Origin of the sequence: Bifidobacterium catenulatum subsp. kashiwanohense JCM 15439 = DSM 21854, assembly GCF_001042615.1 — a bacterium.
GTDB classification, from domain to species: domain Bacteria; phylum Actinomycetota; class Actinomycetes; order Actinomycetales; family Bifidobacteriaceae; genus Bifidobacterium; species Bifidobacterium catenulatum.
In genome coordinates this window covers 1,557,127-1,672,469 of record NZ_AP012327.1, presented here as the reverse complement: position 1 = coordinate 1,672,469, position 115,343 = coordinate 1,557,127, and the positions used below count along the sequence as shown (strand labels likewise).

The 115,343-nt window shown below is 55.9% G+C and carries 100 protein-coding genes and 1 other RNA gene (2 of these 101 only partly in view); 69 read left to right on the top strand and 32 right to left on the bottom strand.

Going from position 1 to position 115,343, the window contains the following annotated elements:
- The 5 genes from hisB to glnA form a co-directional block, all read left to right on the top strand.
- Window positions 1–540, top strand: partial view of an imidazoleglycerol-phosphate dehydratase HisB gene (hisB, locus tag BBKW_RS07265; protein ID WP_003834316.1) — the 3' portion only. The gene continues 60 nt to the left of window position 1, outside the view; only the last 540 of its 600 coding nucleotides appear in the window; its start codon lies beyond the left edge, outside the window; it ends in the stop codon at window positions 538–540.
- Window positions 540–1,313, top strand: coding sequence for a hypothetical protein (locus BBKW_RS07260; RefSeq protein WP_033500470.1), 774 nt, complete (start codon window positions 540–542; stop codon window positions 1,311–1,313). Before hisB ends, BBKW_RS07260 begins: the two co-directional genes overlap by 1 nt.
- A gap of 96 nt (window positions 1,314–1,409) precedes the next feature.
- Window positions 1,410–2,057, top strand: a complete 648-nt coding sequence (hisH, locus tag BBKW_RS07255) for an imidazole glycerol phosphate synthase subunit HisH (protein ID WP_033500471.1) — start codon at window positions 1,410–1,412, stop codon at window positions 2,055–2,057.
- A gap of 127 nt (window positions 2,058–2,184) precedes the next feature.
- Window positions 2,185–2,910: a bifunctional 1-(5-phosphoribosyl)-5-((5-phosphoribosylamino)methylideneamino)imidazole-4-carboxamide isomerase/phosphoribosylanthranilate isomerase PriA gene (priA, locus tag BBKW_RS07250; RefSeq protein WP_033500472.1), complete on the top strand. Its 726-nt coding sequence runs from the start codon at window positions 2,185–2,187 to the stop codon at window positions 2,908–2,910.
- 112 nt (window positions 2,911–3,022) lie between these two features.
- Window positions 3,023–4,360, top strand: coding sequence for a type I glutamate--ammonia ligase (gene glnA, locus BBKW_RS07245; protein WP_033500473.1), 1,338 nt, complete (start codon window positions 3,023–3,025; stop codon window positions 4,358–4,360).
- A gap of 107 nt (window positions 4,361–4,467) precedes the next feature.
- Here glnA and BBKW_RS07240 read toward each other — a convergent pair whose 3' ends face one another.
- Complete coding sequence (locus BBKW_RS07240; RefSeq protein WP_033500474.1) at window positions 4,468–5,397, bottom strand: hypothetical protein; 930 nt, start codon at window positions 5,395–5,397, stop codon at window positions 4,468–4,470.
- Between the two features lie 136 nt (window positions 5,398–5,533).
- On the opposite strand from BBKW_RS07240, the gene BBKW_RS07235 reads away from it, so the two are divergent.
- The gene (locus BBKW_RS07235; protein WP_033500475.1) at window positions 5,534–6,754 is read left to right on the top strand and encodes an MFS transporter; all 1,221 of its coding nucleotides are present in this window, start codon (window positions 5,534–5,536) and stop codon (window positions 6,752–6,754) included.
- A gap of 97 nt (window positions 6,755–6,851) precedes the next feature.
- Here the strand turns inward: BBKW_RS07235 and BBKW_RS07230 are convergent, their stop codons facing one another.
- The gene (locus BBKW_RS07230; protein WP_033500476.1) at window positions 6,852–7,502 is read right to left on the bottom strand and encodes an ABC transporter ATP-binding protein; all 651 of its coding nucleotides are present in this window, start codon (window positions 7,500–7,502) and stop codon (window positions 6,852–6,854) included.
- 367 nt (window positions 7,503–7,869) lie between these two features.
- On the opposite strand from BBKW_RS07230, the gene BBKW_RS10745 reads away from it, so the two are divergent.
- From BBKW_RS10745 to BBKW_RS07215, 3 genes are all read left to right on the top strand, one after another.
- Window positions 7,870–8,406, top strand: coding sequence for a hypothetical protein (locus tag BBKW_RS10745; RefSeq protein WP_033500477.1), 537 nt, complete (start codon window positions 7,870–7,872; stop codon window positions 8,404–8,406).
- 141 nt (window positions 8,407–8,547) lie between these two features.
- Window positions 8,548–9,576 (top strand): hypothetical protein, encoded by a 1,029-nt coding sequence (locus tag BBKW_RS07220; protein WP_228428979.1) that lies wholly within the window; start codon window positions 8,548–8,550, stop codon window positions 9,574–9,576.
- A 6-nt stretch (window positions 9,577–9,582) separates the two neighbouring features.
- On the top strand, window positions 9,583–10,659 hold the full coding sequence (locus BBKW_RS07215; protein WP_033500478.1) for a hypothetical protein: 1,077 nt from the start codon (window positions 9,583–9,585) through the stop codon (window positions 10,657–10,659).
- A 109-nt stretch (window positions 10,660–10,768) separates the two neighbouring features.
- Here the strand turns inward: BBKW_RS07215 and hrpA are convergent, their stop codons facing one another.
- Both hrpA and BBKW_RS07205 read right to left on the bottom strand, forming a co-directional pair.
- Window positions 10,769–14,869, bottom strand: a complete 4,101-nt coding sequence (gene hrpA / locus BBKW_RS07210) for an ATP-dependent RNA helicase HrpA (protein WP_033500479.1) — start codon at window positions 14,867–14,869, stop codon at window positions 10,769–10,771.
- Complete coding sequence (locus BBKW_RS07205) at window positions 14,866–15,477, bottom strand: class I SAM-dependent methyltransferase (protein ID WP_193786570.1); 612 nt, start codon at window positions 15,475–15,477, stop codon at window positions 14,866–14,868. The genes hrpA and BBKW_RS07205 overlap by 4 nt, the downstream gene beginning before the upstream one ends.
- Window positions 15,478–15,638: 161 nt before the next feature.
- Here BBKW_RS07205 and hflX point away from each other — a divergent pair, with 161 nt between their 5' ends.
- The 3 genes from hflX (at window position 15,639) to BBKW_RS07190 (ending at window position 19,457) form a co-directional block, all read left to right on the top strand.
- Window positions 15,639–17,099 (top strand): GTPase HflX, encoded by a 1,461-nt coding sequence (hflX, locus tag BBKW_RS07200; RefSeq protein ID WP_128832360.1) that lies wholly within the window; start codon window positions 15,639–15,641, stop codon window positions 17,097–17,099.
- Window positions 17,100–17,300: 201 nt separating this feature from the next.
- Window positions 17,301–18,263, top strand: a complete 963-nt coding sequence (locus BBKW_RS07195) for an L-lactate dehydrogenase (RefSeq protein ID WP_004220646.1) — start codon at window positions 17,301–17,303, stop codon at window positions 18,261–18,263.
- A 258-nt stretch (window positions 18,264–18,521) separates the two neighbouring features.
- Window positions 18,522–19,457, top strand: a complete 936-nt coding sequence (locus tag BBKW_RS07190; RefSeq protein WP_033500481.1) for a cation diffusion facilitator family transporter — start codon at window positions 18,522–18,524, stop codon at window positions 19,455–19,457.
- 112 nt (window positions 19,458–19,569) lie between these two features.
- On the opposite strand, the gene lexA is transcribed toward BBKW_RS07190, so the two are convergent.
- Window positions 19,570–20,283: a transcriptional repressor LexA gene (lexA, locus tag BBKW_RS07185; protein ID WP_033500482.1), complete on the bottom strand. Its 714-nt coding sequence runs from the start codon at window positions 20,281–20,283 to the stop codon at window positions 19,570–19,572.
- A gap of 295 nt (window positions 20,284–20,578) precedes the next feature.
- Here lexA and nrdR point away from each other — a divergent pair, with 295 nt between their 5' ends.
- Window positions 20,579–21,031 (top strand): transcriptional regulator NrdR, encoded by a 453-nt coding sequence (gene nrdR, locus BBKW_RS07180; protein ID WP_033500596.1) that lies wholly within the window; start codon window positions 20,579–20,581, stop codon window positions 21,029–21,031.
- A gap of 184 nt (window positions 21,032–21,215) precedes the next feature.
- On the opposite strand, the gene serA is transcribed toward nrdR, so the two are convergent.
- Window positions 21,216–22,415 (bottom strand): phosphoglycerate dehydrogenase, encoded by a 1,200-nt coding sequence (gene serA / locus BBKW_RS07175; RefSeq protein WP_033500483.1) that lies wholly within the window; start codon window positions 22,413–22,415, stop codon window positions 21,216–21,218.
- 10 nt (window positions 22,416–22,425) lie between these two features.
- On the bottom strand, window positions 22,426–24,705 hold the full coding sequence (locus tag BBKW_RS07170) for a HelD family protein (protein WP_033500484.1): 2,280 nt from the start codon (window positions 24,703–24,705) through the stop codon (window positions 22,426–22,428).
- Between the two features lie 260 nt (window positions 24,706–24,965).
- On the opposite strand from BBKW_RS07170, the gene mraZ reads away from it, so the two are divergent.
- From mraZ to BBKW_RS07110, 12 genes are all read left to right on the top strand, one after another.
- The gene (gene mraZ, locus BBKW_RS07165; protein WP_003834334.1) at window positions 24,966–25,481 is read left to right on the top strand and encodes a division/cell wall cluster transcriptional repressor MraZ; all 516 of its coding nucleotides are present in this window, start codon (window positions 24,966–24,968) and stop codon (window positions 25,479–25,481) included.
- The gene (rsmH, locus tag BBKW_RS07160; RefSeq protein ID WP_033500485.1) at window positions 25,481–26,512 is read left to right on the top strand and encodes a 16S rRNA (cytosine(1402)-N(4))-methyltransferase RsmH; all 1,032 of its coding nucleotides are present in this window, start codon (window positions 25,481–25,483) and stop codon (window positions 26,510–26,512) included. Before mraZ ends, rsmH begins: the two co-directional genes overlap by 1 nt.
- Window positions 26,513–26,514: 2 nt before the next feature.
- Window positions 26,515–26,970 (top strand): cell division protein FtsL, encoded by a 456-nt coding sequence (gene ftsL, locus BBKW_RS07155; protein WP_033500486.1) that lies wholly within the window; start codon window positions 26,515–26,517, stop codon window positions 26,968–26,970.
- A gap of 53 nt (window positions 26,971–27,023) precedes the next feature.
- A complete protein-coding gene (locus BBKW_RS07150; protein WP_048349530.1) occupies window positions 27,024–28,766 on the top strand; it encodes a peptidoglycan D,D-transpeptidase FtsI family protein in 1,743 nt (580 codons plus the stop codon).
- A gap of 32 nt (window positions 28,767–28,798) precedes the next feature.
- Entirely contained in the window at window positions 28,799–29,677 is an 879-nt protein-coding gene (locus BBKW_RS07145) for a hypothetical protein (protein WP_022245007.1), read from the top strand.
- Window positions 29,678–29,783: 106 nt separating this feature from the next.
- Window positions 29,784–31,259: a UDP-N-acetylmuramoyl-tripeptide--D-alanyl-D-alanine ligase gene (locus BBKW_RS07140; RefSeq protein ID WP_033500488.1), complete on the top strand. Its 1,476-nt coding sequence runs from the start codon at window positions 29,784–29,786 to the stop codon at window positions 31,257–31,259.
- Between the two features lie 81 nt (window positions 31,260–31,340).
- Window positions 31,341–32,438 carry a phospho-N-acetylmuramoyl-pentapeptide-transferase gene (gene mraY, locus BBKW_RS07135; protein ID WP_033500489.1) on the top strand — a complete coding sequence of 366 codons (1,098 nt, stop codon included), beginning with the start codon at window positions 31,341–31,343 and terminating at the stop codon, window positions 32,436–32,438.
- Window positions 32,439–32,534: 96 nt separating this feature from the next.
- Complete coding sequence (murD, locus tag BBKW_RS07130) at window positions 32,535–33,974, top strand: UDP-N-acetylmuramoyl-L-alanine--D-glutamate ligase (RefSeq protein ID WP_193786572.1); 1,440 nt, start codon at window positions 32,535–32,537, stop codon at window positions 33,972–33,974.
- Window positions 33,955–35,196 (top strand): peptidoglycan glycosyltransferase FtsW, encoded by a 1,242-nt coding sequence (locus BBKW_RS07125; RefSeq protein WP_278748546.1) that lies wholly within the window; start codon window positions 33,955–33,957, stop codon window positions 35,194–35,196. The genes murD and BBKW_RS07125 overlap by 20 nt, the downstream gene beginning before the upstream one ends.
- Before the next feature lie 129 nt (window positions 35,197–35,325).
- Entirely contained in the window at window positions 35,326–36,501 is a 1,176-nt protein-coding gene (gene murG, locus BBKW_RS07120; RefSeq protein WP_033500598.1) for an undecaprenyldiphospho-muramoylpentapeptide beta-N-acetylglucosaminyltransferase, read from the top strand.
- A 132-nt stretch (window positions 36,502–36,633) separates the two neighbouring features.
- Window positions 36,634–38,199: a UDP-N-acetylmuramate--L-alanine ligase gene (murC, locus tag BBKW_RS07115; protein ID WP_033500491.1), complete on the top strand. Its 1,566-nt coding sequence runs from the start codon at window positions 36,634–36,636 to the stop codon at window positions 38,197–38,199.
- Window positions 38,199–39,293 (top strand): cell division protein FtsQ/DivIB, encoded by a 1,095-nt coding sequence (locus BBKW_RS07110; protein WP_033500492.1) that lies wholly within the window; start codon window positions 38,199–38,201, stop codon window positions 39,291–39,293. Before murC ends, BBKW_RS07110 begins: the two co-directional genes overlap by 1 nt.
- Window positions 39,294–39,439: 146 nt before the next feature.
- Here BBKW_RS07110 and BBKW_RS07105 read toward each other — a convergent pair whose 3' ends face one another.
- From BBKW_RS07105 to BBKW_RS10740, 5 genes are all read right to left on the bottom strand, one after another.
- Window positions 39,440–40,696, bottom strand: a complete 1,257-nt coding sequence (locus tag BBKW_RS07105; protein WP_033500493.1) for an AGE family epimerase/isomerase — start codon at window positions 40,694–40,696, stop codon at window positions 39,440–39,442.
- Between the two features lie 400 nt (window positions 40,697–41,096).
- Entirely contained in the window at window positions 41,097–41,342 is a 246-nt protein-coding gene (locus BBKW_RS09915) for a hypothetical protein (protein WP_051920271.1), read from the bottom strand.
- Window positions 41,343–41,610: 268 nt separating this feature from the next.
- Window positions 41,611–41,814: a hypothetical protein gene (locus BBKW_RS07095; RefSeq protein WP_033500494.1), complete on the bottom strand. Its 204-nt coding sequence runs from the start codon at window positions 41,812–41,814 to the stop codon at window positions 41,611–41,613.
- Window positions 41,804–41,956 carry a hypothetical protein gene (locus BBKW_RS10815; protein WP_128832345.1) on the bottom strand — a complete coding sequence of 51 codons (153 nt, stop codon included), beginning with the start codon at window positions 41,954–41,956 and terminating at the stop codon, window positions 41,804–41,806. Before BBKW_RS10815 ends, BBKW_RS07095 begins: the two co-directional genes overlap by 11 nt.
- Complete coding sequence (locus tag BBKW_RS10740) at window positions 41,953–42,138, bottom strand: hypothetical protein (protein ID WP_162198771.1); 186 nt, start codon at window positions 42,136–42,138, stop codon at window positions 41,953–41,955. Before BBKW_RS10740 ends, BBKW_RS10815 begins: the two co-directional genes overlap by 4 nt.
- A gap of 179 nt (window positions 42,139–42,317) precedes the next feature.
- Here BBKW_RS10740 and BBKW_RS07085 point away from each other — a divergent pair, with 179 nt between their 5' ends.
- Entirely contained in the window at window positions 42,318–42,866 is a 549-nt protein-coding gene (locus BBKW_RS07085; RefSeq protein ID WP_033500496.1) for a DUF2335 domain-containing protein, read from the top strand.
- 102 nt (window positions 42,867–42,968) lie between these two features.
- The gene (locus BBKW_RS07080) at window positions 42,969–43,532 is read left to right on the top strand and encodes a tyrosine-type recombinase/integrase (protein WP_231858467.1); all 564 of its coding nucleotides are present in this window, start codon (window positions 42,969–42,971) and stop codon (window positions 43,530–43,532) included.
- Between the two features lie 128 nt (window positions 43,533–43,660).
- On the opposite strand, the gene ssrA is transcribed toward BBKW_RS07080, so the two are convergent.
- The 3 genes from ssrA to BBKW_RS07070 form a co-directional block, all read right to left on the bottom strand.
- Window positions 43,661–44,057: a transfer-messenger RNA gene (gene ssrA, locus BBKW_RS09970) on the bottom strand.
- A gap of 228 nt (window positions 44,058–44,285) precedes the next feature.
- Entirely contained in the window at window positions 44,286–45,185 is a 900-nt protein-coding gene (locus BBKW_RS07075) for a carbohydrate kinase family protein (protein ID WP_033500497.1), read from the bottom strand.
- Between the two features lie 27 nt (window positions 45,186–45,212).
- Window positions 45,213–46,415: an ROK family transcriptional regulator gene (locus tag BBKW_RS07070; protein WP_033500498.1), complete on the bottom strand. Its 1,203-nt coding sequence runs from the start codon at window positions 46,413–46,415 to the stop codon at window positions 45,213–45,215.
- A 330-nt stretch (window positions 46,416–46,745) separates the two neighbouring features.
- On the opposite strand from BBKW_RS07070, the gene BBKW_RS07065 reads away from it, so the two are divergent.
- The 4 genes from BBKW_RS07065 to BBKW_RS07050 all read left to right on the top strand — a co-directional run bounded on the left by BBKW_RS07065 (window position 46,746) and on the right by BBKW_RS07050 (window position 52,526).
- Window positions 46,746–48,377 (top strand): ABC transporter substrate-binding protein, encoded by a 1,632-nt coding sequence (locus tag BBKW_RS07065; protein WP_033500499.1) that lies wholly within the window; start codon window positions 46,746–46,748, stop codon window positions 48,375–48,377.
- Window positions 48,378–48,546: 169 nt separating this feature from the next.
- Window positions 48,547–49,638, top strand: a complete 1,092-nt coding sequence (locus tag BBKW_RS07060) for an ABC transporter permease (protein WP_033500500.1) — start codon at window positions 48,547–48,549, stop codon at window positions 49,636–49,638.
- Window position 49,639: 1 nt separating this feature from the next.
- Window positions 49,640–50,812 (top strand): ABC transporter permease, encoded by a 1,173-nt coding sequence (locus BBKW_RS07055; RefSeq protein ID WP_033500501.1) that lies wholly within the window; start codon window positions 49,640–49,642, stop codon window positions 50,810–50,812.
- Window positions 50,813–50,816: 4 nt separating this feature from the next.
- Window positions 50,817–52,526: a dipeptide ABC transporter ATP-binding protein gene (locus BBKW_RS07050; RefSeq protein WP_033500502.1), complete on the top strand. Its 1,710-nt coding sequence runs from the start codon at window positions 50,817–50,819 to the stop codon at window positions 52,524–52,526.
- A 105-nt stretch (window positions 52,527–52,631) separates the two neighbouring features.
- On the opposite strand, the gene BBKW_RS07045 is transcribed toward BBKW_RS07050, so the two are convergent.
- Window positions 52,632–53,153, bottom strand: a complete 522-nt coding sequence (locus tag BBKW_RS07045) for an NUDIX hydrolase (RefSeq protein WP_033500503.1) — start codon at window positions 53,151–53,153, stop codon at window positions 52,632–52,634.
- 1 nt (window position 53,154) lies between these two features.
- Window positions 53,155–54,756, bottom strand: a complete 1,602-nt coding sequence (locus BBKW_RS07040; RefSeq protein WP_033500504.1) for an aminopeptidase P family protein — start codon at window positions 54,754–54,756, stop codon at window positions 53,155–53,157.
- A gap of 182 nt (window positions 54,757–54,938) precedes the next feature.
- Between BBKW_RS07040 and BBKW_RS07035 the strand changes: the two genes are divergently transcribed.
- On the top strand, window positions 54,939–56,522 hold the full coding sequence (locus BBKW_RS07035; protein ID WP_033500600.1) for a bifunctional folylpolyglutamate synthase/dihydrofolate synthase: 1,584 nt from the start codon (window positions 54,939–54,941) through the stop codon (window positions 56,520–56,522).
- A 156-nt stretch (window positions 56,523–56,678) separates the two neighbouring features.
- On the opposite strand, the gene BBKW_RS07030 is transcribed toward BBKW_RS07035, so the two are convergent.
- A complete protein-coding gene (locus tag BBKW_RS07030) occupies window positions 56,679–57,677 on the bottom strand; it encodes a lipid II:glycine glycyltransferase FemX (protein WP_033500505.1) in 999 nt (332 codons plus the stop codon).
- A 61-nt stretch (window positions 57,678–57,738) separates the two neighbouring features.
- Complete coding sequence (locus BBKW_RS07025) at window positions 57,739–59,292, bottom strand: UDP-N-acetylmuramoyl-L-alanyl-D-glutamate--2,6-diaminopimelate ligase (RefSeq protein ID WP_033500506.1); 1,554 nt, start codon at window positions 59,290–59,292, stop codon at window positions 57,739–57,741.
- Window positions 59,293–59,447: 155 nt separating this feature from the next.
- Here BBKW_RS07025 and BBKW_RS07020 point away from each other — a divergent pair, with 155 nt between their 5' ends.
- Window positions 59,448–59,993, top strand: coding sequence for a sigma-70 family RNA polymerase sigma factor (locus BBKW_RS07020; RefSeq protein WP_231858104.1), 546 nt, complete (start codon window positions 59,448–59,450; stop codon window positions 59,991–59,993).
- Window positions 59,990–60,235, top strand: coding sequence for a hypothetical protein (locus BBKW_RS07015; RefSeq protein WP_004220580.1), 246 nt, complete (start codon window positions 59,990–59,992; stop codon window positions 60,233–60,235). Before BBKW_RS07020 ends, BBKW_RS07015 begins: the two co-directional genes overlap by 4 nt.
- A 134-nt stretch (window positions 60,236–60,369) precedes the next feature.
- Here BBKW_RS07015 and BBKW_RS11280 read toward each other — a convergent pair whose 3' ends face one another.
- Window positions 60,370–60,444, bottom strand: a complete 75-nt coding sequence (locus BBKW_RS11280; protein WP_003817083.1) for a 50S ribosomal protein bL37 — start codon at window positions 60,442–60,444, stop codon at window positions 60,370–60,372.
- A gap of 174 nt (window positions 60,445–60,618) precedes the next feature.
- The gene (locus BBKW_RS07010; RefSeq protein WP_022245441.1) at window positions 60,619–61,569 is read right to left on the bottom strand and encodes an aldose 1-epimerase family protein; all 951 of its coding nucleotides are present in this window, start codon (window positions 61,567–61,569) and stop codon (window positions 60,619–60,621) included.
- A 162-nt stretch (window positions 61,570–61,731) separates the two neighbouring features.
- Here BBKW_RS07010 and BBKW_RS07005 point away from each other — a divergent pair, with 162 nt between their 5' ends.
- Window positions 61,732–62,745 (top strand): 4-hydroxy-3-methylbut-2-enyl diphosphate reductase, encoded by a 1,014-nt coding sequence (locus BBKW_RS07005; RefSeq protein WP_033500508.1) that lies wholly within the window; start codon window positions 61,732–61,734, stop codon window positions 62,743–62,745.
- A gap of 25 nt (window positions 62,746–62,770) precedes the next feature.
- On the opposite strand, the gene ybaK is transcribed toward BBKW_RS07005, so the two are convergent.
- From ybaK to BBKW_RS06990, 3 genes are all read right to left on the bottom strand, one after another.
- The gene (ybaK, locus tag BBKW_RS07000; protein WP_004220577.1) at window positions 62,771–63,277 is read right to left on the bottom strand and encodes a Cys-tRNA(Pro) deacylase; all 507 of its coding nucleotides are present in this window, start codon (window positions 63,275–63,277) and stop codon (window positions 62,771–62,773) included.
- Window positions 63,278–63,407: 130 nt separating this feature from the next.
- Window positions 63,408–64,463, bottom strand: coding sequence for a type I glyceraldehyde-3-phosphate dehydrogenase (gap, locus tag BBKW_RS06995; RefSeq protein ID WP_003834362.1), 1,056 nt, complete (start codon window positions 64,461–64,463; stop codon window positions 63,408–63,410).
- Between the two features lie 147 nt (window positions 64,464–64,610).
- A complete protein-coding gene (locus BBKW_RS06990; RefSeq protein WP_033500509.1) occupies window positions 64,611–65,366 on the bottom strand; it encodes a thiamine diphosphokinase in 756 nt (251 codons plus the stop codon).
- A 311-nt stretch (window positions 65,367–65,677) separates the two neighbouring features.
- On the opposite strand from BBKW_RS06990, the gene infC reads away from it, so the two are divergent.
- The 14 genes from infC to BBKW_RS06920 all read left to right on the top strand — a co-directional run bounded on the left by infC (window position 65,678) and on the right by BBKW_RS06920 (window position 80,278).
- Entirely contained in the window at window positions 65,678–66,376 is a 699-nt protein-coding gene (gene infC, locus BBKW_RS06985; RefSeq protein ID WP_003834364.1) for a translation initiation factor IF-3, read from the top strand.
- Between the two features lie 18 nt (window positions 66,377–66,394).
- Window positions 66,395–66,589: a 50S ribosomal protein L35 gene (gene rpmI, locus BBKW_RS06980; RefSeq protein ID WP_003834365.1), complete on the top strand. Its 195-nt coding sequence runs from the start codon at window positions 66,395–66,397 to the stop codon at window positions 66,587–66,589.
- Between the two features lie 50 nt (window positions 66,590–66,639).
- Window positions 66,640–67,023 (top strand): 50S ribosomal protein L20, encoded by a 384-nt coding sequence (gene rplT / locus BBKW_RS06975; RefSeq protein ID WP_003834366.1) that lies wholly within the window; start codon window positions 66,640–66,642, stop codon window positions 67,021–67,023.
- A 150-nt stretch (window positions 67,024–67,173) separates the two neighbouring features.
- Window positions 67,174–68,127: a site-specific tyrosine recombinase XerD gene (xerD, locus tag BBKW_RS06970; protein ID WP_033500510.1), complete on the top strand. Its 954-nt coding sequence runs from the start codon at window positions 67,174–67,176 to the stop codon at window positions 68,125–68,127.
- A gap of 87 nt (window positions 68,128–68,214) precedes the next feature.
- Window positions 68,215–69,054, top strand: a complete 840-nt coding sequence (locus tag BBKW_RS06965; protein ID WP_033500511.1) for a ParA family protein — start codon at window positions 68,215–68,217, stop codon at window positions 69,052–69,054.
- Window positions 69,055–69,218: 164 nt separating this feature from the next.
- Entirely contained in the window at window positions 69,219–70,031 is an 813-nt protein-coding gene (locus tag BBKW_RS06960) for an NUDIX hydrolase (protein ID WP_033500512.1), read from the top strand.
- Between the two features lie 94 nt (window positions 70,032–70,125).
- Window positions 70,126–71,406, top strand: coding sequence for a quinolinate synthase NadA (gene nadA / locus BBKW_RS06955; protein ID WP_033500513.1), 1,281 nt, complete (start codon window positions 70,126–70,128; stop codon window positions 71,404–71,406).
- Window positions 71,403–73,127 carry an L-aspartate oxidase gene (locus BBKW_RS06950; protein WP_033500514.1) on the top strand — a complete coding sequence of 575 codons (1,725 nt, stop codon included), beginning with the start codon at window positions 71,403–71,405 and terminating at the stop codon, window positions 73,125–73,127. Before nadA ends, BBKW_RS06950 begins: the two co-directional genes overlap by 4 nt.
- Window positions 73,128–73,163: 36 nt before the next feature.
- A complete protein-coding gene (nadC, locus tag BBKW_RS06945) occupies window positions 73,164–74,048 on the top strand; it encodes a carboxylating nicotinate-nucleotide diphosphorylase (protein WP_033500515.1) in 885 nt (294 codons plus the stop codon).
- A 19-nt stretch (window positions 74,049–74,067) separates the two neighbouring features.
- Window positions 74,068–75,348, top strand: a complete 1,281-nt coding sequence (locus BBKW_RS06940) for a cysteine desulfurase family protein (RefSeq protein WP_033500516.1) — start codon at window positions 74,068–74,070, stop codon at window positions 75,346–75,348.
- Window positions 75,349–75,485: 137 nt separating this feature from the next.
- On the top strand, window positions 75,486–77,417 hold the full coding sequence (typA, locus tag BBKW_RS06935) for a translational GTPase TypA (RefSeq protein WP_033500517.1): 1,932 nt from the start codon (window positions 75,486–75,488) through the stop codon (window positions 77,415–77,417).
- Between the two features lie 256 nt (window positions 77,418–77,673).
- Window positions 77,674–78,192, top strand: a complete 519-nt coding sequence (locus BBKW_RS06930) for a hypothetical protein (RefSeq protein ID WP_231858534.1) — start codon at window positions 77,674–77,676, stop codon at window positions 78,190–78,192.
- 71 nt (window positions 78,193–78,263) lie between these two features.
- Entirely contained in the window at window positions 78,264–79,244 is a 981-nt protein-coding gene (locus tag BBKW_RS06925; RefSeq protein ID WP_033500518.1) for a prephenate dehydratase domain-containing protein, read from the top strand.
- Window positions 79,238–80,278, top strand: coding sequence for a prephenate dehydrogenase (locus BBKW_RS06920; RefSeq protein ID WP_033500519.1), 1,041 nt, complete (start codon window positions 79,238–79,240; stop codon window positions 80,276–80,278). Before BBKW_RS06925 ends, BBKW_RS06920 begins: the two co-directional genes overlap by 7 nt.
- 4 nt (window positions 80,279–80,282) lie before the next feature.
- Here the strand turns inward: BBKW_RS06920 and BBKW_RS06915 are convergent, their stop codons facing one another.
- Window positions 80,283–80,540, bottom strand: coding sequence for a DUF6725 family protein (locus BBKW_RS06915; protein WP_003834378.1), 258 nt, complete (start codon window positions 80,538–80,540; stop codon window positions 80,283–80,285).
- A 178-nt stretch (window positions 80,541–80,718) separates the two neighbouring features.
- Between BBKW_RS06915 and BBKW_RS06910 the strand changes: the two genes are divergently transcribed.
- From BBKW_RS06910 to acnA, 12 genes are all read left to right on the top strand, one after another.
- Window positions 80,719–81,645, top strand: coding sequence for a tyrosine recombinase XerC (locus BBKW_RS06910; RefSeq protein ID WP_033500520.1), 927 nt, complete (start codon window positions 80,719–80,721; stop codon window positions 81,643–81,645).
- Window positions 81,646–81,947: 302 nt separating this feature from the next.
- Window positions 81,948–83,582, top strand: a complete 1,635-nt coding sequence (locus tag BBKW_RS06905; protein WP_033500602.1) for a peptide ABC transporter substrate-binding protein — start codon at window positions 81,948–81,950, stop codon at window positions 83,580–83,582.
- A gap of 403 nt (window positions 83,583–83,985) precedes the next feature.
- Window positions 83,986–84,912, top strand: a complete 927-nt coding sequence (locus BBKW_RS06900; protein ID WP_033500521.1) for an ABC transporter permease — start codon at window positions 83,986–83,988, stop codon at window positions 84,910–84,912.
- 22 nt (window positions 84,913–84,934) lie between these two features.
- Window positions 84,935–85,894, top strand: a complete 960-nt coding sequence (locus BBKW_RS06895; RefSeq protein WP_033500522.1) for an ABC transporter permease — start codon at window positions 84,935–84,937, stop codon at window positions 85,892–85,894.
- Between the two features lie 21 nt (window positions 85,895–85,915).
- Window positions 85,916–87,925, top strand: a complete 2,010-nt coding sequence (locus BBKW_RS06890; protein ID WP_033500523.1) for a dipeptide ABC transporter ATP-binding protein — start codon at window positions 85,916–85,918, stop codon at window positions 87,923–87,925.
- A 73-nt stretch (window positions 87,926–87,998) separates the two neighbouring features.
- Complete coding sequence (locus BBKW_RS06885; protein ID WP_033500524.1) at window positions 87,999–88,859, top strand: exodeoxyribonuclease III; 861 nt, start codon at window positions 87,999–88,001, stop codon at window positions 88,857–88,859.
- A 117-nt stretch (window positions 88,860–88,976) separates the two neighbouring features.
- Entirely contained in the window at window positions 88,977–89,807 is an 831-nt protein-coding gene (locus tag BBKW_RS06880; RefSeq protein WP_033500525.1) for a DUF3710 domain-containing protein, read from the top strand.
- Window positions 89,808–89,833: 26 nt separating this feature from the next.
- Window positions 89,834–90,580 (top strand): DUF3159 domain-containing protein, encoded by a 747-nt coding sequence (locus tag BBKW_RS06875; protein WP_033500526.1) that lies wholly within the window; start codon window positions 89,834–89,836, stop codon window positions 90,578–90,580.
- Complete coding sequence (locus BBKW_RS06870; RefSeq protein ID WP_033500527.1) at window positions 90,580–91,845, top strand: class I SAM-dependent RNA methyltransferase; 1,266 nt, start codon at window positions 90,580–90,582, stop codon at window positions 91,843–91,845. The genes BBKW_RS06875 and BBKW_RS06870 overlap by 1 nt, the downstream gene beginning before the upstream one ends.
- Before the next feature lie 2 nt (window positions 91,846–91,847).
- Window positions 91,848–92,429: a type 1 periplasmic-binding domain-containing protein gene (locus BBKW_RS06865; protein WP_033500528.1), complete on the top strand. Its 582-nt coding sequence runs from the start codon at window positions 91,848–91,850 to the stop codon at window positions 92,427–92,429.
- Between the two features lie 136 nt (window positions 92,430–92,565).
- The gene (locus tag BBKW_RS06860; RefSeq protein ID WP_033500529.1) at window positions 92,566–95,052 is read left to right on the top strand and encodes an HAD-IC family P-type ATPase; all 2,487 of its coding nucleotides are present in this window, start codon (window positions 92,566–92,568) and stop codon (window positions 95,050–95,052) included.
- A gap of 69 nt (window positions 95,053–95,121) precedes the next feature.
- The gene (gene acnA, locus BBKW_RS06855; protein WP_033500530.1) at window positions 95,122–97,824 is read left to right on the top strand and encodes an aconitate hydratase AcnA; all 2,703 of its coding nucleotides are present in this window, start codon (window positions 95,122–95,124) and stop codon (window positions 97,822–97,824) included.
- Between the two features lie 88 nt (window positions 97,825–97,912).
- On the opposite strand, the gene BBKW_RS06850 is transcribed toward acnA, so the two are convergent.
- Together BBKW_RS06850 and BBKW_RS06845 are read right to left on the bottom strand one after the other, a co-directional pair.
- Window positions 97,913–99,292, bottom strand: a complete 1,380-nt coding sequence (locus tag BBKW_RS06850) for an MATE family efflux transporter (protein ID WP_033500531.1) — start codon at window positions 99,290–99,292, stop codon at window positions 97,913–97,915.
- A 117-nt stretch (window positions 99,293–99,409) separates the two neighbouring features.
- Window positions 99,410–100,054, bottom strand: a complete 645-nt coding sequence (locus tag BBKW_RS06845) for a sugar O-acetyltransferase (RefSeq protein ID WP_033500532.1) — start codon at window positions 100,052–100,054, stop codon at window positions 99,410–99,412.
- A gap of 177 nt (window positions 100,055–100,231) precedes the next feature.
- Between BBKW_RS06845 and BBKW_RS06840 the strand changes: the two genes are divergently transcribed.
- A complete protein-coding gene (locus tag BBKW_RS06840; RefSeq protein ID WP_331709051.1) occupies window positions 100,232–101,299 on the top strand; it encodes an AraC family transcriptional regulator in 1,068 nt (355 codons plus the stop codon).
- Between the two features lie 70 nt (window positions 101,300–101,369).
- On the opposite strand, the gene BBKW_RS06835 is transcribed toward BBKW_RS06840, so the two are convergent.
- Genes BBKW_RS06835 through BBKW_RS06825 form a run of 3 tightly spaced genes read right to left on the bottom strand, consistent with a single transcriptional unit; the run spans window position 101,370 to window position 104,919 of the window.
- Window positions 101,370–102,659, bottom strand: a complete 1,290-nt coding sequence (locus tag BBKW_RS06835) for an ABC transporter permease (protein ID WP_033500533.1) — start codon at window positions 102,657–102,659, stop codon at window positions 101,370–101,372.
- The gene (locus tag BBKW_RS06830; RefSeq protein WP_033500534.1) at window positions 102,646–103,890 is read right to left on the bottom strand and encodes an ABC transporter permease; all 1,245 of its coding nucleotides are present in this window, start codon (window positions 103,888–103,890) and stop codon (window positions 102,646–102,648) included. The genes BBKW_RS06835 and BBKW_RS06830 overlap by 14 nt, the downstream gene beginning before the upstream one ends.
- Window positions 103,891–103,920: 30 nt before the next feature.
- On the bottom strand, window positions 103,921–104,919 hold the full coding sequence (locus BBKW_RS06825; RefSeq protein ID WP_048349528.1) for an ABC transporter ATP-binding protein: 999 nt from the start codon (window positions 104,917–104,919) through the stop codon (window positions 103,921–103,923).
- 234 nt (window positions 104,920–105,153) lie between these two features.
- Here BBKW_RS06825 and BBKW_RS06820 point away from each other — a divergent pair, with 234 nt between their 5' ends.
- A complete protein-coding gene (locus tag BBKW_RS06820; RefSeq protein ID WP_033500535.1) occupies window positions 105,154–106,476 on the top strand; it encodes a sensor histidine kinase in 1,323 nt (440 codons plus the stop codon).
- A complete protein-coding gene (locus BBKW_RS06815; RefSeq protein WP_033500606.1) occupies window positions 106,476–107,135 on the top strand; it encodes a response regulator transcription factor in 660 nt (219 codons plus the stop codon). The genes BBKW_RS06820 and BBKW_RS06815 overlap by 1 nt, the downstream gene beginning before the upstream one ends.
- Before the next feature lie 7 nt (window positions 107,136–107,142).
- On the opposite strand, the gene BBKW_RS10250 is transcribed toward BBKW_RS06815, so the two are convergent.
- Window positions 107,143–107,388, bottom strand: a complete 246-nt coding sequence (locus BBKW_RS10250; protein WP_228429115.1) for a hypothetical protein — start codon at window positions 107,386–107,388, stop codon at window positions 107,143–107,145.
- A gap of 298 nt (window positions 107,389–107,686) precedes the next feature.
- Between BBKW_RS10250 and BBKW_RS06810 the strand changes: the two genes are divergently transcribed.
- The gene (locus tag BBKW_RS06810) at window positions 107,687–108,520 is read left to right on the top strand and encodes a Bax inhibitor-1/YccA family protein (protein ID WP_033500536.1); all 834 of its coding nucleotides are present in this window, start codon (window positions 107,687–107,689) and stop codon (window positions 108,518–108,520) included.
- Between the two features lie 118 nt (window positions 108,521–108,638).
- On the top strand, window positions 108,639–109,634 hold the full coding sequence (locus BBKW_RS06805; RefSeq protein WP_033500537.1) for a DMT family transporter: 996 nt from the start codon (window positions 108,639–108,641) through the stop codon (window positions 109,632–109,634).
- Here BBKW_RS06805 and BBKW_RS06800 read toward each other — a convergent pair.
- Window positions 109,621–110,349, bottom strand: a complete 729-nt coding sequence (locus BBKW_RS06800) for a GTP pyrophosphokinase (protein ID WP_033500538.1) — start codon at window positions 110,347–110,349, stop codon at window positions 109,621–109,623. The two genes, BBKW_RS06805 and BBKW_RS06800, sit on opposite strands and share 14 nt — an antisense overlap.
- A gap of 135 nt (window positions 110,350–110,484) precedes the next feature.
- Here BBKW_RS06800 and miaB point away from each other — a divergent pair, with 135 nt between their 5' ends.
- The 3 genes from miaB to BBKW_RS06785 form a co-directional block, all read left to right on the top strand.
- On the top strand, window positions 110,485–111,939 hold the full coding sequence (gene miaB / locus BBKW_RS06795) for a tRNA (N6-isopentenyl adenosine(37)-C2)-methylthiotransferase MiaB (protein ID WP_033500539.1): 1,455 nt from the start codon (window positions 110,485–110,487) through the stop codon (window positions 111,937–111,939).
- 46 nt (window positions 111,940–111,985) lie between these two features.
- Window positions 111,986–112,969, top strand: a complete 984-nt coding sequence (gene miaA / locus BBKW_RS06790) for a tRNA (adenosine(37)-N6)-dimethylallyltransferase MiaA (RefSeq protein WP_033500607.1) — start codon at window positions 111,986–111,988, stop codon at window positions 112,967–112,969.
- 164 nt (window positions 112,970–113,133) lie between these two features.
- A protein-coding gene (locus BBKW_RS06785; RefSeq protein WP_414835664.1) for an FtsK/SpoIIIE family DNA translocase crosses the window boundary here: on the top strand, window positions 113,134–115,343 show its 5' portion. 622 nt of this gene lie beyond the right edge of the window; 2,210 of the gene's 2,832 nt are visible here — the first part of the coding sequence; its start codon is at window positions 113,134–113,136; its stop codon lies beyond the right edge, outside the window.

Below are 115,343 nucleotides of genomic sequence, written 5' to 3'. Positions count from 1 at the left end.
AATCTCGACGGCACGGGCAAAACCGACATCGACACGTCGGTGCCGTTCTATAACCATATGATGACGGCGCTCGGCAAGCATTCGCTGATCGACTTGACCATCAAAGCCACCGGTGACACCGACATCGACGCGCACCACACCGTCGAAGACATCGCTATCGTGTTCGGCGAAGCGTTGAAGCAGGCATTGGGAGACAAGCGCGGCATCCGTCGTTTCGCCGACGCTACCGTGCCGTTGGATGAGGCGCTCGCCAAGGCTGTGGTCGATATTTCCGGACGTCCGTACTGCGTGTGCACCGGAGAGCCGGAGGGCTTCGAATACTGCATGATCGGCGGCCATTTCACTGGCTCGCTCGTGCGTCACGTTATGGAATCCATCGCCATGCATGCCGGAATCTGCCTGCATCTGCAGGTGATTTCCGGTCGCGATCCGCACCACATCGCCGAGGCCGAGTTCAAGGCCTTGGCACGTGCGCTGCGTTTCGCCATCGAGCCGGATCCGCGTGTCGACGGTATTCCGAGCACGAAGGGCGCTCTGTGATGAGCAACGATCGGGATAACGATTTCGACGATTTCCAAGGATTCGACGGATCAAAAGATTTTGGTGACCTCAACGCTGACGGCATGCATTTCAGCGAAGAGGAATTGGAAGCGGCTATGGCCGGCTTCGAGCAGGAATTCAAAGATGCCGAAGCAACCAAGGATGAGCGGGCGGACAATCCGTCATCGAAAACTTTCGATTCTTCCGAAGCTTTCGTTAATGCGGAATCCTCCGAATCCTCGGGAATCGATGACATGCTCAACGCGGCTGAGGATTCGTTGAAATTCGAAGACGAGCTGCAGGGACTGCTTGGCAATCGCGCGAAAGTGGCGGTGATCATCACCAGATTGACCTCGCCACGATTGCTGTCGGCATTCTGCGAATTGTCCGATATTTCCGCGCAATGCATAGGATCGGCGCAAGGTGCTGTCGCGGTGCTGCGCAATCTCGACGGAGATGGTCCGGAAGCGGCGGTCAAAGACATGACGATTGTTGTTGCCGGCATGCCTGCGATTCTTGCCGTCAACCGTGCGGACAAGCTCGAAGCGACGATGTACGTGGAAGGCAAGGCGGGCAAAACCTTCGCTCCGCCGGTGCTATTCACCTCCACCGCGCCGTTCGTTGAGGATCTCATGCTTGGTATCACTGATATGAACGCACTGGAACAGGCGGATATGACCATTTTCGATTCCGCCGACCTCGATCGGGATGCGGCAATGAGCATTATCGCCGAGCATACGCGGTTCGGACGCGGCACATCGAGCATCAGTTAACGACGGCAAACGTGAGACATCCTGCCGAACATGCGTTATGCGACACAAGACGACTCACACCATAGAACAACGAATGACACAAGAAGGAGAACGCCCATGACTTCCGTGGTGGTTTTCGATTATGGTTTCGGCAACGTGCGTTCCATGGTTCGTGCGCTGACCAATCTCGACCTTGACGTGACCCTCACTTCCGACCATCGGCAGGCCTTGGAAGCCGATGGTCTGGTAGTGCCTGGCGTGGGCGCTTTCGGTGCATGCATGGAAGGCCTCAAGTCGGTGGGCGGAGGCACCGTGATCAAGGATCGTCTGCGTGCCGGCCGACCGGTGCTCGGCGTGTGCGTGGGCGAGCAGATCATGTTCGAACGTGGTATGGAGCATGGCACCGGCACTCCGGGCCTTGGTCTGATTCAAGGCGATGTGGAACTGCTTGACGCTGATGTGGTGCCTCACATGGGATGGGACACCGTCGAGGCGCCGGAAGGTTCCGTGCTCATGAAGGGCGTGGAGAACGAGCGTTTCTACTTCGTGCATTCCTTCGCCGCGATGAGTGCCACTCCCGCCGACATGTCCGGCGACCAGCTTGATTTCGGTGACGCCGAGGAGCACGTGACCTGGTGCACGTACGGACGCAGCCGTTTCGTGGCGGCCTACGAGCGTGGTCCGCTGTTCGCCACGCAGTTCCACCCTGAAAAGTCCGCCGAAGCGGGGTCACAGCTGCTGCGCAATTGGATGGCGACATTCTGATGATATGAGATCGTCATCGCCTGTTTTGACGATGACTTCTATATATACGATTGATACACGCTTATTTGATGCACATACTTGCGATTGCCATGTAATGGCGATCGGTTGATCACAGAGAGGTACAGACATGTCTTTGACATTGCTTCCCGCCGTCGATGTTCGTGATGGCAAGGCCGTTCGCCTGCGCCAGGGTGAATCCGGTTCGGAAACCGACTACGGTTCGCCGTTGGAGGCCGCTCGCATGTGGGTTGAGTCCGGTGCGGAATGGATTCACCTGGTCGATCTTGACGCCGCGTTCGGCACGGGCAACAACCGTGACCAGCTGCGTGCCATCGTCAAGGAACTGGGCGGCAAAGTCAATATTGAAATGTCCGGCGGTGTGCGTGACGATGCATCGCTCGATGCGGCCTTGGAAGCAGGAGCAGCCCGTGTGAACATTGGCACGGCCGCTCTTGAGAATCCGGATTGGACCGCTTCCGTCATCAAGAAGTACGGTGATCGCGTGGCAGTCGGCCTCGATGTGCGCGGCCACACCCTCGCGGCACGCGGATGGGTGAAGGAAGGCGGCGATCTGTTCGAAACCATGGCGTTTCTGGATTCCGTCGGCTGTTCCCGTTACGTGGTCACCGACGTGGCCCGCGACGGCATGATGAGCGGCCCGAATATCGACCTGCTGCGTGAAGTCGCGGAACGTACCGATGCGAAGGTCACTGCGTCCGGCGGTATTTCCCAGCTCGATGATCTGCGTGTCATCAAGGAGCTCGCCGATTTAGGCGTGGACTCCGCCATTCTCGGCAAGTCACTGTATGCGCGTGCCTTCACCTTGGAAGAAGCGCTCGAAGTCGCACGCTGAACATTGTTCGACAAGCCAATGATGATAGGACCGTCTACAACGTGGACGGTCTCGTCATATTGCGGCGCGTGTTAACGACTTTCGTAACATGCGCATGGAACGATGGGGCACTATGGATAAACAGCAAGAGTTTGCTTTGCGCACAGTTGAAGAACGCGACGTGCGCTTCATTCGTTTGTGGTTCACGGATGTGTTGGGAACATTGAAGTCCGTGGCTATCGCACCGGCTGAATTGGAAGCTGCGTTCGAGGAAGGGCTCGGATTCGACGGCTCCGCGGTGGAAGGCCTCACCCGTGTGTCCGAAGACGATATGATCGTCAAACCCGATCCGTCGACATTCCAGATTCTGCCGTGGCGTGGCGGTCCGCAGGGCACCGCGCGCATGTTCTGCGACGTGCTCACCCCTGATGGCGAGCCGTCATTGGGCGATCCGCGTCATGTGCTGAAGCAGGCTCTGTCGAAAGCCAAGGAAAAGGGCTTCACCTTCTACGTGCATCCGGAAATCGAATTCTATCTATTCGAAAGGCAGGATGATTGGTCTCAGACGCCGACTCCGATTGACGAGGGCGGCTATTTCGACCATGTGCCGCGCAGCCCTGGCATGGACTTCCGCCGCGCCACCGTCAACATGCTCGAACAGATGGGCATTTCGGTGGAATACTCGCACCATGAGGCGGGTCCAGGCCAGAACGAGATCGATCTGCGTTATGCGGACGCGCTCACTACGGCCGACAACATCATGACCTTCCGCACCGTCGTCAAGGAGATTTCGCTGGAGCGTGGCATTCATGCCAGCTTCATGCCGAAACCGCTTTCCGACGCTCCAGGTTCAGGCATGCACACGCATTTGAGCCTGTTCGAAGGTGACTCCAACGCGTTCTATGAGGCGGGTCAGGAATTCAACATGTCCGTCACCGCACGCCAGTTCGCCGCCGGCATTCTGTACCATGCGGCTGAAATCTGCGCCGTCACCGACCAGTATGTCAACTCCTACAAGCGCTTGTGGGGCGGTAATGAGGCTCCAAGCTATATTTGCTGGGGACACAACAACCGTTCCGCGTTGCTGCGTATTCCGCAATACAAGCCAGGCAAGGGCAATTCCGCCCGCATGGAATTCCGTGCGCTCGATCCGGTCGCCAATCCGTACCTCGCATACTCCGTGCTTTTGGCCGCGGGGCTCGATGGTATCGACAAGCAGATGCAGTTGGGTGAGCCGACCAGCGATGACGTCTGGGAGCTTACTGATGCGGAACGGCAGGCCATGGGCATCCAGCCGCTGCCGGAGTCTCTTGACGAGGCGTTGAAGGTTATGGAGAAGTCCGACTTCGTGGCCAGCGTGCTCGGCGAGCACGCGTTCGAATACTTCCTGCGCAACAAGCGTCAGGAATGGGAGGAGTATCGCAAGCAGGTCACTCCGTTCGAACTGAAGAAGTACTTGCCGAAGCTGTAGCGGCTTTCCATAATCGAAAATCGCATATCAAAAACCCGCTGAAGTGGTCGAAAATGATCGCACAGCGGGTTTTTATATGCCTGAAAACTTGTATCTACAATTGCTGATCAGCCGCGTGGGGAACCGAACATTGAATCGTAGATGATCGCGAAATTACGATTGCCGTAGGTCGAACAGGCGTCGCCTTCGCCGACTCCTGCATCCAATGCGGCTGTATTCGGCTGATAAGGCGTGTAAATGTACAGCAGTGCGGTCGCCTTGTTTTCGATGTACACGTTGCTGCCGCCGCAGCTGGCGTCCGGATTGTATTGAATATAGTTGAGCGTGCCCGCATGGTATCCGTAGCGATCCTCATGCTGCACGTAATACTGGTAGCGTTTCGCCGCGCCATACACCTGTTTGAAGAAACCTGCATATTCCGGGTCACAGTTCGCGTCGTCCGGGCAGCTTAATCCCATGGCCGACTTGAATTGGAAGTCGCTTGGATCGGTGGCGGTAAGCAGATGCTGCTCCTTTTGCAGCACGGTGAGCAACACTTTTTGACTGATGTTGCATGCCTTTCCCGATTTGTAGATGATCGCTGCGGCGCTTTCGTTCGGCCCTCCCTCATATGCTTCGCAGTATTCGTTGGCAGGTTGCGATTCGGTGCTAAACGTCATGGATTTCAAGCATTTCTCGCCGCTGCATGTGGCCCCCTGTTTTTCGATGATGGCGTTCACCTGCTGCTCGCTCAACGCGTTCCCGTTGAAGAACAGACCATCTGAAATGATGTTGCCCGGATTGAAATCGTATTTCGTCTGCAATTGTTCCTGCGATGAGACCGCTTCGTCCACTTGCACACGCCAGCCGACGAATCGTACCAATCCAACGATCAACGCGAGCGCGACGATACTGGCTATCAGTGTTTCGCCGACCATGAGGATGCGTTTTGAGGTGTTTGCTTTTTTCCAGGCGTTACGGAGTTTGGTGAGGCTTGGCTGGTTGTTTTTCTTGGGTTTGCGGTTGTTTTTTGCTGTGGCGGTTGTCTTGCGTGTCATCGCGCGTCATTGTATCGCGTTTGGCTTATCGTTTGTTTGACGATTGATTCGTCAATCGATTGACGTGAGAAGCTTCTAAGGGAAATGTGAGTCTGGCAAGGCGTGGGGAGCGCGAGGGGCTATGGAGGAGAAGAGTATGGCGAAGAGTGATGTGGCGAAGGAGCGTTTTTTCAATCTGCCTGTGATTGTGCTGATCTCGTTGAGTTTCATGCTGGGCATGAGCGAGTTCATTGTCGTTGGCATTCTGCCGGATATCGCGGCCGGTTTGAAGGTGTCGGAGGTGACGATCGGCAATCTTGTGTCGCTTTTCGCGTTTGTGTATGCGCCGGTTACGCCGCTCGGATCGGCGTTGTCGGCTCGTTTTCCGCGTTTTGCCACGCATCTGACACTGGTTGGGGTGTTTCTTATTGGCAACGTGTTGTGCGCGTTCGCGCCGAATTATGGCGTGCTCGTGGTGGCGCGAATCCTCATCGCGTTGGTATCTGGCACGCTGGTGGCCATCGCCATGACGTACGCGCCCGATGTAACAATTGAACAGTACCGCACGAAGTTCATCGCATGGGTGTTTTCTGGCTTCTCCATCGCATCCGTGGTGGGTGTGCCGGTTGGCACGTGGGTTGCGAACACGTTCGGTTGGCGTTGGGCGTTCCATTTGGTGAACGTGCTTACGGTGGCGCTTATTGTGCTCATGGTGATGGTGCTGCCGCGCAACAGCCATATTGTGAAGATTGGTTTTCTGCCGCAATTCCGCCTGTTTTTCGACCGTCGTATTCAGCTGGGCGTGCTTGACGTGGTGTTTGGCGCGGCGGCAACTTACGTGTTCTACACGTATCTGACGCCGATCATGCGAGACGAAGTGCATGTTCCCGAACAGTATTTAAGCGTCGGCCTGGTGATTTTCGGCGCGGCCTGCCTGTGGAGCAACCTGTATGGCGGCAAGCTTGCCGACCGTGGCAGGGGAGTGGAACCGCTGACGCATATTCGTCCGATCTACTGCGCGCACGCCGTGCTTATGGCATCGCTGATCGTAGCGCATTGGGTGCCTGTGTATGGTGCGTTGCTGCTGGTGGTGCTTGGCATGTTCATGTATCTGCAGAATTCCGCCTCGCAGGTGCTGTATATGGATGTTGCCTCGCAGTCGCATCCGGGATCGTTGAATCTGGCCGCGTCGCTCAACTCCATGTCGTTCAACATCGGCATTGCGGTCGGCTCCGCGGTTGGCGGACTGGTCAACACCCATTTGGGATTGATGTGGCTTGGTCCTGTGGGCGCGATCTTCTTGCTGTGTGCGGTTGGCACCACAACCCTGCTACTCCCGTTCGTAGCTCGAGAACGCGATTTCTACGCCAAACAGTAAGCCTGATGGCATTTGGTTGTGGTTTGAACGATTGGTTTTGAGAGCGGCAAAGTTATGGAAGTTTTTATCTGTCATTCGTTGAGAATGCGGAAAACGATTAGGGGACTGCGATGTTGGCGAGTTGGGCAGTAGATCCGCCGACTTGCGGAGCGTAGTCGGCTAGGTCGATTACGCGATCGCATGCGTTCCGCGTGTCCGGATCATGGGTTGCCACCAGCACGATCATGCCCTGACCGGCCAGATTGCCGAGCACATGGCTTACGGAATGCGATGTACGCGTATCCAACTGGGCGGTCGGCTCATCAACCAGCAACATGCTCGGCCTGGAGCATACCGCACGCGCGAGCATAAGACGCTGCGCCTCGCCTCCAGACAAATCGCAGAAACGCCTGTCCGCCGCATACGCCAGATCGAACAGTTCCATCGCTTCCAAAGCCTTCGGTTCCGCTTCGCGGCGGCTCATTCCCTTGGCGAGCAGTGGAAACACCACATGGTCGAGCGCCGTGCGTTCCGCAACACCATACGGATTCTGAAACACCCATCCAACACGATCCACATCTTCTCGCGTCACCGTGCCAGCGTAAGGCTGCTCCCATCCTGCAAGAATCGACAGCAATGTTGACTTGCCGCATCCCGACGGACCGCATATCGCAATGGTTACACCAGGTTCGGCCACGAAACTCAAATTCTCGAACAGCAGATCGGTTCCCTCAAATCGATGAGCCAACCCCTCAACCGCAACGCGCATAGCCAACCTTTCACGAGGCAATCACCTTACCGACGCACCCTTGCCAATCATTTATAGTCCGCCAATCACCCCCATGCAACACCCACCCTACCTCATTTGTGTATATGCAAGTAAGTTTTTCGGAAACGCCGCTTGCTATGCACATTATCGTGCAGTGCTACACTCGCTGTGGCACATTAGTACGGGGGTGAAGATGGTGACTTCTTGGATGTCATTTTGCAAGACTTGCGTTCTTGCTGTCGCATTGTCAATGCTTTTGGCTGGATGCTCAATTAATCAGGATGCCACAGGCACATCTTCTGATTCTGTCACATCGGAATCATCATCCGAAAATGGGTCAACCGGTGGACAGAAATTGGCGGCGTCTTTGAGTGAATGGGTCGAACAGCGGGAATCGCAAGGTAATATCGCTGAATCGCAGAAAACGATATTGGACAAAGCCAAAAGTACGGGTGAGATTTCGACGTCGGATTATGAGAAAGCCTGGTCTGATTACCGGCAGTGCATGATCGACAAAGGATATAAGGAAATCAAACTCATCAAATATCCGAGCGGACTCTACGTCGAAGCTGGACACAAACAGGGAACGACCATTCAGGAATCCCGATATTCCGATGATTCCACGGAATGCGGCGATGAGTATGTTGCAGATGTGCAAGATGTGTACGGCATTATCGTAGGCAATCCGAATCTGTATGCCGATCAAGCGCAGGCCGTGGTCGATTGTTTGCATAGAGACTCGCTCGTGCCGAAGGACTATACCGTAAGCCGGTTCAACAAGGAGTTTTCCGGAACGGATGGCAACACTTCGTTTGACATGCAGAACCTGCAAGTGCGCAGTTGCCTTGTGTCGAACGGCTACAACGTGGGATATGCGACCGACGATACGGAACAGTTGTGGTGAGAAGGTAAGTGATTCCAGGGGAATCATGGTGATGTGTTCGCTGATGGTGCTTGTTGGTTGTGAGAAGGGGTATATGTGAGTATGACGCGACGATTCGGAATGAAGCAGAGGATGGGCAGGAAACGTTCGAAATGCACTGCTGTGACTTGGACTCTGCTGGCGGCTGTCACGGCAGCCTGTATTGCGGTCGGATCCTGCGCATTGTGGCTGCCTGACCGCACTCCGACATTGCTCAGTTCGGCGGGGGAGAGGACTGTGGCTCCCGCCAGCGTACAGGAATACGCGGGCACGCAGCAGGTTACTGTGGTGCCCACCATTTCCAGTGACCGTGACCTTTCCGGCAATGCGAGTGGCATGGTCACCGCGGACTGGTCCGGCGACGGCCTGACCTCAGGCAAAGGCGCCTACCAGGTGAACGATCGCACGGTAGTGGCGTTGAACACCGCAACCCCCTTGTATCGCGATTTGAAGACCGGAGACACCGGCGGCGATGTGCTCGCCCTGAATAATGAACTCAACTTACTTGGCTACAACAGCGTTCCCGGATCGGATACCTACGGGTGGGCTACCTCGGACGGGTGGAAGCAGTTAATGACCGACAACGGTAATACGTCGGACGGATCATTGTCATTGGCCGACATATTGTGGATTCCCGGACACGAAGTCGCAGTTGACGAGTGGAGCGCAACCGCCGGAGCCATGGTGACGGGCGGCACCGCAATCGGCAAAATCCCCGGATCATTGACGAAACTCACCATCAAAAACGGCACCGCATCCGCACAGGACCGCACGTTGACGATATTCGGCATTACGGGAACATTGCCAGCCAATACCACTGAAATCACGGATGCCGGGTTCCTGCAACAAGTCGAAGCGAACAACAGCTATCAATCCGTGGACGTGGAATCCAAAAAGGCGGGATTGGACGCCACTCTGGCCTTGAGCGAACGGATGCGAGTGCTGCGCGTTCCTGCCGGCGCGGTATTCGGCATCAACGGTTCAACCGGCTGCATCGTGCCCAAATCCAATAACCATGGCAACACTCCCGTGAAAGTGTCGATCGTGGGAGGCGAACTTGGCGTGAGCCTCGTGCAAGCCGACAGCGAAGACATCGCTTCGATATCCAATGTGGAAATCGGCAGCGGACTCAACAATCTCACCTGCGAGTAGACGATTATGCGATTACGATCGGTGCTTTCCGAAGCGTTACGAAATATTGGCGCGGGAGTGAGTCATGCGATGCTCATGTTCGCAGCGGTATTGTTTGCGTCTACATTGCTCGGCGGATACGAGGCCGTCAATGTGGTGGGGCTTGAAACCGAGGCGGTGCAACGCATCAACGCCTATGCCGACGTTAACGCCATCGTCGGGGGAATGGTGGACGGAGCCGCATGCGACAGGCTCGCCAACGCTGGCGGCGGTATGATGGGCACCTTGGCCGGTGCGATGCGTGCCGGTCAACAGATTGTGCCGCTTGCCACGCCCGGCAAGGATATATCGTCGTATGAAGTGACGCCCGGCATGATTAGGATGATCGCCGGGAGCGCGAAGTCCGATGTGTCCGGCGTGTGGATATCTACCGACGTGGCCAAGGATTTTGGTCTCACCAAAGGCAGCGTAATGCAGACCGAACAGGGAACGATGAGCGTCGCAGGCGTGTTTGATTGGCCGAACGATGGTCGTGACACGCGATTCGCCTACGCGTTCCTGGTGCCTGTATCCGCGTCGAATGGCACGTTCGACGAATGTTGGGTCAGACAGTGGCCGCAAAGCGGGCAGACGGGGGATTTGTTATATTCCACGCTGGTTGCGTCGGGTTCGCCATCCAATGCCGGCGTGACGCAGGTGAATAAGAGTTTCGATTCGCATTACGATGCGCAAGCTTCGTACGAGCAGCGTATGACCCGTTGGATGCCGTGGCTGGGATTGGCTGTGGGGCTGCTGTTCGGCGCGTTCAGCGTACGTCGTCGTAGATTGGAATATGCTGGCGCATTGCATTCAGGGCAGTCCAAAGGTGCGCAATTGCTGGAAATCACTGCGGAAACGATGATTTGGAGCGGTTTGGCGTGTGCCTCTTCAGTCGCGCTGTTGAGCGCGTATTGCGTTCGCATGAGCAGCGCCGATGCGATGACCGTATGGTTGGGTGCGATGCGCACGCCATGTGCGATATTCGCTGGAGTGATGGTATCAAGCATGCTCGTCGGTATGACGATACGTGAAACGCAGTTATTCCGTTTCTTCAAGCAACGCTAAACATCGCTAACCCATGGTTCGGTTGGGGATGATTTCGTTAGGGACCATTGCCGTCGATACTGGAAAACTGCAAGTATCGACGGCAATGGAATATGAAAGATGATATGCGTTAGCTCAACGCTTTCTTGATGCGCTGCAGGCTGATCGGCTTCGGCGTGCCAAGTTCCTGTGCCCACAGTGATACGTAGAATTCCTCAAGCATCCAACGTGCGGTGGCCGCCTGCTTCATCAACGCCTCATGACGCGGACCTGCAGGCTCACGCTCGGCCTTCGCCATGGCCTTGTCGGCCAACTGCTTGGCCTCATCAGCCTCCCAAGCCCAACGTACATCACGATTCTTGTCGTTCTTCGCCTTACCTAAACGAAGCATGTCAGCATGCAAATACCGTTCAATCGACACCAACGCATCCGGGGGAGTCTTACCAATGAATCCCGGATACACCAGCGTGGCGATATGCTCACGAATCGACTGCAAAACACTCAACATCGGCAGATCAGCCTTGCCTGACACGGCTTTATCAACTTCCGCATACCGCTTCAAAATAACGATCACATCATGCGCAACCGCATATACGGTATCTTCGAACACTTCACGCACATCAAGCACCGCATTCGCCAACGCCTCATCATCCGGCAATTCGTCAACATTCGGCAGCAAACGCTTCACCGCAGCCAACTGCAGATCCTCAGCAAGATCCTTCGTGGACTGATATGGCGCGGACGCCAACATCAACGCCTCCGCACCCAACCAACGCGACGAAATACGCTCGCTCGGCATACGCAAAACATCAAGCGCACCGTGCCACAGCATGGTGGAACGAGCTTCAGTAGTGGCACCAGCCTTATGCAGCAGATTGGCCTGCTCCACAAGCTTGCCCTGATTCCCAGCGTTTTCCGCCTGCTTCTTCACCATCTGTCGTGCGGAAGCCTCGGCCTGCTCCGCAAACTTGCGCTGCAACTCCACCAACGATTTGCCCGTGCCAAGCACCTTGACGGGGCCCCGCGCACGACGCCTGCCATGCTGACTCTTGCGACTCGGAGGCAACTGTTGCTCCACCGAGAACGTCACGCGCAAATACGGCGTGAGCCTGCTCCACAATTCACCATTCAACACTTCAGGGTGGATTTGCGCGCCAACAATGCTGATGGCTGCCTGCGTGAACACATGAGGCAAATCCGGCCACGCGGCCACACCCTCCGCATTGGCAGGAGCAAGATTCGGCTTCTGCTGGCTACCGGAACCAGGCAGATCCGGATACCTCTCATCAATCCACGCACGAATCTTACGAGCCGTATCAGGAGCGGGAACAAACTGCACGCGCAACGTCTTCGGCAACGATTTGATCATGCCGACAATCAACTCATCCAACAATCCGGGAACATTCCACGTGAACTGTTCCGGTGTCAAACGAGACAACACCTTCAACGGCACATGCACGGTCACGCCATCGTTTGGATCATGCGGATCATACACATAACTCAACCGCAAATCGATAGGGGAGCCGTCCGTACCCAACGTATGCCAATGATCCGGATAATCAGCCAACGACACCGACTCGGCATCAGCAAGACGCTCCACCTTCTCCGGATCAAAATCCAACAAATCCGGCTGCTCATCACGCTTCGACTTCCACCATTTCGCAAGATCCGCAACCGACGTGACAGTATTAGGAATCACCGAATTATAAAAATCGAACAGATCCTCATCACTGACCGTCTGCGCCATCTGACGTGTACGACTCGCGTCATCGGCGGCATCCTCCAACACATCGCGATTCTTCGCAATGAAATCGTCATACGAGAACCGCTGCTGAATATCACCCTCGACCAAACCCTGACGAATCAGAAAATCACGGGCCTCCAGCGGATTGATACGACCCCACTGCACCGTACGATCCTGCACGATCGGCAAACCATACAACAGCACCTTCGCGCTCGCTACCGCGGAGCCACGCGAACCAGACCAATGCGGATCCGCATACGTGGTTCGCGTCAACGAACCCGCCAACGGCTCAGCCCAAGCAGGATCGATCTGGGCGGAATATCGCGCCCACAAGCGGCTCGTTTCCACCAACTCCGTGCTCATCACCCATTGCGGCGTTGACTTGGCAACCGCGGAAGCCGGGAACAACGCGAAATGCGTGCCACGCGCACCCTGATAATCATTCTTCGCCATCTTCTGCGCACGCTTCATGGCACGCGCACGGGCAGCGCCCTTCAAACCAGCGAAATCAGATGCCTTCGGCTCACGCACGATCTGCATGCCCATCATCGACAACAAGCCCGAAAGCATCGACGTATGAATACCCTGCGCATCCCACGAACAACACAACGAATGCGCAGCCTGCTGATTCAACGGAAGCTGACGAATCTCAAGCGGAGGACGCGAAGCCGGAATCGGATCGCCAACCTTGAACTTGAATTCCTTGCACATTTCACGCAACTGCGTGACCAGATCCTTCCACTGACGGATACGCAGCCAACTCAAATACTCAGTCTTGCAAATCCTACGAAGCGCGGAATTACTCGGCTCGCCATCAGCTTGGAACACGCGATCCCATAAGTTCAACGAGGTCAGAAAATCACTGGACGGATCGGCATACCGGTTATGAATACGGTCGGCCTCCTCACGATTCTCATCTGGGCGTTCGCGGGGATCCTGCAAACTCAGGAACGCGACCACCACCAGCACCGCGGCCAACGTGTTCGGCGTGGTCGACTTCGCGGCCTCGATAATCATACGGCCCAAACGCACGTCGATTGGAATGCGTGCAAGCATGCGACCCGTATGCGTCAGCACAACCTCGCCATGCTTGCGTGCCACAGCCTTCAACTCGGTCAACTCATTGAAACCATCAGACACCGCCTTCATGTCAGGCGGATCGATAAAGCCGAAATCCGTAACATCCTGCGCGGTACGAGCCACACCCACCGACAGCATATGCAACACGACCGCGCCCAACGACGTGCGCAGAATCTCAGGCTCCGTGAATTCCGGACGCGTCTCGAAATCCTCGCGAGAATACAAGCGAATCGCAATACCATCGGCAATACGGCCACAACGACCCGAACGTTGGTTCGCGCTCGCCTGACTGATCGGTTCAATCGGAAGCCGTTGCACCTTCGCGCTCTTCGAATAACGTGAAATACGAGCGGTGCCAGGGTCGACCACGTAACGAATGCCCGGCACCGTCAACGATGTTTCAGCCACATTCGTAGCGATTACAATACGCTGATGGTCATGCGGCTCAAACACGCGATGCTGCTCCTTGGCGGACAGCCGCGCGAACAGCGGCACGATCTCAATCGCATCAGGACGACGCATATCAATGGCACGCGGACCATAATGATGGCGCAGCGCATTCTCAAAATCATGAATGTCGCGCTCGCCCGAAGCGAACACGAGAATATCACGCGGGCCACGGTCATGATTCGAATGAATCACCAACTCGGCACAGGCGCGCGCCACCGCCGTCGGCATGTCAACGTTCGGCTCGCGGGAATCCTTTGCGTCGGGAGCGGCCGACAACGCCTCATAGTCGGCATCGCCCGGCATCGCGCCCGTTTCAAAACCGGGTACGGAACGCATCAATGCCGGAGCAGTGCCCAGCGGCTCATACACGACCTGCACGGGGTAGGTTCGCCCCGAAACCTCGATAACTGGCACTTTCGTATGCAAAGCATGTTCGAAATGCTCCTGAAACTTCACCGAGTCGATCGTCGCCGACGTGATCACCAATTTCAGGTCACGGCGTTTCGGCAATAGCGCAGTCAAATAACCGAGCAGAAAGTCAATATTGAGACTACGTTCGTGCGCCTCGTCGATAACGATCGTATCGTATTGCATCAGTTTCGGATCGCGTTGAATCTGTGCCAACAGAATACCGTCGGTCACCACGCGAAGACGGGTCTTCGGTGAGCTCTCATCGGTGAAACGCACCTGATAGCCGACCTCGTCGCCCAAACGCACGCCCATCTCCGAGGCGATACGTTCGGCCACGGTACGAGCGGCCAACCTACGCGGCTGCGTGTGCACAATCTGCCTGCCATGCGATCCACGGCCCAATTCCAACAGAATCTTCGGCAGCTGCGTGGTCTTACCGGAACCCGTCTGACCAGACACAATCACCACTTGGCTCGACTTCACCGCCTCGGCAATATCACTACGTGCAGCGGAAACCGGCAGTTGGGAAGGATATTCGAATTTCATGCCTTCATAACCTCGATAACGCGGAAGCCCTTCGAACTCGCGTACTTACTTACCTCATAACCGTCGCCAAGCTGCGTGGCAAGCCACGGAATCAACGAATCCGACCCCAGATTCTTCTGCACCACCAAATAGGCGGCACCACCCGCATTCAAACGTGGCAGCCACGTCATCAACAACTCATGCAGCACATCCTTGCCAACACGAATCGGTGGATTCGACCAAATCAGATCAAACGTCACATCAGAAGGGATCTCATCGGCGGTGATTGCACGAACGTTCCTCACACCATTGAGCTCGGCGTTGCGACGAGTCAGATCCAACGCGCGTTCATTCACGTCCAACGCCCAAATATCAGCCTTCGGCGAAGCAAAACCAAGTGTCAACGCAATCGGACCCCAACCGCAACCCAAATCAAGGAACGTACCCTCCTCAGGAGGCTCCGGAGCCTGACGAAGCAGTACGGACGTTCCCAAATCCACGCGATTGCCGGAAAACACGCCATTGGAAACCTCAACATCGGCCTCATTGCCGCGCAATACAACATGCAGTCTCTTACGTACATCTTTCGACTGCGGATCAGCCACAAAATACTGTTCGGCCTGTGCCATACCCACTCCTTGCAAACGCTCGCCTACGGTACCACGCAAGCCACGCTCGTCCACGTGGCGAATGCCCGATACCCATGTCTCTAGAGAATGATGATAATAAAGACACCATAGTTTAACCGTGAGAGGTGCCATTGAGCCAAGAAAACGACATCGAGCATAGCATGAGTGCCAATGACGTGTCAGGCGTGCTCGCCGACCAGTCCGAAGTGCTGCTTGATACCAACGGCGAGAACCATTTCAATGAATCCCATGACGAACAATGGCAGGAACGCGAATCCCGCAATGCGTTGAAGCATGTGTCCGGACTCGGCGAAATGCAAGACGTCACCGAAGTCGAATACCGAAAAGTCCGCCTCGAACGCGTCGTGCTCGTCGGTGTGTGGTCCAGCCGTGAAACCACACAGGCACAGGCCGAAGAATCATTGCGAGAACTTGCCGCGCTCGCCGAAACCGCCGGTGCCGTAGTATGCGACGGCCTGCTGCAGCATCGTATCAAACCGGACGCAGCCACATACGTTGGCTCCGGCAAAGCCCGCGAACTCGCCGGAATCGTGGCGCAAGAGGAAGCCGACACCATCGTTGTGGACGATGACCTACCGCCAAGCCAACGCCGCGCCTTGGAAGACGCCACCAAAGTGAAGGTCGTGGACCGCACTGCCGTGATCCTCGACATTTTCGCCCAACATGCGACCTCACGCGAGGGCAAAGCCCAAGTGGAACTGGCGCAGCTTGAATACATGCTGCCGCGACTGCGAGGCTGGGGCGGATCACTATCACGCCAGGCAGGCGGACGAGCCGCGGGGGATGCGGGCATCGGCTCGCGAGGACCTGGCGAAACGAAAATCGAAATGGACCGCCGCGTAATTCGCAGCCGAATTGCCAAACTCCGCAAACAGATCGAACAGATGGCTCCCGCGCGTGACGTCAAACGTGGCGCTCGTCGCCGTTTCGGATTGCCCACCGTTGCCGTGGTCGGATATACGAACGCAGGAAAATCGTCGTTGACGAATCGACTGACCGGTTCCGCGGAACTGGTGGAAAACGCGCTGTTCGCCACCTTGGACACCGCGGTGCGCAGGGCGCGGGCCAAAGACGGACGCCGATATGCGTACGTCGATACTGTCGGATTCGTACGGCGTTTGCCCACGCAGCTGATTGAAGCGTTCAAATCCACACTGGAGGAGGTCGCTGAAGCCGATCTGATCGTGCATGTGGTGGACGGCTCGCATCCGGATCCGTTCTCGCAAATCGACGCGGTCGACGATGTACTTGCCGACATCGACGGCGTCGAAACCATTCCCACGATCATCGTGTTCAACAAGGCCGACCGTATGGATGAGGCCATGCGCGAGCGTATCGAGGCGTTGATGCCGGAAGCGTACATCGTGTCGGCGTTTTCCGGCGAAGGCGTCGACGAGCTGCGTATGCAGGTGGAATCCGTGCTGCCGGCACCAAACGTGCATGTCGAGGCGTTGCTGCCATATACTGCCGGTTCGCTGGTGTCGCGCGTGCGTGAATACGGCAAGGTGATCAACGTCGAATACCGTGACGACGGCATGATGCTCGAAGCGGAAGTGGACGATCATTTAGCTGCACAAATCGTGGAACAGTCAATCGGCTGAAAACCTTGCAAAACAGTGCAACGCAACGGGCACAGCATTTGTGAGCGCTCACATGCTTTGTGAGGCATATCACTTTTCAGTACCTGCAAGTCGTGTTACAACGCATCAAAACGTCATGCTGTATGGATAGAGTAAAGATGAAATCCTAAGGAGAAACCTGCTACCAGCGGGACATTCTTTTCTTGTAAGAGAGGTAAGCACATGGTGGATTCACCAATCAAGCCCACAAAGCTCGCTATCATCGGTGCCGGTGCAGTCGGCTCCACTCTCGCTTTCGCTGCCGCTCAGCGTGGCGTCGCACGTGAGATCGTGCTCGAAGACATCGCCAAGGAACGTGTCGAAGCCGAAGTGCTCGACATGCAGCACGGCTCCAGCTTCTTCCCGACCGTGTCCATCGCAGGCTCCGACGATCCGGAAATCTGCCGCGACGCCGACATGATCGTTATCACCGCAGGTCCGCGCCAGAAGCCGGGCCAGTCCCGCCTCGAACTGGTCGGTGCCACCATCAACATCCTCAAGGCCATCATTCCAGGTCTCGTGAAGGTCGCTCCGAACGCCATCTACATGCTCATTACCAACCCGGTCGACATCGCAACCCATGTTGCCCAGAAGATCTCCGGCCTGCCGGCAAACCAGGTCTTCGGCTCCGGCACCAACCTTGACTCCGCACGCTTGCGCTTCCTGATCGCCCAGCAGACCGGCGTCAACGTCAAGAATGTGCACGCCTACATCGCCGGCGAACACGGCGACTCCGAAGTGCCGCTGTGGGCCTCCGCCACCATCGGTGGCGTCCCGATGTGCGACTGGACCCCGTTGCCGGGCCACGCCCCGCTCGACGCCGAAGTCCGTGAGCAGATCCACCAGGACGTCAAGAACGCCGCCTACAAGATCATCAACGGCAAGGGTGCAACCAACTACGCCATCGGCATGTCCGGCGTCGACATCATCGAAGCCGTCATGCGCGACTCCAACCGCATCCTGCCGGTGAGCTCCATGCTCCACGACTTCCACGGCATCTCCGACGTCTGCATGTCCGTGCCGACCCTCCTCAACCGCTCCGGCGTCAACACCGCCATCAACACCCCGGTGTCCGACCGCGAGCTCGCAGCCCTTACGCGCTCTGCAGAGACGCTGAAGGAAACCGCCGCCCAATTCGGCTTCTGATAAAAAACGCGGTAACGGAGTGTCAGCTGCGTTACACGGAATGCGACGTACTTTTGTGCGCCTTGCTGTCGCACGAGTTGTCGTGTTTTTGTTTGATCTGGGTATTGACAGACGGATGATGAGTCGTTAGACTGCAAGCAGAAATAACGGAAACCCCAGCCTTTGGCTGGGGTTTCTTGCGTTTTACAAGCAATGAAAATGGTATTGAGAAACAATTTCAATAAGTTCCTCAATCAATTAGGTTGAAGGATTATATACATGGCACGCGACCACACGTACGGAACAACGGCGAACGTAGGAGCGGAACATCAAAAACGACTCATGATGTCACTGGGACTCACCTCGACGGTATTCATAGCGGAAGTCGTCAGCGCAATCATCACCGGATCATTGGCACTGCTCGTAGATGCAGGCCATATGCTCACCGACATGTCCGTGCTCATCGCATCAACCGTCACCGCAATACTGATGCAACGCAAACCCAGCAACAAACGCACTTGGGGATGGGCGCGGCTCGAAGTGCTCACTGCGGCAGTCGGAGCCCTCATACTCCTCATCGTCGGCATCTATGCACTCGTGGAAGCGGGCATGAGACTCTTCGGAGGGTCTGCTGACGAAATAAGCGACGTGCGGCTGTTGCTCTTCATGGGCATACTCGGCCTCGCCGCCAACGTCGGATCAATCTTCATCCTCGCATCGCAAAGCGAAGACAACATGAACATGAAAGCGGCGTTCCTCGAAGTCATGAACGATGCCTTGGGATCCGTAGCCGTAATCGTATCGGCAATCGTGCTCATCTGCACCGGCTGGGCCGGCTTTGACGCGGTTGCCGGCGGCGTCATCGCGCTCATGATGATTCCACGCGCCATCAAGCTCCTGCGCAACGCGGTCCGTGTGCTCTTGGAAGAAACACCCAAGGGACTTGACCTTGACGAAGTACGGGCCCATTTGGAGCAAGTGCCACATGTTATTGCTGTGCACGACCTTCACGCCAGCACAGTATCCACCGGCATGCCGATCCTCATGGCGCATGTCGTGGTCGAACGAGACCTCACCATGAAGGGGGCCGCGGAAATACTCGCCCAACTACAGGACTGCCTGCGTGAACATTTCCCCGTATCGGTTCCGCACACTACCTTCCAGCTCGAACCGGAGGGATATAGTTCGGCGAGCAAACCCGAAATGCATTCCTGACCAACGGGAACCCTGCTGTGTTATGAAAAACCGCGCTCTTGGACGTGAAAACAAACATCTGACTTCACGTTCAAGAGCGCGGTTCCGTAAACGACGAGACGATTCCTATGCCTTAGATCTTGCGGAGTACGGTAACCACCTTGCCCATGATCTCAGCATGCGTGCCATCAATGGGGGAGTAAGCGGGATTGTGCGGAATAAGCCAGACATGACCATGATCCTTGCGGAACGTCTTCACTGTGGCCTCATCGTCGAGCAGTGCCGCCACAATATCCCCGTTCTCTGCGGTGTTCTGCTCGCGTACCACCACAAAATCGCCGTCGCAAATGGCTGCGTCGATCATGGAATCGCCGTGCACCTCAAGCATGAACAGATTTCCGGTACCGGTGAGTCGTTCGGGCAGTCGCATCACATCATCCACATGCTGTTCGGCGGTGATGGGCACTCCCGCGGCGATGCGCCCCACCAAAGGAACATCTCGTGAGGCCATGATGGAACCGCTGGAATCGGATTGGGCTGGGAATGGAATGACCTGTGTCACCCTGCTCGACGAGGATGCATCGTCAAAGCTTACGACTTCAATAGCCCTGCCCTTGTTCGCATTCATGCGAATAAAACCCCTTTCGTCAAGCACCTGCAGCTGGTGTTTGACGGATGACGGACTTTTCAGCCCTGCGGCTTCGCCGATTTCGCGGAACGAAGGGGCGAAGCCTTGTTCGGCCAGATGCTTTTTGATGGCACCGAGCACCTTGCGCTGACGATCGGTCAGCGTGCTTTCATCCGGACGTTCGGCATCCTTTTTGGGTGTGAATGGGACGGTGCTCACGGTGGGCTCCTTTCAGGTCTCAGGTCAGCATAACGCGAAACGACGAGAAAATCAAACATCTGTTCGAGGTGTGTTTGCATTTGTCGAACACATGTGCCATACCTAGAACATGTGTTCGATGGGGCGGCTGTTCGAGAAGTAGTGCTGCGATGATTCGTGTACGGTGGATGAGCTGGTGCGCTTGAATGATCTGGACTCTGTCTCGTTAAGGGCCGGGCAAAGGCTTATCGTTCCTGACAAGGTGTGACTCACGTGGGGTTGGCCTAGTTCAATGGCTCAGGCTATTCTTAACACCATGCATTGCCCGTTTTGTCAGAATCCAGATACAAAGGTGGTCGATACCCGCATCAGCGATGACGGCCACTCCATTCGCCGTAGGCGAGAGTGTCCGAAATGTTCCAAGCGTTTTACCACGCTGGAGACCACCATGCTGTTGGTGGTGAAGCGCTCCGGCAACGTCGAACAGTTCGATAGGAACAAGGTGATTTCCGGTGTTCGAAAAGCATGTCAGGGTCGCCCAATCAAAGAAGACGATTTGAAGGCGCTCGGTCAGCAGGTTGAAGAGGACCTTCGTGCTCGGGGGCTTGCCCAAGTCAAGTCCGACGAGGTCGGCAAAGCCATTCTGAAACCGTTGCGTGATCTCGACGAGGTCGCCTATATGCGTTTCGCCAGTGTGTATCAGAACTTTGAGAATCTTGGGGATTTTCAGAATGCGATCAATGAGCTGAAAGCTGACGCGCTGAAGTAGTTTGGGCAGTCGCTATTAAAACGTGCGACAAGGCGTTGTCTTGTCAAGGATGGACTAGGTGACGCAAAAGTTGAGCGATTACGGCAATGACATGAAGTGTATGCATTGTGGGGGTTCCAGCCGCTTAGGTTGGAACCCCCACAATGCATACATGCAGTATTGACGTATGCCGTATTGCAGACCGTCAGCTGATTACACGCATGCGGATCGTGCCTTCAATGGCTGCAAGCTCATCCAAAGCTTTCTGGCTCGGGCGCTGCGCCACATCAGTGACCACATAGCCGATTTCACCTTCGGTACCAAGCGCCTGGGCTGCGATATTGATGTTCTCTTCCCCAAGCACGTGGTTCACCTTGGCGAGGACGCCAGGTAGATTCGCATGAAGATGCGCGATGCGGAAGTTCGAACGGATATCGGACAAGGTAATCTGCGGAAGATTAACCGACAACATCGTGGAACCCTTGAACCAATAATCCTCAAGACGCTGTGAAACGAACTGGCCGATGGATTTCTGCGCTTCAAGCGTGGAACCGCCAATATGCGGGGTCAGAATCATATTGTCTTCATCCGCAAGGTTCGTCAAGAATTCATCGCCGCTTTTCTTCGGCTCGACCGGGAACACATCCACCGCGGCGCCCGAAATATGACCGGAATCCAAATGCTTCTTCAACGCGTCCAAATCCGCTACGAAACCGCGGGACAGATTGATGAAAATCGAATCCTGCTTCATATGGGCGAACTGATCCTCACCGAAGAAACCGGTATTGGACTTGCGGCCATCGACATGCAAAGTGACCACATCGGACTGCTCAAGCAGCTCGTTCAGCGTGGAGCAACGGTAAGCATTGCCCATGGCAAGCTTCTCTTCGATGTCGTAGAACACCACACGCATGCCAAGCGCCTCGGCGATGACGGAAAGCTGGGAACCGATATTGCCGTAGCCGATGATGCCGAGCGTCTTGCCTCGCACCTCATGGGATCCGGAAGCGGATTTATCCCACATGCCATGCTTCATGTGATGGGTGTGCGCGGGAATGCGGCGCATTAGGCAGATGATATCGCCGATGACCAGTTCCACCACGGAACGGGTGTTCGAATATGGGGCATTGAACACGGCGATGCCATGCTTGCCCGCATAGTCAAGATCAACCTGATTGGTACCTATGCAGAAGCATCCAACCGCGGTGAGCGTCGGACGGGCATCGATGACTTTGCGGGTCACGCTGGTTTTGGATCGGATCCCCAGAAGGTCAACGCCTTCCAGAGCGTCGATGAGTTCGTCTTCGTTGAGAGCGCCCTTGAGGCACTCGACTTCGAAGCCGTGGTCACGCAGCGACTGCGCCGCGTCGGGATGAATGTTTTCAAGTAACAATGCTTTAGGCATGATTCCTACCTTATAGTTTGAGCAGTTTTTCGTCAGCATTTGTCCGGACTATAAGCAGACGTTGCGTCGGCCTGGTCATGGCGACGTACAGATCGGCGGCTGCCACAATGCGCGAAGGAGCGTTCTCCTCGATGATTCCCGGCTGTACCACCATCACTGCGTCATACTCCAGTCCCTTCACCATTTGGGTGGAGCAGACGGTCACCTGCTCATCCCAGGAACTTTGCGCATCAAGACGGTCGAATTCCTTTGCCGGCAATGTTTCACGCAACTGTTCGTACACGCGCCTACGCAGTGGCTTGACCATATCATCAGGCGCAATGATGGCCACACGTCCAGTGCCGTCGGCGGATATGTACGAACGAACCAGATCGACGGTCTGCTGCGCCACGGCGTCGAAAATCAGACTTTCATCAGCCAAGGTGAAACGCTTGACCGAATCAGGCACACCGCGAACCGCATTGACGGTGGAGATGTACAAACCTTCGGCGGCCGCGAAATCGCAGGCGAGCTGCGATACTTCCTTTGGATTACGGTAGTTGATCGTCAATTCGTTGAGCTGCCAATTGCGAGGTCCGAACAGGGGATCCATCATGCGTCGCCACGAACGGGTGCCGCCCAACGCGGACGTTTGCGCTACGTCGCCCACAATGGTGAACGAACGCGATGGGCAACGGCGGATGAGCATACGCCAATCCATGGCGGTGAGTTCCTGAGCCTCATCGACGACGATATGGCCATACGTCCATTCGCGGTCCGAGGCGGCGCGCTGCGCGGTGAGTTCAGCGTCCATACCGTTGATGTTATCCACCAGCATTTGCGAGGTGACGATGCCGGAACCGATGCCAGCCTGCGCCAACGTGTCTTGCGCGAATTGCTCTTCTTCGGCGCGTTTGGCGTCCAACTCCTTTTGACGGGCGATCGCCTTCGGGTCGGGACCAAGTAGCTCCATGGCCTCATCTAGCAAGGGAACGTCGCCGACTGTGAACGGCGATCCCTTCGGACGAGTCAGCGCTTCGATGTCTCGTTCCTCAAGCCAAGGTGCGAAACGGCGAAGTTGCTGCGGCTTGCAGAACAATTGGTCGACCAGCCATTCGCCGGTCATCGGCAGCCAGGCGAGATTCAACGTCTTACGCAGTGCATCGTTCATGCGCAGCTGCTGCATCACATCCGTCAATTCGGCCTGTTCCGGCTCATAATCAAGTTTGTCCACATAACGGTTGCGCATGGCGATCAGCATGCTGTGCACGAAGGTTTCGCGTGCCTTGTTGTGCTGCTGTCGCGTGCGCTTGGCATCGGTGATGGCCTGCTCGATATCCGTGCGCACGATGGGCACAGTGAATCCGTTGATGCGAATCGACGGCAACTGCGAAGGAACACGTTCCCTTGCTGCGACGGCGTTGGCGATGGTCTTGGCCATGCGTCGGTCGCCCTTGAGTTTTGCCGCGAACGGATCATCATGCGCTGTCGCGATTACGCCGGGAATGAGATCGGCGATGGTACGGCTGACCACTCCGGTCTCACCAAGGGAGGGCAGCACCTGGTCGATGTAGTGCAGGAACGTGGAGCTAGGGCCGACTACCAGCACACCGGAACGTTCGAGCATTCTTCGATGTGTGTAGAGCAGATATGCCGCACGATGCAGGGCGACGGCGGTTTTGCCGGTACCCGGACCGCCCTGCACCACCACGGCCTGATTGAGGTCCGCACGGATAATACGGTCCTGTTCGGCTTGGATGGTGGCCACGATGTCGGTCATCTTGCCAGTGCGTTTGGCGTTCAATGATGCAAGCAGCGCGCCTTCACCAGTTAACGTGCCGTCCGAGGACGCTTGACCCACTTGGTCGGAATGCACATCGAGTACCTCATCTTCGACGCCGACCACTTCACGGAAACTTAGCGTGATATGGCGGCGCATCACGATATCGCCATGATGCGAAGGCGTCGCCTCATAGAATGGACGTGCCGCGTCGGCTCGCCAATCGGTGAGGATCGGCTCATGGTGCTCGTCGGACAATCCGATACGACCGATGTACCGGTGCGCGCCGTGAACATCATCGAGCCTGCCGAACACCAGACGGTCTTCGACCGCACGCAACTGGGTGAGACGGTCCTCGTACATGGTGGCGAAGGAGTCGCGTTCGGTGCGTTGCGTGGGTGAACCGTGCGAGCCAGCTGCGCGCACGGTGTCGAGACGGGCACGAGCTTGAGCCCGTAGGTCGTCCAAGCGACCATACGCACGGCTGACGGCCTGTTGCTCTTCGCGCAACTGGGCGGAATAACTCGACATCTGCAATCCCTTCCTCACAAAACTTAGGCACTCCAATGTACCCCGAGGCTTCTACGAAAACGTTATTGCCAAGCGAAAAGTGATGTCTCTAGGACAGGATGACGAATGAATTCCGATGGAGTTTGTTCATTGTGGGGAGAAACGTACTTTTATTTGCTGTTTTTCCATTTATGTGGGGATTTATGGTGATCCGTGGGGTAGAGTGGGGAAAGAGTCTTGGGCCTGAGGTGTTTCTGTGTGTTGAATAAGGAGGTGTGGTGATGGTTCAAAGCGTTGAAACCACGCCATTCTCCGAGGACGATGCAATGCAGGCGGGCAGCATGATGGCGGGATTGCCGCCATTGCTGCTGGGAACATACACTCCAAAAATCGACGCCAAAGGACGCATGGCACTGCCTGCGAAATTTCGCAGTCAATTGGGATCGGGCATGGTGATGGCCAGAGGTCAGGAACGTTGCGTTTACCTGCTGCCCCAATCGGAATTTCGCCGGATCGCGTTGCAGATTCAGCGCACATCCATGGGCAACAAGGCCGCGCGCGACTATTTGCGCGTATTTCTTTCCGGTGCCGTTGACCAGGAGCCGGACAAGCAAGGACGTGTGCTCGTGCCGCAGATGTTGCGCGATTACGCGAATTTGGAAAGCGACATTGTGGTGATTGGTGTGGGAACCCGAGCGGAGATTTGGAATAAGCAGGCATGGGAGGATTATCTCGCCGAAAAGGAGCAGGGATATTCCGATATTGCCGATGACGTATTACCGGCGGTGGAATTCTGATGACAGATGTGACAACGATTCATCAGCCAGTGTTGCTGCGTGACTGCGTGGATCTGGTGGCGCCTGCATTGGCGAATCCGGGGTCGATCGCCGTGGATTGCACGCTTGGCTTGGCCGGGCATTCCACGGCATTCCTTAAAGCGAGCCCGCATGCTCGCCTGATTGGCATCGACCGAGACACTGAGGCCCTTGCGCTTGCCACGCAGCGAATGCAGATGGAAGGACTTGCCGATCGCTTCATACCTGTGCATGCCGCATTCGACGATTTCGCGCAAGTGCTTGATGATCGAGGAATCGATCAAGTGAATGCCGTGTTCATGGATCTGGGATTGTCAAGTCTGCAGATCGATGAGACGGAGCGGGGATTTTCATATTCCCACGATGCGCCTTTGGACATGCGTATGGACGTGACCCAGCCATTGACCGCTGAGCAGGTGCTTGCCGATTATTCGGTTGCCGATCTGGCGCGCATTTTCCGTACGTATGGTGAGGAACGCTTCTCCAAGCAGATTGCCCGTGCAATCGTGCGTAGGCGTGAGATCGAGCCGTTGACCACATCAGGGCAGCTTAACCGTCTTGTGGATGAGGTTGTGCCTCAGGCGCACCGTCCTGCAGGAAATCCTGCCAAACGAGTGTTTCAAGCGCTGCGTATCGAAGTCAACGGTGAGCTCGACAAATTGGCGGGGACATTGCCCCAGATCGCCAACCATCTCGCGGTGGGAGGGCGTTTGGTGGTGGAGTCGTACCATTCGCTGGAAGACAAAACCGTCAAAACATTCATGAATCAAGGTCTGAAAACTGACGTGCCTGCGGACATGCCGGTGATTCCGCCGGATATGATGCCGTTCTTCAAGGAGCTTACGCGAGGCGCCATCAAAGCCGGCGACGAGGAAATCGCCATGAATCCGAGGTCGGCTTCCGTACGATTGCGTGCAGTGGAACTGACCAGACCAATTCCCGAACGCTGGCGAAAACGATTCGACCAAGGCAATGACTACGCAAGCATGAAACGACAAGGAAGGAGGGGCTGAACGTGTCCGCACCAAGAACGATCGCATCAAACGCGGCTCCCGCAGGACGCCGGGACCAAAACGAAATCGCAGGCACCACTCGCCCTGAATTGCATGTCGTCAAAGGAACACGTGCCGAAGGCAATGGTGTCAAGCGGGGAGTCGAACAGCTCATCACATGGACTCGCACCAGAAGCACCCCATTGCTGCATTTGGTCATTGCTGTCGTTTTCCTTGGAGTCTGCCTTGTGGGATCCTTGATGCTACGCACCCAAATGGTGCAACATTCCTTCGAAGCGAACCAGATCGAGTCGAACATCACCCGTTTGACGCAAGACGTGGAAGATGATCAGACCAAGCTTGACGAGCTTGAAGCCTCTCTGCCAAGCAAAGCCGAGGAAATGGGCATGGTACCTCAAAAAGGTGCCTTGACGATTGATCTGAATGGCTATCAGCCAAGCGGAGACGACGTTCAGTGAATCCTTTTCGCAGCACGTACGCGCGTTTCCATAAGAAGCTGGTTACAAAAACCATGGCTATCGGCGTCATTCTGGCGCTGATGGGCACGGCATGCCTTATCCAATTGGCCAACGTCCAGCTGGTCAACGGCAAAAGCATGGCGCAGGCCGCGGCGCAAAGCCGAACCATCACCGTGACATTAAAGGCGAGTCGCGGCAAAATCATGGACACGAACGGTTCGATCCTCGCGCAGAGCGTGGAACGATACACCATCATCGGCAATCCCGAGGAGGCGCAGGCCTTCACGCCAACAACCTGCACCAAACAGACTGGAGACAACTGCCACCAGATCGACGGCAAACCGGTAGGTGCCACAGGAGCCGCGGCTGTGGCCAGGCTGCTCGCTCCGGTGCTGGACATGGATGCTACCGAATTGGGCGCCATGCTCTCGGGGACAGGCCAATACGCGGTGCTGAAGAAAGACGTGACGCCGGCGGTTAAACGCAAAATCTCCAAGCTCAATTTGGGCGGTATCGTCTATGCGGAACTCAGCAACGAACGCATCTATTCCAACGGAACCTTGATGGGGGCGTTGCTGGGAGGCGTCGATAGCGAAGGCAAAGGCGTCGCCGGTATCGAACAAATGGAAAACAAGACGCTGACCGGCGAAGATGGATACCGGGTCTACCAACAAGGCAACAACGGCGTCGAAATCCCAGGAACCATGACCGAATCAAAAGATGCGGTCAATGGATCCGACATCACACTGACCATCGACCACGACGTGCAGTGGTATGTCGAAAAAGTACTGAGAGAAAGCTGCGAGAAATACAGTTCGCCATGGGGAATTGCTGTGGTGCAGGACACTCAAACGGGGGATATTCTCGCGCTTGCCGACAGTGACGAGATCGAAGCCGGCAGTGATCAGGCGAAGATGACGGTTTCCAGGGCCGTCAGAGAAACGTTTGAGCCTGGTTCCATTGGCAAGGTCTTCACAATGTCGGGCATGATCCAGCTTGGATTGCATCAGGCGTCAGACAAATTCACTGTGCCGGACCATATCACGGTGAACGGGCAGACCTACAGCGATTCGACCACTCACGGTGACGAACGCTGGACCCTTGCGGGCATTCTCGAGCAATCGTCGAACGTTGGCATGATCATCGCAGGAGAGAAGATGTCTAACGAGCAGCGATACGATTTCATCAGAAAATTCGGTGTCGGCCAAGACAATGGGCTCGGTCTTCCTGGCGAATCGGATGGTTTGCTATATTCGGCCGATCAATGGGATCTGCGAACCCAGAACACCGTGTTGTTCGGCCAGGCTTACACGACCGATGCGCTTCAGCTGACGAATGCGGTTGCCGTGATCGCCAATAAGGGTGTTAAGAAGCCGCAGCGCATCATCAAGACGATCAGCGATGCCGAGGGACATTCCGAAGAGCAAAAGCCCGGGGGTGAGGCGACGCGCGTGATTGACGAGCAGGTGGCCTCTCAGGTGATGAACGCCATGGAATCCGTGTCCGACCATTACCAGTTCGTCAAGGTGGATGGTTATCGTGTCGCAGCAAAATCCGGTACGGCGGAAGTCGCTGGTGCCGATGGCAGACTGTCGTCAATTATCAGTGATTATTCGGCGATTATTCCCGCAGACAATCCTCGCTTTGTCGTCACGGTGGTTCTGAAGGATCCGCAAAGCGTTTTTGGTGGTCTGACGACAGGTCCGGTTACCGCGGAGATTGGTGAATTCCTTATGCAGAAGTATGAAGTGCCGGCGTCAAGTCCGCGAACTGATGCTATTCCAGTAACTTGGTGAGTATGCGAGTATGAAGAACGGAGGGCGGAAAGATGAGCGCGGTCAGTGAGTCCATGAACAGACGAATGACATTGGGTCTGCTTGCCAGCAGATATGGCTTTGACTTGGATCCTACGTTTGCCACTGAAGTGACGATCACGTCCATTGCAGACGATATCGATTCGGTGCGGCCGGGATCGTTGTTCATGCCGTCCGCACCGGTGGATGAGCAACAGTTGCGTCAGGCTCAGGCGCTTGGCGCATATGGTGCGGTGGTACCTCATGCGTTGCGTGGTAAGACGGAAGGCATACAGATTCCTGTGATCTATGCCGAGCCGACCGCACAGCAGTTGGGTAGGCTTGCCAGCGAATTGGCGGGTAGCCCGTCCGATTCGTTGGCGGTGTTCGCCGTGGCGGGAAACGATGCGCAGGCGGTGGACCAGGGAGTGAGGGATCTTGCTGATTTCCTGCATATGCTTGGTAATCCGGTTGGTGTGATCAGCTCGGGCAACTCGCAATCGTTGGAACGATATCTCGATCTGAACTATCCATTGTCGATTCTTGACGTGCAGCGTACGATGGCTGTGTGCGCTGAAGACGGTGCTGCTGCTGTGATTCTCGCTTTGAGCGAGGAGACATTGAAAGACGATGCATTGCAGTCGGTAAGTGTCGATGTGCTTGGTTGCGATGACAATGGTCTAGGCGAAGCCGAGATCGTCAAATCGGTTGCGCGATTCGGATGTACCGTCGGAAAGCGGACCCATATCGCCGTCCGTACGCAGGAATCCGATGTGCTCGCATCGCAAGCGGCAGTGGCATACGGGCAGACGAACAGCAGCGCATTGTCGCTGTCCATATCGATGGTGCTTGCGGCGGGTGTACGCAAGGCCAATATCAAAAGCGCGTTGCGCGTATCCCGAGATCTGAACTAGTTTCAATCAGAACGGATACGTAAAGCACACACACGATAATCGTAAACAACATGAACAGTAAACGGAACAGCAACACAGAGGAGAAATCACAGTGAGCAGCCTGACCATGATGCCAATGAGCTTGGAGGAGATCGCCCAGGCAGTTCAGGGACGGCTGATTGCCGGCACTGCGGCAGTGAATACGCCGGTGGCCACCAGCGCATTCACCGATTCACGGCAGATCGTTGAAGGTTCGGTTTTCGTAGCGATTGCCGGAGAGCGTGTGGACGGTCACGATTACGTGCCGCACGTGGGCGCTCAAGGTGCCGTTGCCGCAATAGTCGACCATGAGATCGCCGACGCCGGTGTGCCTCAGATTGTGGTGGAGGATACGGTGTTGGCCTTGGGGGCATTGGCCAAGCACAATATCGAGCGCCGTCGCGCGCTAGGGACTCCGTTTACGGTGGTCGGCATCACCGGTTCCGTCGGCAAGACCACCACCAAGGATCTTATGAAGGCGTTGCTGTCTCATATGGGACCAACAGTTGCGCCGGTCGGATCGTTCAATAACGAAATCGGCCTGCCCCTGACCTCGCTCAAAGTAAATGCCGAAACTCGTTTTTTGGTAGCGGAAATGGGCGCCAACCATGTTGGGGAAATCGCCAATCTGACGTCGCTGGTACCGCCGGACATCGCGGTTGTGCTGAAAGTCGGCGTCGCTCATCTGGGCGAATTCGGCTCTGCGGAACGCATCGCGCAGGCCAAGTCAGAAATCATTCATGGCCTCGTTCCTGGGGGTCTTTCCGTGCTGAATGCGAACGACGAGCATGTGGCTGCGATGAGCGCCTTCGCTCCGGGCGACGTGATGTGGTTCGGACTTCCGAATGGTGATGGTGGCAATCCTGCGATCACCGCTCAGCATGTGCGTTGCGACGAGTTGGATCATCCGTCCTTCACTCTGGAAAATGGTGATGGCGAGCATGCCGAAGTCACCTTGGGCATCTGCGGTCAGCATAATGTCATGAATGCGCTTGCCGCCGCTTCGGTAGCGATGCGTTTGGGCATGTCGATTGGCGAGGTCGCATCAGTATTGTCGGATGTGACGACCATCAGCCCCCATCGTATGGCTGTTTCCACCGTGAACAAGCAGGAAACGTCATTCACGCTGATTGATGATTCATTCAACGCCAATCCTGATTCCATGAAAGCTGGTCTTGACGGATTGCTGCGTTGGAAGGCTGGTTCCGAAAGCCAGCCATTCCGTATTGCGGTGTTGGGCGCCATGCTTGAGCTTGGTCCGGATGAAAAGGATTTGCATGTTGGTATCGGCCGGTATGCGTTGGAAGGTGGGGTTGATGCGCTGCTGACGGTTGGCAGTGCATCCGATGCCTCTCTGGACGCTCTGGCAGGTGCCATGGCTGACGGCGCATCCTTGGCGGGAGACGCTTCTCACGTCGATTGGGTCCACGATATCGATGAGGCCGATCGTCTTGTGACGCGACTCGCCGTCGAACATCCAGGTGCCGTGGTGCTGCTTAAAGGTTCCCACGCTTCTGGCTTGAGTGCTCTGGCTGAACGTTGGCAGGCCCTGGCTGCACAATAGAACAAAAGCATTTAGCAAGATTTGAATAATCGAATAATCGACGTTATCTGAAGAATGTCTGACTGAAACGGAGAACATCAGGTGATTTCGCTCATCATCGGAATTGTGGTGTCGCTGGGTGTGACGATTGTGGGAACCCCGCTGCTGATTCGTTTGGTACACAAGCTTAATTACGGCCAGTACATACGCCAAGATGGTCCGAAGTCCCATCTGGTCAAGCGTGGCACGCCTACGTTGGGTGGCATGGTCATCAATCTGGCGGTTGTGTTGGGCTGGGGCTCGTCGGCGTTGTATCGCTTCATCACCAGGGGAGAGGTACCGTCATGGTCGGCACTGCTGGTGCTGTTCGCCATGCTGTCGATGGGTATGCTGGGATTCATCGACGATTTCGCGAAGGTTCGCAAAAAGCAGAGTGAAGGTCTGACAGTCAAAGGTAAATTCATCGGCCAGTTCATTCTTGCCACCATCTATGCGGTACTGGCGTTGATTCTGCCGACGAAATCCGGTTTCCCCAGTGCGCAGGCCGGCATGAGCTTCATTGAAAAGCCGTTTTTCAGTTTCGAGTTCGCAGGCAAAGCCGTGGCCATCGTGCTGTTCGTGATTTGGGTGAACTTCCTGATGACCGCATGGACCAATGCCATCAACCTGACCGATGGCCTTGACGGATTGGCCGCTGGTTCTTCGATGATCGCATTCATGGGATATGCGGTGATTGCTTTTTGGGAGTTCTACCATCTCAAGGGCTCGGGGCATGAGGGCTTCGCCTACGCGGTGTCCGATCCCCTTGACTTGACCATCATCGCGGCCTGTACGGCGATGGCGTGCTTCGGATTCCTGTGGTACAACTCCAATCCGGCATCCATTTTCATGGGAGATACCGGTTCTCTAGCGCTTGGCGGCCTGTTCGCGGCCATGTCCATTGCCACGCATACGGAATTTCTGGCGATTATCCTTGGCGGCCTGTTTGTGATTGAAACCATGAGTGATGTTATTCAGGTTGGCTATTTCAAAATGACACGCAAGCGTGTGTTCAAGATGGCTCCGATCCATCATCATTTCGAATTGAAGGGGTGGCCGGAAGTCAAGGTTGTGATTCGCTTCTGGATGATTGAATTGCTGTTTGTGTTAGTCGCGTTGGTGATTTTCTACGGCGATTGGGTTGCCCGTTCCGGTCTGTGACGGCTGTTGCATTCCGTTGATATGCCGAACGGCTGCAACACGACTGTGACATGTAAGGAATATCAAGGCATATGAGGTTTCGACAATCGAAGGATGATGGATATGGATATGAGCGGTAAGACCGTGATTGTGGCGGGTCTTGGAGTTTCTGGACAAAGCATGATGGAAGTATTGGGTTCCCGTGCCGAAAAAGTGCTTGGTGTGGATGAAAAGAAGCCCGATGCTGATTTGCACTCCTTTGATCGCATCGACTGGGATCATGTTGATTTGGTTATGACTTCGCCGGTGTTCAATCCGAGGACTCCGTTTATTCTTGAGGCGCAACGTCGTGGCATTCCTGTGATGAGTGAGGTTGAGCTTGCTTGGCAGCTGCGAGTGAATTGCGATTCCACCGGAGAACCAGCGCAATGGATCGGCATCACCGGCACCAACGGCAAAACTTCCACTACGGAAATGACTTCGGAAATGCTGACGGCTTGCGGTCTGACGGCACCGGCTGTTGGCAACATCGGCAAGGCGGTGTCCCATGCCGTAGTCGATCCGGCAAATGATGTGCTATGCGTTGAGCTGAGTTCCTTCCAGTTGCATTTTACCGATTCGCTGGCTTTGGATTGCGCTGCGATCACCAATATTGCGGATGATCATCTTGACTGGCATGGCGGCATTGATAATTATGCGGCGGATAAGGCGAAGGTCTTCCACCGCGTCAAGAAGGCTTTGGTATACAACGCTGATGACGAGCGTGTGACTAGGCTGGCGTTCGCCGCCGAGACGGCGGAAGGCTGCCGCAAGGTCGGATTCACTTTGTCTGAGCCGCAAGATGGTCAGATCGGTGTGAAAGACGGCTGGATCGTCGATATGTCCGGCATCGCAGGTGGCAAGCCCGGAACGCCGGAGCAGGTTGCCAAGGTGTCTGAGTTCACGCATCTGACTGAGCCTGATGGCACGGTGTACCCGCATTTGCTTGCCGACGCGTTGACCGCATTGGCGCTGGTGCTGGGGCTTGGTGCAGACAAAGAAAAAGCTATCGCATCTCTGCAACAATTCACGCCAGGCGGGCACCGCATTCAGACCGTCGCCACCGCCACCACGCAAGATGGGGGCAGCATCCGTTTCGTGGATGATTCCAAAGCGACCAATGCACATGCGGCCAAGGCATCGCTCAACAGTTTTGCAGACAAATCCGTGGTATGGATCGCTGGAGGATTAGCCAAGGGCAGCCGTTTCGAACAGTTGGTGGCAGAACAGGCGCACACCATCAAAGCTGCGGTCATCATCGGCAAAGATCAGCGGCCTATCTTGGACGCGTTTGCTATGAGCGCTCCCGACATTCCGTTGACCATCATCGATCCGGCAAATAATGATGTCATTATGGAACGGGCTGTCGATGCTGCGGGTGAATATGCCCAATCCGGCGATGTGGTGCTGATGGCACCTGCCTGCGCGTCCATGGATCAGTTCAAGTCGTATGCCGATCGTGGAAACCAGTTCGCGCAGCAGGCTCAGCGTTGGGTGAATGAGTATGGAGAAGCCTAGAACCAAGCAGAGTGACGGTACCCGTCAGAGGAGGCAGACTGCTGCTGAAGGACGGGTCGACGATTTTCGTGGTTATGTCGGTCTGCGAAGTCTGCTTAATCCGATTTGGTGTTTTCACGGGTTTAGGGTCTCTGTGATTATCCTCACCATTTTCGGTGTGATTATGGTGTTTTCCAGCTCTTCGGTGAATATGATCGCCAATGGCCAATCTCCGTGGTCGCAAGCGATTAAGCAGGGTGGATTCTGCGTTCTCGGACTTATTGTGGGTGTGGCCTGCATGATGGTTCCGGCGGAGCTTATCAGAAAAGTCAGTTTCGCTTTTCTATTTGTCGCCCTATGCTTGCAATCGTTGACGTTTACTCCGTTAGGTATTGATGTTCAGGGCAATAAAGGTTGGATTGGCGTTTTTGGATTTACCTTCCAGCCGGCGGAGGTCGTCAAGCTTGCGCTATGCGTATGGCTGCCTCGGGAGCTGATTGACGCGCAGAAGCAGATAAAAAAGGTGGAGCCGTTCAAGGCGTATCGCAAGTTGATTGTGTGGCTTGGTCTTGCATTGCTGTTGGTTGTGGGTGGCAAGGATCTTGGTACGGCCATGATTCTCCTTGCGATTGCGGGAAGCGCGTTGTTGCTGGGAAATTTTCCTGGCAAATGGCTGGCTATTGTGGCATGTGGCGGTGTGGCTTTGGTTGGCGGTCTTGTTATCAGCAGTCCGAATCGACTTGGTCGCATCATGGCTACGTATCAGACTTGTTCCACAGCCGATATGCAGGGTGTCTGCTATCAGGCGGTGCATGGCAAATACGCCATGGCTTCCGGAGGCTTGCTGGGTGTTGGGATCGGCAATTCCGGAGAAAAATGGGGATATCTTCCGGAAGCGCACAACGACTTCATTTTCGCCATCATTGGTGAGGAAACGGGTTTCGTTGGCGCTTCGTTGGTGATTCTGCTGTTCCTTGTGCTTGGATGGTGCATGCTGGTGGTGGCCATCCAGGCACATGACAGATATATCACTTTGGTGCTGGCCAATATTACCGTGTGGATCGTCGGACAGGCGTTTGTGAATATTGGTGTCGTGGTGGGGCTGTTCCCCGTGATGGGTGTGCCTTTGCCTTTCGTGTCGGCCGGTGGTTCGTCGTTGATTCTGTGTTTGGGTGCCGCGGGCGTGACCATCAGCATGATGAAACAGCAGCCGCAGATTCAAGCGGAGATTCAGCGTGCCTGAAAAGCTACTATTGCCTGCAGGGTGCTGTAGCATGCGACGGCACCCAAACGTAGATGAAATGTGAGTATCCTTGCGAGCATCGGTATGGCGCATGGTGTGCCGGGATGCCGTGGACTAAGCTCGTGCATTATGAGCAATCAGAAGCATATCGTTCTAGCCGGCGGTGGCACGGCAGGTCATGTCAATCCTCTGCTCGCCGTGGCACATGTGATTCGCGAGCTTGAGCCGGATGCCGATATCGCGGTGGTGGGCACCGCAGTCGGTTTGGAACACGAGTTGGTTCCGCAAGCGGGCTTCGAGCTGGAAACCATTGAGAAGGTGCCCTTCCCCCGTAGGCCCAATATGGCGGCATTGAAGTTTCCCGCGCAGTGGAAGGCTGAAACGGCCAAGGTCCGGGACATCCTCACCCGTCACGAGGCGCAGGTGGTCGTCGGATTCGGTGGATACACGTCGGCTCCCGTGTATGCGGCTGCGCACAAGATGGGCATTCCGATTGCGATGCATGAGCAGAACGCCCGTGCTGGCATGGCCAACAAGCTGGGCGCACGCTGGGCGTCCATGATCGGCACCGCGTACGCGCAAACCGGTTTGAAACCACGCAAGGGTGTTGAAGTCGAACGTGTGGGATTGCCGTTGCGTGCTGAAATCGCGGCAATAGCCGAAGGGATGGAACATGACCGTGCAGCCACAAGGCAAACGGCTGCAGCACAGCTGGGAGTCGATCCGAACCGTCCTCTGGTGGTGGTGACCGGAGGATCGTTGGGTGCTGTGAACGTGAACCGTGCGGTGGCGGCTTCCGCCAAGGAATTGCTGGAACATGCGCAGGTGATTCACCTGACGGGAAAAGGCAAAGACGATGAGGTGCGTTCGTTGGTGTCGGTGAGTGCTGGAGAGCAGGTGCTTGGTGAGCTTGGACCAGAACATGTCAACGACGGTGATTATCGAGTCGCGCCTTACCTGGAACGTATCGATCTTGCGTTCGCTTGCGCTGATCTGATTATCTGCCGCTCCGGAGCGGGCACCGTTTCGGAATTGACTGCTTTGGGACTTCCTGCGATTTATGTTCCATTACCGATCGGCAACGGCGAGCAGCGTTTCAACGCTCAGCCGGTTGTCGATGCGGAAGGTGGCCTGATGGTGGCGGACACTGACTTCACTGCCGAATGGGTCAAACGTCATGTGCCGAATCTGCTAGCCGATTCGGATGCGCTTGCCAGGTATGGCGATAACGCTTGGAAATACGGTATTCGAGATGCCGCCGAAGTCATGGCTAGGCGTGTGCTTTCCATGATTGACGAAAGGTAAGCCGTAGCGACGGCAGATGCGTCCGTCGCATTTGACGTCGCGTTCCAAATCTCACCCATGATTGGCTAAATACGAGACCATGGGTGAGACCATAATGGAACAAGCTAAACACAATATACAAGAGGAGCAGTCGTGACTGACAACCAGCGTGAAGCCGGTACCATTATTCTTGATCCAACCCATGTGTCATTCAGCCAGCAGGAAGGCGTGAACGATCTGGGAGCCACCCATTTCATCGGCATCGGAGGTGCAGGCATGAGCGTACTTGCCGAGATGCTGCACGAGCAGGGCGTTGAGGTGGATGGCTCAGATCGTGAGCCCAGCGCCAAAACCGATCGTTTGCAGGGGCTTGGTATTGCCGTCGAATTCGGGCAGCGCGAGGAAAATGTCGAAGGCAAACAAACTATCGTTTTTTCCAGCGCCATCAAGCCTGACAATCCGGAAATCGTCGCAGCACATGCGGCAGGCGAACGCATCGTGCACCGCAGCGACATTCTTTCGTTGCTGATGAACACGAAACGTGCGGTAACGGTTGCGGGAGCCCATGGTAAAACCACGACCAGTTCCATGCTCGCCCATATTCTCACCCATGCCGGTGAGGGAAATCTGGCTGATCCAAGCTATGCCATTGGCGGATCCATCCAAGGCAAGGACGGCATGATGCTTGACGGAGGCCATGCAGGCCAAGGCGATGTGCTTGTGGCGGAAGCCGACGAATCCGATGGAAGCTTTGCCAAATATCATCCGGAAATCGCGATTGTCACCAATTCCGAAGCTGACCATCTCGACCATTATGGAACGCAGGAAAACTATCGAGCGGCTTTCGTGGACCATGTTCAGCACGCCGTCAAATCGGTGGTGATGTGCGGTGATGACGAAGGGAATCTGGCTGTGTTGCGCGCTCTTGATGCGTCTGCGGCAGCACATACGGTCGTGTATGCGACGCGGGATGCGGCTTCGTTGGGTGATCTGAACGGTGCGGCGTTCGTGCATATCGAATCGGAAAGCGAAAGCGCGCAGAGCGGTGCCGAACATTTCACCTTGCATGTGCCTGCGGGACTGCTGTGCGAACAGGAACGTATGGTTTCCGTAACACTCGCCGTTCCAGGCATTCACAATGCGCGCAATGCTTCCGCGGCGATTATCGCGGCCGCATTGTTGGGGGTCGACATTGAGAAGGCCGCCGAAGCGGCCACGTCGTTCCTCGGCGCCGTCCGTCGCTTCCAAGTGCGCGGCACCGTCAGCCAGGTGACCGTCGTCGACGATTACGCGCATCATCCCACTGAGATTTCGGCTTTGCTGGATGCTGCCCGCCGTAAATATCCGCAGTCGGCGATTCGTGTGATTTTCCAGCCGCACTTGTTCTCTCGCACCAAGTTCTTCGCGGAAGCATTCGCGGAGGCGCTGGCCAAGGCGGATGATGTGATTGTCACGGGCATTTTCCCCGCACGTGAAAAGCAGGAGGATTATCCGACGGTCGGCCCGGACACCATTGTGGATGAGGCTCTCAAGCTTGACCACACGCCTGCCGAGGATTGGATCCGTGGAGTGGAAGACATGCACACTGCGGCGCAGATGATGGTGATGCGTGCCCATCATGGTGATGTCATCTTCACCGTTGGCGCGGGTGATATCACGCAGATGGACGAGGTGATATTGCACGCGCTTCAGGCTCATCGTTGGGATTGTGAGGGCTGATGGCGCGAAGGGTCGTCAGCTCCGGCACGGGTTCGGATGGTTCTGCAACGACGTTTGAAAAGCATGCGTCGCACGGCAGGACCATCCAAAGCCGTAATCATTCCGACTCCCCGGCTCAGTCTCAGCCGAAGGGTCGTTCCATTGCCGGAGGAACGGGACGTTCGTCGTCTTCCGTGAACCATGCGCAGGCGGAAGCCGGAATGGAGCATGGAGGCAAGAGCAAGACGAGTCGTTCCCGGTCGGGTGACTTCGTGGATGCGCGCAATCTTGCAGGTGAGGATTTCGTTGCGAAGACGTTGGAGGAAACCACTGGCACTTTGGGGGTGGCCACCCGCCCGAAAGTGGTTGATTTCAGCGCGCGTTTGAAAGAACGACGTAAGGCGAATACGCGTGTTGTGGCGATGCGGGCCTTCGTGTCGGCCGCAGTTGCGGCCGTCGTGGTGGCGTTGGCATGGTTGTTTTTCTTCTCATCGTTGTTTCGTCTTGAACCTGGCAATATTTCCGTTGTCGGGGCCAACGAATGGGTGAGCGAGTCGCAGGTATTGGATATTGCCGATCAGCAGGCCGGTAAATCGATTCTGCTGGTATCGAATAACGATGTGGAGAAGAAAATCAAGGAGATACCGGGAGTCACTTCCGCGCAATCCAAGAAGCAACTTCCGAACTCCCTTGAAGTGACCATCAAAGCGCAAAAGCCAGCTGCGATGCTTAAAACAGGTGAAGACAGCATGACCGCGGTCGATAGCAAGGCTCGTATATTGAATTCCGTCAGCGGTGCCTCCGTGGATGGAATTCCCGTTATCGAAGTGAAGGATGTCGATACGAGTCTGAGTAACCGCTCCATTAAGGAGGCACTGAAGATTCTGAGCTCGTTGCCTGAGTCGATGCGTAACTCCATTACTAAGGTGACGGCTGAAACTCAGGATTCCATTACTACGGAAACCAATGGGGGAGACCGCGTGATCGTATGGGGTGACTCTTCCGATCTTAAGTTGAAGAAAGCTGTTGTCGACAAGATCATCAACGATCCAAATGTGATCGGAGACAAACACAACGTCGACGTGTCCGCGCCTCTACGACCGATCATCAAATAGTGGTGAAGACGTGGCTGAAAATAGGAGAATCGCATACGCTGAGTAATCTGGTTTAATATACGAAGAACCCCGGTTGCCTTGTGCGGTGACCGGGGTTCTTCGCGAATAGGAGAAGAAAAAAGGAGAAGTTTTATCATTGCGTGCCGTCAGGCGTTCGGATTGGCCTTCATTGCCGGAGCGACGGAAACCGCCGGATTGAGACGCGGGATCAGTGTGCACTGCGTGGCGTGGTACAGGTCGGACTTGCCTGGCCAGACGGTGCCGATGACCTCGTTGTCCTTGTTCAGCTGGTGGAACCAGGAACCATTCTCGTGGTCGATTAGGTATTCGTCGATGTACTTCCAGAAGATTGCATACCAGTCCTTGTACACCTGCTTGCCGGTGACGGTGGCCAGCGTGGCGGAGGTGTTCACTGATTCGGCGAGGGTCCAATGCATACGGTCGGTGACGACGGGCTTGCCGTTCCAATCGGTGGTATAGGCCAAGCCAATGGTGCCTTCGGCGTTCCATGCGTCGGAAAGTGCTTGGGTGAACAGGTTCTCGGCTGCTTCGATAAGCTGCTGTTTGCCTTCTTCGGAACGCTGCTTGGAGCTCAGCGCATACTGGGTAATGAGACGAGCCCATTCAATGCCATGGCCTGGGGTTGCTCCGTACGGCTTGAACTGATCGTCCGGCTTGTCGTGGTTGCATTCGAGGTCCGGCTGCCAGTCGGCAGTGAAATGCTCTGGAATGCGCCAGCTGTTGTTGGACGCCCAGCCGACCACATGGTCGATGATACGGCCCGCACGCTCGCGGTATTCCTCGTTGCCGGTCACATCGGCGACGGCGAGGAACGCTTCGGTGGTGTGCATGTTGGCGTTGATGCCACGGTAGGAGTCAAGCTTAGTGAATTCCGTGTTCCAAGTATCGACGGCCAAACCGATCTCATCATCCCAGAAATGCTTGTCGTAGGTTGCCAGAGCCTCTTCGAGCAGCTCGTCAGAGCCCGGACGGCCGATAAGCTTGGCGGAAGTGGCAGCAAGAATCACGAAAGCGTGAGCGTAACAGACCTTGCCTGCTTCATGTGTGGAGCCGTCTGCGGAAATGGACGGATACCATCCGCCGTTTTCATCGTCATGCAGCGGACCGCGTAGACCGGCGATGGCCTTGTCGACCAGTTCGGCTGCACCTGGCTCGCCATGCAGGAATCCCAAGGAATACACGTGTGCCATACGGCAGGTGATCCACGTGTGGATGCTTTGGGTCAGATCAGGATTGCCGCTAGCGTCCAGCCAATAGGAGCCACCCTGCGGGGCGGGGAAGTTGTGGCCGAAGTGCAGGAGCTCGTTGGTTTCCGCCTCGAGCAGGTCATGGTTTTCTGCGGAGCCGAATACGTAGGCTTCGGGAGAGTAAGTGCAGGTCATCGATCAAGTCCTTCCTTGACGTCGTCTGCTGTGACGCGATAACTAGGTTGATTTATTAACTATGTTAACCACTTAAGCGGTTAATGCAAGTCGACACGCGGAATTTGATGCTGCGATTATATGCGATTTGTGATGGGGTGGGGTATGTGAGATCAAGTAAGACGAGAAGGGGATTTCTGGCAACATTTTTTAGAATATCCGATACATCGGGGGTAATGTGCGGTAAACTCGGAAATCTTTTGAAAACTGTTGGGAATAAAAGAAAAAAGCCGCCATTTCTGGCGGCTTTCAATTCGTGAAGATGCGGGGAATCGACCCCGTACGGTCTTGTCATGGAAACGTTGAAAACATGCAGTTTTTAAACGTTGATTGCGTTTTTTGCCCACATTTTGCCCACATTTCACCAGACCATCGGCAGGTTCAGGCATTTTCTTGCCCAACGTTCCACCGCCAGATTCTCCTCGTCGTTGCCAAGCAGCAGCAGGAAGCCCGCGTTCTTGCCGAGTGACGCGGGTTCCAGCTTCTTTATCACGCCACGCTCCTGAAGCCATACGGCGGCGTCGCTGAATTGCTTCTTGGCATTGAGTTCGCGCTTGCGCATGATTTTGTCGGCGTCTTCGCTCATGGCTTGCTCCGGAGTGAGCATCACCATTCCATGATCGTCGGAGAATGAGCGTTAGCCTTTCGTGTAGTAGCGGCATGGCGCGTTGACCAGATCGTGACCACGTTGAACGCTCTGGCCGTGCTGGTTGGCGCGTTGATCGGCGTCAGCGAGTTGAAGGCCCAGTATTCCGAGTAGAAACCTTTCATTTCTCTAACATCATGTTGGAGAAATGTAAGAATACTATGACCTACTCGTGCATTGAGTACGAGTAGGTCCTCTCTCAGCATTGCTGGGGGGGGCTTTTTCGTTTTTATTCAGCTTTCTTGCGTGGTCGTCCTCCGCCGACACCGCGGCCGGGGCGTTGCGCGTTCCATTGGTCGATGGTCTCGGGGAGCCAGCCGCGCGTGCGTCCGATGGTGGCGTCCGGCTGGGGGAGCTTGTAGGTGGCGAGGGCGCCCGTCTTGACGCCGAGGCGTCCGGCCACTTCGGTAAAGCTCAGATATTCAATGGGCATGGCAGTCCTTCCTTCCGGCGATGAGCGCGAAGACGGCGCTGACGATGGCGCATCCGGCGGTGAGCGCGAAAGGCCAGCCGAACCATGCGCTGGCCGCCGTTCCGAGCGCGAATACCGCGCTGACTATCGATTCCGTTCTCATGATGTTCCATGACATAATCGGAGATATGGGGTTCCGGCCCCTACGACTGGCCGGAACCCTTTCTCACTTTTCCTCTTCGGCTTCCGCCTCATCTCCTTGATGAGTCCGGTCACAGCTTTGATGAGGGCCGCGAGGCTCGCGACGAGGAGCGAGATGCTGGCGATGATCTCCGATGGTGTCATGTTCACCTCCTTTCCTGATATAACTATCATACTATAACAATGAAAGTAATGCAAGTCAGAACACGACGAACCGCGCTCACCAAAATCATCAAAATGTGTCAGGATTATCCAGATTGTGAAGAAACGTTGACGAAGCCACGCGCTCGCCGGTAAATTGAAGACGAAAGCAAGGAGGTGCCGTGGACGATGAGCATGAAGACGATGATGGAATCGATGCGGCGCGGAGCGGCTGCCGGAACGAGGATAGCGGTGACGGGACGCGTGGAATACAGGTCGCCGATTCAGGTGAAATCGGCCACGGAACTCCAGATGGCGGCGTGGAACAGGGTCGGCCGGACTCTTCACGAGTCGATGGAACGGGAGAAGGCGTCCAGCAGGTAGCCCTTCAATGGCGTTCCGCCCCACTGCCGACCGTCGACGAATTCGCAGGCTACGAGCGGATCCAGCCAGGAGCCGCGGACCGGATCATCACCATGGCCGAGAAATCGCTCGACGCGGAGATCGAAGCTCAAAAAACATCGAATGAGGTCGCAGCCAAGGACCATAAAGCGCAGAATATCTGCATGATCATAGCCACTACCGCCTATTCGATCCTCCCGATCATCGGATTCGGAAGCGCGGTCGTCTGCGCCGCGCTCGGACAATCGGTGGCGGCCGCTTTCGGCGCGCTCATCGGAGCTGTCACGGCCGGACCACAGATAATCCAGGAAATCAGGAAAAAGGGATAACAGCAAGACCCTGACGCTCGCGGTATGCGGGTGGCCGGGGTCTTCGTGTTGTTATTCGTTCTTTTTTACGTGGTCTGCCGCCTCCGACTGGGAAGGCCCATTGTGCTCACGCTCGGCCTGTGTGGATTGCGTTGGGGCGAGCTGGAGGGCTTGCAGGCCGGAGACGTTGATTTGAAGCGGCAGCGTATCCATGTGCGCAGGTCGGCAACGGAGGTGTGTCATGAGATCGTGGTGGACGTGCCGAAAACAGGGGAGGAGCGCACCGTCATCTTCCCGCGCTTGCTGCGGCCATGTCTCGAAGACGCCTGCGATGGCCGTCGGCAGTCCGACCTGCTTTTCCCCGACAGGCGCACCGGCTCGCATCTACGGAAGACGCACGGGCCCTGCAGCACGTCGAGCTGGTTTTACTGGGCGAAGAAGCGCAGTCTCGGTGATGCGATCGCGGACTCGATGACGATTCACGACCTGCGGCATACGTGCGCCTCACTGCTGGTGCATGCCGGCGCGAATGTCAAGGCGGTGCAAAGGCAGCTGGGGCATAAGAGCGCCACGATGACCTTGGACGTGTATGCGGATCTGTTTGATGATGATTTGGATGCCGTCGGCGATGCGATGGATGGATTGCTGGTGAGGGCGATTGGCGAGGGTAGGAGTCTGGCGGCTTGATTCGTGCCCACATTTTGCCCACGTCTTTGCGGTAATTGCAGTGATTTGGAGTGATTTGCAGTGAATTGGGGAAGTGGTGCAAACCGTTGGGAATAAAGGAAAAGCCGCCATTTCTGGCGGCTTTCAATCCGTGGAGATGCGGGGAATCGAACCCCGGTCCGATAACCGAACCCTCAGTCTTCTACGTGCGTAGTCTGCTGGCCGTGCGGCGGTTTTTCTGCCCCCATCGATGTCGCAGACAACTGATGGCGAGCATATCTACAGTAAAAGTCCCTTGCCGGCCCTGTGGCTCAACCGACAAAGCAAGTCTTCTTAACGACGCTCAACATCCTCCCAAAGACGAGAAGGAGTGAACGGAGCGGCTGCTCGCTGGTTAATCCTGGCGCGAAGCTCAGGCAGCGAGAGCGAACTCAGTGCGGTTAGATTTAGCACTTATTCTTTTGTAGGGGGCATCCACGAGCGGACCCTACGTTCTCGGCACGCTTCCCTGCGACGAACAGGTCACCGTCGAAACCGATCATCCCCAATCTTGAATTATCAAGCACCCGGTACAAGACCGGACTTTTTAAGGTATCACGAAATGTCAATAATCGCAAATCATATGCTGCTTTTCTTGTGCTGTGAGCGAAGTTGGAACATGGGCGGGCATAGAAGTTCGGGATTGCACCAATTGCGGATTGAATATGAGCATGAAAAACGAGGCCATGATGGCAGGCATGGCCTCGTTGGTGGTGATGAAAGGGGAAACTGGGATTACTTACCGGCTTCGGCGAGATAATCCGGAACGCCTTCCGCCGGGTAGGTCGGCCAGCCGCCTTCCTTGGTGCACACGTAGGCCGCGGTGTTCACGGCGGCACGATGGGCTTCCTTGAGCGGAGCGCCGGTCAGCAGCTTGCCGGTGAAGGAGCCGGAGAAGGAATCGCCGGCACCGACGGTGTCTGCAACCTCGACATGCGGGGTCCGCAGAGTGGAGATCTCGCCATCCTTGGCGGTGATGGTACTGAACGTGGCACCGCCGGTCAGAATGATGTACTCGAGGTTGAAGCGGTCGATGAACCACTTGCATGCCTCTTCGTCATTGCATGCAGGAATGGAGAACATGTCGCGCATCATGATCAGCTCTTCGTCGTTGATCTTGAAGATGTTCGCGTAGCTGAGCAGCTCTTCGATGAGTTCATTGGAGTAGAAGTTGGCACGCAGGTTGATGTCGAAGAACTTCAGTGCGCCTTCCTTGGTGTGCTTGAGCAGCTCGACGATGGTGTCGTGGGATTCAGGGGAGCGCAGGCCGAGGGTGCCGAAGCAGACGGCGTCGGCCTTGGATACGGCTTCAATGAGCTCGTCGGTGAGCTTGATATGATCCCATGCCACGTTTTCGACGATGGTGTATTCCGGAATGCCGTTGGTCAGAGCCACGTCAACCGTGCCTGTCGGGTATTCGTTGGCCTGCACCAGCGTGTTGATACCGGCCTTGTGGGCGTCTGCAAGCAGCTCATTGCCCAGTTCGTCGTTGCCGACCGCACTGATGGCGAAGCTTTCCGCGCCGTTCTGAGACGCATGGTATGCGAAATTGACGGGTGCGCCGCCGGCACGTTTGCCGGTGGGGAGCATATCCCACAGGATTTCGCCGAGAGAGATGACGATTGGCTTGGACATGGTGTTCCTTTCTTTGGTTGTGGCGTGCTATGCGACGTCAAAGAACATCGAAGGATGCTCTAGAAAATTGGTGATGGCCACGGCTGCGGCGCCGGTGACGGTGGCATCAGTGGGTAGTGCGGACAAGGTGATTCCGGTATTGCGGCTGATTTCGGGAATGGTGCGTTCTCGAACGACCTGCTTGACTTCGTCAAGTAGCGGCTGTCCGGCTCTGGAAACGATGTCTCCAAGTACGATATGCGTCGGGTTGAATGCGTTGATGATGTTGACTGCGCCGTACCCGATATATCGTGCGATTTCAGAGATGAGTTCCGCGGCCGCTTCATCTCCGGCAGCGTTTTTGGCGAATAGCGCGGCACATGCCTGTGCGTGCGTCATGGTTTCGCATCCGGGAACGATATACGGTTGCTTGTTGAGCATTTCGTGGATTGCATTGGCCGAGCAGTAACGTTCGAGACATCCGTAATTGCCGCAGTCACAGGGCTTGCCGTTGACGTCAACGGAGATGTGTCCGATTTCGGTGGCGGTGCCGTGGGCCCCGTAGTAGATCGTGCCATTGTCGATGATGCCAAGACCGATGCCTTCGCCGAGCAGATAGTAGGCGAGGGATCCTTCGAACAGTTCCGGATTGAACAGGAACTGTGCCAAAGCGCCTGCGCGTGCATCTTGCTCTACAAACACAGGTACGTCGAAGGCTTCGCTGAATTCCTTGATGAAATTGACTTTGCGCCAGCCCTGCATGGAGGAGACGAGTGCGGTATGCCCTTCTTCGACAAGGTATGGTCCGGGGACTGCCATGCCGACTGCCACGATTTTCTCATCTTCGGCGATGAGGCGACGAATGGTGTTGTGGATCTGCTTGACTGTCTCGTCGATGTTTTCTTCGCTGACGGTCGGAAGATCGGTAAGCGAAATACGGTTGCATTGAAGGTCGAACAGACCGATTTGCACCAAGCTTCGTGCGAATTTCAAGCCAATCACATGGTATTTTCCGCAGTTGAGATTCAACCCGATGGAACGACGATTCTTATCGCCTTCCATGTCGCCGGTTTCTTCGATGATGTTCTGTGCGAGTAGTTTTGCCGTGATTTTGGTGATTGCCGCAGGGGTCAATCCGATTGCTTTTGCGATTTGCGCACGTGAGCAGATGCCGTTGTGATACAGGTATTGCAGGATGCGGGATCGATTGTTTTCGGAAATCGATGATTGCTGAGCGCTGTAATTACTCATAACACCTCCTTGCGCCAGTGCACGGACCCTTCGTTGAACTAGTTGATACATTAACGCCGTTAATTATTTGATGCAAGTTCCGTCTTTCGGCGTGTCATAAAGGATGTCGATTCTCAATATGGGATTAGCTGTCTCATTATTTGACACACTTTCTTCGGAAAATAATTAATTGCAAAAGCGTTGTGATTGCTGGGTTTTTGCTGGATCGAGAAAGGGTAGTGTCGCAAAATGAACTTCCGTGAAATGTTCCGCTAACAAAGTGTGCCCTACTCTTATGGCACGTCGTTTTGGAGTGCCAATTACGACAGCAGGAAGAGAAAGGATTCCATAGTGAATCACAAGAAGATTATCGCTGCAGCTGTTTCGGTTGCCGCGCTGGCCTCGCTCGCGGCATGCGGCGGAGTAAAAGATAGCGGTTCCGCATCGGGGAATGCGGATGTCATTACCGTCGGCACCACAGACAAGGTTACTAGCGTTGACCCTGCCGGCTCCTATGACAACAGTTCCTATGCCGTTCAAATCAACGTGTTCCCGTTCCTGTATGCACAGGATTACAACACCTCTGAACTGTCTCCGGACATTGCTGCGGATGACGGTACTTGGAGCGGCGACGGCACTGAATTCACCGTTAAGATCAAGTCTGGCCTGAAGTTCGCCAATGGTCACGACCTGACTTCGTCCGATGTCAAGTTCTCCTTCGACCGTGTCAATACGATCAACGATGAGAATGGTCCGAGCTCGTTGCTGGCCAACATCGAATCCATCGATACGCCAGATGACACCACTGTGGTATTCCATTCCAAAGTCAAGAACGATGTGACCCTCAAGCAGGTGCTTTCCAGCCCGGCTGGTCCGATTGTTGACGAAGAGGTCTTCTCCGCCGACAAGCTCACTGATGCTGACACCATCATCAAGAAGAAGGCTTTCGCTGGCCCATACATTCTGACCTCCTACAAGGCCAATGAGGTTGCAGGATACTCCAAGAACGACTCTTATCAGGGTCTGACCCCAGCCAAGAACAGCACTGTTCAGGTCAAGTACTTTGCCGATTCTTCCAACCTGAAGATGGCCGTGCAGCAGGGGCAGGTCGACGTGGCCTACCGTTCTCTGACTCCGACCGATATCGATGATCTGTCCAAGGACTCCAAGGTCAAGGTTGTCAAGGGTCCGGGCGGTGAGGAACGCTTCCTGGTCTTCAACTTCAACATCCAGCCGTACGGCACCAAGTCCGATGAACCGAATGCCGACAAGGCCAAGGCTGTGCGTCAGGCCGTCGCTAACCTCATCGACCGCGAGGAGTTGGCGACCAAGGTCTATAAGGACACGTACACCCCGATGTACTCCTACATTCCGGACGGTTTAGTTGGTCACGAAGACACCTTCAAGACCGCGTATGGTGACGGCAACGGCAAGCCGAGCGCCGACAAGGCCAAGAAGGTTCTTGAGGACGCAGGCGTTTCCACTCCGGTTGAGCTCAAGCTGCAGTACAATCCGGACCACTATGGATCCTCTTCCGCCGACGAGTATGCGGCTCTCAAGGCTCAGCTCGAGGAGGGTGGTCTGTTCAAGGTCGACCTGCAGTCCACCGAATGGACCCAGTACAACAAAGACCGTGTTGTTACCGAGGACTCTGATGGATCCTACCCGGTCTACCAGCTCGGCTGGTTCCCGGATTACTCCGACCCGGATAACTATCTGTCTCCGTTCTTCCGTGACGGCAACTTCGTGAACAACGCTTACTCCAACTCCGAAATCAACGATTTGATTATGGAGCAGGCTGGTGAAACCGACGAAAGCGCCCGTGAGGATCTGCTCAAGAAGATTCAGACCCTTGAAACCGAAGACCTGTCCACCATCCCGCTGCTGCAGGGTGCGCAGGTTGCAGTTACCGGCGTCAACGTGAAGGGTGTTGTGCTCGACGCTTCCTTCCGTTTCCGTTTCGCATCTGTCACCAAGGCGTGATGTGTGCGGATGTGCGGCATGACCTGCCGCAGCCTGCATAGAAAACCACTGGGGATCCCCGGTCTATGGCCGGAGGTCCCCATTTCCCGAATTATCTGCCTGAAACGGCGCAGTAATTCGATATTGTTGTAAATCAAAGCCGTACAGGCTTCTTATCGAGGAGCATCGCGTGTCAGACACAGCAGCTCCGGCCGTCTCTCAGGAGGCGAAGCCGAAACAAGCCAAAAAGAATCATTTGTCAGGCGGATTTTTCCGTTTCGTCCTGACTCGATTCCTGCTCATTATTCCAACCGTTTTCATTCTCGTCACCGTCGTGTTTTTTGTGATGCGAGCTACAGGCGATCCTATTTCTGCGGCATTGGGTGGTCGTCTTACCCCTGACGAGTTGCAAAAGCGTGTTCATGCGGCCGGCTACGACCGTCCTCTTATTGTGCAATATATCGATTACCTTGGGGGTTTGCTCCATGGGGATCTCGGCACTACGTTGACTGATAATCAGCCGGTTATCAGCATTCTTGTCCATTACGGATCAGCGACTTTCGAGTTGGCGCTCCTATCGCTCATTGTTGCTTTGATCGTAGGTATCGGCTTAGGCCGTGTAGCTGCGTGCAGACGCGATCACGCTGCCGATGCAGGCATTCGAACCTTTGCCATTCTGTGCTATGCCACCCCCGTGTTCTTCCTGGGATTGGTCCTCAAACTCATTTTCGCCATCTGGCTGAACGTGTTGCCGGCATCCGGTCGATGCTCGTTGTCTTCGGAAATGCAGTTCGCCCGACTCGTCTCTCCGACCGGCTTCTACATTATCGATGCACTGCAGCTAGGTGATATGAGCGTGCTTACCGACGTGCTGCGTCACGCCGTGCTTCCTGCGCTGGCATTGGGATTGCTCACCGCAGGCGTGTTTATTCGTTTGGTGCGTACCAATGTGATTTCCACTTACAATTCCGGCTATGTCGAGGCTGCGCGTTCGCGTGGCGTCTCCGAAAAGCGCCTGCTCAGCAAGCATGCATGGAGACCGGCGCTTATTCCAATCATCACCGTTATGGGCATGCAGATTGCATTGATGCTCGCCGGCGCGGTGCTTACCGAAACCACCTTCGAATGGAAGGGACTCGGATTCATGTTGTCCCAATATCTGAAAGCACGTGACTTCGTAGCGGTGCAGGGCATTGTGATTCTGATAGCCATCATCGTGGCCGTCGTCAACTTCATCGTTGACGTTATTGCCGCGTTGGTGGATCCGAGAGTGAGGTACTGATATGACTGCATCAGCAAATAACGTCACCGTCCCGGGTGACACTCGTCTGAACGATCTCAAAGTCAACAGGAAAGCTCCGTTCTGGGCCAAGATTCCAATCATCAAGGAGCTTCGCGTAGCGGTCGGTTGGCAGAAAGGCATGCTGATTACCGGCCTGTTGCTTACCGCGTTCTTCCTGCTCGTGGCCTTGTTTGCGCCTGTCATTGCGCCGTACGGCTATGCGCAGCTCAAAGATGCCAATGGAGTTTCATTCCCAGCTCAGGCAGCGCCCTCATCCGAACATATTTGGGGTACCACCGCAGGTGGTTATGACGTGTTCAGCCGTGTGATTTGGGGCTCTCGTACTGCGGTCATTGCGATTGTAATCGCTGTGCTGCTTTCTATTTTCGCGGGTGTATTGCTCGGTTTGGTTTCCGGATATTTCGGTGGTTGGGTGGATCGTGTGCTCGTCATGATCGCCGACGCCATCTACTCTTTCCCCTCTCTGCTGCTTGCGATTCTGATGGCCATTATGATTTCCGGCGGTCAGTCTGGTCTGTGGAGTGGCATTCTCGCTTCGGGTATCTCCATCACCGTGGTCTATATTCCGCAGTATTTCCGTACCATTCGATCTGAGGTCATTCGCATCAAGGAATCCGCTTACGTTGATTCCGCTCGCGTGGTGGGCGCGTCGACATGGCGCATCATGACCAAGCACCTTCTTAAGAACTCCACCAGAACGTTACCGGTTATTTTGACGTTGAACTCGTCCGAAGCGATTTTGACTCTTGCGGGATTGGGCTTCCTTGGATTCGGCATCGAACCTACTGCAGCTGCTGAATGGGGTTACGATCTGAATCGTTCTGTGTCGGACGTCACCGCGGGCATTTGGTGGACTGCAGTGTTCCCAGGTATTGCCATCGTATTGATTGTTCTGGGCATCACCTTGGTGGGCGAATCCCTCAATGACCTTGCCGACCCGCGTCTGCGTGCACGCAAATCCGCTGGTGAGGTGGTTGGATCCATCGAAGATACTTCGGTTGATCCCAACCAGAAGCCAGGCGTTCGCAACGAGGTCATGGCCGAGCTCGCGGCCGCCAAGAATCCAATGGGAGCCAGCGATCAGCCAGTGACCGTCACGGATCGCGACCCGTCATTTACCGCCTCCGAATGGGGCTCCAAGGAAGAAGAGTGACGCAATGAATGACGAACAAACCAATCTTGCGCAAGTCAAGGATCTGAGCGTCTCCTTCATGACCGACGCAGGATCCATCAAAGCCATCGACAAAATCAGCTTCACCATCCCACGCAAAACCGTGGTGGGCGTGGTCGGCGAATCAGGTTCCGGAAAATCCGTGACCGCACGTTCAATTATCAAGTTGTTGCCGGAGACGGCAACCACTTCCGGCGCGATTTATCTGTCGAACCGTGAAGGCAATAAGCAGCTTGATGTATTGTCCCTTTCCGGAGAAGATCTGCGTCGTATGCGCGGATCAGAAGCGGCCATGGTGTTCCAGGAACCTAATTCGGTACTTAATCCGGTGTATACCATCGGATGGCAAATCGAAGAGGGACTTCGCGCTCACGGCATGAAAGACAAGAAGGAGCTTCGTGCCAAGTCCGTGGATATCCTCAAAAAAGTAGGTATTCCTGATGCTGAAACTCGAATTGACTACTATCCGCATCAGTTTTCAGGTGGACAAAAACAGCGTATCGTCATCGCCATGGCGTTGGTACTCAATCCAGGTCTGATTCTGGCTGACGAACCGACTACCGCACTCGACGTGACCGTGCAGGCCGAAATCCTTGACTTGTTGCGTCTTGCCCGTGACGAATTCGGCGCTTCCGTGCTGATTATTACTCATAATATGGGTGTGATCGCCGATATCGCCGATGAAGTGGTGGTCATGTATCGAGGTCATGTGGTCGAGCAGGGAAGCGTCGAACAGATCTTCTACTCGCCAGAAGACGATTACACCAAGCGGTTGCTCGCAGCTGTGCCGCGTATCGGGCAGAAACTGGTCGTTCGTGATGAGCAGGGCAAGGCGATTGAACGCAGCAAGGATTGGCATGACCAACCTATTGCCGTTGAGGCCAAGGGGCTGACTATCACCTATCCGGGGCATTTGACGCAGCCTGATTTCAAGGCAGTCAATGGTATTGATTTCACTATTCACCGTTCCGAAGTGCTGGGATTGGTCGGCGAGTCCGGTTCCGGTAAATCCACTACCGGTCGTGCCATCGCGGGCTTGCAGAGGGTGTCCGGCGGTTCCCTGAACGTGTTGGGTGTGGAAATGAACGGTGTCAAGGAACGTCAGTTCAAACCCAAGCGTGCTGATATTGGCTTCGTGTTCCAAGATCCGGGTAGTTCATTCAACCCGTTGATGACCATCGCGGAGAATGTGGCAGAACCGCTGATCGTGCATAAAAAGTACTCGTCTGTGTCGGAAGCGAGCGACTATGTGGGAGATTTGCTCGAAATGGTGCAGTTGCCGCGTGCGTATATGAACCGATTCCCGCATGAGCTTTCTGGCGGTCAGCGTCAGCGTGCCTCCTTGGCACGAGCGCTGGCTCTTAAGCCGAGCCTGCTTATCGCTGACGAGCCGACTTCTGCATTGGATGTGTCGGTACAGGCGAAGGTGTTGGAGCTGTTCAAGAAACTGCAGGCGGAAATAGGTTTCGCGTGCCTGTTCATCACCCATGATCTTGCCGTGGTCGATATGCTGGCCGATCGCATTATGGTGATGCATAAGGGTGAGATTGTGGAACATGGTGATGCCGATCAGGTTATGAATAACCCGCGGAATCCCTACACGCAGAAGTTGTTGGCATCGTTGCCGGTGCCTGATCCGCGTGAACAGCGAAAGCATCGCGCCCAGCTGCACGAGTTGCTCGCCAAAGGAATTTGATGCCGGAGTGAGTTTCGTGGCTTCCTGACATACACAAGAGCTGGTGTGACGGTTCATGATCGTCACACCAGCTCTTATAGTTTATATATTCAATTGTGACTGTGTTCAGTGAATCGTACCGTTGAAGGAGAATTGCGCGTGTGCATCGCCGTTCGCCTTGTTTTTGATGTACTCACGCACGTAGCCCATGCGTTCCACTGTGGTGTCGGCCAGGGGCTGAGGCAGGTCGTCGGGGGAGAACCAGCCTACGTTGAGGCTCTCCTCGTCACCTACGAACGGTTCGGCATTGCCATTTGGATCCGGCCTGCATATAAACAGGTGGTTCATATACATGGTGTTGTCGCCATTCGCATACGTAAGCACCTTATGGGAGGACTTCACCGACACCAAATCGGTGACGATAACATCCACACCAGTCTCTTCTTTGACTTCACGTGCCACCGTGTCGGCAGGCTCTTCGCCGGGTTCATTAATGCCATACACCATGGCCCATTCGCCGGTATCGGAACGCTTGCCAAGAAGTACACGACCCTGCTCGTCTTCGACATAGCCGGAGACGCCCATTAGCCATAGGAGGTCGTGGCCGATTTTCTTGCGTAACTCGAGAATGAATTCAGGCGTTGGCATATCAGGCCTTTGCACCTTCGGCAGCCATGCTGGCCATCCACTGTTCGACCTCATCGATCTGCTTTGGAATGCCGGCGGAAATCCATTCCGGACCATCCTCAGTCATCAGCACATCATCTTCAACGCGAATGCCGATGCCTCGATACTCCGGTGGAATCAACAGATCATCCGCGCGGAAATACAGACCCGGTTCAATCGTGAAAATCATGCCAGGGCGAATCGCAGCACCCTGATACGACTCATAACGTGCCTGAGCGCAATCATGCACATCCAAACCAAGATGATGGGCCACACCACAGGCGAGCCAACGGCGATGCTGCTGTCCTTCCGGAGAAAGCGACTCCTCGACATCGACCGGAAGAATACCCCAATCATGCAGACGCTCGGCGATCACACGCATGCACGCATGATGAATGTCGGAATACGTGGCACCCGGCCTGGCAGCCTCAAAACCAGCCTGCTGGGAGTCCAAAACCGCCTGATACAACTTTTTCTGGAAATCAGTGAACTTACCGTTGGTCGGGAACGTGCGCGTGATATCGGCCGTATACAAGCTATTGACCTCCACACCGGCATCAATCAGCAGCAGATCGCCGGACTCCACGGTACCGGTGTTACGCATCCAATGCAGAATCGGCGCATGAGCGCCGGAAGCGATGATCGTATCGTAGCCGACCTCATTGCCTTCCTCACGGGAAATGGCATTGAACGCGCCTTCCAACATACGTTCCGAACGAGGCTTGTCGAGCGACGACGGCAGCTTGCGTAGAATATTGTCGAAACCATGCTTGGTTGCGGCAACGGCCTTGCGCATTTCACGAATCTCATATTCGTCCTTGCACATGCGAGCCTCGGCGGCAAACTCATGAAGCTTGTCATCGGCATTGGTGTTGCCATCCGGATCGGCGAAACCGTTCGCCTCGCGAATATCCTCCACCATTTCGGTGATCTGCGGATCAGCCTCGCGAATCACACGCACACGCACGGCACCAGCCTCAGAGCCGACATCCTTGCTCAATGCGTCAGACAGCTGTGCAATGTCATTGGTCTCAATACCGGTCATTGCAGTCATCTCCTGCAAGCCGGCACGAGGTCCAACCCAATATTCTCCATAATGGGCATTCATGAAAAAGTCCTGCGTATAGTGGTTCGCACGCGGAGCCACAAACAATTCCGGCACATGCGTCTTGCCGGCCGCAGCCTCCGGAGAATCAGGATCAACCGGATTCAACACCAGCACTGCACCGGCCTCGTAGTCTTCACCCAAACCGGTGTAATACGAAAACGTCGTATCCGGACGGAACGCATAGTCGCAGTCATTGTTGCGCACCTTCGGCTGACCGGCCGGAATCACAATACGCTCTCCGGGAAAAGCCTTACCCAGCGTGTCAAGACGAGCCTGAATGTAATGGGAAGACTCCAACGGTTCAATAACCGGCTCATTATCATCCCAACCGGTGGTCATGAACTCCTTGAACGCCTCGGAACGCGGGCGCAGCGAACGATTGTTCACACGGTCGCTCATCGCCTGATCGGGGCCGGGGGCGCTGGACTGCTCCATGGCTTCATACTCCTTGTCTTTAGCGGTAATGACTTCGTTCATCACATCTCCTGAATATGGTTATCCATGCTTACGCAATTACCGCAAACCATCCTATAACTTTTTGCGCCGCGCAACGTTCATGCAAGCACATAGAATAGGGGAGATTGAGTGAGCAATCCCAAGGTAGGGGAGGAATCCGAAAGAATATGTCATTCGAACATCCGAATCGTAACAATGAAAGCATGATCGACGTCGAACGCGACATCATGAGCCGCCCGTCAGAGCGCAATACCACCAATCTTGACCTGCAACGCATGAAGATGATCCTCGACATCATGGGACATCCCGAGCAGTCGTTCCGTGTTATTCACATCACTGGAACCAACGGCAAAGGGTCTACCGCGCGCATGGCCGAGGCGATCTGCCGCGCCTACGGCATGCGAACCGGTTTGTACACGTCACCGCATCTTGAACATGTCAACGAGCGCATCGCCATCGATGGACAGCAGCTTTCCGACGATGATTTCGTTGATGCCTGGGATCAAATCAAAGACCTTGTAGCCATGGTCGACATGAAGATGAGGAAACTCGACAAGCCAAAAATGAGCTTCTTCGAAGTGCTTACCGCCATGGCCATCTGGAAGTTCGCCGACGCTCCGGTCGATGTGGCCATCGTTGAGGTCGGTATGGGCGGCCGCTGGGACGCCACCAACGTGCTCGATGCCGATGCGGCCATTATCGGACCGATCGACATGGACCATATGGCATGGCTTGGCAATACCGTGGAACAGATCGCATCCGAAAAAGTCGGCATTATCAAGCCGGGCTGCACCGCGGTCATCGGGCGTCAACCGCATGAAGAGGCCGTCATGCCGATTATCGAGGAAGCGGCGGCGGAAAACCATGCCAATCTGGTGCGAGACGGCATCGAAGCTGAAGTTGTGACCCGCATTCCGGCAGTTGGCGGTCAGGTTGTGACCCTGCGTACGCCGAATGGCACGTACGCGGAAGTGCCGGTCGCCAAATTCGGCGAACATCAGGCGCATAATGCACTCGCGGCCCTGTGCGCGGCGGAAGTGGTGATTCCCGTCAACGGTGCACTTGACGGTGATCTTGTGGCTGAGGCGTTGAGCACGGTGAGGATTCCAGGCCGCATCGAGCAGATTCGTACATCGCCAACGATCATTCTGGATGGCGGGCATAATGTGAATGCGGCAGAATCGTTGCGTGCCGCGATTGAGGAAAATTACGATTTCCAGCAGCTCGTCGGCGTGATTGCCATGATGGGAGACAAGCAGGTCGAAGAGTATTTGGGTGTGCTCGAACCATTACTGAGCCATGTGATTGTCACTGAAAACTCGTGGCGTGATCGTGTGATGCCCGCGGAAGACCTGAAAACGGTTGCTGAACGCGTGTTTGGTGCGGAAAGGGTTACGTGTGTTCCTGAACTGCCGGATGCCATTCAGGAGGCTGTTAATATGGTTGACGCCGATGATGAGCTTGGTGTTGGCTATGGTTACGGTGTGCTGATTTGCGGTAGCTTCACCACGGCTGGCGATGCACGTCTCATGCTGGAAGAGAAAGTCAATCCCGATTTGAAGAAGCCGAAGTCGGAACGTGTCTTCCAGGAGGCTGTTGAGCCGGAACCGCGTAAGGGACAGGACGAGGCGGATCTCGATTTCGAATCTGACGCCAATCCTGATTTCGATATCAACGATTTCGGCAGTGTCGGTCCAGATCTTGCTGAAGATGAAGATACTGACGTTTCCGAAGATGCTGCCAATACTGAACATGCGGATGATGCATCTTCCGATGACGTGCGGTAATCGCATATATGCATGGCGATGATGGATCGTCGGTTGTTGTCGACGATCCATCGATACAACAATCTGTGATGCAATACAAAGGGGGATGCAGCGATATTGATTCGATGCATCCCCCTTTGCGCGATATTTTGCACTATTCGTCGTGAGGCGCGATTATTACTTGCGCAGTTTGCAACGCAGAGACTGCAGCAGCGTGAGCGAACGGTAGAATGCCCTCTTGACCGGAATATCGCGACCTGCGGAAATCTGTGCGATGCTCTCGGAGAATTTCGTCTTGAATCCGTTCAAACTCTTCAATGAAGGCGCGAAATCGTTGCCGATGCCCATTAAATCAAGCACTGTGCAACCTTGCTCTCCAAGCGCGCAGCATATAACGTAAATCAGCTTGTCGGGAACATGCTGGCTCATGATTTCCGTGCGCATGCACGCATAGTAGTAGACCGCGTGATCGCCGTTGATGGTGACGATGGACCATGCCACAACCTTGCCGTCGATACGTGCCGCGAATACGCGAGCATGATCAGGACCAAGATTGCTGATCATATCGACGTAGTCGCTCATCGGGGCGGGGGAGAATCCGTCACGGTTGGCGGTATCGACCATGACCTCGTAGTATTCGGAGAAATCAGCCATCGCCTGCGCGGTCTCATCGGCGCAAGCGGCAGGACTCTCCCTCAACGCCTTACGTACGTCGCGGCGGCCACGCTTCTTCATGCGTGCAAGAACCGCCTCATCACCACCGGTGATGTCCACATACACGGTCTCGTTGTAAGGAACGGTGGAAAGCACCGGGAACGAGCCTTCGAAATCCCACAAGTCGATACGCAGGAACACAACGTTTTTATCGCGTTTGCGTACGTCCTCAACAAGCAGGTCACGAACCTGCTTTTCCAGCTGTGCGGAAGGCTTGTCAAGCCAAGCCGGACCATGAACGGACCTCAAATAGTGGTAGCCATGGGTTTCGTAATCGATGAATGCGATGAATGCGATTGGCGCGCCGTCCTGCTTCACCACATACGCACCCCACGGCGTACGTCCGTCAATGGTGTTCTGATATTTGGCCCACACTGCGGTCTGTTCGATGGGCAGGGTAAGACCCGCCTGCACAGCCTGCTGTTCCATGGTGGCTGCGTCGGTGAATTCAAGAGTGATCATGATTGTTGGACTGTTCCTTATGGTTGGTGATTACTCGATGATGGTTGGCTGTTGCTGCAGGTCAGGCAAGCCCAAAAATACGTTTCACAATATGGTCGTCGCCTTCGAAGGGAATATGCTTGCCGTGGTCCTTGAACCAGCGTTCGTTGCCTTTGCCGATGATGAGGATGATATGGAGGCGGTTGGGACTCTTGCGGTCGATTGTTACGGTCGATTCCACTGCTTCCGTACGGTCGAGAATGATCCTCGCATCCAGATCAGGATTGGTGACACTGTCGAGCATGTCTTGGCAGACGTGTTCCACAGGCTCGTCATCCGTGTCTTCGAAGGTGAGAATCAGATGGTCGACGCGATTCTGAGCAGCCCTGACGATTTCTGATCTGCGATCATACGCTTTATTTCCTGCAGATCCAGTGATCAGCGTGACTTCAGGGTCGTCCTTGCCGTAGCGTTGGTCGACATAGTCAAGCAACGCCGTTACGGAAGCATAATTGTGCGCATAATCGACGATGGCGATGGTGTTCGACCTCGTATCGTGGAAATGCTCCATACGACCGGCGATACGTACCGGTTCCATATTGCGCAGCGCTTCCTTCGCGGCGGTTTCGTGGAAATCGAATCCAACGGCATGCGCAATGGCAATGGCCGCGGCGGCGTTCGCATAATTGAAGTCGCCATCCAATTGCAGGCTGAGCGAGCCGATCTGTTCACCTTCCACCGCAATGGCGAAACGGCTATGGTCTGTAAGTTCCGGCCATGCGGTCACATTCGCGGCCGATGCTTCGCCAAGAGCGAACGTGGTGACGGGAATATCGGCGATTGCAGCATCCTGACGAATAAGATCGGCGTGTGCGCATACCATGCCGAGAACCAAGGAACGGCAATTCTTTACGATCTGACGTTTGCAGTGGAAGTAATCCTCGAATGTCGGATGCTCGATGGGGCTGATGTGGTCCGGGCTGATATTGAGGAATGCGGCGGCGTCAAAAGTAAGTCCGAAAACGCGATCGACTTTGTACGCCTGCGACGAAACCTCCATAACCAGGTATTCCATGCCGTTATCAGCGGCTTCGCGCATCATACGGAACGCATCCATGGACTCCGGGGTGGTCAAATCGGACTCGACATAGGTATGTCCGTCAAGGCAATTGTCGACGGAGGAGAACAAAGCGCATTTGCCGACGGAGCAGCCGTTGAGCATGGCCTGGGTGAGGTAGGCGGTAGTGGTTTTTCCCTTGGTTCCGGTAATACCGATGACTTTCAGTTGGTTCTGCGGGTACCCATAAAATGCCGCGGACAGCAGACTCATGGCTTTGCGCGCGTCGTTCACGATGAGTCCCGGAGCTTTCGTCGCCGCGGAGAAGTCGTTTTCCGCAACGTATGCGGCAAGCCCACGATCATCGATGCCATTGAGATATTCCGCTTTGAAACGGCCTTTGCAGCATAGGAGCGTGTCAGATACGACCTGCCTGGTGTCGTAGGTGATTGAACCGAATGGCTTGTCGAATCCGTTGACGGTCTGCGCGTCAAGCGTCCAGGCGTCTCCTTGGATGATTTCACGCAGTAATCCATGCTCGCTGAGCAGACGTGCTGCTGATGCCAGAGTCAAAGCCATATCTCGTGTTCTCCCTGTTCTTCGGATACCGAACAGCCATTCTACCGTCAGCTATGTGCATGGCATGTGGAAGTCTGGGTGGTTACAATAAAGCTGTGACTGAAGTACGAACGGAAACTACGGTAGGTAAAAGGGCGCGTTTTGAAAAACTCGCCATGCCTGTGGTCGATGCGTTGTACCGGCAGGCGATGAAGCTTACCAACAATCCCGATGATGCCCAAGATTTGGTGCAGGATACTTTCGAACGGGGATTCAAGGCGTTCGACTCCTTTCAGGAGGGAACAAATTTCGCCGCGTGGATGACTACCATCGAGCGGAATGCCTATTTCAACCAGTATGCCAAAGCCAAACGCAGACCGCAGCGGGCTAACGATTCCACCGGTGAATATGACGATTGGGACATTTATTCGGCTTCGGAGCATTCCTCGGAAGAACTTAAATCCGCGGAACAGGAATATTTGGATGCCTATGCGCCCGAGGAAATCATGGCGGCGCTCGCCAAGCTTTCGCCGGAACGCCGCCAGGTGTTCATCGATGCTGCGATTGATGGCAAGTCATACCAGCAGGTGGCTGACGAACAGGGTGTGAAGATCGGCACGGTGATGAGTCGTCTCAATCGTGCGCGTACGCAGTTGAAACGAGAACTTGCCAACTATGCGAAGGAACGTGGCTATGCCACGGCAGGGAAGGACAGCGCATGAGTGAATCGATCGAACGGCATACCACCACTGTCACCACCAGCGAGGACGGCACTGTGACCCGGGTGACGCATACCAGTGTGCGCGTTAGCGCCTCCGGTGATTGTTTCGACCCCGAACGTTGCTGCGACGAGCGTGAACGGGCATTGATCGCGGCCATGCGTGCGTATCTGCGCCCGCAGCATGCCCCGCAGAGTCTGATCGACCGTCTTGAAGCTACGCTTGACCATTGCTGCGGAGAATAAGTCCGTGCATGTTCCCCTGGCAATGGGCTTGTGGCAGGCCTATTGCAGGCTGAAGAAGTATGAGAAAACCCCGCGAATCAATGTGATTCGGCGGGGTTTTCAATGCTCTGTAGCGTTATTCACGCTGGCAGGGATCAGGCGTTTGGGCGCTTGCCGTGATTGGCGGCCTTCTTACGACGATCCTTGCGCTTACGTCCGCGCATGCCCATGATTGGACTCCTTTACTTACGATTAATAAGCCTTCGGGATTATCGCACACGAACGAGACGTTTGCCAAATCCGGTGTTCGATAGGTGGCCGCTCAGGCTTATCCTCCGGTTTTTATATGACCAGAATCAGTCGGTGTAACCGATTGGATTACTTGATCACGTTCACTCGCATGTTCACTCGGCCATACCGAGGAATAGCGAGGTGCTGGTGGTTTCACCCGGCTTGATCACAATCAGCTCGTTGCCCGTGTTGAATGCGTTGGCATAGGCGGTCTGCGGCTCCACGGCAACGCCGGCGGGATGCTGGGATGCGGGGAACTTGGTGCCTGTGCATACCTGGAACGAGGTGATGGTTTCGTCGCCGCCGACGCGGACCTTCTTGCCATCGGCGCGGGTGAACACTGCCGTGACGGAACCGTCTTCGGCGTGCTCCAGATCGGTCCATGCGTCATCGAACGGCTGCTCGGTGAGCAGTGTGTCTTCGCGCAGGTCGTACTTGGTGCCGTCAACGGGCTCAGTACCGGTCGGAATAAGGTTTTCGTCCACGGTGACATGTGTGCGTGCCGGCAGTGTCAGGCTGCACTTGGCGTTGTGCTCGTCGATCTCGTCTCCATAGCCGTTAAGGCTGTTGGCGAGCCACGGGTGAATGGCCAAAGCCCACGGCGCGTTCGTGTCGCCATTGTTGTAGGCGCTGACGGTCAAGTGCATGCCGTCATCGGCGAGGCTGTAGGTGGCGGTGACATACAGGTCAAACGGGTAACCGACCATGTTGGGGGAGCGCCAGGCGAGGGTCACTGCGTCTTCGGCAAGAGAGATCAGCTTCCAGAACGAGCGGTAACCGTAGCCGTGGATGGCGGTGTTGCGGTCATGTTCGTCGATTGGCAGCGAATAGGTCTTGCCTTCGAACGTGTACTCGCCGCCCTCGATACGGTTCGGGAACGGAATGAGGATCTGGCCGTGGCAGCAGGTCACCAGATCATCAGGGCCAAGGGCGACGGTCAGATCTTCGCCCTTATAGGTCAGTTTGCGCATAGTGGCGCCAAGTTCGGTGATGACGGCTTCATAGTCGCCGTGGGAGATGGAGAATTGCTGTCCGGTACGGGCAGGCAGGTTAATGCAGGTCATAGTCACTCCATAGTGCCGTTGGATAGGTTCCGGTAACGGTAGCGTTACCGGCTAACACCACAGTTTACCTGTTTTATGCCGTATGACGATGCTGTTTCTTCGGCGTGCCGCCCATGTCTTAGTATTGATGAGGTTTTCACAAAGCAACGAAAGGCGGCCATCATGACCAAGCGCATCGTACTGGCGGATCCCCGTGGCTTTTGCGCGGGCGTCGACAGGGCGATTCTGACTGTGCAGACGATTCTCAAGGCTGCCAATCCACCTCGGACTGACGATCTGCCGCCGGTGTATGTGCGTCGCCAGATTGTGCACAACAAGCATGTTGTCGAAGAACTGTCGGCTCAGGGTGCAGTATTCGTGCAGGAATTGGCTGAGATTCCCGATTCCGCAGCTTCCGCAGGAATTCCGATTGTCTTCTCTGCGCACGGCGTGTCTCCTGCGGTGAAGGCTGAGGCTGCGGCTCGGGGCATGCATGTTGTTGACGCCACATGCCCTTTGGTGAGCAAGGTGCATCGTGAGGTGTTGCGTTTCGTCAAAGAAGGCTACGAAATCATCTACATCGGGCATAAGGGTCATGATGAGGCCGTTGGCGTGGTCGGCGAATCTCCGGAACATGTGCATCTGATTGAGCATGAGTCGGATGTCGATTCGCTGGATTTTTCTTCGGATACGAAGTTGGTGCTACTTTCGCAGACCACGCTGAGCGTGGATGAGACGGCAGGCACTATCGCCGCGTTGAAGGAGCGTTTCCCATGGCTTGAGATGCCTCCGAATTCCGACATCTGCTATGCCACGTCGAATCGTCAGGCTGCGGTCAAACTCGTTGCCGAGCAGTCGGATTGCGTGGTGATTGTCGGTTCGGCGAATTCGTCAAATTCCGTACGCTTGACGGAAGTTGCGCAGGAGGGGCTGAACACGCGTTTTGGCGGTGTACTGGATGGTGCTTGCGGAAAGGCTCACCGTGTGGATGATGCGTCCGAGCTTGATCCCACATGGTTCGAGGGTGTTGAATCCGTGGGAATATCGTCGGGCGCATCCGTACCTGACGAATTGGTGTCAGGTGTTATCGAATCGCTGCAAAGCCAAGGTTTCAATGATGTGACCACCATTGAAACCATCAAGGAAAACATGCATTTCGTGCTTCCCAGTGAACTTCGTAAGAAACCGGTCCGCTGATTAGGCTTTACGAGCGTCGAGTACTTTACCGAGTGCCGATAGGCGCGGCTACGCCGTCAAGCACTTTGAGCAGATCGTTGGGATTGATGCCGATCGAGAAGCCGCGTTTGCCTCCCGACAGCAGTATCTCGCTATATTGCAAAGCGCTTTCGTCGAGTACGGTTTTGTGATGTGTGCGTTGACCGAGCGGTGAGATGCCTCCAACCACATACCCGGATTCGCGCATGGCGACCTTTGGATCGGCCATGGAGGCTTTTTTGGCTCCGACCGCTGCGGCCAGCGCCTTCAGATCCATGTGTCCGCTTACAGGAACCACGCCTACCACGCGTTCGGAGCCGGTATCGGCCATAAGCGTTTTGAATACCTGATGCTCGTCAAAACCCAGTTTGGTGGCGGCCTCGACCCCATAGCCGTCATCCATATGGTCGTTTGAATGTGCGTATTCGTAAGTCTTGAATGGGATTCCCGCTTGTTCCAGTTGCACTGTTGCCGGTGTTGAACCGGCTCCCTTCTCATGCTTTTTCTTGCCCATGTTGCTTCTACTCTAAAACGTATTTGTATCGGTACGTATTTGCGTCGGTTAACAGAAGGGCTTCCGCCGTGAAGCGAAAGCCCTTGCACTAAGTTCTACTGAGAATCGTGCGGATTGTTCCGCTATTGATTCACTCGGAGATCTCAGCGAAGTACAGCAGGGTGCGCACCATGTTGCAGGTGAAGCCGTACTCGTTGTCGTACCAAGAAACGGTACGAGCCATGGTCACGCCGTCAACGGTGTTGACGTCGGTCTGGGTCGGATCGAACACGCCACCGTGGGTGTCGCCGATGATGTCGGAAGACACGATGCCATCCTCGTTGTAGCCGTAGAACTCGGTGGAGGAGAATGCGGCCTTGAATGCGGCGTTGATCTCGTCAGCGGTGACTTCCTTGTTCAGAACGGTGGTCAGCTCGGTGACGGAGCCATCCGGAACCTGGATACGCTGGGCGTGACCCTGCAGCTTGCCGTTCACGGACGGAACGACCTTGCCGATGGCCTTGGCAGCGCCGGTGGAGTGAGGAATGGTGTTGATCGCGGCGGCGCGGTTGTTGCGAGCCTTCGGGAAGCGCGGGCCGTCGAGAATCATCTGGGTGCCGGTGTAGGCGTGGATGGTGGTCATGAAGCCAGCCTTGATGCCCCAGTTCTCGTCCAGCAGCTTGACCATAGCGGCCATGGAGTTGGTGGTGCAGGAGCCGGCGGACACGATCACATCGGAAGCCTTCAGGATGTTGTGGTTCACACCGAAGACGACGGTCGGGGTGGTCTCGTCCTTGGCCGGAGCGGAGATCAGGACCTTCTTGGCGCCAGCGTTGATGTGAGCCTGGGACTTCTCAGCGGAGGTGTAGAAGCCGGTGCACTCGAGCACGAACTCAACGCCATCGTTCTTGACCCACGGGATGTTGTTGGCATCCTTCTCGGCGTAAACCTTGTATTCCTTGCCATCAACCACGATGGAGTCTTCGGTGGAGGTGACCTCAACCGGGGTGCCATCGTCATGACGGAAGGTGCCGTGGGTGCTGTCGTACTTCAGCAGGTAGGCCAGCATGGACGGGGTGGTCAGATCGTTGATTGCAGCGACCTCAATGTCACCGGCCTGGCCGCCACGAGCCTGCAGCTCGAAGATGCGGCGGAAAGCCAGACGACCGATACGACCAAAGCCGTTAATACCAATCTTAACTGTCATGTAATTCTCCCTTTAGGGTAGGCCACACGTGTGCTGGGCACACAGAAGCCATTGTTTACCAACGTCATCCACTTTAGTGCGTCACCTGTACTTAAGGCAACGCACTCGCACGTGTGTTTCAGAAAACGTCGTATTTTCTGTGAGCGCTCACGCTGCATGTGATTTCAGGCCGCGTTCGACAAGCGCAGACGAGATTTGGGTATCCAATGGGCCGAGATCACCCTTGAACGCATGATGCCAGGAGACCTGTGGCAGAGGCGCCTCGGCTGGGAATGTCACGATGAGCGTGCCTTGGGCGACCCCGACATGTGCGGGCAGGCCATGCCGGAACTCATTGCTGACCCCGTTAACCTTGGTGCTGGTCATGAGCGCGTCGCTTATCTCGTATTTCAAGCCTTTTTCGCAAACGCCGACGGAAGTGTTGGAATGCGAGAAGACGGAGATCATGCGACCCGGTTTGACATCGTTTGCTGCGAAGTTAAGATCCCCATCGCATATCGCCGTCACAATGGAATCATTGCCATGCAGAAAACCGATGGCGCCATGATTGGCGAGCAATGCCATCAATTGGATGTTGGATATCGTATGGTCGATTCGCCCTCCGAGCGCGCCGTAGATATGGAAAAGCCTCGCACCGTGAAACCATCCGATTTTGAGGGCGGATAACAGATCCGGATCATCTTTTTCCGGCGGCAGTTCGACGGTGCGCTCGTCTGGTGTGGGGCGTTTGCCCGTGATCGAATCGAAATCACCTACCACCACATCGGGCATTACGTCAAGGGCGCGGGCGTGATCGAGCCCGCCGTCCGCGGCGATGACGAACGAGCCAGCCGGAACTATTGGTGTTTCTCCGTAATATTCACCTGCCGCGAAAATCACACAGGTATCGAAATTATTTGTCATGCAAGGTCAGTGTAGTATGCTGTCCGGCGTTGTTGTAAGGTGCGCTGTAGCTGGTTGCAAATACGACACGCGGTAGTCGTGGTGTGTGGTATTATCTACAAGGCTTGAGAAATCAAGAAAGCGGGATATCCCCACCTGGAAGCCTTTCAGGGCCTCGGGTTCAGGCATAATGTCTTGTCACTGTGTTGAAACAGTGAAGTGGAGAGCGTGTCAACGTTCTTCGGCGTGCACTTTATAGGTGCGTTTGGCATGCCATGGACTTTTGAGACGTTGAAGAACTGCCAATCTGGGAACATTCCGTTGAATGGAACATGAGGATTGGAGTCATCATCAGCGACGAACCACGCATTAACGACGAGATTCGCGTCTCCCAGGTGCGTCTGATCGGCCCGAACGGCGAGCAGGTGGGAGTCATCGCGACTTCCGTCGCACTGAACCTGGCAAAGGAAGCGAACCTCGATCTCGTCGAGGTGGCGCCCAACGCGAAGCCTCCGGTTGCCAAGCTCATCGATTACGGCAAGTATAAGTACAACGAGAAGATCAAGGCTCGCGAGGCACGTCGTAACCAGAGCACTGCGGAAATCAAGGAAATTCGCTTCCGTCTGAAGATCGACGACCACGACTTCGAAGTCAAGAAGGGCCATGTTGTGCGCTTCCTGAATGGCGGAGACAAGGTCAAGGTCACCATCATGCTGCGCGGTCGCGAGCAGTCCCGTCCAATTGGTGGCGTCGAGCTGCTGCAGCGTCTTGCTGGCGAAGTGGAGGAATACGGCACTGTCGAATTTGCTCCGAAGCAGGAGGGCCGCAACATCATCATGACGCTCGCGCCGAAGGGCAAGAAGGTTCACACCCAGTCCGAGCAGCGTCGTCGTGGTGATCAGTCCCGTGCCGAACGTCAGGCTCGTCAGGCTGCACGCTTGGCGGCCAAGCAGGAAGCCCAGGCTCAGGCAGCGGCCGAAGCCAAGGCCGCAGTGACGTCCGACAAACCGAAGACTTCCGAAACGAAGTAACAAACAAGGAGGGCAGCAATGCCGAAGATGAAAACTAATTCCGCCGCTTCCAAGCGCGTCCGCGTGACCGGTTCCGGCAAGCTGATGCACGCTGGCTCCGCAATGCGCCACAACCTCGAGCACAAGTCCGCTCGTAAGCGTCGCGCACTGAAGGCCGACGGCGTTCTGGCTACTTCCCAGAGCAAGAACATGAAGAAGCTGCTCGGTCGCTGAGCATAGCGAGAGCCAATAAGAAGACTTAATAGAAAGCTGAGGAATCAAATATGGCACGTGTCAAGCGCGCAGTAAACGCCCACAAGAAGCGTCGCGTCGTTCTCGAGAGGGCTTCCGGCTACCGTGGCCAGCGCTCCCGTCTGTACCGTAAGGCCAAGGAGCAGCTGCTTCACTCCTTTACCTACAACTTCCGCGACCGCAAGGCTCGCAAGGGCGACTTCCGCAAGCTGTGGATTCAGCGCATCAACGCTGCCGTCCGCGCAGAGGGCATCACTTACAACCGTTTCATCCAGGGCCTGCACCTCGCTGGCATCGAACTGGATCGTCGTGCTCTCGCCGAGCTGGCCATCTCCGATCCGGAGACCTTCAAGGCCATCGTCGAGCAGGCCAAGGCTGCTCTTCCGGCTGATGTGAACGCTCCGAAGGAAGCCTGAGCTTCTTCGCTGATCCAGCGTGACTGATGGGAACCCTCGCTCCAGCAATGGGCGGGGGTTCTTGTGTTGCATGTCAGGAACCATCTATCTCATAGCCATGGCAACGGCAGTATACGATGCGAACAGGCAACCTTCGGCGGAAGGAGGGTGATGAACGATTTCGAGCGGATGATCAGACAGTTTCTTGCACACATCGATGTTGAGAGAGGCTTGTCAAAAGCAACGGTGTCGGCATATGGCGCCGATCTGAAAAAATATCGGCAGTGGCTCGCCAATCGGGGGATTAATGACATTACGTCCGTGACGACACAGGATGTGGAGAACTACGTCGCTTTTCTTGACGAGTCCGGGGAATCCGCCCGAAGCAAGGCCCGCCGGTTGGCCAGCATCCACGCGTTCCATCGTTTCGCCGTGGACGAACATAGCGTCGCCGACGATGTATCCGCGCAGGTGAAGGCTCCCAAGGGTGCAAGTACTCTTCCTGATGTGCTGGCTATTGATGAGGTCGCCAGATTGTTGGAAGCGATTCCTGTTTCCCAGAACAGAGCTCATGGTGACGCTTCGTTGGAGGTCCCGGATGATCCTGTGATGCTTCGAGACAAGGCGTTGCTTGAATTCATGTATGCGACCGGCGCGCGAGTGTCGGAGGCGTGCGGGGCGAATCTTGATGACGTCGATACGGAATCCAGAATCGCCAGACTGATGGGCAAAGGTTCAAAACAACGTCTGGTTCCTGTCGGCAGCTACGCATGCGAGGCAATCAGCCGGTATGTGCGTTCGGGGCGTCCAATACTGGAGTCGAAGTCAAAAGGTCCTCAGGAGCGTCGCGCCCTGTTTCTCAACAAGCGCGGACGAAGATTGTCGAGACAGTCGGTTTGGGAGATCATCAGGGTTGCGGGGGAACGTGCGCACATCGACAAGCCGTTGCATCCTCATACGTTGCGTCATTCTTTCGCCACGCATCTTATCCAAGGCGGTGCTGACGTGCGTACCGTGCAGGAGCTGCTTGGGCATGCAAGCGTCACCACCACGCAGATATACACGCACGTCAGTCCCGAAAACCTGATTGAAACGTATCTGACGTCTCACCCCCGCGCCAGATGATGGTGTTGCTGCCGTTTTGAACGGCGGCAATGGACTAGCATGGATTACAGTGAAAGTTGACACAAGGATGTTGGTAAGGTAAACGGTATGCCTACGGATTTGCTTGGACGAGATTATGAGACGTTTCCTGCTCCGGAGCCGCTGCAGACGCACGGTCCGGCAAGGGTCATCGCCATGTGCAACCAGAAAGGTGGCGTTGGTAAGACAACCAGTTCAATTAATATCGCCGGTGCGTTGAGCCAGTACGGTCGTCGTGTGCTTATCGTCGATTTCGACCCGCAGGGTGCCGCCACGGTGGGATTGGGCATCAACGCCAATGCCGTGGAAGATACGGTGTACACCGCGCTGTTCAATCCGCGCATGGATGTACATACCGTGATTCAGCATACCGATTTCGAGAACCTTGACATCATGCCGTCCAATATCGATCTATCTGCCGCCGAAGTGCAGCTGGTCACCGAAGTTGGACGTGAACAGGTGCTGGCTGGCGTGTTGCGACAGGTCAAGGATGAGTATGACGTGATCATCATTGACTGCCAGCCTTCGTTGGGCTTGCTCACGGTGAATGCGCTGACCGCGGCGGATGGTGTGATCATTCCCGTGGCTGCCGAGTTCTTCGCGTTGCGTGGCGTGGCTTTGCTGATGCAATCCATAGAAAAGGTGCAGTCCCGTATCAATCCGAGTCTGGAAGTGTATGGAGTGCTCGTCACCATGTTCACGCATACTCTGCATTGCGATGAGGTGTTGCAGCGCATTTATGAGGCGTTCCAAGGCAAGGTCTTCCACTCGGTGATCTCGCGGTCTATCAAGTTGCCGGATTCAACGGTTGCCGCTGCGCCAATCACCATATATGCGCCGAATCACAAGACGGCGAAGGAATACCGTGAGGTTGCCCGGGAACTGATTTTCCAAGGCGTTATCGCATAAATGCTTAAGGCCCCCTTGTGGGGCCTTTTTCGTTAGCCGCATGTGCGCTGGATTTTAATGATTGATTGGTAGAACACCCAACTTATGGTCATGTTGACTATAAGTGATACACTGTAGTTTCGGAATAATTCGTATTGACGAGAATTTGAGAGAGCGGGGTCGCGATGATCATGGGAAATGTCTCGGAACGGCGCAAACAGCCGCCGCAGGTGGGCGTTTCCGTGGTTATTCTCGCTTTAGGGCCGGTCCAAAGATCCGGGAATGAAAATGGGACGGACAACGCTCCGGACGGTATGGGGTCCATGCTGTGGATGCCGCTGGTCAAGCGTGTGCGCCAACCGTTTCTTGGACAATGGGCGCTTCCAGGAGGCGGTCTGCGCGCAGACCATTCGTTGGAGCAGTCCGCGTATGCCGCACTGGAATCGACCACGTCGCTTCATCCGAGATATCTCGAGCAGCTGTATACGTTTGGCGATCCGGCACGTTCGCATGGCGGGCTGCCGATGGTATCCATCGTGTACTGGGCGCTGGTCGGAGGAGCGGATGCGCAAACGGAACCTATCGAAGGCAACAACGTCAAATGGTTTCCCGTCGATAATCTGCCGGAACTTGCTTTCGACCATCGTGCCATCATCGACTACACCTTAAGCCGACTACGGGGGAAAATCGAATATCCCCAGGTCGTCACGCGTCTGGTCGGTGAACGATTCACGCTGAGCCAACTGCACGACGTATATGAAGCCGTAACGGGCGAAGCCATCGATTTGGCGAATTTTCGCCGGAAAATGCTCTCATCGGGCCAGTTGGAGGATACCGGCGAAAAACTGCGCGTCGGGCGCAACCGTCCGGCCGCCGTATACCGGTACGTGCAAAGCGCGTTGCGACAATCTTCATCATGGGATTACAGCATCAATCAGTCTAATCACGGAAGCCATGCAACCGGCAACGACGTGCTCGCCACGCTGACAACCGTCTGAAACCGCTTCAACAGCAACGGTTCAAACAATCGCAAGACATCCATCATCCAATAACAGACGATAAAAACAAACTACAATGAAGGGAAGGCGCGGTATGGCCGCTACTCTGTCATCGTCATCCGTAGACGAAATCATCGCCCGACTGGGCGCGCAAAGCACATGCGATGCCGGACTGACACAGGATCCGTGGCATTTCGACACCACCCAGCCGAGCTACGGCCCGGGCGCATCCATGTTCGACCCGCTGCCGAACAACGCACCCCGCCAGCAGGTGCTGCCGCAGGAATACCGTGACGCCTCCGATGAGGAACTGCAGGAACGTATCAAGGCCGCCAAGGCGCGTCTCGGCAATAAGCTGCTCATCCTTGGTCACTTCTACCAGCGTGACGAAATCATCGTGCACGCCGACTTTGTGGGTGATTCCTTCCAGCTCGCCAAGAACGCCACCGAACGTCCCGACGCCGACCACATCGTATTCTGCGGCGTGCATTTCATGGCTGAAACCGCCGATATCCTGTCCACGCCCGAACAGACCGTGACACTGCCGAACCTGTCCGCAGGCTGCTCGATGGCCGACATGGCGAACATCGACCAGGTTGAGGACTGCTGGGAACAGCTCGGCGAAATCTGCGGCACCAATCCGGATGCCGACGGCAAGCAGCAGATCGTGCCGGTCACATATATGAACTCCTCCGCGGCGCTGAAAGCATTCTGCGGACGCCACGGCGGCATCGTCTGCACATCATCCAATGCGCATGCCGTGCTTGAATGGGCATTCGCCCGCGGCAAGCGCGTGCTGTTCTTCCCGGACCAGCACCTTGGCCGCAATACCGCTCTCGCCATGGGTATGAGCCTTGACCAGATGCCAGTGTGGAATCCGTACAAGCCTGCCGGTGGTGCCGAAGACCCGTCTGTGTACGCCGACGCGAAGATGATCCTGTGGAAAGGCTTCTGTTCTGTGCACCAGCGCTTCACCGTCGACCAAATCGAGCGTGCACGCAAGGCGTATCCGGGCGTCAAGGTCATCGTGCATCCCGAATGCTCGATGGACGTCGTCAACGCGGCGGATGGCACCGGCTCTACCGCGTACATCGTCAAAGAGATCGCCAACGCGCCGGCTGGTTCGGCCGTCGCAGTCGGCACGGAAATCAACCTCGTCAACCGTCTTGCCGCGCAGTATCCGGACAAGACCGTGTTCTGCCTCGATCCGGTGGTCTGCCCATGCTCCACGATGTACCGCATTCACCCCGCATATCTGGCGTGGGCGTTGGAGAACATCGAGCAAGGCAATATCGTTAACCGCATCACCGTGGACGAGGACACCGCGCGTGACGCCAAAATCGCATTGCAGCGCATGCTGGAGGTACACCCATGATCGTCGTAGTCGGAGCGGGTATCGCCGGACTGTGCGCGGCGCTCGCGGCAGCCGGAGATAGCCGTCTTGGCAGCGAAGGACTGGCCACCGGCGGACACGCGTCGATTCCGGAAAATGGCACATACCGACCGCAGGAAGTGCTGCTGGTATGCAAGGATAAGTTCGTCGAATCGAACACATACCACGCTCAAGGCGGTGTGGCCACTGCGATTTTCAATGACGATTCGCCTGCGTTGCATGCGACCGACACTATGGCTGCCGGTCATGGGTTGTGCGATCGCACCGCAGTCGACATTCTGACCGACGAGGGCGCGCGTCGCGTACGTGAGCTTATCGGCGATGGTTGGCACGTGGATCGCGACGGCGAAGGACATGTGCTGCGTGGGCTCGAAGCCGCGCATTGCCGTTCCCGCGTGGTGCACGCTGGGGGAGATGCCACCGGAAAGGTCTTGGAACTCGACGTCTCCGTCATGGTGCGGGAGAATCCGAATATCACCGTGCTGGAACATGCGTTCCTGAACGATGTGCTGGTGCGTGACGGTCATGTCGCCGGCGTGCGTCTGGCGGTTCGTGACGCTCAAGACGGTGTTGAGACACGTGTCGTCGATACGGACCGTGTGGTTCTTGCCACCGGTGGCGCGGGACGGTTGTTCCCGTACACCACGAATCCTGCGGTGGCGACCGGCGACGGCCTGGCCGCTGCGATTCGTGCAGGGGCGCAGGTAGCCGACCTGGAGTTCTACCAGTTCCATCCCACGGCTTTGGCTATCGGCGAGCATTTCCTCGTCTCCGAAGCTGTGCGCGGCGAAGGCGCGGTACTGCTCGACGAACATGGGCACCGTTTCATGACCGACATCGACCCCAAGGCGGAACTCGCACCGCGCGACGTGGTGGCGCGAGCCAACTTCCGTACCATGCAGGCGCAAGGCGGTAAGCCGATCATGCTCGACGTTTCACCCATGGGCAAAGAGAACCCTGATCTGGCGGAATTCCTACGCCACAGGTTCCCAACCATCGACGCCTACACGCGTTCGCTCGGCTTCGATTGGAGCAAGGAACCCATTCCCGTGGCTCCCGCGGCCCACTACTGGATGGGCGGCATCCGCACTGACCTGTTCGGACGAGCCAGCATCCCCGGCCTCTATGCGGCCGGCGAATGCGCCAGAACTGGTGTGCAGGGTGCCAATCGTCTCGCATCGAACTCGCTGCTTGAAGGCATGGTTTACGGATATCGCGCCGGCCTTGCCGCTGCGAATGACACCGACGGTACCGTTTGGCAGCCGCAGGACTTCGACAACAGCGCGATCGAAAACATGCCGGTCTGCCAGCAGCCGATGCTGCTGCATATGCCGGATGCCACAACGCAGCCGAATGTTGCGCAATCGCTGGTATGGGACCGTGCACGAATTGAAGACGTGATGTGGAAGCACGTCGGCGTGATCCGCGACGGTGACAGCTTGTCCCAAGGCGTACGTGAACTTGGTGAAGCGCTCTCCATGGCGAATGCGGCGGACAGCGCGGATATGTCGAAAACCATCGCCCAACCGACAACATATGCGGAACGAATCATCATGTGGGAAAACCGCAACCTGCTTACCGTGGGATACGTTGCGGCGGTTGCGGCAAGCAACCGTTGCGAATCGCGCGGCGCGCACACAAGGCAGGATTATCCGACCAACAATCCGACAATCGCGCATTCCATCGCGTACCAGATGTCATAACTGCTGTGCGACAAGAGACAGCGGAAAGGACCATAAATGCTGACCCGTCAGGTCATTCGCACGGCCGTCGAAGCCGCGCTTGAGGAAGATGCACCCAACGGTGACATCACCTGCGAAACCACCATTCCCGCCGAAGCCCACGGCACCGCAAGACTCGTGTCCAGACAGGAAGGTGTGATGAGCGGCATCGCCGTGTTCGAAGCGGCATTCGCCGCGCAGAACCCTACGATCCGTGTGCTCGCCACCATCAAAGATGGCGAACGTTTCGAAGCTGGACAGACGCTTGCCGAAGTCGAAGGCCCTGTGCGCGACCTACTCGCGGCGGAACGTGTGGCGCTGAACTTCACGCAACGTATGTGCGGCATTGCCACCATGACAGCGGCCTTCGTCAAAGCGGCGGACGAAGCCGTAGAAACTACGGACTATCGAACACCGCGCACCTATGCGTGCACCCGTATCGTGGACACGCGCAAGACGACTCCGGGACTGCGTCCGTTCGAAAAGTATGCCGTCACCTGCGGTGGCGGACATAATCATCGCTACGGATTGTCCGATGCCGTCATGGTCAAAGACAACCATCTCGCGGCGCTCGCCGAACAAGGCATCGACATGGCCGGGGCGATTTGCCACATCCGCGAACAAGTGGGACATACCACGCATGTCGAAGTGGAAGTAGACCGTTTGGAGCAGATCAAAGCCGCGCTTGAAGGCGGCGCCGATACCATCATGCTTGACAATTTCTCCTTGGAAGACACACGCAAGGGAGTTGACCTTATCGCAGGCAACGCCATTGTGGAAGCCAGCGGTAACATGACGCTGGAACGTATACCGCAGGTGGCCGCCACCGGTGTGGACGTGATTTCCGTCGGCGCGCTCACCCACAGCGTGAGCAGCATCGACCTTGGACTGGATTGGAACTGAAGAAGCGCAGGGAGGACTGATGGAACACCTGTATCTGGACGCCGCCTCCACAGAGCCGGTCGGCGGCAACGTCATCAGCGTGATGATGCCGTTTCTGACCGAAGCGTACGCGAATCCGATGAGCGTGCACAGCGCGGGCAAAACCGCCGCACGCGCCCTCGAAGCTGCACGCGGGTCTATCGCAGCCGATTTGGGCGCGCGTCCGGATGACGTGATCTTTACTTCAGGCGGCACCGAAGCGGATAATCTTGCGATTAAAGGCATTGCGATGGCCCGCATACGTTTGCTGCGCGAAGCGTATGGCGAGCAGGTGCGTCCGCGTGTCATTGTGTCGTCGATCGAACATCCGGCGGTGTTGGAATCGGCCCGTTGGATGGAACGCTGGTTCGGTTGCGAAGTGGTGGAGATTCCCGTCGACCATCAAGCGCATATCGATTTGGACGCGTTGAGGGCCGAATTGGCTCAGGGTGATCTTGGCAGCAGCTCCGACAGCGTTTCCGGAACGTCCGGAAAACCTTGTAACTGCACGCTGCTGGTATCGACGATGCTTGCCAATAACGAAGTGGGCACAGTGGAGCCCGTCGATGAAATAGCACGCATCGCACACGAACATGGCGTGCCACTGCATGTGGACGCGGTGCAGGCGGCGGGACTCATCCCCATCCGTATGCGCGAATGGGATGTGGATGCGTTGAGCTTGTCCGGACACAAATTCGGCACACCGAAGGGACTGGGGGCACTGCTGCTACGTTCCCGAGTGCCTGTCGAGCCGCTGATGAGCGGCGGTGGGCAGGAACGCTCCCTACGATCAGGCACGCAGAATGTCGCCGGTGCGGTCGCATTGGCCGTTGCGTTGCGTGACTCGAACACACGAATGCATGAGATTGGACGTGCGCTGGTGGCTTCCCGGGATCGTCTGATCGACGCGGTGCTGCGTGTGGAGCCCAGAGCACAGCTTACGGGGGATTCACAACGACGGCTTCCGGGACATGCGTCGTTCGTTTTCCCGGGACTTTCCGGAGAAGCTTTGCTGGTTGATTTGGACGCTCGGGGCATCGCTTGCTCGTCCGGCTCGGCCTGTGCTGTCGGCCGTCACGAAGCGCCCGGCACATTGTTGGCGATGGGATATGATCCGATAGTGGCAAAATCAGCCATTCGCATGACCTTCCGTGAGCCGCTCACACCGGAGCAGATCAACCAGATCGCCTCGGTAGTGGAGGAATCCTGCAACTCATTGCGTGGGGCTTCGACAGTCAGCGATCCGTCGATTAACATCCAAGCGCAACAGGCGCTCGCCTGAATGTGGCGCCGGCGGAGGTGTCGCAACGCTTCGCTAATATTGGTTCGGTTTGTGTGTAAGTACGATTTTTCAAGTACCGACAGCATGTACGTACCGAACGTTTACGCAAGAGAACAGCAATACTAAGAGAGGTTTCGATGGCGGTTCGCGGCGATATTCGAAATGTAGCGATTGTGGCACACGTCGATCATGGCAAGACCACGCTGGTCAATGCCATGCTGGCACAGTCCCACGTGTTCAACGAGCGTGAGGAAGTCCCGGATCGTGTGATGGATTCCAACGATCTGGAGCGTGAGAAGGGCATCACCATTCTCGCCAAGAACACTGCTGTGCAGTACACCGGTCCGCTGGCCGCCAAGTACGGGCATCCGGAAGGCATCACCCTGAACATCATCGACACCCCTGGCCACGCCGATTTCGGTGGTGAGGTCGAGCGCGGTATCTCCATGGTGGACGGTGTTGTGCTCCTTGTCGACGCTTCCGAAGGTCCGCTGCCACAGACCCGCTTCGTGCTACGCAAGGCGCTGGAAGCTAAACTGCCGGTTATCCTGTGCGTGAATAAGACTGATCGCCCGGATGCCCGTATTGAAGAAGTCGTGGGTGAATCCTCTGACCTGTTGCTCGGCTTGGCCCAGGATGTTATCGAGGAAGGCATCGACCTCGATGAAGACGCACTGTTCGACCTTCCGGTCATCTACTGTGCGGCAAAGGCTGGTTATGCTTCCGAAAGCCAGCCGGAAAATGGCGGTCTGCCAGACAATGAAGATCTCGAACCGCTATTCGAGGCCATCATCAAGAACATTCCGGCTCCGGAATATGAGGAAGGCGCTCCTCTTCAGGCACACGTCGCCAACATCGATTCCTCCGACTTCCTTGGACGACTCGGCTTGGTGCGCATCTACAATGGCACCCTTGAAAAGGGTAAGACCTATGGACTGTCCCGTGTGGACGGTTCCATTGAAAACTTCCGTGTTTCCGAACTGTTGCGTACGCAGGGCCTTGAGCGTACTCCGGTTGATTCCGCAGGTCCTGGCGACATCGTCGCAGTTGCAGGTGTGAACGACATCATGATCGGCGAGACCATCGTCGACCCGTCTGATCCGCGTCCGTTGCCGCTGATTCACGTTGATGACCCGGCCATCTCCATGACTTTCGGCATCAATGATTCCCCGCTTGCAGGCACCGAAGGCAAAGACCACAAGCTTACCGCCCGCATGATCAAGGATCGTCTCGACCGCGAGCTCATCGGCAACGTGTCCATCAAGGTGCTGCCGACCGAGCGTCCGGATGCTTGGGAGGTTCAGGGTCGTGGTGAACTCGCGCTGGCCGTGCTTGCCGAGCAGATGCGTCGCGAAGGCTATGAGTTGACCGTCGGCCGTCCGCAGGTGGTCACCAAGACCATCGACGGCGTGATCAACGAGCCGATGGAAAACACCACCATCGACGTTCCGGAAGAGTACATGGGCACCGTCACTCAGCTGCTTGCTGATCGTAAGGGCCGTATGGAGAACATGACCAACCACGGCACCGGCTGGGTCCGTCTGCAGTTCACCGTGCCGTCCCGTGGCCTGATTGGCTTCCGTACCGCGTTGCTGTCCGCCACCCGCGGCACCGGCATCGCATCCTCCATCTCCGCCGGCTACGCTCCGTGGGCCGGTCAGATTGTAACGCGCCAGAACGGCTCCATGGTCTGCGATCGTAAGGGTATCGCCACCCCGTACGCCATGCAGCGTCTGCAGGCGCGCGGCAACTTCTTTGTTGAGCCGCAGTCTCCGGTGTACGAGGGCCAGGTCGTCGGCGTGAACAACAAGCCGGACGAGCTTGATGTGAACATCACATTGGCCAAGCATATGACCAATATGCGTTCCTCCACCGCAGACGTGCTCGAAACCCTGACTCCGCCGATCAAGATGAGCCTCGAAGAGTCCTTGGACTTCGCCAACGAGGACGAGTGTGTGGAAGTCACCCCGGAATCCATCCGCGTGCGCAAGATCATTCTCAGCCGTGAGGACTGGTATAAGTGGCGCGCCAAGCAGCGCCGACAGAACAACGCTCAAAATAACAAGTGATTTTTTACGTTGTTCTGTCGGCTTCGCAAGCACGGTGGTGTGCTTGCTCACTTCGCCTACGGTGAGCCCACTGGGCTCTCCGTTTGACGGCTCAGCAGAACAACGCTCAAAATAACAAGTGATTTTTCGCGTTGCTTTTACGAAAAGAGATACGTGTTCTCACGTATCTCTTTTTCTTTTCAGGTTAGCGAGAGATAGTAGAGATATGACGCAACAGATGAAGCAATCGCACGGTACGGATGAATCCAATCAACGGATGGTGGCTGATGTACGATTGATGCCATGGTCGTACCGGCTACCGATATGGGGACGATTCTTGGTCGATCTGGCTTCTGGAATCATAGTTGGCATGATAGGAACCATGGCTCACCGTATGGGTGCATCAGTGAACATTCCCTACGGATTACTGATCGCCTATCTCATGGTAATCATCTCAACATGGTCCGCTCGATCGCGTGACGGCGTTTCAGGCCTCGCATTGCATCTGATTGGTTCTTCCCTGGCGGTCTGGACGGTGATGGCTGGGTATGGTCCTGGCGGAGATGCCATGATTCCCGTTGGATTCGGCGGAGACGATTCCATGCCGTTCTTCAGTGAGCAAGCGGGATATTTTTGGTTATATGGAGTCGTGCTCATTCCGATTGTGATGCTGGTATTACCGAAATGTTGGTTCGTCACGCCTCCGCGCAAGAAAACGCATGATGATGCGTTTGTTGTCTACCCCCCCCAAAAAAAACGAGAGGGCCCGAAACGTCTGACAGCGCCCAGCCAGTGAAATGATTAGCAGCTGATTCCATGTCAATGAGATAAGGTGCATGGAAACACCAAGAAAAGAAATGGGGTTGAATGAGCGCACGCAAGCTGTTCTATCTGGGGCCGCAAGGCACCTTCACCCATCAGGCCGCGGTCAATGCATCGCAGGAGCTGGACCATCTCGAACCTGAAGGGTTCGAATTGGTGGCTTTGGACGATGTGCCGCAGATTCTCGAAGCCGTGCAGCAGGGGGAGGGCTGGGGCGTCGTGGCATGGGAAAACAATGTCGAAGGCTACGTGGTACCGAATTTGGACGCGCTGATCGACGCCAAAGACCTGGCCGGATTCGCACGCGTGGGCGTCGACGTTACTTTTGACGCGTACGTGCGTGCGGAATCCGATCCGAAAGATGCCACCGTAGCCACCGCGCATTCACACGGACTCGCGCAATGCAAACGTTTTATCGCGGAACATCGTTTGCGGCCGGTTCCAGCACCATCCAATGCCGCCGCATGCCGAGACATTACAGCGAACGAAATAGCCCTTGGGCCAAGCATCTGCGGCGAACTTTACAACGTCACATGCATCGGCACCGCCGTGCAGGATTATCAAGGCGCGCAAACTGATTTCCTTGTGCTCGCCCCGCGCAAGGAAGCAGAGAAACTGTTGGAACAGCCACGTTCCCAATCCGGTATGGAATACGAGTCCGTGTTGACGCTTATCCCGCTCGTCACCGGCCCTGGCGTACTTGCGAACCTGCTGGACGTATTCCGCGACGCAGGACTCAACATGACAAGCTTCATCTCACGGCCAATCAAAGGACGTACAGGCACCTACAGTTTTATCGCGACGCTTGATGCGGCGCCGTGGGAACAACGTTTCCACGATGCTCTGGTCGAAATCGCAGAACATGGCGACTGGGCCAAAACTCTGGCCGTATATCCGCGTAGAGAACGCCCTAATCCTCCAGTCACCTCATGGATGCTGCCTCAGGGAGGCGTACGTCTTGACGAACGGCATCTGCCAGACGATTGGCAGAACAGTGAAACGGTCAAAAAGGAGCTGATGTGGTGAAGCAACGTATCGCAATCGTGGGTCTCGGACTTATTGGAGGGTCTCTGGCACGCAGGCTCGTCAATGCGGGCTGTGAGGTCGTCGCATGGAACCATAACGATCGGCCATATGAAACCGCGGAGGCGGACGGCATACGATGCGTGCCCACGCTGGCTGTGCTTGCCGATGCAAAGCCTGACGTGCTCGTGCTATGCAATCCGCTTAAAGCCATGCCTCAAATTCTGAGTGCACTCAAACCGCTGATCGATCCAAGCGTCACCACGCTCACCGATGTAGGCAGCGTCAAAGAAATGGTTAGGGAGCAGGTCAGGGCCGTAGGGTTGGAACACTGCTATGTAGGGGCGCACCCCATGGCCGGCAATGAGCTATCCGGGTGGGAATCGTCGGATCCAACGCTTTACGACGGTGCTCTTTGGGCCATTACCGTGGGTGAAAACACTGAATATCAGCGTTTCCGCGCCGTTGCGACAATGATCGTCGACCATTGCGCGAATCGTCTCATCGTGCTCGACGATACGACCCACGATCGTTGCGCGGCACTGATCTCTCACATGCCACACGTCATTTCCACGGCCATGATCAACGAGCTGGTGGCCAATCCCAATCGAAACATCGCGGCAGCGCTCGCCGCCGGCTCGTGGCGAGACATGACCCGTGTTGCGCTGACCGATCCGGACCGTACCCGTGCAATGGTGGAAGAGGATGCGGCCAATGTTGAAGCGTTATTGCGCAACATGGCCAATCGCTTGACGCTTATGGCCAATGTGCTGCATGGCATGACCGCGCAGCAGGGTGCGCCCACTGCGGGCGATGATAAGGAAATGGCGCGTTTCTTCGTACAGGGGCAGCCATTCCGTGAATACAAGGCTCTCACCAAAGAGCCTGATTTCGCAGAACATTGCGAAACGATCGAACTGGCAATTCCCGAGACCGGTTGGCAGCAGATGCTTCTGGAATCGGCGCGTAGGGGAGAGCATATTGTGCGATTCGACGGCTACCGTCAAGCTATGGCACAGGTGCGTTCCTCAGTGTGACGCGTTATAGGCGCGGCCTTGTCATGGAACGTTCCGGAACCGGTTTGACGGTGACGATGGTGTCGGCGGGAATACTGACACGTTGCTCCGGGCGCGAACCGTTAGCTGCCGCATCGCGCGTCATTTCTAATGTCTGCCCGTCCCAAGAACGTACGTGACCGACATAATCTCGGAATTTCATGCGCTGGTCCTTTGGATCGACACCTTCGCAGGTGCGCACCACAATGCGTGCACCTGCTGGAATTTCGTTTGGAATCGGCATAATCTCCCCCTCGAATAGACGATTATTGACGGATTCGCTGAGCGAACGCCATTGGACATCATAGTTGGTCTCCTTTCAAGTTGTGCCGGAATTTCGGTTTCTATCGGAGAATGGACACATAATGGAGAGAAATTCATGGATTTGGGCTTGCTATTGAGCTCGGGAAAGGCTGATCGGCATGCTGTTCGATGAGAGTGTAGAGGCATTCGACACATATCTGAAAGCCAACCGTGGATTGAGCGAAAACACACGGAAGGCATACCGAGGCGATGTCGAAGAATGTCTGCTTGCCTTGGAACGGCTTGGATGCAGGAACCTTAACGAGGTGACCATCGAAGATCTTCGCATGTGGATGGCGGAATCATCGAAGAAACATGCGAAAAGCAGCATGGCCCGAAAAACCGTGGCGGTACGTGGTTTTTTCGCGTGGACGCATGAGCATGGCGTGACGACGACGGATCCGGCTTGTGTGCTCATGACTCCGAAAATACCTGATACGTTGCCGGATGTGCTCAGCGAATCACAGGCCGAACAGCTGATGGAACGCGTGGACGAGGACAGTGAAACGTCTCAGCCGAAGGAACGGACAATGAAGCAGCGGGCCATTGAGCTGCGTGACGCTGCAATGCTGGAACTGTTGTATGCGACGGGCATGCGTGTGGCTGAACTGGTGGGACTCGATGTACCGGATGTGGTCTTTTCCAATCGGACGGTCAAAGTGACCGGCAAAGGCAACAAACAACGAGTCATGCCATTTGGCGCTCCGGCGCAAAAAGCGATACGTCGGTGGTTGGATGATGGGCGTCCCCTGTTGGTGGGGGAGCAGTCCGCAGCTGCGTTGTTTCTTGGGAGACAAGGCAAACGCATTGATCAGCGGATGGTACGTCGTGTGGTGCACGCATGCGCGCGTGATGCCGGCGTTCCCGACATTAGTCCTCATGCTCTGCGGCACAGTGCCGCTACGCATATGCTTGACGGGGGAGCGGATTTGCGTGAGGTGCAGGAGCTCCTGGGACATTCCTCGCTGAAGACCACGCAACGTTACACGCATGTATCCATAGAACAGTTGAAGGCCCGTTACGGACAGGCGTTTCCACGGGCATGACACGAATCGGCAAAGTACGCTGACAGCGAACAGATATGTCCGTATCCGTCCATACACACGATGCGGATAAGTTGTTCCGGCGATAAGAGGGAAAAACGGTTTGTTTTATCAGATGATGAGTTTTGATTGGACTATTTTGCATGGGCCTCCCTCGGATATGGAGTGGTTGTCCCTCAATCGAGTGATAATGAACCCACTATCAGAACGAAGACGGACGTTGATGCCACGGTATTGACGCCCGCCTTCTTTTTGAACAGGGTCTTACGGCTCTGGAAATAATGGATAAGGAGAATATGAATTCCATGAAGAAGAAAGCTCTGGCTTTCGCTGCGGCCGCATGCGCATTCGGCATGCTGCTCAGCGGTTGCGGCTCTTCCAACGGTGGCTCCACCGCTGACAAGGGTTCCAACGTCATCACCGCATACAATTCCGAACCGCAGAACCCGCTCATCCCGGGCAACACCAACGAGACCGGCGGCGGCATCCCGGTCGACCTGCTGTTCGCCCGTCTGGTTTCCTACGACACGAAGGGCAACGCGCAGAACGAAGTCGCCGAGTCCATCAAGTCCAATGACGACGGCACCCAGTTCGACATCAAGATCAAGAGCGGCTGGAAGTTCGCTGACGGCACCCCAGTGACCGCCGAATCCTTCACCAAGGCCTGGAGCTACGTCGCCAACGCCAAGAACGCGCAGAAGTGCTCCTCGTTCTTCTCCACCATCAAGGGCTTCGACAAGCTGCAGGACACCGACAACCTCAAGGGCGACGAGCAGCTCGAAGGCCTCAAGGTCGTCAACGACCACGAGTTCACCGTCGACCTGAACCAGCCTGACTCCGTGTTCGCCATCAAGGTCGGCTACAGCGCTTTCGCCCCGCTGCCGGAATCCTTCTACAAGGATCCGAAGGCCTTCGGCGAGAAGCCGGTCGGCAACGGCCCGTACAAGTTCAAGTCCTGGAGCCACAACAAGCAGATCGAACTCGTCAAGAACAACGCCTACAAGGGCAACGAAGTGGTGAAGAACGACGGTGTGACCCTCAAAATCTACACCGATGACGAGGCCGCATACGCCGACATCCAGGCCGGCAACCTCGACGTGATGAACACCGTTCCGACCTCCGCTTCCAAGACCTTCAAGTCCGACTCTTCTGTCCAGCCGTACAGCAAGGCCGGCTCCGTGAGCCAGACCTTCACCATCCCGGCATCTCTGGAACACTGGCAGACCAACACCGAGGAAGGCCAGCTCCGCCGTCAGGCGCTGTCCATGGCCATCGACCGCGGCGCCATCTGCAAGAAGGTGCTCAACGGTCTGGGCACCCCGGCCGTCGAATTCACCTCCCCGCTCACCCCGGGCTACTCCGACTCCCTCAAGGGCAGCGAGAACCTGAAGTACAACCCGAAGAAGGCCAAGGAACTGTGGGCCAAGGCCGAGGCCATCTCCCACTACGACGGCAAGCTCACCTTCGCCTACAACGCCGACGGCGGTGCGAAGTCGATCTACGACGCCGTGGTGAACTCCGTGAAGAACACCCTGGGCATCGACGTGGCCACCAACCCGATTCCTACCTTCCAGGAATTCCGTAACGACGTGACCAACCGCTCCATCAAGGGCGCCTTCCGCACCGGTTGGCAGCCAGACTACCCGTCCCCGGAGAACTACCTCTACCAGCTGTACTCCTCCGCGGCCGCCGACGGCAACGGTTCGAACGACGGCGACTACAAGAACGCCGAGTTCGACAAGCTGTGCTCCGAGGCCTCCGCCGCGAAGAACACCGATGAGGCCAACAAGATCTACCAGCAGGCTCAGGAGATTCTGCTCAAGGAGCTTCCTGCCTTCCCGCTGTACTACTCCAACGCCAACGGCGTGGCCGCGACCGGCGTGAAGGGCTTCGAGATGAATTGGCAGAACCTGCCGGTCTACAACGAGCTCACCAAGTGAGGCTGATGGCGGATTCCGATCCGTCATAGGATTCACTTCGCTGTGACAAGGGAAACAGGGTACACCCTGTTTCCCTTTTTCGTATTCCGTGCGCACGCTCCCTGCTGATGGATGCTTTCAGATAATTCGCCGAATGCATTCAGCATGTGCTGCGCTCATGGAACGCATATGCGGAGGTTTTTGGTTTCATCGACTGATTTTGTCTATTTTTTCCGGTTCTCCGCCAGCCGCGCGAGAGGATTTCGCAGCCGTTGAATGGCGGATTCTCAGGATTTCTTTAGTTTGGCGCAACATAAGTCTGCCGATGCGGTAGACTTACGGGGTATTTGATTCTGGTGAGGCCTCATTCGCAGGTCAGTACGGACTGGCGGCCAACCGGAATATGGAAAAGGAGCAACCAAAAATGGGCAAATATCTTCTGCGCCGCATTCTGCAGATGATTCCAGTGGTTCTCGGCACTACATTGTTGGTGTACGCTCTTGTCTTTGCTCTTCCGGGAGACCCGGTCAAGGCCATGTTCGGAGACAAGCCCGTCAATCACGCCGTCGAAATGCAGATTCGCGCCGAGTACAACCTCGACAAGCCATTCATCATCCAGTATCTCTTGTTCTTGAAGAACGCGTTGACGCTTGATTTCGGCCAGACATTCTCCGGCCAGTCGGTGCTTGGCGAGATCACGAGCGCATTCCCGGTCACCATCAGGCTCGGTCTGATGGCATTCGTGTTCGAAGCCATCTTCGGCGTGGTGTTCGGCGTGATCGCCGGCCTGAAGAAGGGCAAGTGGTACGATTCCCTGATTCTGATTGTCTCGTTGCTGCTGATTTCCGTGCCGACGTTCGTCACCGGCTTCCTCGGCCAGTATTTCCTCGGTGTGAAATGGCGCATCCTGCCGGTCACCGCAGGTGCCGATCCGGGATTCTTCGATCTGCTGATGCCGGCTATGGTGCTCGGTTCCGTTTCCATGGCCTATATCATCCGATTGTCGCGTTCCGAGATCTCCTCCAACATCTCCGAGGATTACGTGCGCACCGCACGCGCCAAGGGCATGAGCAACAAGTCCGTCATGCTACGCCATGTGCTGCGCAATTCGATGATTCCCGTCGTCACCTACCTCGGCCAGGATCTGGGCGCGCTGATGGGCGGCGCCATGATCACGGAACAGATCTTCAACATCCATGGCGTCGGTTTCCTGACCTACCAGAGCATCCTCAAGGGCGAAGCCAACGTCGTGGTCTCCGTCGTCACGTTGCTGACCCTGATCTTCGTGGTCTGCAACCTGTTGGTCGATCTGCTGTATGCCGCGCTTGATCCGCGCATCCGTTACGCGTGATAGGGAAGGAGTCGCAACTATCATGACTGATGAGAAAACAATGACCGCCCTTCCCGGGCAGGAACGCTACGTCGCCCCGATCGAGGAGACCCCGTTGCAGAGCGTCGACAACGTCGACGACTCCGTTCCCGCCACCAGCATGTGGGCCGATGCGTGGCGCACGCTGCGCAGAAACCCGCTGTTCATCATTTCCGGATTGTTGATCCTGTTCATCGTGTTCGTGGCGTTGTTCCCAGGCGTGTTCACCAAGCAGGATCCGAATTACTGCACGCTCGACAACTCCTTGGAGCCCGCCTCCGCGGGCCATCCGTTCGGATTCGACGTGCAGGGCTGCGACGTGTACACCCGCGTGATCTACGGCACGCGCACCTCGCTGAGCGTCGGCATCCTGTCCACGCTGTTGGTGGTGCTGGTCGGCACGCTGATCGGCGCCATCGCCGGCTTCTTCGGCGGCTGGGTGGATGCGATCCTGAGCCGCATCGTCGATATCTTCATGGCGTTGCCGATGCTGCTGGGCGCGATCGTCGTTCTGCAGATGTTCCGAACCAACGATTCCATCTGGAAGGTCGTTCTGGTCCTCGCCCTGTTCGGCTGGGTCGGCACCGCGCGCATCGCGCGAGGCGCCGTGCTGGAATCGAAGAATCTGGAATTCAACACCGCGTCCACCGCGTTGGGCTCGACGCCGATGCGCAACCTGTTCCGCCACATTCTGCCGAACTCCCTCGCGCCGATCATCGTTGTGGGCACCACATCCCTCGGCTCCTACATCGTCTCGGAGGCCACGCTGAGCTTCCTCGGCATCGGTCTGCCGACCACCACCGTCAGCTGGGGCGGCGACATCTCCAGCGCGCAGTCGATGCTCCGAACCGACCCGATGGTGCTGTTCTACCCGTCCGCCGCACTGGCCATCACCGTGCTGGCATTCATCATGATGGGTGACGCCGTCAAGGACGCGCTCGATCCGAAGAGCCGTACGGCCTGAGTGTAAGTGAAGGGATATTCGATGACTGAAATGAATACCGAGAACAATCTCGAGGCCATGCAGCGCGCCCACGAGCCGCTATTGGAGGTCAAGAACCTTCAGGTTGACTTCACCACCGATGAAGGCAAGGCCGTGCATGCCGTGCGCAACTCGTCCTTCAGCGTGTATCCTGGCCAGTGGGTGGCCATCGTCGGCGAATCCGGTTCCGGCAAGTCCACCTCCGCCATGGCCGTGCTTGGCCTGCTTCCGGGAACCGGCCATGTTGTCGGCGGCTCCATCAAGCTTGATGGACAGGAGATCTCCGGCTTCAAGCAGAAGGACTTCGACAAGCTCCGTGGCAACAAGATGGGTCTTGTCCCGCAGGATCCGATGAGCAACCTGAACCCGGTGTGGCGCATCGGCACCCAGGTCAAGGAAGCGTTGGTGGCCAACAACATGGACATCGACCACGAAAAGCGTTCCGAATTCGCCAAGGCTTTGGCCGGCGACGAAGTGGAGCTCAAGGGCAATGACGACGAGACCTTCCTCGGCTCCAAGGAACTGCCTGATCTGACCGCCGCAGCCAAGGAAGCTCTTGTCAAGATCGGCAAGAGCGGTGACGAACTTGACAAGATCATGGCCCGGTTCGCCGAGGAATGGGTTCCGGGATCCGAAACCCGCTGGCGTGTGGCTGATGGCCTGATCAAAGCCGGTGTGAAGGACGATGACGCATGGTACATCGCCAAGAAGTATGTGGTCGGCTCCACCATGGACGACCGCATCGCCGGTCTGCTGTCCGAGGCCGGCCTGCCTGACGCCGCCACCCGTGCCCGCCAGTTCCCGCACGAATTCTCCGGCGGCATGCGCCAGCGCGCGTTGATCGCCATCGGTCTGGCCTGCCGTCCGGAACTGCTCATCGCCGACGAGCCGACCTCCGCGCTCGACGTGACCGTGCAGAAGAAGATCCTCGACCATCTGCACATGCTGACCGATTCCCTGGGAACCGCGGTGCTGTTCATCACCCACGATCTCGGTCTGGCCGCGGAACGCGCCCAGCACATCGTGGTCATGTACAAGGGCCAGGTCGTGGAATCCGGTCCTTCCCTGGAAGTGCTGCAGCATCCGCAGCATCCATACGCCAAGCGTCTGGTCGCCGCGGCGCCGTCCTTGGCCTCTCAGCGCATTATCTCCGTCAAGGAGCATGGCGGCGATGCCACCGCGGTCATGGAACACGCGGTGAACGAGGATTCCCTGAAGAAGGGCGAAGCCATCATCACGGTGGACCACCTGACCAAGGAATTCAAGCTGCCGCGCAAGAAGGAGATGTTCAAGGCGGTCGACGATGTGAGCTTCTCCATCAAGAAGGGTACCACGCTGGCCATCGTCGGCGAATCCGGTTCCGGCAAGTCCACCGTGGCCAACATGGTGCTGAAGCTGCTCGAACCAACCGCCGGCACCGTCACCTATGACGGCAGGGACATCTCCGGCTTCAAAGGCAAGGAGCTGCTTGACTTCCGACGTCACGTGCAGCCGGTATTCCAGAACCCGTACGGATCGCTCGATCCCATGTACTCCATCTACCGGTCTATCGAGGAGCCGTTGCGCATCCACGGCATCGGAGACAAGAAGAGCCGTGCCAAGCGCGTGCGTGAACTCATCGACATGGTGGAACTGCCGGAATCGGTGATGAACCGTTACCCGAACGAGCTTTCCGGCGGCCAAAGGCAGCGCATCGCCATCGCGCGCGCCATGGCCCTCGACCCGGATGTGATCGTCTGCGACGAAGCCGTCTCCGCATTGGACGTGCTGGTGCAGGACCAGGTGCTTCGCCTGCTCAACGACCTGCAGGCGGAAAAGGGACTGAGCTACCTGTTCATCACCCATGATCTGGCGGTGGTACGCCAGATCGCCGACGAAGTCGTGGTGATGCAGCACGGTAAGCTGGTGGAACACGCCACCACCGACGAGGTCTTCGACCATCCGAAGAAGCAGTACACTCGCGATCTGCTGGACGCCATCCCGGGCGGCAAGCTGCAGCTCGGACTCGACTGATCGCGTCCGCCGTCTGGAAAACCTCCCTCCCTCCGAGGGAGGTTTTCTTGTATTCCGGCTACTCTAAGACGTTATGACGATCACAATCACGACTTCGAATGTGAATGGAATCCGCGCGGCGAAACGCAAAGGCATCGAGCAATGGGCTGCGAAAAACACGCCGGACGTATGGTGCATGCAGGAGGTACGTGCCCCCCAAAACGAAATCGATCCCATCTTCGACGAATTCGGTTTCGAATACGCGACCGCCGGACGCGTCGATGACCAAAGCGAACTCAATCGCATGAACGAAATCTGCCGTATCAAAGGGCGTGCCGGCGTCGGTTTACTGTCGACATTGCCTGTTGTCGAAAAGCGGTATGGTTTGCCGGGACTTGAGGAAGACGTCGATTCCGGACGCTGGATCGAAGCGGACGTGCAAACTCCGCAAGGCTATGTCATTACCGTGACCTGCGTGTATGTGCATGCGGGAAATACCGATGATCCGGAAAAAATGAAGCAGAAGTACCGTTTCCTCGACACCATGCTGGCACGCATGGAACAGTTGCGTGACGAGGCGGCACACGGCGGAAAACAAGCGGTGCTCTGCGGTGATTTCAACATCGCACACACGCCGCTCGACATCAAAAACGCCAAAGCCAACGAAACGCATGCCGGATTCCTTTCCGAGGAACGCGCCTATGTGGACAAATGGTTGGGAGAACTGGAATTTGTGGATGTGATGCGTGATCTCGCCGGAGATATCCAAGGGCCGTACACATGGTGGAGCCAGCGCGGTCGTGCATTCGACAACAATGTCGGCTGGAGAATCGACTATCAGTTCGCAACACCGGAACTGGCGGAAACGGCCTGCGGATTCGTGATCGATAAGGCTCCGACCTACGACCTGCGCTGGTCCGATCATGCGCCGCTCAGCATTATGTATGACATTTAAGCCATCTCTTACCGTGAACAGACTGGGAATTGGAATATCACGCTCCGATTCCCAGCTCATATTAAGCATGGGTGCTAGGCTTGTCACGGTTGCAACCGTTATGAAATGAGGAACATCATGGGATTGTTTGGATTCGGTAAGAAGAAGCATCAGAGCGAGGAAGCTCTTGAAGCGGCCGCCGAAGAAAACGAAGAGGCTGTTGACGCAGCTGAAAACGTTGACGAAGCTCAGGAAGTCGTGGCGCTTCCGGAGTCTTCCGCTGAATACGAGGGCCGCGGTGACGAGCGTGGTCCGTGGGATGTGGAAGATGAGAACGTTCCCGACTACGATGAGTACCTCGATATGGGATCGTATTATCTGCCGTTCCTGAGAGGCATTGAATTGCGCGTGAAGGCCAACCGTGCCACCCAGCAGGTTCTTGGCACCACCATCACCTACGGTTCCTCCAGCGTGGAGATTGAGGCATTCGCAGCCCCGAAGACGCTCGGATTGTGGGATGACGTTCGTGCCGACCTGATTGAAGCCAACAAGGACGCGAAGGAAGTCGAAGGCGTGTTCGGCACCGAACTGGCATTGCCGGTTACCGTCAAGGGCGGACGCAAGGTGCTTACCCGCATCGTAGGCGTCGACGGTCCGCGTTGGATGCTACGTGGCATCTTCTCCGGCAAGGCTGCCACCGATCCTGAGGGTGAGGAAGCAAAGGCATTGAACCAGTTCTTCGCCGATATTGTGGTGGAACGAGGCGATGATCCGTTGGCGCCGCGTGACCTTATTCCTATGCATCCGCCAGTCGCTCCAGCCGAACGCAAGGCGGCAAAGGCCGCTGCGGAAGAGGCTGAGCAGAAGACTGAGATTCCAGGCAAGCCGAAGGGTCCATTCGACTCCGACCAGCAGGTTGAGGTCAAGACCACGCTGTCTCGTGGACCGATGTTCTCTGAAGTGCGCTGAGCCACTTGAACCGATAGCTAATACGTATGGCTGAAACTGAAGCGAAAAAACGAACCGGTCTTGGTGCGCTTGCCGACGCCGGTAATACTGACGATTTTTCCGTGATCGACGCCATTGGCGGTCCGAGGGGCGTTATCGAATCGATACTGCCGGGCGTCGTGTTCGTGGTGTTGTTCATCATCACATCCAATTTGCAACTGACCATCGGCGTGTCCGCGGCGTTGGCCGTGCTGCAGGTGATCGTGCGCCTGTGCCAACGACAGTCCGTCATGGGATCGGTATCAGGCCTGCTGGCAGTAGGTATCTGCCTGATTTGGGCATGGAACAGTCACGAAGCTCGTAACTATTACATGTTCGGATTCCTTACCAACGCCTTTTACGTTGTTTTGCTGACGATTTCACTGCTGGCCCGAGTGCCTGGCTTAGGATTGGTCATCGAGTTCATCAGAACGCTACCGACCGAGCATTTTCGTGTCTGGCTTGCCGATTGGCGAGGTGACAAGGCGCTCAATCGTGCCTATACCATCATCACCGCGCTGTGGATTGGGGTGTTCTCGCTACGTCTGATCGTGCAGGTGCCGCTCTATCTCGGCAATCACGTTGGCTGGCTGGGAACGGCGCGTCTGCTGATGGGCATTCCGTTCTGGGCGCTCGCGATTTGGGCTTCGTATCTGATCGTGGCGACGCCAATGCACCGGCATAAGATGGTGCAGGAAACTTCTGAAGGCGATGCTGAGGTAGCACAAAACACCGAAACGAGGGAAGAGCACTGATGGAATCGACCATCCGCATTGAACGGTACGCCGACCAGGGCCGTTGCGTCGGTCATATTGACGGACGTGTTGTGTTCGTGCGATTTGCATTGCCTGGCGAACTGGTCCGTGTCGCATTGGACGAGCCGCATGATCGTGAGGACCGCTTCTGGACAGGCGAAGTGGTGGAAGTGCTCGAAGCGAGCGAAGACCGTACTGATCCAATATGGTCGTTGGCCGGCCCCCTTGCCATGGGCGGTGGTGTCGGCGGCGCTGACTTGGTGCATGTGTCGCTTGCCGGGCAACTGAAGTGGAAAGCCACGTCGGTGGCCGAACAGATGGCAAGACTTGGCCACGTCGACGTGGAAGTGCCCATTGAGCGTATGCCGGAAGACGATGCGGAGCAAGGTCTGCATTGGCGTACTCGCATCGAGATGATTGCTGATGTTGACGGGCGTCCGTCGATGCGCCGTCGGGGCACGCATGTGCGCGTTCCGATTGATACCATGCCGTTGGCCAGCCGTACGTTGCTGGAAGTGGCCGAACGTGAGCATGTGTGGGAAGGGAGCTTCGAACCAGGTTCCCAGATTCGTCTATCCGTTCCGGAACCTCGCGATAATGCGCCGATTTCAGACAATTACGCAGTGCTTGTGAACGGCGAGGTGGTTGCTGGAAGCCGTGAGCTCACGGAAAAGGTGACTGTTGCCGGCCATGAATTCGAATACAACGTGGATGCAGGCGGTTTCTGGCAAATGCATAGGCATGCGCCGATCGCTTTGACCAACCATGTGATTGATTTGGTACGAGGCGAGCTTGACGGTGCCAAATCCGCATGCCTGTGGGATTTGTATTCCGGTTCGGGTCTGTTCACGCTGCCGTTGGCCACGCTGACGGCGGAGCGCACTCGCATGTTGAGCGTCGAAGGCGGCAAAACCGCGGTAAGGAACGCGCAACGTAATTTGAGGCATATTCATCTGGGCAATGTCGATGCGCGTGTGGGCGATGTGGCGAAAACACTTGCCAACGTACGCAATGATCTCGCCAAGCCAGATGTGGTGGTGCTTGATCCACCTCGTGCCGGCGCTCGCGCGAAAGTGTGCAGGCAGATTGCCGAAGCCGAAGCGAAAAGCGCGGTCTATATCGCATGCGATCCGGCAAGCCTCGCCAGAGATACCGCCACTCTCGTGTCACTTGGCTACGAATTGGCGGATATTCGCGCGTTCGATATTTACCCCATGACCCATCATGTGGAGACTGTGGCGCTGTTCAGAAAGCACGAGCAGTGAGCATGCCATTATTCGCACGTCGTGCGTTTTTTGGAATGACTGCGATTGCGTTGTCTTGCGCGGCGCTATCTGGTTGCGTGCCGTCGAATGCCGCGGTGGGGGATACTCAATCTCCCGATACTGCGGTGGCACACTCCATGGAGGATCGTGACAGCCTGTCCATAGCTATGATTGGATCGGATGATGTCACCTCCGATTCCATGGCAATGGATGCCATGGAAGCCGGTAAACTCAAGCCGGTGTACATTACCGTTTCAGGCACTGTGGACGCGCAATCCACCGCGCAGCAAGGCGTGCGTGACATGGCGCAACGCAAGGCCGACCTCATTGTCGTCGCAGGAATCGACGTGGACGAAGCCAATGCCGAAAACTGGAATGATGCTTTGGAGACCGCAAGAAAAGCGGGCGTTCCAGTGGCGCTTCTCAATCCTATCGCCGTGCCGGAAGACAACAAACTCTATGCGGCGACCATGACCATCAACGACCGCATGACCGACGCGACACCGCTCGACGACGCGGTCGTGGCCGTAGCCAACAACGATCCCCACGACCGTGAGATGCTGGTGACTACAATCGACCACTGACATGGCTCTGTGCCCCGCCTACGTGAGATGGATGTCAAATCAGCGCTCGGCGAGTACCCTGAAAATTCCCTGAATTTTACCTGTGTTTCACAAGAAGTTGCCCAGAAAACAGGACTGTGACGGTAGGCTGGCAATTATGAGCGAAAGTCGAACAATGCCTCCCATCGAAGAGACGGGGCTCACACAAGGCGAAGTGATTGCCCTCAGAGAAAGCGGACTGAATAACACAGTCAAAGCATCGACCTCGCGTTCTCTTGTCGACATTGTGCGAGCCAACGTGTTCACCCTGTTCAACGGCATCATTTTCGCCGCCATGGTCATGGTGCTGATCACCGGGTCGTGGAGAGATGCGGTGTTCGGTCTGATCATCATCATCAATACCGGTATCGGCATCTGTACCGAGCTGAAAGCCAAACGTACGCTTGACAAACTATCGATTCTGGTGGCCTCCGATTACCTTGTGCATCGCGACGGCAAAGACGTTGAAGTACCGCACAACGATATCGTGCTCGGTGATCTCATGTGGATTCGCTCCGGCGAACAGGTACCCGCGGATGCGCAGATCGTGCACACTTGGGGACTGGAACTGGATGAATCCATGCTCACCGGCGAATCACGGACCGTACGCAAAGGCGAAGGCTGCGACATTTTCTCCGGATCCACCGCCATCTCCGGCATGGCATTGGTGAAAGTCATCGCCGTAGGAGAGCACAGTTACGCGGCCAAACTTACCGCACAGGCGAAGGTCTACAAGAAAACCGTATCTGACCTCAACAAGGGCATCAACACGATTCTGAAATTCATGACCTTCCTGGTGGTGCCGCTCTGCGTACTGCTCATCTGGTCGCAGGTACGCACTGTTGGCGGCTGGAATGTGGCCATTTCAACCGGCGAATGGCGTTCCGCGGTCATTTCCGCAGTGGCCGGTGTGGTCGGTATGATTCCTGAAGGCCTGGTGCTGCTCACCTCGCTGAATTTTGCGCTCGCAGCCATTCGTTTGGCACGTAAGAACACGCTGGTGCAGGAGTTGGAATCCGTGGAGACTCTCGCTCGTGTGGATTGCCTGAACCTTGACAAAACCGGTACTGTCACCGACGGCACCATCCGACTTGATTCCGTGGAATTGCTGGATACTCGAGGCTCCGGCATTATGTGCGGCAACGTGAATGAGCATGACGTCAGACAGGCTCTATTCGACCTATCGAACGAAGGACAGCCCAATGGTACAGGGCAAGCGATTCTGTCTGGACTACGGGAACAGGGATTTGCGGACGGCACTGTCGAGGCGCGAGTACCGTTCTCGTCGGCGCGAAAGTGGAGTTCGATCTATGACGGCAATGCAGTATGGACGATGGGTGCGCCGGAAGTCATTCTTTCCCAAATCGATGGCGACCATGCCGACATACTCAAGCAAGTCAATGATTTCGCCAACGACGGCAACCGTGTGCTGCTGGTCGCACGAATCGACGGTGCAGCGCCCGACGACTACGAAACCAATCCAAAACTCAATCCGGCATCGCGCCCTATCGCATTGGTGTGCTGTTCCGAACATATTCGCGCCGACGCCGAAGAAACACTTGCATGGTTCCGTGAACAAGGCGTGCGTTGCCGCGTCATCTCCGGCGATAATCCTGTAACCGTCGGCGCGATCGCAAGAAAAGTGCATCTGACTGGCGAACATGAACCACGATTCATGGACGCGCGTGAATTGCCCGCCGACATTACGGAACTGGCACAAGTACTGGAAAACGTGGATGTGCTTGGGCGTGTGCTGCCCGATCAGAAAAAGGCGATCGTGGAGGCATTGCATGCGGGTGAGCATGTGGTGGCGATGACCGGCGACGGCGTGAACGACGCGCTCGCCATCAAAGAGGCTGATCTGGGTATTGCGATGGGCAATGCTGCTCCCGCCACCAAGGCCGTGGCGCAGGTGGTGCTTGTCGATTCGAAATTCTCACATCTGCCCGATGTGGTGGCGCGAGGGCGTCAGGTCATGGCCAATATGGAACGTGTGGCAAGCCTATTCCTCGTGAAAACCGTGTATTCCGCACTGATTTCGTTGGGTGTGGTGTTGACGCAGATACCATTTCCGTATCTGCCTCGCCACATCACATATGTGGGCGGATTGACGATTGGCATTCCGGCGTTCATTCTTGCGTTGGCACCGAACACACGTCGTTATATTCCAGGATTTCTGAAACGCGTGCTGCATTTTGCTGTGCCCTGCGGTGTGGCGGTTGGATTGTCGATTTTGTCCACGTCGTGGCTGCTGCCGATATTCATGAAGTGGGATGTGCAGGATTCGGGTGCGCAGTTGGCGATGCTGCGTGGCGTCAACGCGATTATTCTGCTCATGATGGGAGTGTTTGTGCTTGCACGTGTGGCAAGGCCGTTGCATTCTTGGCGTGGCATATTGGTATTGGCCTTTGCCACAATTGGATTCGGAGGCATGCTCGTAAAACCGGTGGCGGATTTCTTTGCGCTGGTGGTGCCGACCGGGCAGATGCTGGCTGCGACGACGGTGGCAATGGCGCTTTCGGCGCTCGTGTTCTTGGTGTGTTTGCGTTTGGTACCGAAAATTCCGAGTATTGTCCCATACTTTAAGAAGACACGCCAGAGCTGAATTAACTTGGCTGTATCGTAGGCAACGAATAATCAGCTGTGTTATACAGCCAAGAAGCTCGGAGGTAGCATGTCTGTGCGCGACGACCAGCTCGACACCTTGAAGGTGAACGGCGAGGATTATGAATATTACCGCATCGCAGATCTGCCGGGCATCGATCATCTGCCGTATTCGTTGAAGGTTCTCGTCGAGAACCTGGTACGTAACATCGATGGCGCCAACATCACGGATGATCATGTCAAGGCACTGTTGGATTGGGATCCGGCTGCACAGCCGAGCCATGAGATCCAGTTCACCCCGTCCCGCGTGGTCATGCAGGATTTCACTGGCGTGCCTTGCATTGTGGATCTTGCCACCATGCGTGATGCGGTCAAGGATCTTGGGGGAGACCCCGAGGTCATCAACCCGCAGGTGCAGTCCGACATGGTCATCGACCATTCCGTACAGATTGACAAGTACGGCATCGCCGACGCGGTCGAACAAAACATGGACATCGAATACCAGCGCAACGGCGAACGTTACCAGTTCCTGCGTTGGGGCCAGCAAGCATTCAAGAACTTCCGCGTAGTACCGCCGGGAACGGGTATCATCCACCAGGTCAATATCGAATATCTCGCCAAGGTCATCATGACCAAGGTCGAAGAAAACAGTGGCAAGACTCTTGCCTACCTTGATTCCTGCGTGGGCACTGACTCGCACACCACCACCGTCAATGGCTTGGGCGTGCTCGGCTGGGGCGTTGGCGGCATTGAAGCCGAAGCGGCCATGCTTGGCCAGCCGATCTCCATGCTGGTGCCGCGTGTTGTCGGTTTCAAACTCATTGGTTCCATTCCCGAAGGCGTCACCGCCACCGACGTGGTGCTGACCATCACTGACATGCTTCGTCAGCATGGTGTGGTCGGCAAATTCGTGGAATTCTACGGTGATGGCATCGCCTCGGTGCCGCTGGCCAATCGTGCCACCATCGGCAACATGGGGCCGGAATTCGGCTCCACCTGTGGCATTTTCCCGATCGACGGCGTCACTCTCGACTATCTGCGCTTGACCGGCCGTTCCGAAGACCAGATCGCATTGGTCGAAGCGTATGCCAAGGCGAACAAGCTGTGGGGCGACACCACCGATCCAAACTACGTCGAACCGCAGTATTCCGAATACCTGGAACTCGACCTCGGTACTGTCGTGCCGTCGATCGCAGGCCCGAAGCGCCCGCAGGATCGCATCAAACTGTCTGAATCCAAAGCGAAATTCGCCGAAACATTGCCCGCGTACGAAACGGACAAGACCGTGCAGGAGCCGGTTGCCGTTTCCACAGACTTCCGCGGCGAATTCGACATCACCAACGGTGATGTGGCGATTGCTTCCATCACCTCGTGCACGAATACGTCCAATCCGTCCGTGATGATCGCAGCCGGCCTGATTGCACGCAACGCGCATGCCAAGGGTTTGAAGCCCAAGCCGTGGGTCAAGACCTCGCTCGCACCGGGCTCCCAGGTTGTGGCCGACTATCTTAAGGCGGCTGGCTTGCAAGACGATCTCGACGCGCTCGGTTACCAGCTGGTCGGTTTCGGCTGCGCCACCTGCATCGGCAACTCCGGCCCGCTGCTGCCGGAAATCTCCGAAGCCATCAACGCCAACGATCTGACCGTCACCTCAGTGCTGTCAGGCAACCGCAATTTCGAAGGCCGCATCAGCCCGGACGTCAAGATGAACTACCTGGCGTCCCCGCCGCTTGTCATCGCCTATGCGCTCGCAGGCACCATGGATTTTGATTTTGAAACCCAGCCGCTTGGTAAGGATTCGGACGGCAATGATGTGTATCTGAAAGATATCTGGCCCACCAATAGCGAAGTCGCCTCCGTGGTGGATGGTACCGTCAGCCGTGAGATGTTCCTGAAGGATTACGCTTCCGTATTCGAAGGCGACCGTCGTTGGAAAGGACTTGACGTTCCTGAAGGCGAACTGTTCGCATGGAATGAGGATTCCACCTACGTGCGTAAGCAGACGTTCTTCGATGGCATGAAGGCTACTCCTGATCCCGTCGAAGACATTCATGGTGCGCGTGTGCTCGCGCTGCTTGGTGATTCCGTGACCACCGACCATATTTCTCCGGCCGGCGCGTTCAAAGCTTCCAGTCCTGCTGGCAAATACCTGACCGACCGCGGCGTCGAACCGAAGAACTTCAACTCCTATGGTTCCCGTCGAGGCAACCATGAGGTCATGGTACGTGGCACGTTCGGCAATATCCGACTGCGCAACCAGCTGCTTGCATCTGTAGGCGAGGAGGTCACTCCTGGCGGCTTTACGTATGATTTCCTTGACCAGAAGCCGACCACGATTTTCGAGGCGTCCCGTGACTACATCGAACATGATGTACCGTTGGTGGTGCTCGCAGGCAAGGAATACGGTACCGGCTCATCTCGTGATTGGGCCGCCAAGGGAACCGTCATGTTGGGTGTCAAAGCCGTCATCACCGAAAGCTTTGAACGTATCCACCGTTCGAACCTGATCGGCATGGGCGTGCTGCCGTTGCAGTTCCCCGCAGGCGAATCCTATGAGAGCCTTGGTCTTGATGGCACTGAAACATACGATATTTCTGGTGTTGAAGAGCTTAACGATGGCGTCACCCCGAAGACGGTTCATGTCACTGCCACCCATGGTGACGGTTCCACGACCGAATTCGATGCAGTCGTGCGCATCGACACTCCTGGCGAGGCCGACTACTACCGCAACGGAGGCATCCTCCAGTACGTGCTGCGCAATCTCATGAAATAAATAATCACATGATTGAGATCAGCAAATAACAAAGCCCGTGTCATACTGTGCAATGCAGTATGACACGGGCTTTGTTGATGCCGGTTTTTCATGCGTTTGATACTACGGCGGAATTGGTCTGTCTCGTCACATTATTGACCCAACGATACTTTCGATAATGCAGCAAAGCAGGAATCATCTTGATGCATTCGTCGGTATTCAGCAAAGCATAGACCGCCAATACCGGCAGCTTCCACACGAAAGCCGCCAATAGACCGACCGGTACGACAATCAGCCACATAACGATCGCATCGCAGACAAGTCCGAACCGGGAATCGCCTCCGGCAGGGAAAATACCAGCGATAGTCAGATTGGTCATGCACCCGCATACCGCATAATAGGCGCAGATAAACAGCATAATTGACAGATAATGCGTGGCCTGCGGCGTCAATCCCGCCCATTGCAATGCCAAAGGACGTACCGCGATAATCAACAGGCCGGTTCCAACGCCAACTGCTGCCACCAGTACGCAGAGCCTATTGCCCATAACCTTCGCCTGATTGAAAGCATTGCGGCCAAGCAGATTACCGACAAGAATGCCGCCCGCATTGCCAAGGCCAAGACTCAAACAGACCAACAGATCCTTGACGATATTCGCAATGGAATTGGCCGCCACCGCATCTGTACCAAGATGACCCATAATCACGGTGTACATGGTGAAACCGCAACCCCAAACCAGCTCATTGCCAAGCACGGGCAGACTATACTTCCAAAAATCCTTCTGCAACGCCACATCCGGATGCAGCATCATCGACAACCGCAAACGTGGGCGACCATTGCGGCTGGCTACAAGCACAGACCACACCAGTTCGATGGCTCGGGAAATCACCGTGGAAATCGCCGCGCCGAAAATACCTAATGCAGGTAAACCGAACCAACCATAGATCAGAACCGCGTTCAGCGCAACATGCACGATCACGCCAACCGTGCTTATCGTCATTCCGGTGACCGCCGCACCCACATTCTTCATCAGACACAAATACATCTGCGACAAACCGATGAACAGGTACGAAACCGATGAAACCCGCAAATACTGTGAGCCGATGGCAATCAGCGTTATGTCGTTCGTCATAATCGACATTAACGTTTCCGGAATGAGTAGCGTCAATGCGAAAAACGCCAGCGACAATCCGCCGGCATACAGCATGATGAACGCCAATACCCGTTCGACGGCATTCGTGTTGCCCGCACCCCAATACTGGGCCACCAGAATACTCATGCCAAGCGTGAGCGCGGCAAGGCACAAACTGAAAATGAACTGGAACTGCGTGGCAAGAGACACTGCCGACAGCTCGTTTTGACCAACGTTCGTCAGCATAAGTGTGTCGGCGCACGATGACAGCGCCAGCATTAGTTGTTGAAACGCGATGGGCAGGGCGAGCGTCAACGTCTGTCGAAGAAACTCGCGCCAAGTGATGGAAGATTGCATGATGATGTGAGGATGGTTGGTGCGTGTAGGAAATGTACGAGAAATACATTGATGGGGTGTGGGCGATGATAGCCAATGCCCGTACCCGAGTGAAATTGCGGTGCGTGAACTAACGATTTACTGAATCGAATCCTTCCAAGCGCGATATTCCGCTGCCTTGCCTTCCCAATATTCGCGGTCGGCATCGGTGATCTCACGGATCACGCGACATGGATTGCCGACTGCCACCGAATGCGAAGGAATATCCTTGACCACTACCGATCCCGCGCCGATCACTACATCGTCACCGATGGTAATGCCGGGGCCGACCACCACATTGCCGCCGAACCAGACATCATTGCCGATGGTGATCGGGCGTGCACCTTCCGGCCCAGAGGAACGTACGGCCGCATCAATCGGATGATACGGTGTGTACAGGCTCACGCGAGGTCCGAAAAAAACGCGGTCACCGATGGTGATGCGTGCCACATCAAGGAAAATGCAATCCATATTGGCATAGAAATTCTTGCCGATGAACGTGTTGCATCCATAATCGCAATTGAATGGTGGCTCTACGAATCCGCCTTCTCCAAAGGCACCGAACAATTCGTGAAACAGCTCGTCACGTTCCTTGAACGCGTCGTACTTGGATGTGTTGATGGCCTGCACCAAGCGACGTTTGCGCATATTCGCATGCTGTTGTGGACTATCGGCCACATACAGTTCACCGGAGAGCATGCGCTCCCACTCATCTGCCGCTGGCTGCTTTGCAGTATCTGCCATGGTAATGCTCCTGTGTTATGAGTCGTGCGATAGCATGCCGCACGCCCCTTCTGGTCAATAATGGTCTTACGCATATCATTCAATGGCATGATTGCCCGGCAACACAGTATCTGCCTGTATTATCGTTCCCAGAATTTGCATTATTTACCGAAATGGTGGAATACAGTGGTGAATGATATGGCATGCGACATGACCGTGCCGCAAGCAGAAAGCGCGGCAGCAGGCGGTTTGAACGTTTCTTGTGTATGCATGCCGATCACTGGATGGGGACGTTTGCCCAATGGTGCGGAAATGGTGCAATACGACGCTCCGATGTTCTTCTCATTCACCGAGCATTCGTTATTGAGCCAATATCCGAACATGCGTGCGGAATGCCATTGGCATATCGATTTCGAATTCACTTACATTATGCGCGGCCATATGTGGTATTTCGTGAATGGCGAAACAATCCGCCTCGATGAAGGGCAAGGCATATTCGTTAACTCGCGACAATTGCATTACGGTTTCACCAAAGACAATGCGGAATGCGAATTCTCATGCACATTGCTCAATCCCACGCGAATGGGCGCGCCCAATGCGGTATACGAACGATTCATAGCGCCGATTCTGACGGATTCAGCAATGCCATATATCGTGTTCGATGCCGACAACGAATATGGTAATGCGCTGGTTGACGGCATCAGACGAATCCATCGCGCGAAATTCGGCTGTTCGACATGCAACGAACATCCGGCGTTGTCTGGTCCGGTTTCTTCTGAATTCGTTTCATCCGAACCGGTTGACATGCTGTATAGAAAGCTGTGGTCCGATAGTGAATCGTTGACTGTACTGAGTTGTTTCTACGCCATGGTACGAGCATTGACGACGTTTGCGGAGGAACGAGAAGGGGATGGTTCTCGTGTTGGTGGCGTTGATGAGGCGAAAATTGCCGCGTTGCGCAGCATGATTGATTATGTGCAACAGCATTATCATCAACGGGTTACGTTGGCGCAGATTGCTGCTGCGGGGTGTGTGGGACGCACGCAATGCGCGGTGTTGTTTCACGACATGGTTGGGCAGTCGCCGATTGAGTTTGTAAATGATGTGCGCGTTCGCGCTGGCGCTGAATTGCTGGCGACCACGCAATTGCCGGTTGCGGAGATTGCGGTGCGGGTGGGATTCTCACGTTCGTCGTTTTTTGCGCGAGTGTTTCAACGATATATGCATGTTACGCCATCGGCCTACCGCAGAAGCATGCGCAGATAAACGCGTTTTTGCGGTAGGCCGACGGGGTACGTGATCAGCGCAATGCTGAAGACATATGTGATCGCCTATGTTATTTGGCGAGTTGTGTGGTAGCGGGGGAGGCGAGTGTTGGCCTTGTGCGTCGGATGCGTCCAAAAGTGAGGCCAAGACAGATAAAAGTCACTCCGAACAGTGCCACCAAGCCAATGGATGATGCCCATAGGCCGATATTCACGCCGGTGGATGCTGCGGTGCCAATGCCGAACACCTGATCGATTGACGTGCAGAACCACCATCCGGGCAACAGCTTGCCGATGGTGATCATGGGATCCGGCATCATGTCCACAGGAAATGACATGCCGGAGGTGAACATGACCAGCAGGGCGAACACGTTGACGAAGCCATTCATCGCCATTTCGTTGAAGCCTGCCGATCCCAGCAGAAAGCCGCATGCGATCGCCATGAACGTGTAAGTCAGCAGCGACACGAATGACAGTCCGACATTCATGATGGTGAGTCCGTCAAGGGAGACTCTGGCCAACATCATCAGCAGGAACGTCACCGCAGTGTAGGCCACGCATACCAGCAGGCCGAACGCTCCGCATGTCAACATTTGCTGCGCTTCCAACGATACCGTGCGTGCGGGCGACGAGTAGAGTCTGCGCCTGATCTCGCTGTCGTTGAACGTGCTGACCACGAGGAACGTGTATACCGGCATGACCAGCAGCAGCGGATACAGACCGGTTTTGATGGTGCCGGCGAATGCCGACGTACCCAGCGTGGCTGTGCCTTCATCTTCGGAAGACGAAGGCACCACGGCGATATGCGATTGTTTCGTATCGTCGTTTACAACATCCAACACCGTTGTCATGGCGGTGCCGAGTTCGCGTTGCGATTGCGGCAGACCAAGATAGGAGGTACGCGTCAAAGAAAGGAATTCGTTAACTTCCAGTTGCGCGAGCGATCCAGCCCCGGAAGCATAGCTGACCACGGTATCGATGGTTGGCTGCACATCCGTGCCGCCGTCCACGTACTGTAAATAGTGCTCGGCGAAACCTTCTGGAACAATCGCAACCAAATCAACATAATTCGACGCGACAGCCTGCTGCAATGATACGGAATCGTCGTCAATGTCGACCATCTCACCATCCAAGGCGAGATAGGAACGCAACGATTCCGCCACATGGTCAGCGTTATTATCACGGTCGATCACTGCGATGCGGGCTGATTTCGGCTCATACGTCGACGCTCCGGCAGCTGAGGAGCCTCGCATGATCTGACAGCTGATGGAGAACATCATCGTGCCGGTCAACACCAAATAGATGATCACATACAATTTGCGCGCCTTGAGAACGCGCATCGCGGCTTTACAGGTGTTCATAACGCTGCCTCCTCAGCAGAACGGTCGCCACGGCAAGGCAGACCAAGCTCATTGCAGCCAGCACGCCCACCGTGGCGAGGAACGGCTGAAAACTGTCGTAATACAGAATGTCGTAGAACAGGTTCGTTACCTGCTGTGCCGGATTCAATGTGCTCAATATGGGCGCGTGCTGCGCTATCTGATCGCTTAGATCCATGGCGAACGAACCATACAAACCGGAAAACAGTGAAAGAATGCAAGCCAGAGCCATGCACAATTCCTGCTTGGCGCCTGCGGGAATACCCGGCAATGCGCCGATTAATGTGCCAAACGCGCTCGTGGCGAACGATGCCATCAAACATGCGCACAAACCGGCCCATTCACGGCCGCCAAGGGAGATCTGACAGCCGAAACGGATGTACAGCATGGCCATAGTCAGACTCAGGAACGAGCAGATCCAACTGGAAAGGAAACCGGCGAGCAACTGCTGCAATTTCGGCAGGGGAGCGACGGAACGTCGGATGCCAAGCGCCGAAAGATTCGCCTGCGCCATCGACACCGCATTCACGGCGAAACTCATGGCCATCATCGCAGCCATGCCAAGCAGCGCGTAATAGTAGCGTGCGGTGCTGCTCGGTTTGAAATTCGTCAACTGGATTTCTTTCGTGAACCCGCTTGACGATCCGATACTGCCGGTGAATGCGTCGTCCAGCAAAGCCGACGGATTATGCTGCGCGGTATTGACCACCACGTTGGTGTTGCGATTGTACAAGTCCACGATATTGCCCAATACTGTCAGGGAAATGTCCAAACTGCCGCTTGATGCCATCACATCCGTGACGGACGATTGCGTGGCCTGCGAAATGGCCAACTGCAGTTTCCCTTCGCCGTCGACTGATAGCGCGCCTTGCGCCTTCCCATCGGAAAGCAGCTGATTCGCGGCCTGCACTGAGCTGGTTTTCGTGGCCGTGATGAGCTTCGGCGTGGCACCATCATCACTGTCGGCCTTTATATGATCGCCGTCGGCATCGGACGAAATGCCGTCAACTAACGTTTGCGCGCCAGGGGAGGCGCGCCAATCGTCATTATCGACCACGACGACATCGATCGTGCGCAATTCGTAACTTTCTGCGATATTGCCGAACATGCCGTTGAACATGGTCGGCAGAATGATGGGAAAAGCGAACAGCCAGAATAGTTGCGACTTTTCCCTGAAATGAAGTTTCAGATTGACCAGCAGTGTCTGCAGCATAATGACAAACCTTTCAGATCATGGTTTCCATTAGTCGCGCAACGCGGTGCCGGTCAGCTCGAGGAACACGTCGTTCAGCGTCGGCTGCCGGGAGGAAAGATGCCCGATATTCGTGCCGTTGGTTTTCAGCAACGTCAGTACGTCAAGAAGATTGTGATCGCCTCTGCGGCAACGCACCGTCAATTCGTGACCGTCATAATCGGCGCCGACCACACATGGCAGCGATCTCAGCTCTTCCAACGTCTTCCTTGTGCCGGGCTCATCGTGAGTACCGCCCAAGTCATCGGTTTCCACGTTGATACGTTCGCCGGTGTCAATCATCGTCTTCAACTCGTCGGCAGTGCCCAATGCCAGATGCCTGCCGTGGTCCATGATGAGAATGCGGTCGCAGATCTGTTCGACCTCCTCCATGTAGTGGCTCGTGTAAATCACTGTCGCGCCTTCGCGGTTAAGCCGCTGAATGCCTTCCAGAATCGCATTGCGGCTTTGCGGGTCGACGGCAACGGTCGGCTCGTCGAAGAAAATCAGATCCGGCTTATGCGCCACACCGCATGCGATGTTCAATCGGCGAAGCAAACCTCCCGACAGTTTCGACGGACGGAACTTGCGGTAATCGCGCAAGCCCACGAAATCCAGCGCATCCTTAACCATCGCATGGCGACGAGCCCTGTCGGGAACATACAATGAGCAGAAATAATCGATATTCTCCTCAACAGTCAGCTCGTTGAACACGGCAACATTCTGAGGCACAATGCCAATGCGACGTTTCAGCGCATAACTGGTCGGGCCTATCGGTTCGCCGAACACGCGCACCGTGCCCTCATCGAACGTGAGCAACGCGAGAATGCAATTGATCGCAGTGGTCTTGCCTGAACCATTCGGGCCAAGCAAACCGAAAATCTCACCTTCACGCACGTCAAGGTCGAAATAGTCAAGCGCAAGCATATCCCCATACCGTTTGACCAGCTTCGACACCTTGACCGCGCTGCCGAAACGCTCATCAGTGGCGCGTTCCATATGCCCGTTCATAGCAACTCCTTACCTCACATGTTCCACCGCGATGGCGGCCGTTGTTCGATGATGATTCCATTTTCTCCGATGAAAGAGGAACGACACAGTGTTTGCAGTCATGAAATACGATGCGAGAGGAACAGGCAAAAGGTGACAAATGTCATCTTCGAGGCAAAGCGGGACGGTAACGACGGCATCGTGCACTACGCTGGTAAGACGTGACCACGTTGGGCGGCGACAATGGAGGATGGCATGTTGCGATTGATGTTCCAAGCCATTTTCCTGACGTTCGCGTTGATTGCGAATCTATACATGACAGGAGATGCGTCAGCCGAACTGGTATGTGGGACGTTACTGGCCATCTGTTGCGCCGCAGTGGGGGAGTATGCGCGCTCATCAGTATGGAACGCTGCCCTATTGCTGGTGTTGGACTGCGGCGCCTGCATCATGCCTTCATGGTGCGCGATGGTGCCGATCGCCGCATACAACGCAGCCATGTTGCCTGCAGCCTCACATGGCGCCGACCGGCAATACGCTATTCAACGTCAGCAAGCATCAAGACCGCACCACGTCTTGTCGAGAATCATACAGATTGTCGTGCGATGGGCGTGGCTTGCTCCTGCCGTGGCGGCGATACTTCGTTGCTACGGTGCAAGTACGAACGAAAACTCTCCAATGGTCGCCGCGCTGCTGATTCTGTACATGATATTGGGATTTGCGGTCGGCATGCTATGCGCCCGCAACATCGAACTTGCATGGCAAAACAAGAGACTCCAAGATTCCAGACGCGACCAGATACGTCGGTTGCGCTCGCAATTGGCGGAAAGCGAGGAGGATCGCGCCGCCTCGGTACGTGCGGCCACGCTTGCGGAACGTACGCGCATAGCACGGGAAATCCACGACAACGTTGGTCATATGCTCACCCGTGCCATCATGCAGTCCGAGGCGTCGCAGGTGATGGCGCAGGTTTCCGGACAGGAACAGGCGGCTCAAGGATTCGCGCAGATTCGCGACACTGTGGGCGAGGCGATGACATTGGTGCGAGGCGCGGTGCATGATCTGAAAGACGAAGGCACGGATTTCGTGGCGCAGATCGAAGCATCCGCGCATGGTTTTGATGGTTCCAGCGGAGTGAAGGTCATGTTGAGCAACGGCATTGATGCGGCTCCGGCCGCGGTGTCACGCTGTTTCGCCACGACGATTCGTGAGGCGTTGAACAATACGATCCGTCACAGTATGGCGCGCAATGTCGATATCGTTTTGCGTGATTTTCCGGCACTATGGCAGTTGCGCATACAGGATGACGGGGCCTTGTGGAGCGATGGCTCCCAGGAAAGTGACGCCAGCATGATGGGGGAGACTTCCGTCCTCATCCACCAGTTCCGCAGTGCCGTTCGCAAGGAGGCGATGCAAGGAGATACAGGTATTGGATTGGCCGATATCGAGGAACGTGCGCGCGCCCTCGGTGGCACAGCGGTGTGTGGCCCCTATCATGAAGGATGGCGGGTGTTCGTGTCCATTCCCAAAACGGACGATAGCACGGCAACGCACATGGCAACGAAGGAGAACGTATGATGCGAGTCGCAATCGTCGATGATGATTCAATCGTATGTTCGTCGCTGTCCACGATCCTCAAAGCAACAGGCACCGCCGACATCGCGTGGGTGGCCTGCGATGGCGAAACTGCGGTAGACCGATATGAAGCCGATAATCCGGACGTGCTCCTGATTGACGTGCAGATGCCGGTCATGGACGGTCTCGTTGCGTCACGTAAGATCATCGACGCCCATCCGAATGCGAAAATCCTGATCCTCACCACATTCGCGGACGAGTCGTATATTGCCAAAGCGCTGGAAATCGGCACCAAAGGCTATTTGATCAAACAGGATGTCTCATCGGTAATTCCCGCAGTGCAGTCGGTGATGGCAGGGCAGGTCGTCATGGGGGCACAGGTGCTGCAGAAACTGCATGTCGGCAATGCCAGTCCAGCATGGAACGACGTTTCACAAGCGTATAAGAGCGAAGCGGTTCAGTTTCCGGGCCGTTTCGCGAATCTCACCGAACGGGAGCGTGACGTGCTGCAACTGGTCGCCGAAGGCTACGACAATCGGGAGATTGCCGCGAAACTGTTCTTAAGCGAAGGTACGGTACGCAATCGCATCAGCGACATTCTCGCGAAAACCAACATCACGAATCGAACGAAGCTTGCCGTCGAATGGCTGGCCTGCCAATAAGCGACCGTCAGTAAATGACCGCTGGCCAATGGCACCCACATCCATGCGCAGCTTGCCTTCCGCTGTGACGCGCCACCCAACGTTCGCCCTTGCGAGGCCGATCCCGCACTAGCGTCTCGCCGGGAATAAGCAGACCTGCCTCAAGTACTTGCGCGATGGACACACGTTTGGATGTCGGCGAGATGGACGTATCCTTAACGCTCAACGATTCCTCGCTGAGCGTGGACAGATCATTGCGTTGCTCTGGGTTCAAGTGTGCGAGTGTGTGATGGCATAGTCGTGACGGCAGATCGGCGCGTTTATGTGCTTAAAGACGATTCCGAAGTCACCGTAGACGTGACGAACCTTCTCGATTCCAGCGACACCGCCAAAGTGACGTACAAGTTCGCCATCTGACATGGCATGTCCCAGTCTTTCACGTCCGGAACACTTCCCGTGTCGAACGTGAAACCTATGCAGGCCTTGAAGAAAATACGAGATTAAGCCAATATTCATGAAATCGTCAGGAAAATGCCGTATCGTGATGCGCAATCGAGCAAAAAGGAGCGATTATGGCATTCGGTCAGCAGCCCCAAGGCAACAACGCCCAGAATAACGGCTTCAACAATCAATACCAGTACAACCAACAGTACGACCAGTACAATGCGCAGCCGCAATACGCCTACGCGCCGAATGGTACCGCCGCAGTCAACGTGCAGGCCACCTATTCCTACGAGCAGGCCGAACGCAGTTCCATCAACAGCGCATACACGCACATGACCCTCGGTTTGATCGTCACCGCCGTGGTCGCCATCGTCACCCAAATGAGCGGCGCGTACCTGGCACTCGTCCAAACCACGGGCATCATCGGCATCTTCGCCCCCGCCGTCATTGAAATCGTGCTTGCCATCTACCTTGGCGCGCGCATCCATAAAATGAAGGTCTCCACCGCATACGTCATGTTCTACGTGTATGCGGCGCTCATGGGCTTCACCCTCAGCACCATCTTCATGGCCTACGATCTTGGTACCATCGGCATTTCCCTCGCATTGTGCGCCGGCTTCTTCTTCGCGCTCACCATGTTCGGACGCACCACCAAGATCAACATGCTCAAGGCCGGCCCCATCCTTTTCGTCGGCCTCATCGTGCTTATCATCGCCGAAGTGATTCTCATGATCTTCGCCCCCGGCAACACCACCCTCATGATCGTCTCCGCCATCGGCCTCCTGCTTTTCGCTGGTATGACCGTCTACGACGCCCAAGCCACCCGCGCCATGCTTGAACAGTATTCCGCCCAAGGACCCGAAATGGTCAAGAAGGTTTCCATCCTTTGCGCGCTGAATCTGTATTTGGATTTCGTGAACATGTTCATGTATATTCTCCAGCTCCTCGGCAATCGCGACTGAAATCCAAATGACGGAGCGTTCCCGGCATTGCTCCTCGGTCAACGTAACGGATAAAGCCTGACCAGAATGTGGTCAGGCTTTATCCGTTAGTAAAAGACATGCTTTACGGTGGGTGCTCATGCAAAGAAAAGAGATTGGCGGCATGGCGTGCCTCGTACTGGCGGCCCTCATTTGGGGATTCGCATTCGTGTCGCAAGTGCAAGGCATGGACTCCACAACACCGCTGTTCTTCGGAGCTACCCGATTCACCCTCGGGTCCATTTCGTTGATACCGTTGCTTTGGTTTCGCCGCAACACCATAGCGGAACAAGAGCATAAACGCCGTGAAACCCAGGGAAAACCGTCCATCACCCTCGGCAACGGCGCAATCGTTGCTATGCCGAAATGGACCGGCAATCCCATCGTGGTCAGCATCACCTGCGGAATCGTGCTTTTCACCGCAAGTACCGTCCAACAATACGGCATTCTTTACTCTGGGTCGGCGGGACGATCCGGCTTCATCACCGCGCTATACATCGTTATGACTCCGCTGCTTGCCTTCGTTATACTGCGTCGACGAGTGCACCTCAGCGTCATCATCAGCGTCGCCATCTCCGTTATCGGCTTCTACCTGCTGTGCGTCACCGACGGATTCGGATCCATCACCCTGGCGGACATGGTGCTGCTGTTCACCGCGGTCCTCTTCGCGGGGCACATCCTCGTCATAGACACCTTCGGGCGAGGCATGGACCCCATCCTGCTTTCATTCGGGCAGATCACCACCACCGCGATCCTCAGCTGGATTGGCTCTATCATCGAAGGATCCATCGACTGGGCCGGTGCCGCGCAAAGCTGGATCGCCATCGTCTACGCGGGCGTCTGCTCCGCTGGCGTAGCCTATACGCTTCAGGTCGTAGGGCAACAACTTGTGCCCCCGACCAGAGCGTCCGTGATCATGTCGCTCGAATCGTTCTTCTCCGCGGTCGGCGGCGCACTCCTGCTTGGCGAGATCATGACCACCCGAGCCTACATCGGCTGCGCGCTCATCTTCGCCGGCACCATACTCGCCCAGCTGCCCATCGACCAGCTTCTGCACGCGGTCAAATGCAGGCAGACGGACATCAATCGGCCTTAGGAGCCTCTCCAACCCGAGGCGCGCCATTAATGTCGCGGTGGATGTTCTGCATCTGCGTTTCGATATTCTGCAGACTTCTCGCGCAATCAAGCAGCGTTTGCGAATGTTCCGACAGTTTTGTGTCAGGCAGATCCGTCTTATAGCGCAGCGCGTGCTCCAAACTCGCCCAATAATCCATGGCGATAGTGCGGAACTGCACTTCCACAGGCGTGTAATGCGGTCCGGAAGACAGAAAAACAGGTACCGCGTAAATCACATGCAGCGAACGGTAACCATTCTGCTTCGGATTCTTGATGTAATCCTTCACGCGCAACACCTGAATATCGTTCTGGGCAGACAGATAATTCGATACTGAATACACGTCATCGCGATAATTGCAGATCACACGAATGCCGGCCACGTCAAACAGATTATCTTTGACCGACTCCACTGTCAGCGGCAGCTCCTTACGTTTCAACTTGCCGAGAATGGAATTGACGGACTTCAACCTGCGTTCCATATGATGGATGGGGTTATGGGAGAAACGCACCTGGAATTCGGAATCAAGAATCTCCAACTTGGTGCTAATCTCATACATCGCACCCTCGTACACCTGCATCTGATCGATGAATTCGGTGATCTGATCGGATGGCAACGGACCGTCGTCGAAACTTACCGATTTCAATCGCGCTTGCAGCTCGCTGGTATTGATGCGGCTTTGTCTATCAAGTATCACGGTTCCATAGTGTACCCAAAAGGAGCATAGGAAACTGAAAAAGCGCTGAAAAAAAAACGTTATCCCTTCAATCCGTCAACATGCCACGCATAGTACGGCGCGTGCTGGGAATCCCTGCCGATAGCATGGAACACTATGAACGAAGACATGATGACCGAGGCGGAGCGCGCCTCGAAACTTGCGGAACCCACCATGGGAGACACCGCCACGCGAGGCAAAGGCGTGTTCTATGTGCACACCCTCGGATGCCAGATGAACGTGCACGATTCCGAACGTATCTCAGGCGTGCTTGAAGCGGACGGCTACGTGCCCGCCACCGAAGAGCAATACCTCGACCATGACGTGGATCTCATCGTCATGAACACGTGCGCGGTGCGAGAAAACGCGGCGGAGCGCATGTACGGTACCATCGGTCTGTGGGCCGAAAGGAAGCGCCAGCGCCCGAACCTGCAGATCGCCGTCGGCGGCTGTATGGCGCAGCTCGACCGTGAGAAAATCGCAAAAAAAGCGCCATGGGTCGACGCCGTGTTCGGTACGAAGAACATCGGTTCACTGCCGCAGCTGCTCGATCAGGCACGTATCGAAGGTCACGCCCAGGTCAAGGTCAAAGAGGAACTCAATTACTTCCCAAGCCAGCTTCCCACCGACCGTGCGTCGAAGGTGTCAAGCTGGGTGGCCATCTCCGTCGGATGCAACAACACCTGCACATTCTGCATCGTGCCTACCACCCGAGGCAAGGAACATGATCGTCGCCCGGGAGACATTCTTGCCGAAATCCGCCAGTGCGTGGACGAAGGAGCCAAGGAAGTCACGCTGCTCGGCCAGAACGTGAACTCGTTCGGTTACGGCATCGGCGACCGTTTCGCCTTCTCCAAGCTACTACGCGCATGCGGTGAGATCGAAGGATTGGAGCGCGTGCGATTCACTTCGCCGCATCCCGCCGCCTTTACCGACGACGTGATCGCAGCCATGGCCGAAACGCCCAATGTCATGCACCAGCTGCACTTCCCGCTGCAGTCCGGATCCGACCGAATCCTGCGCGCCATGCGCCGTTCGTATCGTTCCGCGAAGTTCCTTGACATTCTGCGCAAAATCCGTGAGGCCATGCCGGATGCGCAGATCTCCACCGACATCATCGTCGGTTTCCCGGGGGAAACCGAAGAGGACTTCCAAGAAACTCTGCGCGTGGTGGAGGAGGCGAGATTCGCGTCCGCATTCACCTTCATCTATTCACCGCGCCCAGGCACTCCGGCCGCTGAAATGGAGCAGGTGCCGCACGATGTGGTCCAAGACCGGTTCGAACGACTCGTGGCATTGCAGGAACGCATCACCGAAGAAAATCTCAAAACCTTCGAAGGCCGTGACGTCGAAGTGATGGTCACCGGCGCATCCGGCAAGAAGGACGCCGCGACCCATCGCGTCACCGGGCGCGAAAAAACCGGCGTGCTCGTGCATGTCGGTGTGCCCGAAGGCGAGCCGATGCCGCAGGTAGGCGATTTCGTGACCGCCACCATCACCCATGCGGGACGTCACAACCTCATTGCCGATCCCGATCTGAAGGCGGGGCAGACCTATGCCGTTCGACACTGAGCAGACCTCTGAGAAAACAGGCAAAACAAGGGACGCCGATCCTGCCATGCAGCGTAAGGTTGTGTCCATTGTTGGACCAACCGCATCCGGCAAAACCGGGTTGGGCATTGCCATCGCCAAAGCGTTGGCGTGCAAAGGCGAACAGGCGGAAATCATCAACGCCGACGCATACCAGATGTATCGGGGCATGGATATCGGCACGGCCAAAGCGAGCACGGAAGAGCAGGCGCAGGTCAGACATCATCTCATCGATATAATCGAACCGGACGATGCCATGTCCGTGGCGCGGTTCCAAGAGCTCGCCCGCGAGAAAATAGCCGAACTACAGGCCAGGGGAGTGCGTCCTATCCTTGTTGGAGGTTCCGGCCTGTACGCACGGGCGGCCATCGACGACATCTCCTTCCCCGGCACCGACCCGCAAGTGCGCAAGGCGCTTGAGGAACGGGAGAAAGCCGAAGGCGCGGGCGCGCTGTTCGACGAGCTGAAGGTTAAGGATCCCGAAGCGGCGGCGCGCATGGATCCGCACAATCCGAGACGAACCATCCGCGCGCTGGAAGTCATCGAAGTGACGGGACGCCCCTATTCGGCAAGCCTTCCGCATTATCGGTACGTCATTCCCACTGTGCAAATCGGTCTCGATCTGCCCCGTGAGGAACTGGACCGTCGTATCGACATCCGCACCAAGCAGATGCTTGAAGGCGGATTCATCGAAGAAGTGGAGCGCATACGTCCCAAACTGGGCATCACCGCGGCCAAAGCGCTCGGTTACCAGCAGGTCGTCGACTATTTGGACGGGTTGCGCGACCTGAACGACACGTTCATGGACATCGCGCAGAAAACGAAGCGTCTGGCACGCAAGCAGATGGGATGGTTCGGTCGTGACCCGCGCATCCACTGGCTCCAAGCGCTCAATCCGGCACTGCTAGGCAATGCGATGGCCATCATCGAACATGCCGATGCAGGTGCCTACGACGCCATAGACGCGCAGGCGGACGCCTACACCCAGCATCATCTCGGAGACCTCGCCTGAAATGAAAACCCCGCTGCCGTATTCGTCGAAGCTTTCCACCTTATCCACGGTCTTCTCCGACTTGGCACCCAGCTTGACGGTGACGATCTTGGCGGAATCCAATCAGTGAAATTGCGTGTTCACTTAAGTTAGAAAATGTGTGCGATTCGAGGAAATGTCATGTCATGGCGCATCCCATGGGTAAAATCATGACCGTTATGGCACGAACAGCATCTTCCAACACGAAATCCAGTGGCAAAAGGTCCGCGGGCAAAGCCCGTTCCGGCGAGACCAAGGTCATGGACGCGGTCGAACCATCGCCAGTGATGGGCGTCTTGACCAAGTACAGGCGCGACATTGCATGTTTTGTTCTGGTGATTCTCGCGGTACTGTTCTGCGCTTCGGAATGGTTCCGGGTGCAAGGTGCATTCGGTCAGGTGCTCCATGCCATGGCCTCCGGATTGTTTGGCCTGATGAGCGTCATTCTGCCGGTTTTCCTAATGCTAGTGGTGTTCAGCCTTATGCATAAGACCCAGCGCAAAAGCGACAATGCGCGTATGGCTACGGGATGGTCCATGATCTTGTGGTCCATCTGTTCCATACTTGACGCGGCACTTGCATCCGACATCCAAGGTTTCGATATGGCGTTGCTGCAGAAAGCGGGAGGATTGCTCGGCTACGTGCTTGGTTGCCCGTTGGCATGGGGGCTTTCCAAAGCGTTCGCCATCGTTATTTTCGTGGTCGTCATTCTGTTTTCGCTGTTGATGATCACCCATACGCGGGTTGATGAGATTCCCGACAAGGTGTGCTCGTTAATGTCCCGTTTTGGTTTCAGTGCAAATAAGACGGGCGATGACGAGACCGAGCAATTCCCGAATGAGGTGCGCATCGGAGATGCCACGCTGTCCTTTGCCGAGGGGGTGCCGGCGCATGATGGGACCGACAATGCGGCAGCCGAAGAGAAGAAGCCGATGCTGCTTTCTCGCTTAAGGCAGTTGATATCATCAAAAACCAAGAAGCAGGGCGCTCAGGACGGACTCGAATACTATGACGGCGATGAGGCGTTTCGCAATGCCGCCGAACGACATGGCGAAACGGCGGAAACCATGCTTGACGAACCATATCAGAGCGTTTCGCAGCCGCGCAGCATTTCATCCGGCGAACATTCCGCTCAGGATTCTGGCGGAACCGTCGTCATGCCTCAGATGCCTGTGGCGCGTTCCCTTTCGTCAGATCCAATCGGAACTGCAAGCGGCACCATGCCGCAAATTCCAGAAACCGTCCCCGCGATGGTTGGAGCGGTACCATCCAGTGAAATCAAGTCAGTCGGCGTGGCCGCGGACGATCCGTGGGCGGTCATCGATGAGAACGGCACATCCAATGGAACGCAGGTTATGGTCGATGCGGCGACCAACGAGGTCGTAAACGATCTGAATGGCGGCGTGAGCGAAGAAGGCGTTTCCGATGAATCCGACGGGATTCCGGAAGGCCCATACCATCTACCTGACCTCGGCATGCTAAAGCAAGGTGCGCCGCACGCCGTGCACACGCCGGAGAACGATCGTGTGATTCGTGCGCTTACGGTCACCTTCCAGCAATTCAATGTCGATGCCAAAGTTATCGGCTTCCTGCGAGGCCCATCCGTGACCATGTACGAGGTGGAGCTTGGTCCTGGCGTGAAAGTGGAGAAGGTTACCAATCTGCAGAAAAACATCGCCTACGCGGTGGCCAGCTCCGACGTACGCATTCTGTCGGTGATCGAAGGCAAATCCGCCATCGGCATCGAAATACCGAACACCGACCGTGAAACCGTGGTACTTGGCGACGTGCTTCGCTCGGACAAGGCAAGGAATGATCCAAACCCGATGCTCACAGGCGTGGGTAAGGATGTGGAAGGCCATTTTGTAACGGCTGACCTCACCAAGATGCCGCATCTTCTGGTGGCAGGCGCCACTGGTTCCGGTAAGTCCAGTTTTATCAACTCCATGCTGACATCTGTGATCATGAGGGCGACGCCTGACCAAGTGCGCATGATCATGGTTGATCCGAAACGAGTGGAACTGTCGGCATACGCGGGCATCCCGCATCTGCTCACGCCGATCATCACCGATCCGAAGAAGGCCGCGCAGGCGCTTGAATGGGTGGTCAAGGAGATGGATGCTCGCTACAGCGATCTTGAATTCTTCGGATTCCGCCACATCAAGGATTTCAATGCGGCCGTGCGTGCGGGCAAAGTGCATGCGCCGGCCGGGTCGAAGCGGAAGGTTGCCCCATATCCGTACATCCTGGTGGTCGTCGACGAGATGGCCGATTTGATGATGGTGGCCAAGAACGATGTGGAAAGCTCCATCCAGCGCATTACGCAGCTGGCACGAGCGGCAGGTGTGCATCTGGT

What these genes read in the sequence shown, in the direction of transcription:
- serA (WP_033500483.1), bottom strand. Translation starts at nt 22,415, where the DNA reads ATGCCTAAAGCATTGTTACTTGAAAACATTCATCCCGACGCGGCGCAG.
- BBKW_RS06865 (WP_033500528.1), top strand. Translation starts at nt 91,848, where the DNA reads ATGCCATTATTCGCACGTCGTGCGTTTTTTGGAATGACTGCGATTGCG.
- murG (WP_033500598.1), top strand. Translation starts at nt 35,326, where the DNA reads ATGAGCAATCAGAAGCATATCGTTCTAGCCGGCGGTGGCACGGCAGGT.
- BBKW_RS07215 (WP_033500478.1), top strand. Translation starts at nt 9,583, where the DNA reads ATGCGATTACGATCGGTGCTTTCCGAAGCGTTACGAAATATTGGCGCG.
- BBKW_RS06880 (WP_033500525.1), top strand. Translation starts at nt 88,977, where the DNA reads ATGGGATTGTTTGGATTCGGTAAGAAGAAGCATCAGAGCGAGGAAGCT.
- BBKW_RS06805 (WP_033500537.1), top strand. Translation starts at nt 108,639, where the DNA reads ATGCAAAGAAAAGAGATTGGCGGCATGGCGTGCCTCGTACTGGCGGCC.
- BBKW_RS07075 (WP_033500497.1), bottom strand. Translation starts at nt 45,185, where the DNA reads ATGTCCAAGCCAATCGTCATCTCTCTCGGCGAAATCCTGTGGGATATG.
- BBKW_RS07005 (WP_033500508.1), top strand. Translation starts at nt 61,732, where the DNA reads ATGACCAAGCGCATCGTACTGGCGGATCCCCGTGGCTTTTGCGCGGGC.
- BBKW_RS10740 (WP_162198771.1), bottom strand. Translation starts at nt 42,138, where the DNA reads ATGACACCATCGGAGATCATCGCCAGCATCTCGCTCCTCGTCGCGAGC.
- BBKW_RS07195 (WP_004220646.1), top strand. Translation starts at nt 17,301, where the DNA reads ATGGTGGATTCACCAATCAAGCCCACAAAGCTCGCTATCATCGGTGCC.
- typA (WP_033500517.1), top strand. Translation starts at nt 75,486, where the DNA reads ATGGCGGTTCGCGGCGATATTCGAAATGTAGCGATTGTGGCACACGTC.
- priA (WP_033500472.1), top strand. Translation starts at nt 2,185, where the DNA reads ATGTCTTTGACATTGCTTCCCGCCGTCGATGTTCGTGATGGCAAGGCC.
- BBKW_RS07190 (WP_033500481.1), top strand. Translation starts at nt 18,522, where the DNA reads ATGGCACGCGACCACACGTACGGAACAACGGCGAACGTAGGAGCGGAA.
- BBKW_RS07170 (WP_033500484.1), bottom strand. Translation starts at nt 24,705, where the DNA reads ATGTCGAGTTATTCCGCCCAGTTGCGCGAAGAGCAACAGGCCGTCAGC.
- xerD (WP_033500510.1), top strand. Translation starts at nt 67,174, where the DNA reads ATGAACGATTTCGAGCGGATGATCAGACAGTTTCTTGCACACATCGAT.
- BBKW_RS07030 (WP_033500505.1), bottom strand. Translation starts at nt 57,677, where the DNA reads ATGATCACTCTTGAATTCACCGACGCAGCCACCATGGAACAGCAGGCT.
- BBKW_RS07015 (WP_004220580.1), top strand. Translation starts at nt 59,990, where the DNA reads ATGAGTGAATCGATCGAACGGCATACCACCACTGTCACCACCAGCGAG.
- BBKW_RS06900 (WP_033500521.1), top strand. Translation starts at nt 83,986, where the DNA reads ATGGGCAAATATCTTCTGCGCCGCATTCTGCAGATGATTCCAGTGGTT.
- BBKW_RS07020 (WP_231858104.1), top strand. Translation starts at nt 59,448, where the DNA reads ATGCCTGTGGTCGATGCGTTGTACCGGCAGGCGATGAAGCTTACCAAC.
- BBKW_RS06930 (WP_231858534.1), top strand. Translation starts at nt 77,674, where the DNA reads ATGGTGGCTGATGTACGATTGATGCCATGGTCGTACCGGCTACCGATA.
- BBKW_RS06895 (WP_033500522.1), top strand. Translation starts at nt 84,935, where the DNA reads ATGACTGATGAGAAAACAATGACCGCCCTTCCCGGGCAGGAACGCTAC.
- BBKW_RS06950 (WP_033500514.1), top strand. Translation starts at nt 71,403, where the DNA reads ATGATCGTCGTAGTCGGAGCGGGTATCGCCGGACTGTGCGCGGCGCTC.
- hisH (WP_033500471.1), top strand. Translation starts at nt 1,410, where the DNA reads ATGACTTCCGTGGTGGTTTTCGATTATGGTTTCGGCAACGTGCGTTCC.
- BBKW_RS07070 (WP_033500498.1), bottom strand. Translation starts at nt 46,415, where the DNA reads ATGAGTAATTACAGCGCTCAGCAATCATCGATTTCCGAAAACAATCGA.
- BBKW_RS07110 (WP_033500492.1), top strand. Translation starts at nt 38,199, where the DNA reads ATGGCGCGAAGGGTCGTCAGCTCCGGCACGGGTTCGGATGGTTCTGCA.
- BBKW_RS07140 (WP_033500488.1), top strand. Translation starts at nt 29,784, where the DNA reads ATGATGCCAATGAGCTTGGAGGAGATCGCCCAGGCAGTTCAGGGACGG.
- BBKW_RS07010 (WP_022245441.1), bottom strand. Translation starts at nt 61,569, where the DNA reads ATGACCTGCATTAACCTGCCTGCCCGTACCGGACAGCAATTCTCCATC.
- BBKW_RS07125 (WP_278748546.1), top strand. Translation starts at nt 33,955, where the DNA reads ATGAGTATGGAGAAGCCTAGAACCAAGCAGAGTGACGGTACCCGTCAG.
- BBKW_RS06890 (WP_033500523.1), top strand. Translation starts at nt 85,916, where the DNA reads ATGACTGAAATGAATACCGAGAACAATCTCGAGGCCATGCAGCGCGCC.
- mraZ (WP_003834334.1), top strand. Translation starts at nt 24,966, where the DNA reads ATGGTTCAAAGCGTTGAAACCACGCCATTCTCCGAGGACGATGCAATG.
- BBKW_RS10815 (WP_128832345.1), bottom strand. Translation starts at nt 41,956, where the DNA reads ATGAGAACGGAATCGATAGTCAGCGCGGTATTCGCGCTCGGAACGGCG.
- BBKW_RS06965 (WP_033500511.1), top strand. Translation starts at nt 68,215, where the DNA reads ATGCCTACGGATTTGCTTGGACGAGATTATGAGACGTTTCCTGCTCCG.
- BBKW_RS06915 (WP_003834378.1), bottom strand. Translation starts at nt 80,540, where the DNA reads ATGCCGATTCCAAACGAAATTCCAGCAGGTGCACGCATTGTGGTGCGC.
- BBKW_RS06990 (WP_033500509.1), bottom strand. Translation starts at nt 65,366, where the DNA reads ATGACAAATAATTTCGATACCTGTGTGATTTTCGCGGCAGGTGAATAT.
- BBKW_RS06870 (WP_033500527.1), top strand. Translation starts at nt 90,580, where the DNA reads ATGGAATCGACCATCCGCATTGAACGGTACGCCGACCAGGGCCGTTGC.
- BBKW_RS07025 (WP_033500506.1), bottom strand. Translation starts at nt 59,292, where the DNA reads ATGGCTTTGACTCTGGCATCAGCAGCACGTCTGCTCAGCGAGCATGGA.
- BBKW_RS06830 (WP_033500534.1), bottom strand. Translation starts at nt 103,890, where the DNA reads ATGCTGCAGACACTGCTGGTCAATCTGAAACTTCATTTCAGGGAAAAG.
- BBKW_RS06835 (WP_033500533.1), bottom strand. Translation starts at nt 102,659, where the DNA reads ATGAACACCTGTAAAGCCGCGATGCGCGTTCTCAAGGCGCGCAAATTG.
- gap (WP_003834362.1), bottom strand. Translation starts at nt 64,463, where the DNA reads ATGACAGTTAAGATTGGTATTAACGGCTTTGGTCGTATCGGTCGTCTG.
- miaB (WP_033500539.1), top strand. Translation starts at nt 110,485, where the DNA reads ATGAACGAAGACATGATGACCGAGGCGGAGCGCGCCTCGAAACTTGCG.
- BBKW_RS07145 (WP_022245007.1), top strand. Translation starts at nt 28,799, where the DNA reads ATGAGCGCGGTCAGTGAGTCCATGAACAGACGAATGACATTGGGTCTG.
- acnA (WP_033500530.1), top strand. Translation starts at nt 95,122, where the DNA reads ATGTCTGTGCGCGACGACCAGCTCGACACCTTGAAGGTGAACGGCGAG.
- BBKW_RS06885 (WP_033500524.1), top strand. Translation starts at nt 87,999, where the DNA reads ATGACGATCACAATCACGACTTCGAATGTGAATGGAATCCGCGCGGCG.
- BBKW_RS06910 (WP_033500520.1), top strand. Translation starts at nt 80,719, where the DNA reads ATGCTGTTCGATGAGAGTGTAGAGGCATTCGACACATATCTGAAAGCC.
- BBKW_RS07045 (WP_033500503.1), bottom strand. Translation starts at nt 53,153, where the DNA reads ATGCCAACGCCTGAATTCATTCTCGAGTTACGCAAGAAAATCGGCCAC.
- BBKW_RS06845 (WP_033500532.1), bottom strand. Translation starts at nt 100,054, where the DNA reads ATGGCAGATACTGCAAAGCAGCCAGCGGCAGATGAGTGGGAGCGCATG.
- rplT (WP_003834366.1), top strand. Translation starts at nt 66,640, where the DNA reads ATGGCACGTGTCAAGCGCGCAGTAAACGCCCACAAGAAGCGTCGCGTC.
- BBKW_RS06860 (WP_033500529.1), top strand. Translation starts at nt 92,566, where the DNA reads ATGAGCGAAAGTCGAACAATGCCTCCCATCGAAGAGACGGGGCTCACA.
- BBKW_RS06960 (WP_033500512.1), top strand. Translation starts at nt 69,219, where the DNA reads ATGATCATGGGAAATGTCTCGGAACGGCGCAAACAGCCGCCGCAGGTG.
- BBKW_RS06925 (WP_033500518.1), top strand. Translation starts at nt 78,264, where the DNA reads ATGAGCGCACGCAAGCTGTTCTATCTGGGGCCGCAAGGCACCTTCACC.
- miaA (WP_033500607.1), top strand. Translation starts at nt 111,986, where the DNA reads ATGCAGCGTAAGGTTGTGTCCATTGTTGGACCAACCGCATCCGGCAAA.
- BBKW_RS07055 (WP_033500501.1), top strand. Translation starts at nt 49,640, where the DNA reads ATGACTGCATCAGCAAATAACGTCACCGTCCCGGGTGACACTCGTCTG.
- BBKW_RS07260 (WP_033500470.1), top strand. Translation starts at nt 540, where the DNA reads ATGAGCAACGATCGGGATAACGATTTCGACGATTTCCAAGGATTCGAC.
- infC (WP_003834364.1), top strand. Translation starts at nt 65,678, where the DNA reads ATGAGGATTGGAGTCATCATCAGCGACGAACCACGCATTAACGACGAG.
- BBKW_RS06820 (WP_033500535.1), top strand. Translation starts at nt 105,154, where the DNA reads ATGTTGCGATTGATGTTCCAAGCCATTTTCCTGACGTTCGCGTTGATT.
- ybaK (WP_004220577.1), bottom strand. Translation starts at nt 63,277, where the DNA reads ATGGGCAAGAAAAAGCATGAGAAGGGAGCCGGTTCAACACCGGCAACA.
- BBKW_RS07050 (WP_033500502.1), top strand. Translation starts at nt 50,817, where the DNA reads ATGAATGACGAACAAACCAATCTTGCGCAAGTCAAGGATCTGAGCGTC.
- BBKW_RS06875 (WP_033500526.1), top strand. Translation starts at nt 89,834, where the DNA reads ATGGCTGAAACTGAAGCGAAAAAACGAACCGGTCTTGGTGCGCTTGCC.
- BBKW_RS06810 (WP_033500536.1), top strand. Translation starts at nt 107,687, where the DNA reads ATGGCATTCGGTCAGCAGCCCCAAGGCAACAACGCCCAGAATAACGGC.
- murD (WP_193786572.1), top strand. Translation starts at nt 32,535, where the DNA reads ATGGATATGGATATGAGCGGTAAGACCGTGATTGTGGCGGGTCTTGGA.
- rsmH (WP_033500485.1), top strand. Translation starts at nt 25,481, where the DNA reads ATGACAGATGTGACAACGATTCATCAGCCAGTGTTGCTGCGTGACTGC.
- hrpA (WP_033500479.1), bottom strand. Translation starts at nt 14,869, where the DNA reads ATGAAATTCGAATATCCTTCCCAACTGCCGGTTTCCGCTGCACGTAGT.
- BBKW_RS06840 (WP_331709051.1), top strand. Translation starts at nt 100,232, where the DNA reads ATGGCATGCGACATGACCGTGCCGCAAGCAGAAAGCGCGGCAGCAGGC.
- BBKW_RS09915 (WP_051920271.1), bottom strand. Translation starts at nt 41,342, where the DNA reads ATGCTCACTCCGGAGCAAGCCATGAGCGAAGACGCCGACAAAATCATG.
- glnA (WP_033500473.1), top strand. Translation starts at nt 3,023, where the DNA reads ATGGATAAACAGCAAGAGTTTGCTTTGCGCACAGTTGAAGAACGCGAC.
- BBKW_RS07205 (WP_193786570.1), bottom strand. Translation starts at nt 15,477, where the DNA reads ATGGCACAGGCCGAACAGTATTTTGTGGCTGATCCGCAGTCGAAAGAT.
- BBKW_RS07040 (WP_033500504.1), bottom strand. Translation starts at nt 54,756, where the DNA reads ATGAACGAAGTCATTACCGCTAAAGACAAGGAGTATGAAGCCATGGAG.
- rpmI (WP_003834365.1), top strand. Translation starts at nt 66,395, where the DNA reads ATGCCGAAGATGAAAACTAATTCCGCCGCTTCCAAGCGCGTCCGCGTG.
- BBKW_RS06850 (WP_033500531.1), bottom strand. Translation starts at nt 99,292, where the DNA reads ATGCAATCTTCCATCACTTGGCGCGAGTTTCTTCGACAGACGTTGACG.
- BBKW_RS07150 (WP_048349530.1), top strand. Translation starts at nt 27,024, where the DNA reads ATGGCTATCGGCGTCATTCTGGCGCTGATGGGCACGGCATGCCTTATC.
- nrdR (WP_033500596.1), top strand. Translation starts at nt 20,579, where the DNA reads ATGCATTGCCCGTTTTGTCAGAATCCAGATACAAAGGTGGTCGATACC.
- BBKW_RS07095 (WP_033500494.1), bottom strand. Translation starts at nt 41,814, where the DNA reads ATGCCCATTGAATATCTGAGCTTTACCGAAGTGGCCGGACGCCTCGGC.
- hflX (WP_128832360.1), top strand. Translation starts at nt 15,639, where the DNA reads ATGAGTGCCAATGACGTGTCAGGCGTGCTCGCCGACCAGTCCGAAGTG.
- BBKW_RS06815 (WP_033500606.1), top strand. Translation starts at nt 106,476, where the DNA reads ATGCGAGTCGCAATCGTCGATGATGATTCAATCGTATGTTCGTCGCTG.
- BBKW_RS06905 (WP_033500602.1), top strand. Translation starts at nt 81,948, where the DNA reads ATGAAGAAGAAAGCTCTGGCTTTCGCTGCGGCCGCATGCGCATTCGGC.
- BBKW_RS07235 (WP_033500475.1), top strand. Translation starts at nt 5,534, where the DNA reads ATGGCGAAGAGTGATGTGGCGAAGGAGCGTTTTTTCAATCTGCCTGTG.
- nadC (WP_033500515.1), top strand. Translation starts at nt 73,164, where the DNA reads ATGCTGACCCGTCAGGTCATTCGCACGGCCGTCGAAGCCGCGCTTGAG.
- BBKW_RS06940 (WP_033500516.1), top strand. Translation starts at nt 74,068, where the DNA reads ATGGAACACCTGTATCTGGACGCCGCCTCCACAGAGCCGGTCGGCGGC.
- nadA (WP_033500513.1), top strand. Translation starts at nt 70,126, where the DNA reads ATGGCCGCTACTCTGTCATCGTCATCCGTAGACGAAATCATCGCCCGA.
- BBKW_RS06825 (WP_048349528.1), bottom strand. Translation starts at nt 104,919, where the DNA reads ATGAACGGGCATATGGAACGCGCCACTGATGAGCGTTTCGGCAGCGCG.
- BBKW_RS07240 (WP_033500474.1), bottom strand. Translation starts at nt 5,397, where the DNA reads ATGACACGCAAGACAACCGCCACAGCAAAAAACAACCGCAAACCCAAG.
- BBKW_RS07230 (WP_033500476.1), bottom strand. Translation starts at nt 7,502, where the DNA reads ATGCGCGTTGCGGTTGAGGGGTTGGCTCATCGATTTGAGGGAACCGAT.
- BBKW_RS07035 (WP_033500600.1), top strand. Translation starts at nt 54,939, where the DNA reads ATGATCGACGTCGAACGCGACATCATGAGCCGCCCGTCAGAGCGCAAT.
- BBKW_RS07105 (WP_033500493.1), bottom strand. Translation starts at nt 40,696, where the DNA reads ATGACCTGCACTTACTCTCCCGAAGCCTACGTATTCGGCTCCGCAGAA.